General features: G+C 42.2%; 93 protein-coding genes, 1 rRNA gene and 1 pseudogene (1 of these 95 cut by a window edge). 69 read left to right on the forward strand and 26 right to left on the reverse strand.

The annotated features are described in order from the left end of the window. On the reverse strand, window positions 1-958 hold the beginning of the coding sequence (gene ppc / locus CTN01_RS11130; RefSeq protein ID WP_005371852.1) for a phosphoenolpyruvate carboxylase. 1673 nt of this gene lie to the left of the window's left edge; 958 of the gene's 2631 nt are visible here — the first part of the coding sequence; the start codon lies at window positions 956-958; the stop codon falls past the left edge of the window. A gap of 626 nt (window positions 959-1584) precedes the next feature. Here ppc and argC point away from each other — a divergent pair. The 4 genes from argC to argH all read left to right on the forward strand — a co-directional run bounded on the left by argC (window position 1585) and on the right by argH (window position 6640). Then, window positions 1585-2598: an N-acetyl-gamma-glutamyl-phosphate reductase gene (gene argC / locus CTN01_RS11135; protein WP_045149898.1), complete on the forward strand. Its 1014-nt coding sequence runs from the start codon at window positions 1585-1587 to the stop codon at window positions 2596-2598. 10 nt (window positions 2599-2608) lie between these two features. After that, window positions 2609-3388, forward strand: a complete 780-nt coding sequence (argB, locus tag CTN01_RS11140; RefSeq protein WP_045149899.1) for an acetylglutamate kinase — start codon at window positions 2609-2611, stop codon at window positions 3386-3388. 73 nt (window positions 3389-3461) lie between these two features. Then, the gene (locus CTN01_RS11145; RefSeq protein ID WP_045083862.1) at window positions 3462-4670 is read left to right on the forward strand and encodes an argininosuccinate synthase; all 1209 of its coding nucleotides are present in this window, start codon (window positions 3462-3464) and stop codon (window positions 4668-4670) included. A gap of 92 nt (window positions 4671-4762) precedes the next feature. Continuing rightward, window positions 4763-6640: an argininosuccinate lyase gene (gene argH / locus CTN01_RS11150; RefSeq protein WP_045149900.1), complete on the forward strand. Its 1878-nt coding sequence runs from the start codon at window positions 4763-4765 to the stop codon at window positions 6638-6640. Window positions 6641-6786: 146 nt separating this feature from the next. Here argH and CTN01_RS11155 read toward each other — a convergent pair whose 3' ends face one another. After that, window positions 6787-7515 carry a glutathione peroxidase gene (locus tag CTN01_RS11155; protein ID WP_005371847.1) on the reverse strand — a complete coding sequence of 243 codons (729 nt, stop codon included), beginning with the start codon at window positions 7513-7515 and terminating at the stop codon, window positions 6787-6789. A gap of 155 nt (window positions 7516-7670) precedes the next feature. On the opposite strand from CTN01_RS11155, the gene oxyR reads away from it, so the two are divergent. Beyond that, a complete protein-coding gene (oxyR, locus tag CTN01_RS11160; protein ID WP_045083864.1) occupies window positions 7671-8582 on the forward strand; it encodes a DNA-binding transcriptional regulator OxyR in 912 nt (303 codons plus the stop codon). Window positions 8583-8659: 77 nt separating this feature from the next. Here the strand turns inward: oxyR and CTN01_RS11165 are convergent, their stop codons facing one another. Then, window positions 8660-11230, reverse strand: a complete 2571-nt coding sequence (locus CTN01_RS11165) for a penicillin-binding protein 1A (RefSeq protein ID WP_107188452.1) — start codon at window positions 11228-11230, stop codon at window positions 8660-8662. A gap of 148 nt (window positions 11231-11378) precedes the next feature. On the opposite strand from CTN01_RS11165, the gene pilM reads away from it, so the two are divergent. The 9 genes from pilM to dam all read left to right on the forward strand — a co-directional run bounded on the left by pilM (window position 11379) and on the right by dam (window position 20430). Beyond that, window positions 11379-12362 (forward strand): type IV pilus biogenesis protein PilM, encoded by a 984-nt coding sequence (gene pilM, locus CTN01_RS11170; protein ID WP_045149902.1) that lies wholly within the window; start codon window positions 11379-11381, stop codon window positions 12360-12362. Beyond that, the gene (locus CTN01_RS11175) at window positions 12359-12964 is read left to right on the forward strand and encodes a PilN domain-containing protein (protein ID WP_045149903.1); all 606 of its coding nucleotides are present in this window, start codon (window positions 12359-12361) and stop codon (window positions 12962-12964) included. Before pilM ends, CTN01_RS11175 begins: the two co-directional genes overlap by 4 nt. A 1-nt stretch (window position 12965) precedes the next feature. Continuing rightward, window positions 12966-13580: a type IV pilus inner membrane component PilO gene (locus tag CTN01_RS11180; RefSeq protein WP_045149904.1), complete on the forward strand. Its 615-nt coding sequence runs from the start codon at window positions 12966-12968 to the stop codon at window positions 13578-13580. 3 nt (window positions 13581-13583) lie between these two features. Continuing rightward, a complete protein-coding gene (locus tag CTN01_RS11185) occupies window positions 13584-14099 on the forward strand; it encodes a pilus assembly protein PilP (protein WP_045149905.1) in 516 nt (171 codons plus the stop codon). Between the two features lie 13 nt (window positions 14100-14112). Then, window positions 14113-15837 (forward strand): type IV pilus secretin PilQ, encoded by a 1725-nt coding sequence (locus CTN01_RS11190; RefSeq protein WP_244156089.1) that lies wholly within the window; start codon window positions 14113-14115, stop codon window positions 15835-15837. 386 nt (window positions 15838-16223) lie between these two features. Then, entirely contained in the window at window positions 16224-16742 is a 519-nt protein-coding gene (gene aroK, locus CTN01_RS11195; protein ID WP_005371830.1) for a shikimate kinase AroK, read from the forward strand. Window positions 16743-16766: 24 nt separating this feature from the next. Further along, window positions 16767-17846: a 3-dehydroquinate synthase gene (aroB, locus tag CTN01_RS11200; RefSeq protein ID WP_045083869.1), complete on the forward strand. Its 1080-nt coding sequence runs from the start codon at window positions 16767-16769 to the stop codon at window positions 17844-17846. Window positions 17847-17859: 13 nt separating this feature from the next. Then, window positions 17860-19458: an AAA family ATPase gene (locus tag CTN01_RS11205; RefSeq protein ID WP_045149906.1), complete on the forward strand. Its 1599-nt coding sequence runs from the start codon at window positions 17860-17862 to the stop codon at window positions 19456-19458. Between the two features lie 114 nt (window positions 19459-19572). Further along, window positions 19573-20430, forward strand: coding sequence for an adenine-specific DNA-methyltransferase (gene dam / locus CTN01_RS11210; RefSeq protein ID WP_045149907.1), 858 nt, complete (start codon window positions 19573-19575; stop codon window positions 20428-20430). On the opposite strand, the gene CTN01_RS11215 is transcribed toward dam, so the two are convergent. Further along, the gene (locus CTN01_RS11215; RefSeq protein WP_045149908.1) at window positions 20431-20637 is read right to left on the reverse strand and encodes a DUF2970 domain-containing protein; all 207 of its coding nucleotides are present in this window, start codon (window positions 20635-20637) and stop codon (window positions 20431-20433) included. Between the two features lie 178 nt (window positions 20638-20815). On the opposite strand from CTN01_RS11215, the gene rpe reads away from it, so the two are divergent. From rpe to CTN01_RS11260, 9 genes are all read left to right on the forward strand, one after another. Further along, entirely contained in the window at window positions 20816-21490 is a 675-nt protein-coding gene (rpe, locus tag CTN01_RS11220) for a ribulose-phosphate 3-epimerase (protein WP_045149909.1), read from the forward strand. Further along, window positions 21490-22176 (forward strand): phosphoglycolate phosphatase, encoded by a 687-nt coding sequence (locus CTN01_RS11225; RefSeq protein ID WP_045128506.1) that lies wholly within the window; start codon window positions 21490-21492, stop codon window positions 22174-22176. Before rpe ends, CTN01_RS11225 begins: the two co-directional genes overlap by 1 nt. A gap of 91 nt (window positions 22177-22267) precedes the next feature. Further along, window positions 22268-23287 (forward strand): tryptophan--tRNA ligase, encoded by a 1020-nt coding sequence (trpS, locus tag CTN01_RS11230; RefSeq protein ID WP_045149910.1) that lies wholly within the window; start codon window positions 22268-22270, stop codon window positions 23285-23287. A gap of 232 nt (window positions 23288-23519) precedes the next feature. Then, the gene (locus CTN01_RS11235; RefSeq protein ID WP_045149911.1) at window positions 23520-25853 is read left to right on the forward strand and encodes an ExeM/NucH family extracellular endonuclease; all 2334 of its coding nucleotides are present in this window, start codon (window positions 23520-23522) and stop codon (window positions 25851-25853) included. A 105-nt stretch (window positions 25854-25958) separates the two neighbouring features. Continuing rightward, entirely contained in the window at window positions 25959-26534 is a 576-nt protein-coding gene (locus CTN01_RS11240; protein ID WP_045149913.1) for an aminodeoxychorismate/anthranilate synthase component II, read from the forward strand. 328 nt (window positions 26535-26862) lie between these two features. After that, window positions 26863-28083, forward strand: a complete 1221-nt coding sequence (locus tag CTN01_RS11245; RefSeq protein WP_045149914.1) for an aspartate aminotransferase family protein — start codon at window positions 26863-26865, stop codon at window positions 28081-28083. A gap of 121 nt (window positions 28084-28204) precedes the next feature. After that, a complete protein-coding gene (gene astA, locus CTN01_RS11250) occupies window positions 28205-29221 on the forward strand; it encodes an arginine N-succinyltransferase (RefSeq protein ID WP_045128502.1) in 1017 nt (338 codons plus the stop codon). Between the two features lie 28 nt (window positions 29222-29249). Beyond that, window positions 29250-30707, forward strand: coding sequence for a succinylglutamate-semialdehyde dehydrogenase (gene astD / locus CTN01_RS11255; RefSeq protein ID WP_045149915.1), 1458 nt, complete (start codon window positions 29250-29252; stop codon window positions 30705-30707). Window positions 30708-30751: 44 nt separating this feature from the next. Further along, window positions 30752-31540, forward strand: coding sequence for a DUF1338 domain-containing protein (locus tag CTN01_RS11260; RefSeq protein WP_045149916.1), 789 nt, complete (start codon window positions 30752-30754; stop codon window positions 31538-31540). Window positions 31541-31595: 55 nt separating this feature from the next. Here the strand turns inward: CTN01_RS11260 and CTN01_RS11265 are convergent, their stop codons facing one another. Beyond that, window positions 31596-31778, reverse strand: coding sequence for a hypothetical protein (locus tag CTN01_RS11265; protein ID WP_005371804.1), 183 nt, complete (start codon window positions 31776-31778; stop codon window positions 31596-31598). 297 nt (window positions 31779-32075) lie between these two features. On the opposite strand from CTN01_RS11265, the gene CTN01_RS11270 reads away from it, so the two are divergent. Next, a complete protein-coding gene (locus tag CTN01_RS11270; RefSeq protein WP_045149917.1) occupies window positions 32076-32897 on the forward strand; it encodes a DUF3859 domain-containing protein in 822 nt (273 codons plus the stop codon). Between the two features lie 58 nt (window positions 32898-32955). On the opposite strand, the gene crp is transcribed toward CTN01_RS11270, so the two are convergent. After that, window positions 32956-33588 (reverse strand): cAMP-activated global transcriptional regulator CRP, encoded by a 633-nt coding sequence (crp, locus tag CTN01_RS11275; protein WP_045149918.1) that lies wholly within the window; start codon window positions 33586-33588, stop codon window positions 32956-32958. A gap of 382 nt (window positions 33589-33970) precedes the next feature. Between crp and CTN01_RS11280 the strand changes: the two genes are divergently transcribed. Then, window positions 33971-34375, forward strand: a complete 405-nt coding sequence (locus CTN01_RS11280; protein WP_045083881.1) for an OsmC family protein — start codon at window positions 33971-33973, stop codon at window positions 34373-34375. A 69-nt stretch (window positions 34376-34444) separates the two neighbouring features. On the opposite strand, the gene CTN01_RS11285 is transcribed toward CTN01_RS11280, so the two are convergent. From CTN01_RS11285 to CTN01_RS11300, 4 genes are all read right to left on the reverse strand, one after another. Then, window positions 34445-35314, reverse strand: a complete 870-nt coding sequence (locus tag CTN01_RS11285; RefSeq protein WP_005371800.1) for a phosphoribulokinase — start codon at window positions 35312-35314, stop codon at window positions 34445-34447. 181 nt (window positions 35315-35495) lie between these two features. Further along, window positions 35496-35711 carry a YheU family protein gene (locus tag CTN01_RS11290; protein WP_045149919.1) on the reverse strand — a complete coding sequence of 72 codons (216 nt, stop codon included), beginning with the start codon at window positions 35709-35711 and terminating at the stop codon, window positions 35496-35498. A gap of 60 nt (window positions 35712-35771) precedes the next feature. Then, entirely contained in the window at window positions 35772-36743 is a 972-nt protein-coding gene (locus CTN01_RS11295; protein ID WP_045130380.1) for a hydrolase, read from the reverse strand. Window positions 36744-36755: 12 nt separating this feature from the next. Next, the gene (locus CTN01_RS11300) at window positions 36756-38159 is read right to left on the reverse strand and encodes an aminotransferase-like domain-containing protein (RefSeq protein ID WP_045149920.1); all 1404 of its coding nucleotides are present in this window, start codon (window positions 38157-38159) and stop codon (window positions 36756-36758) included. Between the two features lie 178 nt (window positions 38160-38337). Here CTN01_RS11300 and CTN01_RS11305 point away from each other — a divergent pair, with 178 nt between their 5' ends. After that, window positions 38338-38937, forward strand: a complete 600-nt coding sequence (locus tag CTN01_RS11305) for a LysE family translocator (RefSeq protein WP_052666694.1) — start codon at window positions 38338-38340, stop codon at window positions 38935-38937. 77 nt (window positions 38938-39014) lie between these two features. Here the strand turns inward: CTN01_RS11305 and CTN01_RS11310 are convergent, their stop codons facing one another. Beyond that, complete coding sequence (locus CTN01_RS11310) at window positions 39015-40937, reverse strand: ABC transporter ATP-binding protein (protein ID WP_045149921.1); 1923 nt, start codon at window positions 40935-40937, stop codon at window positions 39015-39017. Between the two features lie 229 nt (window positions 40938-41166). Here CTN01_RS11310 and kefG point away from each other — a divergent pair, with 229 nt between their 5' ends. The 4 genes and pseudogenes from kefG (at window position 41167) to slyD (ending at window position 44445) form a co-directional block, all read left to right on the forward strand. Next, the gene (gene kefG, locus CTN01_RS11315) at window positions 41167-41754 is read left to right on the forward strand and encodes a glutathione-regulated potassium-efflux system ancillary protein KefG (protein ID WP_005371788.1); all 588 of its coding nucleotides are present in this window, start codon (window positions 41167-41169) and stop codon (window positions 41752-41754) included. Then, window positions 41747-43553 (forward strand): annotated as a pseudogene (gene kefB / locus CTN01_RS11320) (glutathione-regulated potassium-efflux system protein KefB). Before kefG ends, kefB begins: the two are co-directional and overlap by 8 nt. A 35-nt stretch (window positions 43554-43588) precedes the next feature. After that, window positions 43589-43798, forward strand: a complete 210-nt coding sequence (locus tag CTN01_RS11325) for a YheV family putative zinc ribbon protein (RefSeq protein ID WP_005371784.1) — start codon at window positions 43589-43591, stop codon at window positions 43796-43798. 83 nt (window positions 43799-43881) lie between these two features. Then, the gene (gene slyD, locus CTN01_RS11330; RefSeq protein ID WP_005371781.1) at window positions 43882-44445 is read left to right on the forward strand and encodes a peptidylprolyl isomerase; all 564 of its coding nucleotides are present in this window, start codon (window positions 43882-43884) and stop codon (window positions 44443-44445) included. Window positions 44446-44518: 73 nt separating this feature from the next. On the opposite strand, the gene CTN01_RS11335 is transcribed toward slyD, so the two are convergent. Both CTN01_RS11335 and CTN01_RS11340 read right to left on the reverse strand, forming a co-directional pair. Continuing rightward, window positions 44519-44740, reverse strand: a complete 222-nt coding sequence (locus CTN01_RS11335) for a SlyX family protein (protein WP_005371779.1) — start codon at window positions 44738-44740, stop codon at window positions 44519-44521. Window positions 44741-44748: 8 nt separating this feature from the next. Continuing rightward, on the reverse strand, window positions 44749-45726 hold the full coding sequence (locus CTN01_RS11340) for a WD40 repeat domain-containing protein (protein ID WP_045149922.1): 978 nt from the start codon (window positions 45724-45726) through the stop codon (window positions 44749-44751). 191 nt (window positions 45727-45917) lie between these two features. Between CTN01_RS11340 and fkpA the strand changes: the two genes are divergently transcribed. The 38 genes from fkpA to CTN01_RS11530 all read left to right on the forward strand — a co-directional run bounded on the left by fkpA (window position 45918) and on the right by CTN01_RS11530 (window position 68558). Next, window positions 45918-46772 carry an FKBP-type peptidyl-prolyl cis-trans isomerase gene (gene fkpA / locus CTN01_RS11345; RefSeq protein ID WP_045149923.1) on the forward strand — a complete coding sequence of 285 codons (855 nt, stop codon included), beginning with the start codon at window positions 45918-45920 and terminating at the stop codon, window positions 46770-46772. Window positions 46773-46956: 184 nt separating this feature from the next. Next, window positions 46957-47679: a helix-turn-helix transcriptional regulator gene (locus tag CTN01_RS11350; protein ID WP_005371773.1), complete on the forward strand. Its 723-nt coding sequence runs from the start codon at window positions 46957-46959 to the stop codon at window positions 47677-47679. After that, window positions 47676-48068: a sulfurtransferase complex subunit TusD gene (tusD, locus tag CTN01_RS11355; protein ID WP_045149924.1), complete on the forward strand. Its 393-nt coding sequence runs from the start codon at window positions 47676-47678 to the stop codon at window positions 48066-48068. Before CTN01_RS11350 ends, tusD begins: the two co-directional genes overlap by 4 nt. Window positions 48069-48078: 10 nt before the next feature. Further along, the gene (gene tusC / locus CTN01_RS11360) at window positions 48079-48435 is read left to right on the forward strand and encodes a sulfurtransferase complex subunit TusC (protein WP_045149925.1); all 357 of its coding nucleotides are present in this window, start codon (window positions 48079-48081) and stop codon (window positions 48433-48435) included. Between the two features lie 7 nt (window positions 48436-48442). Beyond that, entirely contained in the window at window positions 48443-48736 is a 294-nt protein-coding gene (gene tusB / locus CTN01_RS11365; protein WP_045149926.1) for a sulfurtransferase complex subunit TusB, read from the forward strand. A gap of 176 nt (window positions 48737-48912) precedes the next feature. Further along, window positions 48913-49287: a 30S ribosomal protein S12 gene (rpsL, locus tag CTN01_RS11370; RefSeq protein WP_004399892.1), complete on the forward strand. Its 375-nt coding sequence runs from the start codon at window positions 48913-48915 to the stop codon at window positions 49285-49287. Window positions 49288-49382: 95 nt separating this feature from the next. Beyond that, window positions 49383-49853, forward strand: a complete 471-nt coding sequence (rpsG, locus tag CTN01_RS11375; RefSeq protein WP_005371760.1) for a 30S ribosomal protein S7 — start codon at window positions 49383-49385, stop codon at window positions 49851-49853. A gap of 89 nt (window positions 49854-49942) precedes the next feature. Next, a complete protein-coding gene (fusA, locus tag CTN01_RS11380) occupies window positions 49943-52048 on the forward strand; it encodes an elongation factor G (protein WP_005371759.1) in 2106 nt (701 codons plus the stop codon). Window positions 52049-52148: 100 nt separating this feature from the next. After that, window positions 52149-53333: an elongation factor Tu gene (gene tuf, locus CTN01_RS11385; protein ID WP_045184670.1), complete on the forward strand. Its 1185-nt coding sequence runs from the start codon at window positions 52149-52151 to the stop codon at window positions 53331-53333. 518 nt (window positions 53334-53851) lie between these two features. Continuing rightward, complete coding sequence (gene rpsJ, locus CTN01_RS11390; RefSeq protein WP_002541412.1) at window positions 53852-54163, forward strand: 30S ribosomal protein S10; 312 nt, start codon at window positions 53852-53854, stop codon at window positions 54161-54163. 14 nt (window positions 54164-54177) lie between these two features. Beyond that, entirely contained in the window at window positions 54178-54807 is a 630-nt protein-coding gene (gene rplC, locus CTN01_RS11395; RefSeq protein ID WP_005370913.1) for a 50S ribosomal protein L3, read from the forward strand. 16 nt (window positions 54808-54823) lie between these two features. Then, a complete protein-coding gene (gene rplD / locus CTN01_RS11400; protein WP_005370911.1) occupies window positions 54824-55426 on the forward strand; it encodes a 50S ribosomal protein L4 in 603 nt (200 codons plus the stop codon). After that, window positions 55423-55725 (forward strand): 50S ribosomal protein L23, encoded by a 303-nt coding sequence (rplW, locus tag CTN01_RS11405; RefSeq protein ID WP_005370910.1) that lies wholly within the window; start codon window positions 55423-55425, stop codon window positions 55723-55725. The genes rplD and rplW overlap by 4 nt, the downstream gene beginning before the upstream one ends. Before the next feature lie 18 nt (window positions 55726-55743). Then, the gene (rplB, locus tag CTN01_RS11410) at window positions 55744-56568 is read left to right on the forward strand and encodes a 50S ribosomal protein L2 (protein WP_045084936.1); all 825 of its coding nucleotides are present in this window, start codon (window positions 55744-55746) and stop codon (window positions 56566-56568) included. A gap of 18 nt (window positions 56569-56586) precedes the next feature. Then, a complete protein-coding gene (gene rpsS, locus CTN01_RS11415; protein WP_005302795.1) occupies window positions 56587-56865 on the forward strand; it encodes a 30S ribosomal protein S19 in 279 nt (92 codons plus the stop codon). Window positions 56866-56875: 10 nt separating this feature from the next. Further along, the gene (rplV, locus tag CTN01_RS11420; protein ID WP_005302797.1) at window positions 56876-57208 is read left to right on the forward strand and encodes a 50S ribosomal protein L22; all 333 of its coding nucleotides are present in this window, start codon (window positions 56876-56878) and stop codon (window positions 57206-57208) included. 19 nt (window positions 57209-57227) lie between these two features. Beyond that, complete coding sequence (rpsC, locus tag CTN01_RS11425) at window positions 57228-57917, forward strand: 30S ribosomal protein S3 (RefSeq protein ID WP_005371002.1); 690 nt, start codon at window positions 57228-57230, stop codon at window positions 57915-57917. A gap of 11 nt (window positions 57918-57928) precedes the next feature. Continuing rightward, window positions 57929-58339: a 50S ribosomal protein L16 gene (gene rplP / locus CTN01_RS11430; protein WP_005371000.1), complete on the forward strand. Its 411-nt coding sequence runs from the start codon at window positions 57929-57931 to the stop codon at window positions 58337-58339. Continuing rightward, window positions 58339-58530 (forward strand): 50S ribosomal protein L29, encoded by a 192-nt coding sequence (rpmC, locus tag CTN01_RS11435; protein WP_005370998.1) that lies wholly within the window; start codon window positions 58339-58341, stop codon window positions 58528-58530. Before rplP ends, rpmC begins: the two co-directional genes overlap by 1 nt. Beyond that, window positions 58530-58784: a 30S ribosomal protein S17 gene (rpsQ, locus tag CTN01_RS11440; protein ID WP_005370996.1), complete on the forward strand. Its 255-nt coding sequence runs from the start codon at window positions 58530-58532 to the stop codon at window positions 58782-58784. The genes rpmC and rpsQ overlap by 1 nt, the downstream gene beginning before the upstream one ends. A gap of 166 nt (window positions 58785-58950) precedes the next feature. Beyond that, the gene (gene rplN / locus CTN01_RS11445; RefSeq protein ID WP_005370993.1) at window positions 58951-59322 is read left to right on the forward strand and encodes a 50S ribosomal protein L14; all 372 of its coding nucleotides are present in this window, start codon (window positions 58951-58953) and stop codon (window positions 59320-59322) included. 12 nt (window positions 59323-59334) lie between these two features. Continuing rightward, window positions 59335-59646 (forward strand): 50S ribosomal protein L24, encoded by a 312-nt coding sequence (rplX, locus tag CTN01_RS11450; RefSeq protein WP_045084935.1) that lies wholly within the window; start codon window positions 59335-59337, stop codon window positions 59644-59646. A 15-nt stretch (window positions 59647-59661) separates the two neighbouring features. Then, entirely contained in the window at window positions 59662-60201 is a 540-nt protein-coding gene (gene rplE / locus CTN01_RS11455; protein WP_005370989.1) for a 50S ribosomal protein L5, read from the forward strand. A 15-nt stretch (window positions 60202-60216) separates the two neighbouring features. After that, the gene (gene rpsN, locus CTN01_RS11460; RefSeq protein WP_005370985.1) at window positions 60217-60522 is read left to right on the forward strand and encodes a 30S ribosomal protein S14; all 306 of its coding nucleotides are present in this window, start codon (window positions 60217-60219) and stop codon (window positions 60520-60522) included. A gap of 36 nt (window positions 60523-60558) precedes the next feature. After that, on the forward strand, window positions 60559-60951 hold the full coding sequence (rpsH, locus tag CTN01_RS11465; protein ID WP_005370983.1) for a 30S ribosomal protein S8: 393 nt from the start codon (window positions 60559-60561) through the stop codon (window positions 60949-60951). 12 nt (window positions 60952-60963) lie between these two features. Next, window positions 60964-61497 (forward strand): 50S ribosomal protein L6, encoded by a 534-nt coding sequence (gene rplF, locus CTN01_RS11470; protein ID WP_005370981.1) that lies wholly within the window; start codon window positions 60964-60966, stop codon window positions 61495-61497. Between the two features lie 9 nt (window positions 61498-61506). Then, window positions 61507-61860 carry a 50S ribosomal protein L18 gene (gene rplR, locus CTN01_RS11475; protein ID WP_005370979.1) on the forward strand — a complete coding sequence of 118 codons (354 nt, stop codon included), beginning with the start codon at window positions 61507-61509 and terminating at the stop codon, window positions 61858-61860. A gap of 12 nt (window positions 61861-61872) precedes the next feature. Next, on the forward strand, window positions 61873-62370 hold the full coding sequence (gene rpsE / locus CTN01_RS11480) for a 30S ribosomal protein S5 (protein ID WP_005370977.1): 498 nt from the start codon (window positions 61873-61875) through the stop codon (window positions 62368-62370). Window positions 62371-62375: 5 nt separating this feature from the next. Beyond that, window positions 62376-62555, forward strand: a complete 180-nt coding sequence (gene rpmD, locus CTN01_RS11485) for a 50S ribosomal protein L30 (protein WP_005302823.1) — start codon at window positions 62376-62378, stop codon at window positions 62553-62555. 5 nt (window positions 62556-62560) lie between these two features. After that, complete coding sequence (gene rplO, locus CTN01_RS11490; protein WP_005370970.1) at window positions 62561-62995, forward strand: 50S ribosomal protein L15; 435 nt, start codon at window positions 62561-62563, stop codon at window positions 62993-62995. A gap of 22 nt (window positions 62996-63017) precedes the next feature. Beyond that, on the forward strand, window positions 63018-64343 hold the full coding sequence (gene secY / locus CTN01_RS11495) for a preprotein translocase subunit SecY (RefSeq protein WP_005370968.1): 1326 nt from the start codon (window positions 63018-63020) through the stop codon (window positions 64341-64343). A 31-nt stretch (window positions 64344-64374) separates the two neighbouring features. Next, on the forward strand, window positions 64375-64488 hold the full coding sequence (gene rpmJ, locus CTN01_RS11500; RefSeq protein WP_000868186.1) for a 50S ribosomal protein L36: 114 nt from the start codon (window positions 64375-64377) through the stop codon (window positions 64486-64488). Between the two features lie 145 nt (window positions 64489-64633). Next, window positions 64634-64990 carry a 30S ribosomal protein S13 gene (rpsM, locus tag CTN01_RS11505; protein ID WP_005370966.1) on the forward strand — a complete coding sequence of 119 codons (357 nt, stop codon included), beginning with the start codon at window positions 64634-64636 and terminating at the stop codon, window positions 64988-64990. Between the two features lie 19 nt (window positions 64991-65009). After that, the gene (gene rpsK / locus CTN01_RS11510) at window positions 65010-65399 is read left to right on the forward strand and encodes a 30S ribosomal protein S11 (RefSeq protein ID WP_005370963.1); all 390 of its coding nucleotides are present in this window, start codon (window positions 65010-65012) and stop codon (window positions 65397-65399) included. Between the two features lie 32 nt (window positions 65400-65431). After that, a complete protein-coding gene (gene rpsD / locus CTN01_RS11515) occupies window positions 65432-66052 on the forward strand; it encodes a 30S ribosomal protein S4 (protein WP_005370959.1) in 621 nt (206 codons plus the stop codon). A gap of 23 nt (window positions 66053-66075) precedes the next feature. After that, entirely contained in the window at window positions 66076-67065 is a 990-nt protein-coding gene (locus tag CTN01_RS11520) for a DNA-directed RNA polymerase subunit alpha (RefSeq protein ID WP_005370957.1), read from the forward strand. A gap of 34 nt (window positions 67066-67099) precedes the next feature. Further along, window positions 67100-67483 (forward strand): 50S ribosomal protein L17, encoded by a 384-nt coding sequence (gene rplQ, locus CTN01_RS11525; protein WP_005370955.1) that lies wholly within the window; start codon window positions 67100-67102, stop codon window positions 67481-67483. 106 nt (window positions 67484-67589) lie between these two features. Beyond that, window positions 67590-68558, forward strand: coding sequence for a glycosyltransferase family 4 protein (locus CTN01_RS11530; protein ID WP_244156128.1), 969 nt, complete (start codon window positions 67590-67592; stop codon window positions 68556-68558). Window position 68559: 1 nt separating this feature from the next. Here the strand turns inward: CTN01_RS11530 and CTN01_RS11535 are convergent, their stop codons facing one another. The 13 genes from CTN01_RS11535 to CTN01_RS11595 form a co-directional block, all read right to left on the reverse strand. Then, window positions 68560-70023: a response regulator gene (locus CTN01_RS11535; protein WP_045150495.1), complete on the reverse strand. Its 1464-nt coding sequence runs from the start codon at window positions 70021-70023 to the stop codon at window positions 68560-68562. Beyond that, window positions 70020-70715, reverse strand: coding sequence for a P-loop NTPase family protein (locus CTN01_RS11540; protein ID WP_045150494.1), 696 nt, complete (start codon window positions 70713-70715; stop codon window positions 70020-70022). Before CTN01_RS11540 ends, CTN01_RS11535 begins: the two co-directional genes overlap by 4 nt. Further along, window positions 70712-74002: an SLBB domain-containing protein gene (locus CTN01_RS11545; RefSeq protein WP_107188453.1), complete on the reverse strand. Its 3291-nt coding sequence runs from the start codon at window positions 74000-74002 to the stop codon at window positions 70712-70714. Before CTN01_RS11545 ends, CTN01_RS11540 begins: the two co-directional genes overlap by 4 nt. Then, a complete protein-coding gene (locus CTN01_RS11550; RefSeq protein WP_045150491.1) occupies window positions 73999-74784 on the reverse strand; it encodes an OmpA family protein in 786 nt (261 codons plus the stop codon). The genes CTN01_RS11545 and CTN01_RS11550 overlap by 4 nt, the downstream gene beginning before the upstream one ends. Beyond that, window positions 74784-75095, reverse strand: coding sequence for an STAS domain-containing protein (locus CTN01_RS11555; protein ID WP_045150490.1), 312 nt, complete (start codon window positions 75093-75095; stop codon window positions 74784-74786). Before CTN01_RS11555 ends, CTN01_RS11550 begins: the two co-directional genes overlap by 1 nt. A 51-nt stretch (window positions 75096-75146) precedes the next feature. Further along, window positions 75147-76934: a sugar transferase gene (locus CTN01_RS11560; protein ID WP_045150489.1), complete on the reverse strand. Its 1788-nt coding sequence runs from the start codon at window positions 76932-76934 to the stop codon at window positions 75147-75149. A gap of 10 nt (window positions 76935-76944) precedes the next feature. Then, window positions 76945-78012: a glycosyltransferase gene (locus CTN01_RS11565; protein ID WP_045150488.1), complete on the reverse strand. Its 1068-nt coding sequence runs from the start codon at window positions 78010-78012 to the stop codon at window positions 76945-76947. Further along, window positions 78005-79453, reverse strand: a complete 1449-nt coding sequence (locus CTN01_RS11570; protein WP_045150487.1) for a sugar transporter — start codon at window positions 79451-79453, stop codon at window positions 78005-78007. Before CTN01_RS11570 ends, CTN01_RS11565 begins: the two co-directional genes overlap by 8 nt. A gap of 3 nt (window positions 79454-79456) precedes the next feature. Further along, on the reverse strand, window positions 79457-79798 hold the full coding sequence (locus CTN01_RS11575) for a hypothetical protein (RefSeq protein WP_244156127.1): 342 nt from the start codon (window positions 79796-79798) through the stop codon (window positions 79457-79459). A gap of 62 nt (window positions 79799-79860) precedes the next feature. After that, window positions 79861-81006 carry a glycosyltransferase gene (locus CTN01_RS11580; RefSeq protein ID WP_080896249.1) on the reverse strand — a complete coding sequence of 382 codons (1146 nt, stop codon included), beginning with the start codon at window positions 81004-81006 and terminating at the stop codon, window positions 79861-79863. 13 nt (window positions 81007-81019) lie between these two features. After that, a complete protein-coding gene (locus CTN01_RS11585) occupies window positions 81020-82339 on the reverse strand; it encodes an O-antigen ligase family protein (protein ID WP_045150485.1) in 1320 nt (439 codons plus the stop codon). Continuing rightward, entirely contained in the window at window positions 82326-83702 is a 1377-nt protein-coding gene (locus CTN01_RS11590; protein WP_045150484.1) for a lipopolysaccharide biosynthesis protein, read from the reverse strand. Before CTN01_RS11590 ends, CTN01_RS11585 begins: the two co-directional genes overlap by 14 nt. Further along, complete coding sequence (locus CTN01_RS11595) at window positions 83699-84838, reverse strand: glycosyltransferase family 4 protein (RefSeq protein ID WP_045150483.1); 1140 nt, start codon at window positions 84836-84838, stop codon at window positions 83699-83701. The genes CTN01_RS11590 and CTN01_RS11595 overlap by 4 nt, the downstream gene beginning before the upstream one ends. A gap of 532 nt (window positions 84839-85370) precedes the next feature. Here CTN01_RS11595 and CTN01_RS11600 point away from each other — a divergent pair. Further along, window positions 85371-85827 (forward strand): 16S ribosomal RNA (locus tag CTN01_RS11600); the annotation flags it as partial.

The raw sequence follows: 85827 nt of genomic DNA on the forward strand, positions 1-85827 counted from the left end.
TATTACGTAGTTGCTTTAGAATAGCGCGGTAAGGTTCATGCTCTTCGCCTGCAAGCTCACGCACCGTCTCGTTACACTGAGTCATGGATAATTCGTTGATCAACTCTTGAATATCATTGAGGTAAAGATCTGCCGCTTTCCAACGTGATAAAGAGAGCACTTCACGTGTCACATTCGAGGTAACAAATGGGTTACCATCTCGGTCTCCACCCATCCAAGAAGAGAAGGTGACTGGTGATGCGTCAAGAGGAAGGGCTTCGCCAAGGTGTTGCTGTAATTTTTCATCAAATAGGCGAAGAAATTCTGGTACAGCTTGCCATAGTGAATTTTCAATAACGGCATAACCCCATTTAGCTTCATCAATCGGGGTTGGACGTTGCTGACGAATAACATCTGAGTGCCATGCTTGAGCAATAAGCTGTTCAAGGCGCTGCTCAATACGTGCTCGTTCAGAGGTTGATAACTCGCTAAGCTCTAACTGAGATAAACATTTATTAATCTGTACCAATTTGTGAATCATGGTACGTCGAGCGATTTCTGTTGGGTGTGCTGTTAGCACTAAATCAATATTAAGTTCACGAACCGCTTCAATAGAATCAAGCTGATTGACGTCATTGTCGGTCAGCTTATTAAACAGCTCATCGAGTGCATCAGGGCTGCATAATGTGGTTTCACATTGACGAGAGATAGTATGGTATTGCTCTGCAATATTCGTGAGATTCAGGAATTGGCTAAAGGCGCGAGCAACTGGAAGTAATTGATCATCGGGTAAGTTCTGTAGCTCATCGATAAGCTTTGCACGATCTTCTTCACTACCAGAATGTGCTGATTTAGATAGTTTACGAATAGTTTCGACTTTATCTAACAGTTCGTCACCATGTGCCGTTTTAATGGTATTACCAAGCAGGTGACCTAGCATACTTACGTTACTTTTTAACGTGCTGTATTTCTCATTCATATCGCATCCATCTCGTAATTTAGTTACATCCAATTTAAACTTCTAACAGACAATCTAGCCGTGATCTCACTTTGAGGTCAACTATCATTACATTTATAAGTGTTAAAACCGATCTATTTTGATTTTGGTCATAAATGCGATTGAAGTCTGTAATTTTGTTTCATTATTGCTCGTTTACCAACAAATAACAGTTAGTAATAATATTGTCTCAAACTGATGTCAAATCGATGAATGATGAAAATGTTACAAAAAGATGAAGGAAAAGTTTTAAAAAGGATTAGGAAGTTGAGGTTTTTAAGGCTTTTCTGTTGACAGTACGTTAATTAATCAGTAAACATATAAATGCAATGCAAACGAATAATTTATTGCTTTATTTAGCCGTAACCTGAGCAAGGAATGCCGGGTCTCCATTGTTAATTTAGGATGTTTTAACATGAACCAAGCGAAGCTTTTTACTCATACCTTCCGACGACGCTAAGTCATATTCGCTTGGTGCGTATGCGCCCCTCATATTTGCTGTTTTCAGCACTTCTTGTTACACGTTACTGCTGCGAAAAAATAAAGACTCAAGCCAGATTTGCTCCTCAACGGTAACAACAATCATTAGACTAAAAATGGAATTTGTAATGTTAAAGACTCTAATTATCGGTGCAAGTGGCTATACCGGTGCAGAACTTGCGAAAATGGTGGTTAAGCATCCTCACTTAGAACTTGCGGGTTTATTTGTTTCTGAAAATAGCCTTGATGCGGGTAAACCGTTAAGTGATTTACATGGTCAATTGAAAGGCATTGTTGATTTACCGTTACAGCCGTTAATCAGTCCAAGTGATATTGCTAAAAATGCTGACGTTGTTTTACTTGCCACAGCCCATCAAGTCAGCCATGACCTTGCTGCCAGTTTTCTTAATAAAAGGTGTCAGGTTTTTGATTTATCCGGTGCTTTTCGTGTTAAAGGTGATGATTTCTATACCCAGTATTATGGCTTTGAACACCAGTATTCAGATTGGCTTGAACAAGCGGTTTATGGGTTAGCTGAATGGAATCATGATGCCATTGCGAAGGCACAATTAATTGCTGTTCCGGGCTGTTACCCAACAGCTTCACAATTAGCGCTTAAACCATTAATTGAAGCGGGTTTACTTGATACCGAGCAGTGGCCAGTGATTAATGCAGTTAGTGGTGTGTCTGGTGCTGGTAGAAAAGCGACCGTGACTAATAGTTTCTGCGAAGTAAGCCTGCAAGCTTACGGTTTATTTTCCCACCGCCACCAACCTGAAATCAGTACTCATCTAGGTCGTGATGTTATTTTTACCCCCCATCTTGGCAACTTTAAACGTGGCATTCTTGCAACTATTACAGCGAAGCTAGCACAAGGCGTCACGCTAGAGCAGGTAACGGAAGCATTGAACCTAGCATATGCATCTACAGCAGATAAACATGCGGTACGTCTTTTAGGAACACAAGCGGCACGTCTACAGAATGTGGTAGGGACTTGCTTCTGTGATATTGGCTGGAAGGTGAATGGTCAACATATCATTTTAACATCAGCTATTGATAACCTTTTGAAAGGGGCTTCTTCGCAAGCGATGCAGTGCATAAATATTCGAAATGGTTTCCCACAATTAACCGCTTTAGTGTAGGAATTCGATGATGAGTCAGGTTCCATTAGTCATTAAATTAGGTGGTGCAGTACTTTCATGTACAGAAACCTTAGAAAAGTTATTTTCAGCGATTAATCATTATCAAGCTAATTCGCAGCGTCCATTAATTTTAGTGCACGGTGGCGGTTATTTGGTTGATGACTTAATGGCAAAACTGCAACTACCGACAGTGAAAAAACAAGGTTTACGTGTAACACCTAGTGATCAAATTGATGTTATTGCTGGAGCACTCGCTGGGACTGCGAATAAATTACTTCAAGGGCAGGCAATTAAATCTGGCGTAAAAGCAGTCGGGCTAAGTCTGGCCGATGGAGGTTTATGCCAAGTTTCGCAATTAGATCCTGAGTTAGGCTCAGTGGGTAAAGCTGAGCCGGGTAATGGCGCACTGATCACACAAATTATGGCATCAGGTTATATGCCGATCATTAGCTCAATTGGTTTAGATGGGCAGGGCGAGTTGATGAATGTCAATGCAGACCAAGCCGCCGTTGCTGTTGCTGCCGCCGTTGATGGTGAGTTGGTATTACTCTCTGATGTGAGTGGTGTATTAGATGGCAAAGGGCAATTAATTGAAGCGTTAACAGAAGCTGAGGCTGAATCGTTAATCGAACAAGCGGTGATCACCGATGGCATGATTGTCAAAGTACGCGCAGCATTTGATGCGGCCAAAGCGCTAGGCCGTCCTATTGAAGTGGCGAGTTGGCGTTCCCCTGAAAAATTAACAGCACTATTTGCTGGCGAGAGCATCGGTACCAAATTTACGTTGTAATTGAAATTAAGTTAACAATATTTAGCACATCGCCTAAACGGAATAACCGCAAGGCTGATAAGGAGAACAGCACATGAGCAAGATTAATAAAGTTGTATTAGCCTATTCTGGCGGTTTAGATACATCAGCTATCATTCCATGGTTGAAAGAGAACTATGACTGTGAAGTTGTCGCATTCGTGGCAGATGTAGGTCAAGGCGAAGAAGAGCTGGTTGGGATTGAAGAAAAAGCATTGGCTTCAGGAGCTTCATCTTGTTACATCGCTGATCTTAAAGAAGAGATGGTGAAAGATTATATCTACCCATCACTAAAAACTGGTGCAGTGTATGAAGGTAAATACCTACTGGGTACTTCAATGGCGCGTCCAATTATTGCTAAAGCACAAGTTGAATGTGCATTAGAAGTTGGTGCCGATGCGTTATGTCACGGTTGTACTGGTAAAGGTAACGATCAGGTACGTTTTGAAGGTGCATTTGCCGCACTAGCACCACAGCTTAAAGTAATTGCTCCTTGGCGTGAATGGGATCTACGTAGTCGTGAAGCGCTATTAGATTATCTTGCTGAGCGTGATATTCCATGTACAGCATCGCTTGAAAAAATTTACTCTCGTGATGCGAATGCTTGGCACGTATCAACAGAAGGAGGGGTGCTAGAAGATACGTGGAACGCACCAAACGATCTATGTTGGGTATGGACAAAAGATCCAGAGCAAGCACCGGATCAAGCTGAAACGGTAACACTTAAGATTGAACAAGGTGAAGTGGTTGCGGTTGATGGTGAAGCGATGACGCCATACAACGTGCTAACGTACCTCAATGAAAAAGGTATCGAGCACGGTGTTGGTCGTATCGATATCGTAGAAAACCGCCTAGTTGGTATGAAGTCTCGTGGTTGTTATGAAACACCTGGAGGCACGATTATGATGGAAGCGCTACGTGCGGTTGAGCAGCTAGTACTCGATAAAGAATCGTTCGATTTCCGTCAAACGCTAGGTCTTAAAGCGTCGCACCTTATTTATGATGGTCGTTGGTTTACGCCATTATGCCAGTCATTAATTGCAGCTGCTGATGAGCTAGCAAAAGATGTGAGTGGTGAAGTGGTCGTTAAGCTGTACAAAGGCCAAGCAACTGTAATTCAGAAACGCTCAACTAACAGCTTATATTCTGAAGAGTTTGCGACCTTTGGTGAAGATGATGTGTATGATCACAGCCATGCTGGAGGCTTCATTCGTCTTTACTCACTAGCAAGTCGTATTCGTGCTTTAAATAGCCAAAAGAAATAACAAAAACAATCACGGGGCTCCCTACTTAAGCCCCGTTTGATTACGCCATAACAAGATAAGCAAGTCGATACGTAGAGCAAAGGAGAGGTACCATGGCATTATGGGGCGGACGTTTTAGTCAGGCAGCTGACACACGGTTTAAACAATTCAATGATTCACTGCGTTTTGACTATCGTCTAGCAGAGCAAGATATTGTTGGCTCAATCGCATGGTCTAAAGCCCTACGTCAGGTCGATGTATTAACCGAGCAAGAGCAGCAAAAGCTTGAGTTAGCATTGAATGAACTAAAACTTGCAGTGATGGAAGATCCGGAGCAAATTTTACGTTCAGATGCGGAAGATATTCATAGTTGGGTAGAGCAACAGTTGATCGCTAAAGTCGGTGATCTTGGTAAAAAGCTTCATACCGGACGTTCACGAAATGATCAGGTGGCGACCGATTTAAAACTATGGTGTCGTCAGCAAGGTCAGCAATTGCTATTAATGCTTGATCGCTTACAGCAACAGTTAGTGACAGTCGCCCGTGATCATCAAGCCACGGTTCTGCCAGGTTACACTCACTTGCAACGTGCTCAGCCTGTGACTTTTGCCCATTGGTGTTTAGCCTATGTCGAAATGTTTGAGCGTGATTATTCTCGCTTAACCGATGCGCTCGATCGTTTAGATACCTGTCCGTTAGGCTCTGGCGCATTGGCGGGCACAGCCTATCCGATTGACCGTGAAGTGCTGGCACATAGTTTAGGTTTCCACAGTGCAACACGTAACAGTTTAGATTCAGTCTCTGATCGCGATCATGTGATGGAACTACTTTCTACCGCTTCTATTTCTATGCTTCATCTATCACGTATGGCAGAAGACTTGATCTTCTACAACTCAGGTGAGTCTAACTTTATTGAACTGGCTGATACGGTGACATCAGGATCATCTTTGATGCCACAGAAGAAAAACCCAGATGCATTAGAGCTTATTCGTGGTAAATGTGGTCGTGTTTATGGCGCGATGACTGGCATGATGATGACTGTGAAAGCGTTGCCGCTTGCATATAACAAAGATATGCAAGAAGACAAAGAGGGCTTGTTTGATGCGCTCGATAGCTGGCATGACTGTATGGAAATGGCAGCATTGTGTTTTGATGGCATCAAGGTTAACAAAGACCGTACTTTAGAAGCCGCAATGCAAGGTTACTCGAATGCGACAGAGCTTGCAGATTACTTAGTGGCGAAAGGCATTCCATTCCGTGAAGCACACCATATTGTTGGTGTTGCTGTGGTTGCTGCAATTGCTAAAGGTTGCGCATTAGAAGAGTTATCACTTGAAGAGATGAAGCAATTCTCTGAAGTAATTGATGATGATGTATACCCAATTCTGACTATTGAATCGTGTTTAGATAAACGTTGTGCGTTGGGTGGCGTTGCGCCAAATCAAGTCGATTATGCGATTGGTCAAGCAGAGAAACGGTTAGAAAAACGTTACTCACCAAGCGTGAAGGTGCGTGGTGCTCGTTTAACGGATCTTGATGCTATTGAAGGTATGGTTGTGTACTGGGCGGGGCTGGGTGAAAACCTACCACGTAACCGAAATGAATTAGTTCGTGATATTGGCTCGTTTGCGGTGGCAGAACATCATGGTGTCGTGACAGGTTGTGCGTCGCTATATGTTTATGATTCAGGGCTTGCGGAAATTCGTTCTTTAGGTGTTGAAGCGGGTTGGCAACAACAAGGGCAGGGCAAAGCAATTGTTGAGCATTTGCTTGAAAAAGCCGATCAAATGGCAATTAAGAAAGTCTTTGTACTAACACGTGTCCCAGAGTTCTTTATGAAGCGAGGCTTTACTCCGACATCGAAATCATTACTGCCAGAAAAGGTAATGAAAGACTGCGATCGTTGTCCGCGTCAACATGCCTGTGATGAAGTCGCGCTTGAAGTGCGGTTGGATCAAGAGCAGCGAATTCCGACGGTTAACGTTGCTTAATTGAAGTAATTTTCAAGATAGAAAAAGCCCTCATCAGAGGGCTTTTTATTTGGAGAGTTGTTGTGGTTTTGTTTTTTCTCACCAATTAAACTGCAGGTTTTAACTGATGAACAATCTGGACCACAATCCAGACAATACTTGAAAGCTTAGCCTAGGTAAGTTTCTAACTCTTCGCTACCACCGATGTGTTTACCACCGATGAATACTTGAGGAACAGTGCTACGGCCTGTAATTGCACGTAAAGAAACGGTTGTCGCATCTTTACCTAGAATGATTTCTTCATACTGTAGACCTTTGTCGATCAAGTTTTGTTTTGCTTTCACACAGAAAGGGCAACCAGGTTTAGAGAATACGGTAATTGATTCTTGTAGCTTTTGCTCTGGTGCGATGTACTTCAGCATAGTGTCTGCGTCAGACACTTTGAATGGGTCGCCTGGTTCTTCATTTTCAACGAACATTTTTTCAACAACGCCATTTTTAACTAGCATGCTGTAACGCCATGAGCGAGCACCAAAACCTAGATCATCTTTCTCAACAAGCATGCCCATGCCTTTAGTGAACTCACCATTACCATCGGGAATGAAAGTGATGTTTTCAGCGTCTTGATCGGCTTTCCATGCATTCATTACGAACGTATCGTTTACAGATACACATAGGATGTCATCCACACCATTTTCAGCAAATACTGGTGCTAACTCGTTGTAACGAGGTAAGTGGCTTGAAGAACATGTTGGTGTAAATGCGCCAGGTAGACTGAATACGACAACGGTCTTATTAGCGAATAAATCTTCAGTTGTTACGTCAACCCACTGATCACCTTTACGTGTGTGGAAAGTAACTTGTGGTACAGCCTGACCTTCTTTAGATGCGAACATAATGTAATCCCTTAAAAATATAAATAAGTCTGATGTAATCGGAGTGTTTAATCATTTGCTCCGTTTACTGTAGTTATTATGTAACTTTACTCTTGATAGCTCCAATCGTTTGCTGCTATGGTTTCAATAGTCAAATCCTATTATAAGACATGCCAATGAATATTCGTGATCTGGAATATCTTGTTGCTCTTTCTGAGCACAAACATTTTCGTAAAGCAGCTGAAGCCTGTTACGTCAGCCAGCCCACATTAAGTGGACAAATTAGAAAACTAGAAGATGAGCTAGGTGTTTCATTATTAGAAAGAACTAGCCGTCGAGTATTGTTCACTGACGCAGGTCTGAGTTTAGTCGCTCAGGCACAGAAAGTGTTGCTTGAAGTCAAAATACTTACAGAACTTGCTAGTGTGCAAGGAGAAAGTATGTCTGGACCGCTGCATATCGGCTTTATTCCAACAGTTGGTCCGTACTTGTTACCGCAAATTATCCCAAGCTTGAAAGATGCATTTCCTGAGTTAGAACTCTTTTTACATGAAGCACAAACCCATCAATTGGTACAACAATTAGAAGAGGGCAAATTAGATTGCATTATTTTAGCTGCGGTAAAAGAAAGTGAGCCGTTTATTGAGTTGCCGCTATATGATGAGCCGATGATGTTAGCTGTGCCTGAAACGCATAAATGGGCGAGTGAAAAAGATATTGATATGTCTCTGTTGCACGGTGAAAGTTTATTGATGCTAGAAGATGGGCACTGTTTACGTAATCAAGCCCTTGGTTTTTGTTTTGCAGCAGGCGCGCGTGATGATGGTCGCTTTAAAGCCACCAGTTTAGAAACGTTACGTAACATGGTTGCAGCGGGCAGTGGTATTACGTTACTACCTCAATTGGCAAGTCCGAAAGAGCATTGCCGTGATGGAGTGTGTTATATCGCAGCAAAACATCCTCAGCCAACCCGCTTGATTACATTAGCCTATCGTCCAGGTTCGCCACTTAAAGCGCGATATGAAAAGCTCGCTGAAGTGATCAAAGAAAAAATGCCAGAAGTTTTTGCTAAGCATACTCAACCGTAATACCTGAAACTATTTCTGTTATTCAAAATAAAAAAAGAGCGCTCATTGAGCGCTCTTTTTTGTATACGTAACAGCGTTTAGAACAACTCTTCAGCCGTTTCTGTATCAAATTTTTGCTCTGAAACCGCTTGTTGTACAGAACGTGTTGGCTCAGTCCCTTTAATGAAATACTCATACATTGAGCTTGCATCATTACGGTTTGACAGCTGACCTGTTGCACGGTCGATACGCACTTTTACAATATCACTTGGAATTTGCTTTTCTTGTTCAGGGGTATTTTTCAACGCCTGACGCATAAAGTTAATCCATGCAGGCTGCGCGGCAGTACCACCAAATTCATGACGGCCTAGATCACGGCGGAAGTTATCAAATCCAACCCAGGTTGTAGCAACAATATTTGGACCAAAACCTGTGTACCAAGCATCTTTCGCTTGATTCGATGTTCCCGTCTTGCCACCGATATCATGACGTTTAAGTACTCTTGCTCTAAAGCCTGTTCCATATGGATGGCCGGGCTCACCCCAGATGTTACTTTTTAGCATTTCGCGCACAAGGAATGCATTTTGCTCACTGATCACCTCTGGTGCGTAGCGAACTGCTGGCATAGGTATCACTTTTTCAAGGTCTGCCGGCGTTGGTTTTTCTGTTTCTGTCAGTGTAGTGGTAGAAACAGTGGTATCTGTCGATGGATCTAATTTATGATCTTCAACTGCGGTTGCCATTGCCACTTGCATTTTTGCTTGCGGGTTTTTCGCTTGACATGCATCGTTACAAACAATGGCAGGATCTGCGTAGTAAATTAACTGGTCATCATTATTATCGACTTTGTTAATTAAGAACGGTTCAACAGCATAGCCGCCATTTACAAATACAGAATAACCTTGAACTAGCTCTAGTGGTGTTAAGCTGCCTGCACCCAGTGCGATAGGCTCTGCGCGAGGTAAATCAGCACGTTTAAAACCAAAGCGTGTTAGATAATCAATGGTGAAATCTAATCCTGCAATGCGAAGAGCACGAATAGCCATTACGTTTATGGAACGTGCTAAACCAATACGGGCACGAGTTGGACCACCGTATTTACCGCCAGAGTTCTTTGGTCGCCATGCTTTTCCTTGCCATTTATCCCATTTAGTAATTGGCGCATCATTTATTAAGGTTGCAAGGGTTAAACCTTTCTCTATTGCAGCGGAGTAGATAAACGGTTTGATACCTGAGCCCACTTGGCGAATAGATTGCGTTGCACGGTTAAATTTACTTTGGGTGTAATTAAAACCACCAATCATTGCAAGTATTCCTCCATTATCAGGAGACATCGCAACAAATGCAGTATTAGCTGCTGGGACTTGGCTAAGTACCCATTGATTCGTTGTGACGGTTGCACTGTCTTTTTTATCACTCACCGTATTTTGGTTATGTTGAACCCAAATTTGTTGACCCGCAGTAAGGATATCACTGGCTTTTTTGGGAGCTGGACCCTGACTTGAGTCAGAAAGGAACTTGCGAGCCCACTTCATACCATTCCAATCGATAGTGGCAATATCCCCATTTTTAGTCACGATAGCTGCGGTTTTACCATCAACTTTCGTTACGACAGCAGGGATAAGCTTGCCATAAACGGGCTGATCTTGAAGTTTATTTACAATTTGATTGGCATTTAATGCCGGCTGTCCTGGTTTCCAAAGAACCGCTGTTGGGCCTCGGTAACCATGACGACGGTCATAATTTAGCAGGTTGTTTACTGCGGCTTGCTGGGCATCAAGTTGAAGTTTGCTATTGATAGTCGTATATACCTTCATGCCTTTTTCATACGCAGCAGCACCATAGCGATCGACCATCCATGCACGAGCACGCTCTGCAACATAAGGTGCGTAAAGTTGAATTTCTGCGCCATGATAGTGAGAGACTATAGGTTCAGCGCGCGCAGCATCCATTTGTGCTTTGGTGATGTAGCCTTCTTCAAGCATACGACCTAAAACAACATTACGACGAGTTGTTGCTCGGTCAATAGAATAAATTGGGTTCATTGTGGATGGCGCTTTTGGCAAGCCCGCAATAACTGCAATTTCAGATAATGTCAGTTGATCAACTGTTTTACCAAAATACACTTGGGCAGCAGCACCTACACCATAGGCGCGATAGCCGAGATAAATTTTGTTTAAATAGAGATCAAGAATTTGATCTTTGGTCAGCAGCTTTTCAATGTGAATAGCAATGAAAGCTTCTTTGATTTTACGCATGATTTTCTTCTCATTAGATAAGAAGAAATTTCTTGCAAGCTGTTGAGTAATAGTACTAGCACCTTGACGAGCTGAGCCTGATGTCAATACGACAAAAGCTGCACGGGCAATACCGATAGGATCGACGCCTGGGTGCTCATAAAAACGACTATCTTCCGTCGCGATAAAAGCCTCTCGCATGAGAGGAGGAATTTCATCTAGTGTCAGAGGTATACGTCGCTTTTCACCAAACTGTGAGATCAGTTTACCATCTTCGCTATACACCTGCATCGGTGTTTGCAGCTCGACATTTTTTAATTCTGCTACATCTGGAAGGTCTGGCTTTACATACAGGTAAAAGCCAAAAATAGTACCAACTCCAAGAATCATGCAAATTAATGCAAGTATTAGTAATCGCTTTATGAACTTCACTTGAGATTTCCCGTTACGCCATCGTGCTAATTATCATTATCCATTATCTTTCAATTACTAGTATAAAGATAACAAAAAGAAAATTAATGCCATTGATGGTGTTTATTCGAAATAGTTTGTTTTTTCACCATATGGGAGCATAACACGGATGTTTCGGAACCCATTAAGTGTTGGGGTAGATATTGGTAGCCACAGCATAAAAGCTGTGGCGCTACAGCAGAAAAAAGATCAGTTTGAATTGGCTGCATACGCTGAGGTTGAATTAACCAAATCGGTAATCAACGAACAGCATAATGTAAATGCGATAGCGCTGTTGTCAGCAATACGTCAATTAAAGAAACAACTGCCGTGGCAAGCCAAAAACGTTACTTTAGCCTTACCAGATAGTGCTGTTATCAGCAAAGTTGTCCAACTCGATACCAGTCTCAATGAAGATGAGGCTGAGTTTGCGATCGTCCAAGCCTTAGGCGCTGCGTCCCCTTTTCCTGTCGAAGAGTTGTGGTTTGATTATTTCCCCATGGTGAGTGAACGTTTCTCAGAAGCTGCCACTACAGCACCATATCAAGTCTTTGCTTCTCGTAAAGAAACCATCGATAGCCGCGTTACTGTTTTAAAGAAAGTTGGCTTTAAACCGACGGTCGTTGAATTACAGACTAATGCATTGTTATGGCTAACCGAATATTTAGCCGAGATAGGCAGCCAGTATATGCAGTGGGGACTGGTTGATGTCGGTAAATGTCACACAGAATTTTGTATGAAACCGGAAGGTAGTAATGCTTACCATCGTGAAATTCGCTTTGGTACCAGTCAGTTTGAGGATTCACCATATCAACAAGATAGCGATGAAGAGAATAATGTTGAGCGTTTTACCGAGCAATTTGCTGAACAATTAAAGCGCCAAATTCAGCTTTATAACTCAACCCATCCTCGCTGCAGTATTAAAGGATTATGGCTTGCTGGTGGTTGTCAGTCTTTGATTTCAGATGCGCTATTAAAGCAGTTAGTGGGATTAGAGGTTGTTTGGATCAAACCGTTTGAACATTTTAGCCAGCCGAAGAACGTGACATTACCGAGTGATATGTCAAGTCAATATGCTGTCGCGACCGGATTAGCGTTACGGGGGATGGCATGATCGATAAATTAAACCTTCTGCCATGGCGTGAAGAACGGCGTAAGCAACATAAACAACGTTTTATAGGGCTTATGGCTGCTGCGGTGTTGGTCGCTTTTTTAGCGAATTATGGGGTCGTTCAATACTTAGATTTGCAGCAGCAACAACAACAAGCCCGTAACAACCAATTTCAACAAGAAATTGATTTACTCGAAAAACGATTAGCCTTTCTACCTAAGTTAGAAGAGCAGCGTAAAGCGATTCAACTGAGGCTAAACGTGATTGCTGATATTCAACAATCGCGTAATCGCGCAACGCAGTTATTGAATCAATTACCGAATGTTGTACCTGGCGGTGTATATCTTGAATCATTGAATTTGAACTCACAACGAGTAGGCATTAAAGGAGTGGGTGATTCTAACGGTCACTTAGCCGCATTACTGGGTGGGGCAGAGCAATCTAAATGGTTCATTAATGTTGATATGCACTCATTGGTGACGACCAAAGGTAGTCAGTCTGAACAGCTTTCTCAGTTCAATGCTTCTTTTGATTTAACTGTGCCTTCTTTTGCGCAACCAAAAGTAAATAAAGTCGCAAAAAAAGACATCAATAAGGGGAAGTGATATGGCTGATTGGCAAGAACTTGAATTAGATGAAATCACTGAATGGCCTTTGCTACCTCAATGTATTGTGGCAACTGTCTTGGCTGTGGCATTAAGCGCGTTTGGTTATTGGTATTGGGTTAGCCCAAAGAATGATCAGCTTGAGCAAATGAAACAAAAAGAGCAGACCCTTAAGTCACAGTTAGTCAGTCGAGCTTCACAAGTGGCCGCACTACCTCGGGTTAAAGAGCAAGTTGCAGAATTAAACCGCCGTTACAATGAAATGATTGAGCAACTACCGGAAGAGCAAGAACTAGCGAGTTTGCTCGCGGGGATTAATGATATCGGTGTCAATAATGGTTTGGTGTTCCAATCAATCAAATGGGCACCCCGAGTTGAGCACGAGTTATATTACGAATTACCTATCAATATGCAGTTGACAGGGAATTACGAGCAAATTGGTAAGTTTGCGGAAGCCGTTGCGAGCTTGCCTCGTATTGTTAACTTAAATAACGCTGAGTTAAGTCGAGTTAAGCCGTTAGGTCAGCCTGATGAAACCTTGTCTTTGAAAGTCTCTGCAACGACCTATCGTTTCAAGACACCAAGCCAAGAAAAGATCAATAGTGATGAGGGCTAAGCTATGAAAAAAGTAGTGTGGTTATTACCTATTGTTATTGGTTTAGTGGGGTGTCAGGCCAATGATGATTCTGTCGCAGAATTTATCGCAATGACCCATAACGAAGCAAAAGCACGAGTTAAGCCTTTGCCAGAACCTTTTGTCTTTGAGGCTGAAAAGTTTGTCATGACGAGCAAACGAGTACCGTTTGTTAAGCCAATTCCAGAGCAGTTACTGACCAAGAAAGAGAAGGGCGAGTGTTGGCAACCTCAGCTTGACCGCCAACTCAGCAAGCTTGAAAATTTTGCGCTAGAAAAACTCTCAATGAAAGGGGCGATTGGAAACAAGAAGCAACTTTGGGGGTTAGTTTTTACACCTGAAGGCGACTTGATGAAAATTAAGCCTGGGCAATATATTGGTCTTAATCGCGGCAAGGTACTTACGGTTAGCGACAAAATAATTGAAATTGAAGAAACATTACCAGATGGCAAAGGATGTTGGCTTAAACGACCGACTAAACTGGCGCTAGTTCAGCAGTAATCAAGGATAAGTTATGAAAGGGAATGTGTGGATGTTAAGCCGCCAGTATCTAGCAACACTTTGGCTATTATGCTGTGGAGCATTAGCTTTTCCGAGTGTTGCTGCTGTACCTGCAGCTGGAATGATCGATAATCAGATTCAAGCCATTGATTTTCGTCGTGATGGAAAAGGACGAGGGGTATTAACCGTTCGTTTAGATAAGCCGCAGTCGTTAGTTGATTTACGTCGTAATGGTAACAAACTACAGCTAGATATTTTTGATACCGTACTGAAAGATGACATGGTTTATACGCTTGATGTTGTTGATTTTGCAACGGTTGTAAATAGTATTGAAACCATGCGTGTGTCAAAAGGTGCACGCTTAATTTTTAATATGAAAGGCAGCTACGATTATGATTATAATCTTCGTGGTAAGCGTCTTGAAGTTATCATTGAAAAGCGTGTGAAAAAAGCGGTAAAAGGCACTAGCTCTAACGCCAAGATCAATTACAAAGGCAAGCCTATCTCAATTAACTTCCAAGATATCCCTGTGCGTAATGTTTTGCAGTTAATTGCTGATTATAACGATTTTAACTTGGTGGTCTCAGATTCTGTTAGTGGTAATGTCACGCTACGTCTTGATGATGTGCCTTGGCCACAAGTACTAGATATTATTCTGCAATCAAAAGACTTAGATAAGCGTGTGCGTGGTTCTGTGTTATTGGTTGCCCCTAAAGCGGAACTCACAGCAAGCGAACATCAGGTAATGGAAGCTAAGCGTAAGCAACAAGAGTTGTTGAGTCTGCGTTCTGATTTGATTCAAGTGAACTATGCGAAAGCGACTGATATTGCAGCGCTTTTAAGTGGTAGCACCGATGGTGTTGGGATGCTTTCTGAGCGTGGTTCATTGCATGTTGATGAGCGTACCAATGCGCTCATCATCAAAGATACCCCTGATAATATTCGAAGTATTAAAGATATTGTGTCATCACTTGATATTCCGGTTATGCAGGTACAAATCGAAGCACGTATTGTCACTATAAATGAAGGTGATATTGATGAGCTTGGTGTTCGTTGGGGAGTATCGAAAGTTAATGGCGACACGACGGTTGGTGGTTCAATTGAAGGTAACTTAGCAAGTTCAGGCTTATTAGGTGAAGATGCAACCGTTGATGATTTTCTTAACGTAAACCTAGGTGCTGGCGCAGGTGCAGCTTCAATAGCGTTCCAAGTGGCAAAGCTAGGGAATATCTTACTTGATTTAGAACTGTCGGCATTACAGACTGAAAATAAAGCAGAAATTATCTCTAGTCCTCGTTTGATGACCACCAATAAGAAAACGGCGTATATCGAGCAAGGTACAGAAATTCCGTATTTAGAAGCTTCATCTAGTGGTGCAACATCGGTATCGTTTAAAAAAGCAGTACTAAGCTTAATGGTTACACCACAAATTACACCGGATGATAAACTCGTGTTAGATCTTGAAGTGACTCAAGATAACAAAGGGGAAGATGTCCCTACTGGTACGGGTACTGCGATTTCTATTGATACTCAACGTATTGGTACTCAAGTACTGGTGAATAACGGTGAGACAGTGGTTTTAGGCGGTATTTACCAACACAGTATGACCAATGTGACTCGTAAGGTACCGTTATTGGGTGATATTCCAGTATTAGGTGCATTATTCCGTCATAAAATGGAACAAATGGGTAAGCGTGAATTACTTATTTTTGTGACGCCTAAAATTGTTATTCAGTAGTCTTTACTGCTAATCAACAAACCATAAAAATTTAGCTACACTGTTATAGCAACGGATGGATCCTTATTTAATTAGTTCCATCCGTTGTTTTTATTGGGCTATATAATTATTATTTTGCCATATTCATGCTCAGCGATAGCGGAATTACAAGGTTATTACGATTGACCTTAGACCGTTGCTGAGCCATTATGGCGACCTCTTTTGGTAGGACAGGCATAATAAAATACTGATTAGGAGTGACTAGCGCTTGCATTATAGCTACCAGTCCTGAGATAATTTTCTGTCTTATCACGAATTATATGTGAGGAACTTGGCGCCTCGGGCTTATTAATTAATAGAGCCTGCGGGTGGTGTCGTTTTATTAACCGCGCGTAAAATTGCTAAAAATGGCTGAAAAACGAAATATTTTCTTGGTCGGCCCAATGGGTGCCGGCAAAAGCACTATTGGTAGACACCTTGCACAGCAGCTGCATATGGAATTCTTTGACTCAGATACAGTTATTGAAGAACGTACAGGTGCTGATATTAGTTGGGTCTTTGACGTGGAAGGTGAAGACGGTTTCCGTGTTCGCGAAGAAGGCGTTATCGATGATCTAACACAAGAGCAAGGCATTGTTCTGGCAACTGGTGGTGGTTCTGTTAAAACTAAAGAGAACCGTAATCGCCTTTCTGCACGTGGTATCGTAGTTTATCTAGAGACGACTATCGAGAAGCAACTAGCTCGAACTCAACGCGATAAAAAGCGTCCTCTACTTCAAACTGATACGCCTCGTGAAGTGCTGGAAGCACTTGCAGAAGAGCGCAATCCATTATATGAAGAAGTAGCTGACTACGTTGTTCGCACTGATGATCAAAGTGCGAAGGTAGTGGCAAACCAAATCATCAAAATGCTAGAAGAGCGTTAATCAACAAAAAGAGAGAAGCTGACCATGGAACGGATCAATGTCAATTTAGATGACAGAAGCTACCCTATTTCAATTGGCGCCGAGTTGTTTTGCAACTCGGCGTTGTTTGCATCTGCGATTCCTGCGGGAAAGCGGGTGGTAGTGGTCAGTAACGAAACTGTTGCCCCGCTGTATGCACAGCAGGTAATGGAAACCATCAGTTCATTAGAGTGCCAAGTGGCATTACTTTCTCTCCCAGATGGTGAACAATACAAAACGTTAGAGACTTTTAATCAAATCATGACTTTCTTACTTGATGGTAATTATGGTCGTGATGTTGTGATTGTAGCGCTCGGTGGCGGCGTCATAGGTGATGTCGTGGGCTTTGCTGCTGCAAGTTATCAACGTGGCGTAGATTTTATTCAAGTACCTACCACATTACTTTCTCAAGTGGATTCATCTGTTGGTGGCAAAACCGCAGTGAATCATCCATTGGGTAAGAATATGATAGGCGCTTTCTATCAGCCCAAAGCGGTAGTGATTGATAATCATTGCTTACAAACCCTACCTGAACGTGAGTTTGCAGCGGGAATGGCTGAAGTGATCAAATATGGCATTATTGCCGATCACGACTTTTTTGTCTGGTTAGAAGATAACATTGAACGCCTACAAGCACTCGATAACGATGCATTGTGTTATGCCATTGCACGTTGTTGTCAAATTAAGGCAGATGTTGTTGCAGCTGATGAAAAAGAATCAGGTGTACGAGCTTTACTTAATCTCGGTCATACATTTGGTCATGCGATTGAAGCAGAGATGGGCTATGGTAACTGGCTGCACGGCGAAGCGGTGTCGGCAGGCACAGTACTAGCGGCTAAAACTGCTGCAATACAAGGCCTTATTAGTGATGACGATGTAGCACGAATTATTCGACTGCATGAGCGAGCAAAGCTACCGGTAATCGCACCTGAAACAATGGGCTTCGATGATTTTATTAAGCATATGATGCGCGATAAAAAGGTATTATCAGGCCAACTACGATTGGTTCTACCGACATCCATTGGCAGTGCTGAAGTCGTGTCTAACGTGACACATGAAGTATTGCGGGATGTGATTAATCACTAAGTAGTGGTTAATCATGCGTAGCACACTAGAGGCAAAAAACTTGGATCTGGATAGCCAGATCCAGTTGCTCTCTCGCGTACAGTTTATTACTCGATTTAGCTCTCATCTTATTTTATTGAATGGTACGCAAGGCTCAGGAAAAACGTGGCTCGCGCATCAATATCTCGAAAACTATGCACAACATGCTGAACAAGCATTGCTGACGTGTACAGATGATCAAACACTGCTGCAACAACGAACACTTCTACTGCAACAATTTCATCCCACTCCGATGTTTAACGAGCAAGATTCGTTAAGCCAAAGTGCTGACCATTTACTGCCTGAAAAGATCAACTTCGTTATTATTATTGATAATGCACACTTTTTGGCGCCTGAATTACTTGCTGAATTATGGGCTCTAGTTCGTCAAACAGAAATGCATTCTGGTTGGCAAATTAATGTATTGCTCTTTGCTGATCCTAATGCCATCACTCAGCCATTCGGTGATATTGTGCGTACGATAGGGCCAGCTTTACTTGAGTTAGAAATTAGTGAGTTAAGCCCGAATGAAATTAGTCAGTTTAGCGAGATGTTACTCAATGATGAGCAACTAGGAAGTCAGCATCGACGAGATATTAAGTCACGGTTAGCGAGAGTTGAACCTCGCCCTGGTGCATTACAACAATTACCACAACAGGACGTTACTGCGATGAGTCAAGGATCACGACGTTTACCCCCAACGCAACTGTTAATAGGGTTGATTGTTATAGTGTGCATCATCATTGCGGGATGGTTTGGATTTAAAACATTACAAGATACAAAGACAACTGAAGTTACGTCTGGTGATACCTCTCTTGTATCTAAGGTTGGACCTATTGTGGCCGATCCCATCGAGAGTACAGATATCGTTATTGATGAAACGCCATTACCAACAGAGATCCATAGTGAAGGGCTGACGGTGGGGCGTGCTGAAAATGAAGCGCAACGGGTAGTTGTACCATCACCACTGATTGATGCGATGATGGATGAGCAACGTGTTGGCGGTACAGGCGAAAGTGCAGCCAAAGAATTCACCCAAGAAGGGCTTGTCATACCTGTTCAAAATGAGCCTGTTATATCTGATGGTGTCGCAATCCAAACTCGCCAGCAAACCGCTTCAGATAATACAGTGATATCAGAAGATGCGACGAACGTAAAAGCCTCAGGTGCGTCAGCGACTGATATTACGTCACATGATGTAAACTCTTTACCTGCTGTTAAGGTGATTGATCCCAAAGTAAAGCCGGACAGTAAACCGCGACTACCGAAAAAAGAGGGGATGGTTCAAACGCCGATTAAGCTTGCTAATACGACCTCGATATTCGCGATAAATAAAAGGCATTATGCAATTCAATTGTCAGCTTCGATGAGCTGGAATGAAACTAAAGCCTTTGTCGAAAAGAATAAGATCCAGTCTTCTGCTCGTATTTATAAAACACGTCGAGACGGCAAAATATGGTTTATTGTAATTTCGGGTGATTACTCAACAGCTACTCGGGCACGCTCGGCAATAAAAGCCTTACCGAAGCAATTAAAAGCGTTAAGCCCGTGGCCTAAATCATATCGAAAAATTCAACAAGAAATAGAACGTTGAAAATAAAGCCATGAGGGCAGTTATTTACGTGAATTGGTATCGGTAGAGGGTAGAAATGAGGTACAATCCGCGACCTTTCGTTACAATATTGCTAGTGTTGGTGGGTTTAGCTTAATGAAAAAGCATCGTGCATTCCTAAAATGGGCTGGGGGTAAATACTCTCTCGTTGAGGATATTAAACGACATCTACCGCCTGCGCGTAAATTGGTTGAGCCTTTTGTTGGAGCAGGGTCGGTTTTCCTTAATACCGATTACGACCATTACTTATTGGCCGATATCAATCCTGATTTGATCAATCTTTATAATATCCTCAAGCATGAGCCTGAGCGCTATATTGAAGATGCACGTAAACTTTTCACGCCTGAATACAATAATAAAGAAGCGTATTTGAAAATTCGTGAAGAATTTAATGCGAGTGATGATCCGTATTTACGCTCATTGTATTTCTTATACATGAACCGTCATGGTTTTAACGGCTTATGTCGTTATAACAAAAAAGGTGGCTTCAATGTGCCGTTCGGCTCGTATAAAAAACCTTATTTCCCTGAAGCTGAAATGTATTATTTCTCGGAAAAAGCAAAACGAGCAACGTTTGTCTGTGAAGGTTACCTCCAAACATTTTCACGTGCGAGAAAAGGGTGTGTGGTGTACTGCGATCCGCCTTATGCGCCATTATCTAGCACGGCTAATTTTACTTCTTATTCAGGTAACGGCTTTAGTTTAGATGATCAGGCTACGCTTGCTGATGTTGCAGAAAAAGCGGCAGCAGAGCGAGATATTGCGGTGTTGATTTCTAACCATGATACTGCATTAACACGTCGTTTATACACAGGTGCAGATCTTTCTGTGGTTAAAGTAAAACGTACCATTAGCCGCAATGGCAGTGGGCGCAATAAGGTCGATGAGCTGTTAGCTTTGTTCTCTGTATCAAGCACAGAGCCCGCGCCCGCGTTTTCATCTGAAGAAGAATAATTATATCGCCGTTGCCCATTGCGCAACGGCAATAATTGCCATAATCATTGCGCCAATAATCACAATCCCCACAACAATAAATGGCCATGGGCTTGATTGCTTAAAATCATGCTGTCGATTTTTATCTGATTGAACGCCAAATAACGCCGCTAACACACTCACAATAACTTGTAGCGGTGTGCTTTTCTTTGACTTAGTTATATTCACCTCGCCTTCTTTTTATTCCCCTTTTTACTGAGTGTAGTGGGTTGTCTCATCATTTTGATCAACTGAAGTAATAAATAAATCCATTGGGACAATATTTCGCGGTTCGGGTAGAATTATGGCAATTATTGGGCTTGGTTTTCCAAGTATCAGGTTTTGTGTATCGAAGAGAGGCAAGTACATGAAGGACTTCTTGATTGCTCCATCTATCTTATCGGCTGATTTTGCACGTTTGGGTGAAGACGTTGACAAGGTGTTAGCAGCGGGTGCAGACGTTATTCACTTTGATGTAATGGATAATCATTACGTGCCTAATTTAACGTTTGGTGCGCCTATCTGTAAGGCTCTTCGTGACTACGGTATTACCGCACCGATTGATGTGCATTTAATGGTAAAACCGGTGGATCGCATTATTCCTGATTTTGCTAAAGCTGGCGCAACGATGATCACGTTTCATGTTGAAGCGTCAGATCATGTTGACCGTACCTTACAACTGATCAAAGAACATGGTTGTAAAGCGGGTGTGGTTTTTAATCCGGCAACGCCACTCCACCACCTAGATTACATTATGGATAAAGTCGATATGATTTTATTGATGTCAGTGAATCCTGGCTTTGGCGGTCAATCATTTATTGCATCAACACTTGATAAACTACGTGAAGTGCGTAAGCGTATTGATGCATCAGGTCGTGATATTCGCCTTGAAGTTGATGGCGGTGTGAAAGTTGATAATATTCGAGAAATTGCAGCTGCTGGCGCAGATATGTTTGTCGCGGGCTCTGCCATTTTTAATGAACCTGATTATAAAGTCGCGATAGACAAAATGCGCGCAGAATTGGCTGAGGCTGAATGCTAATGGTATTTGAAAACATCAAGTTTATAGCGTTTGATTTAGATGGCACATTACTAGATAGCGTACCTGATTTAGCGGATGCTGCTGATAAAACGATGCGTCACCTTGGACGAGAAGGCGTGACCGTAGAGCAAGTTACCACTTGGATCGGTAATGGTGCTGATATTTTAATTGGCCGCGCATTAAGTCGAAGTGTTGATGTCGATCCAACGATTGATCCAGAGCTGCAAAAAGAAGCTCGCCAATTATTTGATCACTACTACGAGCTTGGCGGTCATGTGAAAAGTGCATTGTATGCCGACGTAAAAGCGACACTCGCTGCATTTCATCAAGCGGGTATGTCAATGGCGATTGTGACCAATAAACCCTCGCAATTTGTCCCGCATTTACTTGAAGAGCATGGCATCAGCGAGTATTTTGTTGATGTGATTGGTGGTGATACTTTCCCACTGAAAAAACCAGATCCTTATGCGCTGCATTGGTTGATGGAAAAACACAATATTGCCGCGTCTGAGATGTTAATGGTGGGGGATTCTCGCAATGATATCTTGGCAGCCAAAGCTGCAACATGTCATTCGTTGGGTTTAACCTATGGCTATAACTACGGCCAGCCTATTGCAGAGAGTGAGCCTGATGTCGTGTGCGATCACTTCAAGCAATTAGCAAATGTGGTTAAACTAGGCGACTAGTACGTTCCAGTGTACACTGGCTAACAAAGTAAAAAGCGGGAGTATACCTCTCGCTTTTCTATGAATAAGAAACTAACAGGATTGTCTGATCATGAGTAAACCCATTGTATTAAGTGGCGTACAGCCTTCTGGTGAATTAAGTATTGGTAACTACCTAGGTGCGCTGCGTCAGTGGGAACAGATGCAAGACGATTACGATTGCCAATACTGTGTTGTTGATTTGCATGCCATTACAGTACGCCAAGATCCTAAAGCGCTGCATGAAGCAACGTTAGATGCACTAGCGATTTGTTTAGCAGTCGGTGTGGATCCACAAAAGAGCACGTTATTTGTTCAGTCACATGTACCTGAACATGCACAACTAGGCTGGTTATTAAACTGTTATACCCAAATGGGTGAGCTAAGTCGTATGACTCAGTTTAAAGACAAATCAGCGCGTCATGCGAATGATGTAAACGTGGGCTTATTCGGTTACCCAGTATTGATGGCGGCTGATATCTTATTATATGGCGCACATCAAGTACCTGTAGGTAGTGACCAGAAGCAGCACTTAGAGTTAGCTCGTGATATTGCTACGCGTTTTAATAATCTGTATGGCACAGATGAAAGTCCAATTTTCCAAATTCCTGAGCCTTACATTCCATCGGTTGGTGCGCGTGTAATGAGCCTACAAGACGCGACTAAGAAAATGTCGAAGTCTGATGATAACCGTAAGAACGTGATCACCTTGTTAGAAGATCCAAAATCGATTCTTAAGAAGGTTAACAAAGCACAAACTGATGCAGAAACACCGCCACGCATTGCGTTTGATATCGAGAACAAAGCGGGGATCTCAAACCTAATGGGCCTGTACTCAGGCGCAACAGGTAAGACGTATACTGAAATTGAAGCACAATATGCAGGCGTTGAAATGTATGGCCCATTTAAGAAAGATGTGGGTGAAGCATTAGTTGCAATGCTTGAGCCTGTACAAGCTGAATACCATCGTATTCGTGCTGATCGTGCTTACCTTGACAGCGTCATGAAGCAAGGTGCTGAAAAAGCCTCTGCACGTGCGGCTGAAGTACTGAAAAAAGCATACCAAGCGGTAGGCTTTGTGGCTCGCCCATAATTAAATCGAAACTTAAATAAAAAGCAGAGCTTCGGCTCTGCTTTTTTGTTCTGAATGAAGTAGTTGGAACGAATGTCGTTGCTACTTTTTATCAATATCTTTGTGTAGTATCTCAAGTTGTTGAGAAAAAACTATTCATATGCTGAATGGTTTGTCTGTGGTGTCACATTAATGCATATGACTGATCATAATAATAGATTCCTTTTAAATGTAGATAAAAGGATTACTTATTATGAAGGCGTTAACGGCAACCCTTGCGGTGGCTCTCTCTTCTCTTTCTGTGTCGGTATGCGCAAGCCAGTTTAGTTGCGATGGACAGACTCTCACGTCAATTATGAAGGTGAGAGAGCAAGTTAAATCTCATGCGACACCCAATCAAAGTCCGACCTATTGGGTTGAAGGTATTGTGACTAAAACGACCTCTTCATTGTACAAGGGCTTTTTCTTTCAGGATTCTGTGGGAGATAATAATCCAAATACCTCCGATGGTATCTTTGCTTATACTTCCTCTAATGGTATCGATGGGTTAGCTGTAGGTGATAAAGTCTGTGTTGAGGCTAAGGCAAAACAGTTTTATGGAATGACTCAGTTAACTGTAAAGCCGGGACATATTGAGAATAAAGGATTAGCACCGCAACCAATTCGAGCCACTGATATTGTTGTTGGAAGTACAGAAAGCTTGTCACAAGCGATGGATCGTTACCAAGGGATGTTAGTAAGAATCGCACCTGAAAGTGACTTACGTATCACGCGTAATTTTGGTTTTGATTTCAGCTCAAGACGCAACAACATGGTACTTTCTCACCAATCACCACTAATAAAGCCGACCCAACTGTTTGTTGCTGAAACTGAACAAGTGGCAAAGCAAGTTGAAGCTAATACCAATAACCAACTTTATATCGACACCGATCAGTATCCAGCGAATGGTGTTATCCCGTATTTTCCTGGCTTTGATGCACAGCAAGGCTATATGCGTATTGGCGATCGAGTTGAGAATTTACAAGGTGTCATAGCATACAGTTATGGTAAGCACCGCTTATTACCAACCAATACTGTCAGCCCTAGCGATTTTGTTCATATCAATGATCGCACGTCTGCACCAAAAGTGATTACAGATAGTAATCTTAAAGTGGCGAGCTTCAATGTTTTAAACTTTTTCACAAGTCACAGCGATATTGGTGGCAGCCTCAACCCAACCTGTAAAGATCAAGCCGATGCTGACGCTGCTAAAGGGTGTAATCGAGGAGCAAAAACGGCGGCAGAATTTGAATTGCAGCGCACCAAAATTGTTAATGCGTTAACAGCTATGGATGCCGATATTATTGGCATAATGGAAATGGAGAATAACGGTTTTGGTAAAAATAGTGCAATTCAGAATCTAGTTGATGAACTTAATCTACATTTTAATGACAGCAGTGATCATTACCAATTTGTCGAGATTAACGATAAGGACAAGAATAAAGGTCAGTTCTTTGGTTCTGATGCGATTATGGTTGCCATGCTTTATCGTCCAAGCAAAGTGACACCGATTAAAGATGCGCAAGTTATTCGCATGCCATCACAACATATGAGTGCGACAAACGCTGAAGGTGAAAGTGTTAAGATTGATGCATATCAGCGTGATACGCTTTTACAACAGTTTGCTATTAATGGTGCGAAGAAAAAGAGTCAATTAACTATTGTCGTTAACCATCTTAAATCGAAAGGTTCAGGCTGTTATGAAGATTGGTTGAATGAACAAAAAGATAAGAACTATCAAAATATTCAAGGCAACTGTAACGATTTTCGTGTTTCTGCTGCAATGGTTTTAGCTGATAAGTTGAAGACAATGTCAGGTGATGTTTTAGTTATGGGGGATATGAATGCTTATGGTATGGAAGATCCTATCCGTGTACTAACACAATACAAGCCAAAGCAATATCAACGAAAAATCATGTCAGCCTCAGGCACTTTCATTGGTGATCAATCACTGCACCCTGAAGGCATTGCGGCTTCAAAAGGACTGGGGCTAGTCAACTTGGCGACGAAATGGCACGGTGCTGACAGCTACTCTTACAGTTATGATGGTGAATTAGGCAGTTTAGATCATGCTTTAGCATCTCGTTCTTTACTTAAAAAAGTGCGTGGTATTGAAGACTGGCATATTAACTCTGTAGAAAATAGCTTATTTGAATACAGTAGTAAATATAGTGGCGATCTAGTCAAATCAACAGGTCCATACTCTGCATCAGATCATGATCCCGTGATCATTAACTTTGCTTACCCAATGGCAAAAGCCTCTTTTCAAATTACATTTGTTAATAATAGTAACCAGCCTCTTTACCCTGTTTTCAACTCTTATTATTGGGATAGTACTAAACCGTGGTTAATGGCGGGGCAGCAACGCCGTTATACGAAAAAGGATAAGTTTTTAAAACATGTAGGTATTAAAAATGGAGATAAAGTCTCGCTAAGTGTCTTAGCTTCTGGGGTTTATGATGTTCCTTGTAGTGATGTGCCAGTAGAACTAAATGGAAAAATGAAAGCTATTTATAATGGTAAGACATGTCGTCTTGAGCATTTTTAATTTACTTCGATAATAAATATCATAAAGGCAGGTTCATGATGAGCTTGCCTTTATTATTTTGTATTGCACAATAGGGCGCAGAATAGAAAAGGTCGCTTTAGATATATGCTGTTAATTATTGATAACTATGATTCATTTACTTATAACCTGTATCAATACTTTTGTGAGTTAGGCGTTGAGGTTAAGGTTGTCCGTAATGATGAGATTGATCTCGCAGGTATTGAGTCACTAGCACCCACCCATTTAGTCATTTCTCCTGGACCTTGTACTCCAAATGAAGCGGGTATATCACTACAAGCCATTGAATACTTCGCAGGTAAATTGCCTATTTTAGGCGTTTGCTTAGGCCATCAATCGTTAGCACAAGCTTTTGGTGGGGATGTAGTACGAGCAAGGCAAGTGATGCATGGTAAAACTTCTCCAATCAAGCATAATAATACCAGTCTCTTTGAAGGGTTAAGTAACCCATTAACAGTGACTCGCTATCATTCATTGGTTGTGAAACAAGATACGCTGCCTGATTGCTTTAACATCACCGCATGGACAGAACGTGAAGGGGAGTTTGATGAAATTATGGGGATCGCTCATAAAACGTTGCCATTAGAAGGGGTGCAATTTCATCCTGAGAGTATTCTAACGGAGCAAGGGCACGCCTTATTAGCTAACTTTCTTAAGCGCTAAATTTCGAATTAAATCGCGATTTTTAATATATTTCGGTCTTAAAATCGCGATATCACCCACATATCTTCTATTTTTATACTTCTAACTCTCATTTATTAAAATTGCAAAGCTATTCACTAGCATATTTCTCTGTACTATTCATTTCCTGATAGGAAACACACCTTTTTGTCTTTGTTAGTTAATAAACTTGCCGAGATAACGCATAACTATGTCAGTTTTATTAAAAACAGCATCGTTGCCAAAGAGCAAAAAAAATATTCTGCTATTGGCAAAGGTTAATAAAATGTAAATACTATGATTATAGCGTTATACACAGAAGGATAATGTGATGACTACAGAGCAAAGAGTAGAACGTAATTTATTTGATGAGGTTATGGTACCTTGTTATTCACCTATGGCTGAGATCCCAGTACGTGGCAGTGGTGCGCGAGTATGGGATCAACATGATCGTGAATATGTCGATTTTGCCGGTGGAATTGCGGTGAGTTGTCTGGGTCATTGCCATCCTATTATGGTTAACGCATTAAAAAATCAAGCCGATAAATTATGGCACTTAAGTAATGTGTTAACCAATGAACCCGCATTGCGTTTAGCGAAAAAACTCACTGAGTTATGTTTTGCTGACAAAGTCTTTTTTGCTAACTCTGGTGCTGAAGCTAACGAAGCTGCACTGAAATTGGCTCGCCGTTATGCCGTCGATAAGTTTAGTGCTGAAAAAGATCAAATTATTGCCTTTCATCAAGGCTTCCACGGTCGTACTTTTTTCACCGTTACGGTTGGTGGACAAGAAGCTTACTCCGATGGTTTTGGCCCTAAACCTCAAGCGGTAACGCATATTCCTTACAATGATTTATCAGCTTTAGCCGAGATCATGTCTGAGCGAACTTGTGCGGTGATGATGGAGCCATTGCAAGGTGAAGGTGGTTTGGTTAGCCCGAGTGTTGAGTTTGTTCAGGGCGTGCGTGAGTTATGTGATAAGCACCAAGCCTTATTGATATTTGATGAAGTCCAAACCGGTAATGGTCGTACTGGTGATTTTTATGCTTATCAAGGTTTAGGTGTCACACCAGATATTTTAACAACGGCTAAATCACTGGGTGGTGGTTTCCCAATTGGCGCAATGCTTACCACAACAGCATTAGCAGAGCATTTAAAAGTCGGGACTCATGGTTCAACATATGGTGGTAATCCATTAGCGTGCGCTGTCGCAGAGGCGGTAATTAATGAAGTGAGTAAACCTGATGTGTTAGCTGGGGTGAAAGAGCGTGAACAATGGTTCCGTGAAGGGCTTACAGCGATTAATGCTAAATACCCAATTTTTGCTGAGATCCGCGGTAAAGGTTTACTGTTGGGAGCGTCTCTCACAGAAGAGTGGCAAGGTCGGGCACGTGACATTCTTGTTCAAGCCGGTAAAGAAGGCTTAATGATGTTAGTTGCAGGTACGAGCGTTGTGCGCTTTACGCCATCGCTAGTGATTGAAAAAGCCGATGTGGATGAGGGCATGGCTCGTCTAGAACGCGCTATCGCAACACTCTATAACGCTGAGTAATTCTACTTTGCTTTGTATTGCTGCTGGCAGTTGAGGAACGACTGCCAGTAATCTTATGAGATCTTATTGTTATCCATCTAGTTAGTGGCTATGGTCACTACCTGCATCAGGAGGGAAGTCGATGCTGGTTATTCGTCCTATCATCGCTGATGATTATTCTGCACTCATGCAGTGTGCTGAAGAATCAGGTCATGGTTTTACTTCATTACCTGTTAACGAAGAAATGCTTCGTAACCGCATTGCTCATTCAGAGCGCAGCTTTGCCAAACATGTCGTTCGCCCAGAGGATGAAGGCTACCTGATGGTCGCTGAAGATACAGATACCGGCGAGATAGCAGGCACCACAGCCATTGAAGCGGCGATTGGCTTAGAAGCCCCTTTTTATAACTATCATCTAAGTACTGTGGTTCATGCCTCGCGTCGATTAGGGGTACACAATACCGTACAGTTACTGACATTAGGTAATCACTACACCGGAGATACCGAGCTTTGCACGTTATTTTTACGTACACCATGGCGTGAAGGTTTAAATGGTCGTCTATTGTCTAAAGCGCGCTTTTTAATGATGGCAGAGCATCGTCATCGTTTCGCTGATGTGGTATTTGCCGAAATGCGCGGTGTTTCCGATGAAGAAGGGAACTCACCTTTTTGGCAATGGTTAAAAGATAACTTTTTCTCGATTGATTTTATTCATGCTGACTATCTAACAGGGATCGGAGCAAAAGGCTTTATTGCGGACTTAATGCCTAAACTTCCGATATACGTCAATTTACTGAGCAAAGAAGCCCAAGCGGTCATCGGTCAAGTTCATGACAATACGCGTCCTGCATTACGTCTATTAGAAAATGAAGGTTTTTCATGCCGTGGCTATGTCGATATTTTTGATGCAGGCCCTACGGTTGAATGTGATGTTCGCAATGTTGAAACAGTCCGTCATTCAAAGCGTTATACCGTTGAAATTAACGATCATCACAGTGAACAGCAATGCTTAGTGGCGAATACATCATTTACTGACTTTCGTGCTGTTGCAAGCCCACTGGAAGTCAATGATAAAGCACAAACCGTGGTGATGACGCAAGAGGTCGCTGATACTCTCATGGTTAATGCAGGCGAGCCTGTGCGTTTTATTGAGCTGTAAACTACGAACACAAAGAGGGGAGAGAAGTATGAGTCAATGGATTGCGGGTCAATGGGTCGATGGTTTAGGTGATGAGATGGCATCGCTCAACCCCTTTACTGATGAAGTGATTTGGCAAGGCCGATCCGCGACAAGTGAGCAAGTCTCACAAGCGGTGAAGGCTGCGCGTGCAGCGTTACTTCAATGGCGTCATACTTCCCTTGTTGAGCGCCAAGCCATCGTGGAACAATTTGCCGAGCTGGTGAAAGCCAATAGTGAAAATATTGCCATTACGATAGCAGAAGAAACGGGTAAGCCGTTATGGGAGACCCGCACAGAAGCAGGAGCAATGGTCGGGAAAGTGGCGATTTCTTTACGTGCTTACCATGAACGAACAGGCCAACGCGAGAAAGATATCGCAGGTACGACAGCGGTTGTTCGACATCGACCACTAGGGGTGATGGCGGTATTTGGGCCTTATAACTTCCCCGGTCATTTACCTAATGGTCATATCGTACCTGCACTGCTTGCGGGGAATACGGTGGTATTCAAACCGTCTGAATTAACGCCTAAAACGGCTGAAGTTGTAATGAAACTCTGGCAACAAGCAGGATTACCTTATGGAGTTATTAATCTTGTGCAGGGGGCTCGTTCTACTGGAGAGGCACTCGCCGCTTCAAAAGACATTGATGGTTTATTATTTACGGGCAGTGCCAATACTGGGCATATTCTGCATCGCCAATTTGCAGGTCAACCGGGTAAGATGCTGGCATTAGAAATGGGGGGTAATAACCCTATGGTGATCTCCAATGCTTATGGTGATCTCAATGCTACCGTTTATACCATTTTACAATCTGCTTTTATCAGCGCAGGACAACGTTGTACTTGTGCTCGCCGACTATACTTACCCTTGGGTAGCGCAGGGGATACGTTGTTGGCTGCTTTAGTGGAAGCAACCAGAGCGATTGTGGTCGATGGACCATTTGCCGAGCCTGCGCCGTTTATGGGGCCTCAAATCTCCCGTCAAGCCGCAGACAATATTGTGCAAACTCAGCGACAATTAGTATCGCTTGGTGGCGAAATATTAGTAGAGGCAAAGCGCGGACAGGGAGCGGTGGTTACACCGGGGATCATTGATGTTACTAATACCGAAAACTTACCCGATGAAGAATACTTTGGCCCATTATTACAGGTAGTGCGCTATCAAGATCTCGCTCAAGCCGTCTGTCTTGCGAACGACACCCGTTATGGCTTATCAGCTGGGCTTGTATCAACCGATGATAGTGAATGGCAATACTTTATCGATCATATTCGGGCGGGGATTGTAAATCGTAATCGCCAGTTAACGGGAGCGAGTGGGGATGCGCCGTTTGGTGGTCCAGGGGCGTCTGGTAACTTACGTCCAAGTGCTTACTACGCAGCTGATTATTGTGCTTACCCAATGGCATCAATGGAAGGTGAGGCGACATGCTTACCTGAGCAGTTATCTCCGGGTATTTCACTCTGAGACTAATAAGTTCACTGTATTATTTACAGTAAGGATTGTGCAGCATGGAACAATTATTTACCGCGTTATGGCAAGATTATACTCAGCGATTATGTCCTTCAGCGCTGAATATTCGGCAATTGCTTACCGAAGATGCGCCACTTAGAAATGATCATATTGCGTTACGTACCTTTGCCTTACCTAAATGTGGTTTAGCAAGATTAGCGGCTCCATTTATTGCGGTAGGTTATAAACCTAAAGGTCGATATCACTTCAAAGCGAAAAAGTTATATGCAGAGCATTTTGAACACCCCGATCCTACTGCGCCTAAAGTATTTATTAGTGAACTGCAATTAGGATTATGTTCAACAGAGTTGCAAACAGAAGTACGGCAGCTTGTCGATCAAGTTGATGATGACTATTTTGCCAATCCTGCTTTTCTCTCTCAAGGTAAACCATGGCAATTAAGTCGCGATAGTTATCAGCTTTTAAATGCAGAAAGTGAATATGCAGGATGGGTAGCAGCACATGGTTTTGGTGCCAATCATTTTACTGTTGATATTAATCAGCTTGAACAATTTAATGAAATTTCTGAAGTGAACCATTTTCTTGAATCGAGTGGTTTTGATATTAATCAGGCAGGCGGTGCGGTAAAAGGCGATCCTACTGTGATGCTAGAGCAATCAGCAACTATGGCTGATAAAGTCATGGTCACGTTTTCTGATGGTGAGATGTTGGTCTCTGGCGGATTTTATGAGTTTGCTAAACGTTATTTACAGCCTGATGGTGAGATTTATACCGGGTTTGTTGAAGCTTCGGCAGATAAGATCTTTGAAAGTACTTATAACTCTTGAACGGTGTAATCGATGCAATAAAAAAGCAGCCATTTGGCTGCTTTTTTTAAATCAGTTAATTATCGAGGGGGGATCCCCAAATACCACTGTCTTCTGCAGGACAGCGACGTAAACCAGTCTGCTGTTCTAAATAACAACGACGGTCACTAAAGCCTGTCATCTCAATTGTTGTAGGTTGAGGAGCGATAGCGCCAGGTACAGTGGTGTAGCTATTCGGGGCAAAACGTTCAATATCCATATTCCATTACCGCGAGAAAAAGAAAGTCCATTCATAAGCAGAATGTAGCACTTAATCTGAGCAATACAAATTAATTGTTCTCATAAAAGACACAAAGTTTGAATGGGATTGATGAATTATTTATAACAGTATTACTCATTCCTTTTAGCGATTTTATTTTGCATGTAATTGCTGATTTGTGATCTTATCGGTACGTCAAAAATGTCACATTGCTTTATTATCTAATGCTTTGTTTTAGTTAGAAAGTTATCAATAAGTATTTCTTTCTTCAATGCTTTTGGATTAGGTGGAAGTAATATGAATCTTAGATGGATCACAATAGTAGGGCTGTTATTGTCATCATTGGCCGGATGTAGTTCTTTATCTTCAGTGGATAACAATGTACCTAAGGTGATGATTTCAGAAGGTGGTGTGATCACCCAAAAGGGGGCTGTTTATACGGTAAAGGCAAGCACTAAATTAGTGACTCCGAAACTTGGGCAATATATCGGGTTTCGTTATGCAATAGAGATCCCTGATAGCGCCAGTGATGAGCTGAAAGCAAAAACGGCATTTCCTATTACAGCGCGTATGACGCATCCTAAACTGGTAAACCCAGCAACCAAGCAAGCAACGACGGTATCAACATGGTCCGATACCATGTATAAACACGATAAAAACTTGGCGCTTTGGCAGTTTTCAGAACCTTATGAGTTAGTCAGTGGTTCTTGGGTGTTTGAGCTGCTGTATAAAGATCAGGTCGTTGCTAAACGTGAGTTTACAGTCGCTAATCATGAGCAGTTAAATCAATCTTTAAAAAACACTTTTGAAACTGCATTCATGCTGAGTAGTACTCGTTCATGGTTAAGTCAAAATGGTGATGCGCTTGTTTGTGATAAAGCTAAATCGAAACGTTGCTTGCAGTTTAGTTCTACTGGGGAGTGTAACCAAACCTTAAGTCGCTATAACAGCATGTGTCAGCAGATAGCGCTTAAACAAATGGGGCGTGGTGATGAAATTATTTCTGCGAAAGAAGAGATGAAAGAGTATGTTAGCTACTTTTTTTACTGCATGCATAGCGCCAGAATTAACGAAGCAAAGCTTGATAAAAAGCAGGTTCATACTTGTTTGAAAGGGTAAGAAAATGAAAAAAGCCGCAACATTGTGCGGCTTTTTGTACGGCTAAAGACGTTAAAAATTAACGCGTACCGTAAACAACAATCGTCTTACCGTGAGCAGAAATTAAGTTCTGCTCTTCAAGCATTTTCAGAATACGACCCACTGTTTCACGAGAACAGCCAACAATTTGACCGATTTCTTGACGAGTGATCTTAATCTGCATGCCATCAGGGTGCGTCATTGCATCTGGTTGTTTTGCAAGATTTAGCAATGTCTGTGTGATACGACCTGTAACGTCTAAGAATGCCAAATCACCTACTTTCTGGCTTGTCACTTGTAGGCGACTTGCCATTTGAGCAGATAAGCGCATCAGAATATCAGGGTTAACCTGAATTAACTGACGGAATTTTTTGAATGAAATTTCTGCTACTTCACAAGGACTTTTCGCACGAACCCAAGCAGTACGCTCTTGATCTTCTTCGAATAAGCCAAGCTCACCAATAAAGTCACCTTGGTTTAGGTAAGAAAGGATCATCTCCTTACCTTCTTCATCCTTGATTAGTACAGCAACAGAACCCTTCACAATGTAGTACAACGTTTCTGCTTTCTCACCTGCGTGGATCAGCGTACTTTTCGATGGGTACTTGTGAATATGACAATGGGAAAGAAACCACTCTAAAGTTGGATCTGTTTGCGGTTTACCTGGAACCATATTACTAACTTCCTCTGCATTTGTTGCCCAACAGCATTGGTCTCTTTTCTTCTAAGTATTATCATGAGAAAAAAAACTGCCTACTGACAGGGTATCCATTCAGCCGCTGGGCTGCAAGCTAACTTGAATAAGTTAGAGTGTATCCTTTTTCTACGCCTTTTTCTTGATATTGATCTAGTAGATTCGTTCATTTCATATGGATAACTGTGCACAGGATCACAATGCGGCGAGATAATTTTAAGCAGTGTGATAAGTAAAGATTATTACGACGATTTTTAGAGAGAAAAAAAGTTGTTATTAAGGCGGAGAATTAGGATTTACATTCATTATTATATCAATAAAACTAGAGACAATTATTGGGCGTTTGAATAAGGATTAATCGATGCAGTCCCGAGTAAAATGGGTAGAAGATATGACCTTTTTAGGTCAATCTAGCTCCGGTCATAGTGTAGTCATGGATGGTAATGGAGGGGATAAAGCCCCAAGTGCGATGGAATTGGTATTAATGGCGGCGGGAGGGTGTAGCTCAGTAGATGTTGTCAGTGGTTTACAATCCCAAGCACAAAATATTGTGGGTTGTGAGGTTCTTATTTCAGCTGAGCGTCGAGAGCAAGCTCCACGTTTATTTACCGCAGCCAATTTGCATTTTATTGTTTCAGGTTTTGATTTAAATGAAACCTTAGTAGCTAACACCATTGCTGATTCTTTAGAGAAATATTGCTCAGTATGCTTGATGATTGGTGAAAAGGTTAAGTTGACTCATTCGTATGAAATCATCACTGCTTAATAATGATTGAGATGAAAAAGGTTGGTGTTTACGCCAACCTTTTTCTATTCATTTTCGTTTTGTGCTGACTTAACTGATTTTCCCCGTATTAATCAGTTTCTCGATAAGTGGACGCATGATCAATTCCATTGCAAAGCTCATTTTTCCGCCAGGGACGACAAGCGTGTTATGACGTGACATAAATGAGCCTTGGATCATAGAAAGTAAATACGGAAAATCGACATTATTTAAACCGCGGAATCGGATCACAACAAAGCTTTCATCCAAGCTTGGGATCCCTTTGGCACTCACCGGGTTTGAGGTATCAACGGTTGGTACACGTTGAAAGTTGATATGCGTACGTGAAAATTGCGGGGTTAAATAATTTAAGTAATCGTCCATTGATCGAACGATAGACTCCATCACCGCTTCGCGAGAATGCCCTCGATCTCTCGTGTCACGAACAATTTTTTGGATCCACTCCAAGTTAACAATGGGTACCATGCCAATGAGAAGATCAACATGTTGTGCGACATGGATCTCGCCATCGACAACCCCACCATGTAAACCTTCATAAAAGAGTAAATCGGTGTTTTCTGCTAATTGTTGCCACGGAGTAAAGGTTCCGGGCATTTGGTTGTAGGGCACAGCTTCGTCAAATGTGTGTAGATAACGGCGAAAGCGACCTGTGCCATCTTCACCATATTGTTTGAAAAATTGCTCTAATTGGGCAAAGTCATTGGCTTCTGAGCCAAAATAGCTGATGTGTCGACCTTGTTCTTTAGCTTTGCGGATCTCAGTGTCCATTTCAGGGCGGGTATAGCGATGGAAGCTATCGCCTTCTAGCCATGCCGCATTAATGTTCATCATATTGAACATCTTTCGGAATGCTTCAGAAGTCGTCGTGGTTCCTGCTCCTGATGAACCAGTAACTGCAATAATAGGATGTTTTGCAGACATGACTAACCTTGTCGTTGTTGATTATCGAAAGATAAATGATAAAGCAGGCAATAATAAAATTGCCAGATAGGGCGACAATGCTACTACAAGTTAACAAGGATGTCGGGATTGAAAAGTGAAACTGCTAGCGGAGGCAAGTTTTGAGTCGTAACTCTCTAAGCACGACTCACATTAATAAAACTTATTGCAACTGATTGCGTAATTTTATGTCGACAGATTCATGTAATTCAGAAAATACAATCACAGCATCACCGGATTTCAATTGCTGTATTACGTAATTCACTTTGTTTTCTAAGCTCATTTCAACTTCCCCGTAATCAGTGCCTTCACGAAGCACAAATTGTTCAATCAGGTTAGTCAGTGTTTCTGGGGCGATATCTTGCCAAGGAATGATCATTTTATGTCTCGTCGACTGCGTTACTGATATGCGCAGTATATGATAAAAATATCACTAGCCCTATTGGGGAGTGGTGAGTTTGGTTTTAAACCATGTTGGAACGCTGTGTTCGAGCCAAAACGTCGGTTTAAAAATAGAACCACTAACGAACCCAACATGGCCACCTTTTTCATATAAGTTGTAGTCGATATTATCCGGCAATGGTTGTGATGGGATCACCGATTCGGTCATGAACGGATCGTCTTTGGCATGGATAATTCGCAGTGGTGTGCTGATCAAGTTGAGCTGTTGAAGGCCACTACAACGTTGATAATAATCGTCAGCATCAATAAAACCATGGAGAGGGGCGGTAATGTGCTGATCAAATTGCCATACCGTATTTATCGCCTCTAATTGCTGGTGGGTGATGGGCATTTTGTCTTGATGAAGTGTTATTCGTTTTGCCATTGTGCGTTTCATCGAACTGAGTAAATATTGCTGATAGATCTTAGAAAAGCCTTGTTGAATACGTGCCGAGCATGAGGCTAAATTTAATGGAGGAGACACCGCTTGAGCGGCAACGAGATCACTGTCATCACCATATTTTGCCAGGTAGTTAATCAGCATGTTGCCGCCAAGGGATACTCCCACTGCGATAAAAGGCCGTTGGGGGAATTGCTCACGTAACCATGTAATGAAAAAGCGTGCATCATTTACTTCACCTGAGTGATAGCCTCTAGGTTGACGATTTAGTTCACCGCTGCATCCTCTAAAATGCATCATTACCCCAAGCCAACCTTGTTGTTTTGCAGCATACAATAGTCCATTGGCATACGGACTATGGAAGCTACCTTCTAATCCATGAAATAGGATCATTAATGGTTTGCTATCGTCGGTAGGAGATTCTGTCCAAGCGAGATCAAGAAAGTCATCATCAGGCGTGGTCAGTCGCTGTGTCACTGGCGTAAATAGTGGCTGGCGACGAACAAATCGCGGTAATAAGGTTTGAATATGTGGATTTTGTAATCCTGATGCTGGCGTAAATTGAGACATGAATATCCTCTGTTACAGCGAAAAATGGGATAAAGGGGGGTGGCGTAATAACTCTGCAATGGTTTTTAAGCCAAAGATCAATTGCTGTTGATTTAGTGGTGAGCTAATGGCGAGTCGTACTGCTGGTTGAATATGATTACCTCTAGGGGTAAATAATTCTGCTGATTTAACTATGACCCCACGAGCTGTTGTTGCCGCTATAAAATCACTTAAGCGCCAGTCTTCTGGTAATTGCAGCCAAACATGAAAACTATAAATCTGGGTTGTAATGTCAAACTCGCCAAGGTATTGCTGTACCAATAATTGCCGTTGTTGTATTTCAGTACGAACGGTCGTTAATACCCGATCGGCATCACCATGAACTATTAATTCACAAGCGATAGCAGAGAGCAGTGGGCTGATCATTAAGCTGTGGTTATACAATGCTGCACTTAGATGTTGCTGCCACTGTTTCGGCACTTGGATGTAACCTAAGCGAAGTCCTGGTGCGAGGCATTTTGATAATCCTCCGATGTGGATTACATGTTCAGGTGCTAGGTTGATTAAAGGCGGTGGCGGTGAGGGCGGTAGTAATCCGTTGACGTCATCTTCCGCAATTAACACATTATGCTCACGACACACGCTAATCACTTCTTCACGACGAGAGAGCGGCATTGTTACCGAGGTTGGGTTTTGCTGGGTTGGTGTTAAATATATTAGCCGTGGTTGGTAGAGTTCACAGGCCGATGCGAGACTTGCAGGGATCACCCCATCTTCATCCATCTCAACACTTTTTAGGGTAATACCATGTTGACGAGCAAGGGTTAGAAAGCCGGGATAGCAAAATTGTTCGACTAACACAGTATCACCAGCACGACAGAAAATACTCAGCAATAATTCCGCAGCATGTTGTGCGCCTGAGGTGAAGTACATCTGCTCTGATGAAACATCAATACCTTTTTGATTTAACCATTGGCAAACGATATGGCGATGATTATCGATCCCTTGTGGTGGCTGATACAGCATAATGTCATTTAATTGCGAGGGATTGGCACTAATTTTTGCCATGGCGCTGCTTATCATTTCACTGCGATCAAATCGCGGAGGAATGTTATAGCCGAAATTACATTCTTCAGTCTGTAACTCTTCTAATTGATAGATCCAGTGATGGTTTTTATTGTTATCACAGACATACGTCCCAGCCCCAATACGAGCTTCGACAAGATGACGTCGTTCCGCTTCTGCATAAGCACGTGTCACTGTACCGACGGTAACCTGTAATTGATCGGCAAGTGCGCGGTGTGTGGGGAGTTTCTCCCCAATTGCGATGTCACCTTGCTCGATAGCTCGTGCAATTCCATCTGCAATTTGACGATAAAGTGGTTCTTTAGCTTTAGCGATAAGTTGGATATTTAATAACTTTTTCTCGATTGTCATGGTGACAATAAATCCTTTGATCTTAATAACTTCCCTTGTTAGGTTAAATTGTGCGCACAAAACAACCGTATTGCCAGAGATTTTTTATGTTGTCGCGAAATAACTAAAATTGTATCGATACAATTTCGTGGGAGATGATCTGGATAGTTTTATTTCTATCGTTTATTAAGGAAAGTGTGTGGAAGGATCAACAATCATCTCAGTTATTTTATTTGCCATATTAATGACATGTACGCCGGGGCCTAACAATATGATGGTGACCGCCTCTGGAGCGAACTTTGGTTATTGGCGTAGTGTTCCACATATTATGGGGATCAGTGTGGGTATGGCGAGCATGATCAGTTTACTGGCGGCAGGGCTAGGCATTATTTTTGAACGTTATCCTATGGTTCACGAGGGATTAAAAGTTGTTGGGTGTGCGTACTTATTGTATTTAGCATGGAAAATAGCCACCGCTGGCAGCATGAGTAAAACGGAGCAAAAAGTGAAGGCGAAACCGATGAGTGTATTCTCTGCTGCTCTGTTTCAATACGTTAATCCTAAAGCATGGATGATGTCTGCAACGGCAGTAAGCACCTTCGCCGTTAGCGGGGAGCACTATTGGTTATCGATATCAATAATTGTGACGGTATTTTTCGTGGTGGGGCTTGCTTGCGTTTCGCTATGGACTGCAACTGGAGTGGTGATACGCCATTGGCTAACATCTGAACGTCGTACGATGAGGTTTAATCAGACGATGGGAGCACTAACGGCTGCGTGCGTGGTGATGATTTGGTAGTGATTGAGGTTTTTATAGATCACTAAAAATAACAACGCCAACGAAGTGCTCGTTGGCGTTGTGGGTGTTAGGCGATATTATTCAGCGTTAAATTGAGATTCCATCTCTTCTAATTGCTCTTGTAACTCCATCCAAGCCACTTCAACATCTTCCAAATCAGATTTTGCATCACCTTGCAGTTTTAATTGCTCATTCATTCGGACTTTGTTCTCCGCCTCATAAATACTGCTATCGCTTAATGCGGTTTCCGCATCGGTGATAATGGTATTGAGCTTGTCCATTTGCTTTTCAAGCTTGGTGATTTCTTTACGAATAGGGGCTGTTTGTTTACGGAACTCTGCCTCTAGACGTTTTTGCTCTTTACGCGATGCCGCGCTGTTATCTTTGTTGGTTTCAGGTTTTGTTGCTTGTTGATCACGTCGCTCATTACGTTGTTGCTCGGTAAGCCATTTGTGATAATCATTTAAATCACCATCAAACGGTACGACTTGGCGATCATGGACTAAATATAAGTCATCGGTTGTTGCACGTAATAAGTAACGGTCGTGACTGACAATAACCATTGCACCTTCATAAGATTGCAGTGCCAACGTCAGTGCTTGGCGCATATCTAAATCAAGGTGGTTGGTTGGCTCATCGAGCAGCAATAGGTTAGGACGTTGCCATACAATCAGTGCTAGCACTAAGCGGGCTTTCTCACCGCCAGAAAACGGACCGACTTTTTCTAGTGCTTTATCACCAATAAAACCAAAACTACCTAAATAATCACGGAGTTGTTGCTCGGTTGCTTGTGGCGCAATACGTGCCATATGCTGAACTGGGGTATCATCAAGGTACAAGGTTTCTAATTGGTGCTGGGCAAAGTAACCAATTTTAACCCCCTGCGAATACGCCATATCACCGGCTTTCGCTGGTAAATCACCAGATAGCATTTTGATCAGGGTAGATTTACCGGCACCATTTCGACCAAGTAGGCCAATACGACTACCAGGAACAAGATTTAGGCGAATTTTTTCTAAAATCAGTAAGTCGTCATAACCTGCGGCAACCTGATCCATCATTAAGATCGGGTTCGGCAGAGCACTTGGCTCGCGGAATTCAAAACTGAATGGGTTATCAAACTGAGCCGGTAACACTTTTTCCATCCGCTCAAGGGCTTTAATACGACTTTGCGCTTGGCGTGCTTTACTGGCCTTGTAACGGAAACGTTCAATGTATGACTGCATGTGCGTCATTTGCTTTTGTTGTTTCTGGTACATCGCTTGTTGTAACACCAGTTTTTCGGCGCGTTGTACTTCAAACGATGAATAGTTACCGGTGTAACTGTGCATGGTTTGATTTTCAATATGGATAATGCGGTTAACCACGGGATCTAAGAAGTCGCGGTCATGGGAAATCAATACCAAGGTACCACGGTAGCTTTGAAGCCATTTTTCCAGCCACATTACTGCATCTAAATCTAAGTGGTTAGTTGGCTCATCGAGTAGTAGTAGATCAGAGCGGCATAATAGCGCTTGGGCAAGGTTAAGGCGCATACGCCAACCACCCGAAAATTGGGTCAGGTTCCATTGCATCTGATGCTGTGAAAAGCCTAGGCCGTCAAGTAATTCTGCCGCGCGGGCATTGATACTATAGCCACCAATGGTATCCATTTTTCCGTGAAGCTCTGCGACTTTAGTGCCGTCATCAGCTTGCTCTGCGGCAAGCAGTTGGCGCTCAAGTTCACGATACTCACGGTCGCCATCAATCACATATTCAATAGCTGCGCGGTCTAAGGCTGGTGTCTCCTGAGCAACCCACGCCATTTCCCAGTTACTTGGAAATTGGCAGTTGCCAGCATCTAAGCTGAGCTCATTTTTCAGTAAAGCGAACAGGGTCGATTTACCACAACCGTTTTTACCGACAAGACCGACTTTGTCGCCCGGGTGGATCGTTGAAGTGGCGTTTTCAAGTAATACTTTGCCACCGCGTAGAAGTTGGATATCTGAAAAGATAATCATCAATATTGCCGGGGTCTTGCCCGCTCCACTAAATAAACTGGACTTATGGGCGGAAGTCTAACTCAAACAGCGCAGAGTGGCTAACATCTCTCTATTGCTTTAGATTACGTTTTGCTGAACAAATGATAAACAAAAGATCATGTTTGTTAACAATTAGGTATGATGGAATAATACTGAGCAAGTACTTATTGTTGCACATGATGAATATGAACGATTGTAAAAGGATGTTATGACACGACAAAACTTACCATCAATTCTCATTATTTTTGCTCATCCTGACCCTGATGAGTCCGTTGCTAATCGCGCAATGTTGCAAGACATTGAGCTATTAGGTCACGTTACTGTGCATGATTTATATGCCACGTACCCCGATTTCTTTATTGATGTTGTTGCAGAGCATGAGCTGATCGCGAGTCACGACATCATTATTTTCCAGCATCCACTCTATATGTATTCCTGCCCATCACTATTGAAAGAGTGGTTTGATAGAGTGTTAAGCAAAGGCTTTGCCCACGGTGACGGTAATGAAACCGTGGGCAAATATTGGCGCTCGGTGATCACTACTGGCGGTGGGGCAGAAGCTTATAGCCCGGATGGTTATAACCGTTATGGTATTGATACCATTTTAAAGCCATTTGAAATTTGTGCTGATCTTTGCCAAATGCATTGGTTACCGCCACTTATTTTGCACTGGGCAAGACGCGTCACGCAGGATGAATTAAACCAACATGCACGCGCATACCAATCATGGTTAGCGAACCCTTTGATTATTGAGCCTCGAATTAGCTTAACGAAGAAGGAGACCAATAATGAGTAATGATTTCCTTGTTCTTAGTGTGGTTTTTTTGGCCGCAGCTATTATTGCCGTCCCTTTGGCGCAAAAGCTTGGCTTAGGTTCAGTGTTAGGTTATTTAATTGCGGGTATTGCCATTGGCCCTTGGGGCTTAGGCTTGATCTCTGATGTTGATGCTATCCTCCATTTCTCTGAATTTGGCGTTGTGTTGTTATTGTTTCTGATTGGTTTAGAGCTTAATCCGAAAACACTGTGGCAAATGCGTAAACCCATTTTAGGGTTAGGTGGTGGGCAGGTGGTGATCACCAGTGGGGTTATTGCCGTAGTGGTTATGAGCCTTAATGGATTTTTGCCTTCGTTGACCTGGCGCGATGCAGCCGTGATTGGCATGGGATTAGCGTTATCTTCAACAGCCATTGCACTACGTGTAATAGAAGAGCAGCAATTATCAGGAAGTGAAACCGGGCAATCGGGTTTTGCGGTACTGCTATTTCAAGATATAGCAGTGATCCCAATGCTTGCCTTACTCCCTGCTCTCGCTGGCGGTAAGGGGGGGGAGTTGGAATGATGCGTTCTGGATGTTAGGTGGTATCGCCGTATTACTTGTCGGTGGGCATTTTTTACTTCGTCCACTGTTTCGTTATGTGGTGATGAGTGGTGTTCGTGAATTGTTTAATGTTGCTGCATTACTGTTAGTGCTTGGTATTGCATTGATTATGCAGGCGCTTGGATTATCCATGGCGTTAGGGGCATTCTTAGCGGGGGTGCTATTAGCTGAGAGCGAATATCGCCATGAATTAGAAATTGCGATAGAGCCGTTTAAAGGATTATTACTGGGGCTGTTTTTTATCTCAGTGGGTATGGCGGTAAATATTGGGTTACTGTGGCAATATCCATTACAGATTTTAGCCGCGGTATTAGCGTTAATCGCAGTAAAAGGAATCGTGCTCTATCTTTTAGCTCGGATATTCGGCGTAAGAGAAAAGTCACGTAGTCAGATGGCGGCGATTTTAAGTCAGGGTGGTGAGTTTGCGTTTGTCCTGTTTACTGCCGCTCGTGCTGAAGGTTTACTCGATGCGCAATTATTAGCTTTTTTGCTGGTGGTTGTAAGTATATCAATGATGACAACACCGCTCGTATTAACGCTTCAAAAGCGTTGGTTTGTACGAAGCTTCAAAGCGAGTGAGCAACCTGAGCCAGAGTCGGATATTGTTGACCGTGCACCTCGTGTCATCATTACGGGTTTTGGACGCTTTGGACAAGTTATAGGACGATTACTGTTTGCTAATAAAATTAAAGTAACCGTACTTGAACGAGATCCGAGCCAAATCCAATTTTTACGCAAGTTCGGTTATAAAGTTTTTTACGGTGATGCTACTCAGTTAGATTTGCTCCGCGCAGCAGGGGCAGATAATGCGGAAGCAATTATTATCTGTACTGATGCACCGACAGAAGTCATGGAAGTGGTGGCTATTTGCCAACAACATTTCCCGCACTTAAAAATATTAGCGCGGGCGAGAAGTCGTGTTGAAGCGCATCAATTACTAGGTCAAGGCGTTGAATGTTTCTCACGTGAAACTTTTGCCGGTGCTCTTGATTTAGGTCGCCAAGCCCTCATATCTCTAGGTATGCATCCGTATAAAGCGAAACGTGCTGAGGCACATTTTCGAAAAATAGATACACAAGCCTTACGGGATCTATTGCCGCAACATAGTGAAGAAGTCAATCTCGCTTCGCGGCAAAAAGAAGCCCGTAAAGAGTTAGAAGAAATTTTCGATCGTGAAATGCGAGGCGAGGAAGAACGCCATCATGGTTGGGATTAAGCTAACGCTTGTGTAATGATCAAGGAAAGAGCAGGATGATAAAAAAACGATTTATCGCAGGGGCTGCATGCCCTAGTTGTCAAACCATCGATACTTTACGCTGGTGGCAGCAAGATGATGTTGAATATGTTGAATGTGTGGCTTGTGATCATTCAGATACACGGGTGCCGCAATCGGTACAAGAAAGTGAACAACTTTCGTCAACGACCAAACAACAAGTGATAGGTGTTTTTAAACCTGACTAAATACGGTATTAGCATCATTGCCATATTATCCTGTATGATGTCGCGCAAAACTTATCACCCCAAGCTCAAATTTTGGAGTAAACATGAAAGTCGCTAAAGACACAGTAGTAAGCCTAGCTTACCAAGTGAAAACTGAAGATGGTGTAGTTGTAGATCAATCAACAGTTGAAGCTCCACTTGATTACCTTCACGGTCACAACAATCTAATTCCTGGCCTTGAAGCAGCGCTTGAAGGTCATGTAGCTGGCGACAAGTTCGAAGTAACTGTTGCTCCTGCTGACGCTTACGGCGAGCACATGGATGAAATGGTTCAACGTGTTCCTGCAAACGTATTCCAAGGTGTTGATGAAATTACTGTTGGTATGCGTTTCCTTGCAGATACTGATCAAGGTCCAATTCCTGTTGAAGTAACTGAAGTTGATGGCGATCACGTAGTTGTTGACGGTAACCACATGCTTGCTGGTCAGACTCTAGGTTTTGACGTTGAAGTTGTAGCAGTACGTGCAGCGACTGAAGAAGAAATTGCACACGGTCACCTACATCAAGGTGGTGGTTGTTGTGGCGGCGAAGGCGGTTGTGGCGATCACGGTGACAGTGACGAAGGTTGCTGCGGTGGCGAAGAGAAAGGCGGTTGCTGCTCTCACTAATATCATTTGATGATATCAATAAAAAAGGAAGCTTAGGCTTCCTTTTTTGTTTTCATTTTTTAGTCAAACACGATTAATAGTGTGGCGGCGGAGTTTCTTCCGACTCGCTAGCCATATTTGGTGCTTGCATACCTTTTACTTTACCCACTAAAAATCTCATCTGAACTTCCATGCGGTCAATCATGAACTGTTGCTTGGTAAGGGCATCATTAAGATCATCAATAGTTTGCTCTTGAAAGGCTTGTTTCATTTCAAGTTCATCAATACGGTGTTGTAATTGTTCAATCTCAGTCATGGTCGTTTTCAATCGGTTGACCAGGCTTGGGCAAATCCAGATGATGCTCCAGAGATGACGTTACCTGTAGGGCTAATAGCGACATCATACACCACTGCTGTAGCGGGTCGAGTATCTTGCTGAGGTTCAGCCTTCCAACTCCCCATATTTTTTCCATCTGATGTTTGCCATAGCTCCACTCGGCGTGAGGGAGTGCCGGTGGCTATCATTGATCCGTCGTCAGAAAAACGTGCACTGGAAAGGGTTTGTTGGCGAAGAGTTATATCTAGCTCTGATATTTTCTTTCCGTTGGTTAAATCCCAAATAAAGACGTCATTGGTGCCATCGGCAGTCAGTGCAAATTTTCCATCTCGTTGTAGTGCGACTCGAGTAATGCGACTTTTATGAGGGAAACGATACAAGATTTGTCCTGTTCGGGTATCCCATAAATAGCCATTATGATCATTGCCGCCTGATAGAGCGTAACGACCATTAGGAGAGAGAGCGACACTATTAACTTTCTCTTTATGTGCTAAAAACTCAAGTCTTCTTCCTGTGCTAATATTGATAAACAAGGCCTTACCATTACTTAGCGCTAATAAGATGTCGTCGCCATTATTGGCAATAGCGACATCTCTAATGGTAGCGTCATCAATAGACCATAAACCTTGAGCTTGGGACCAGCCAAGATCCCAAATAGCAAAATTTTGTGCTGTTGCCGTGATAGCAAAACGTTTATTGTCAGAAATATGGCTACTTACCACAGTACTGTGATGTTGATCTTGAGAACCAAAATCAGCTAACTTTTTGTTTTGATGTAAGTCCCATAGCGCGATACCTTGTTCGACTGCACTAACTATTGCAAAACGACCGTCTCGGCTAAGGCTAAAACTGGTTGCACCTTGTGGGGCTAATTGCCAGCGTTGGACTTCTGAGCCAGAAAAGAAACAACCACTCAAGGTCAAAGTGGATAAAAATAAACAAAATGAAAAAAAAGTTTTATACATTAAGCTCTTGTTCCGCTTGCATAGGGTAACTAGTAGAGTAAATTAATCTGATTAAATAACTGAACTGACTTGCTTTTTACAGTTACTTAATCAAATGCTAGTAGTATATTGTTATAACTTTATTTTCATACTCATTCTAAAAAGTACAGTTAAAAAATGAGGCATTGCCTCACTAACTGATGGAGAAATACATGAAACCTGTTCTAAAGATGTCTGTATTAGCAGCAACAATTTTCCTCGCTGTTGGTTGTCAGGATGATAATAAAGCAGACACCAATAAGCCTGCAGAGCCTGCGAAAGTAGAGCAGGTTGCTGCTAAGACTCCAGCAGCTGATGCTAAAGTTGAATTTAAAACTGAAGATCAAAAAGCAGCTTATGCAATTGGTGCATCACTGGCACAATACCTATCTGCTAACCTTGATCAGCAAAAAGAGCTGGGTCTAGACCTAAACCGTCAAGACGTACTTCAAGGTGTTGAAGATGTATTTGCGGGTAAGAGTCGTTTAACGGAAAAGCAAACTCAACAAGCGCTTCAAGAGCTTGACCAGCGCGTAGCTAAAATTGTTGAAGAAAAAGCAAAAGCTGAAGCTGAGAAAAACGTAAAAGCTGGTGAAGATTTCCGTACTAAGTTCTCGAAAGAAGCGGGTGTGGTAACAACTAAAACCGGCCTAATGTACAAGATTGAAAAAGAAGGTACAGGTCCAAAACCAACAGCAACCGATACAGTTGAAGTTCATTACAAAGGCATGCTAACTGACGGTACCGTATTTGACAGTTCTTACCAGCGTAATCAACCTGCAACTTTCCCTCTAAATCAAGTAATCCCTGGTTGGACTGAAGGTGTTCAGTTAATGCCTGTAGGTTCAAAGTTTGAGTTTGTTATTCCGCCACAACTTGCTTACGGCGCTCAAGCAAACCCAAGCATTCCTGCTAACTCAACATTGGTATTCCAAGTTGAGCTACTAGGTATTAAAGGTGATAAAACTGCAAAACCTGCAGCGGTACCAGCTGAAAAACCAGCAGCTACAGAGACAAAAACACAATAATTGAGCAATATTTACCAATAAATATGCTGATAAATATCAAGACCCGACTTATGTCGGGTCTTTTCTTTTTAATTATCTGATAAACTTACTAGCAATATTTTAAATTTTATTGATTCTATTTAATACATAAGCTGAATATATAAGTCGTATTGATAGTATTGATTGCAGTATGGAAGATTGAAAAGTGGTTTCAACTGATAACTTTGGTTCAGAGGTGATGGTCGACAGTGATATCGTCGATAGCCGAATCTTCTCTGAGCATGATTATATTATTCTTCGCTCTTATGAAGCCGTTGTTGATGGTTTAGCAGCGTTAATTGGTCCCTTTTGTGAAATCGTGCTCCATTCATTAGCCGATCTCAACACCTCCGCGATTAAAATTGCTAACGGAGAAAATACCGGCCGTAAAGTTGGCTCGCCAATCACCGATCTTGCACTACGCATGCTACGTGATATTGAAGGATCAGAACGCAATTTCTCTCGTGCTTATTTCACCCGTGCAAAAGGTGGTGACTTAATGAAGTCAATCACGATTGCCATTCGTAACGGTGAAAATAATATCATTGGCTTGCTGTGTATAAACGTTAATTTAGATGCTCCTTTCTCTCAAATACTGCAGTCGTTTATGCCTACTGATGAAGCAAAACAAGCGGCATCAACGGTTAACTTTGCCAGCGATGTTGATGAGCTCGTAGATCAAACAGTTGAACGTACTATCGAAGAAATTAATGCCGATAAGAACGTATCAAATAACGCCAAAAATCGCCAAATCGTGATGGAGTTGTTTGATAAGGGGATTTTCGATATTAAGGATGCGATTAATCGTGTTGCAGATCGTTTAAATATATCCAAACACACCGTGTATTTGTATATCCGCCAGCGAAAGACTGAGGATGGTGAGAAGTGAGTTTAACTTACGCTATCGTAGTCAATGGTCCTGCATACGGAAACCAAACATCGCGTTCAGCTTATCAATTTGCAAGTGCATTAATTGAAGAAGGGCATGTATTACAACGCGTGTTCTTTTATCAAGATGGAGTGTTAAATGGATCTGCATTAACGGCACCAGCATCCGATGAATTTGATCTTGTGGCGGCATGGCAAGAATTAGCTAAAACGCATAATGTTGAATTGCAAACCTGTGTTGCAGCCGCATTGCGTCGCGGTATTGTCAGTGAACAAGAAGCAGAGCAAAATCAATTATCTGCTGTCAATCTTGCAGATGGCTTTGAACAGGCAGGGCTTGGTGGTCTTGCTGAAGTCATGTTAACTGTAGATCGCGTCATACAATTTTAGTGGTATAGATATGAATTCACTGGGCTTTATCTTTAGAACTTCACCACATGGCAACAATAGTGGGCGAGAAGGGCTAGATGCTGTATTGGCAAGTTCAGCTTATACTGAAGAGTTGTCACTGTATTTTATTGATGATGGCGTATTTCAGTTATTAAAACAGCAGCAGCCAAAAGCAATTTTAAGTCGAGATTATATTGCGACATTTAAAATGCTTGAACTTTATGATGTTGAAAATATTTATGTGAATACGGAATCACTCCGTGCGCGTGGACTAACAACAGATGATTTGATCATCGATGTGATTGTTTGTGAACAAGCACAATTGATAGAAAAAATGCATCAATGTCGACAACTTCTTACATTTTGAGGTCGTAATGCTTCATACCGTTACTCGCTCACCTTATCAAAGCCAATCTCTGGCCCAATGTTTAGCATATGTTGCTGCTGGTGATGAAATATTGCTGTTAGAAGACGCTGTGATCGCCGGTTTAGCAAAAAATAATTATTTAAATGTAATAAAAAATATTGGCGTAAAAATTTATTTACTTGAGGCTGATCTCATTGCACGTGGGTTGCAAAGTAAATGTGATGAGAGTCTTAATGTTATTGATTACAAAGGCTTTGTTTCGTTAACTGTTAAGCATAAGCAGCATATGAAATGGGCTTAAATAAGTATGATGTAAGCCTTAAAAGTGAGAAAAAACGGATTGTTTAAGAAATGATCATTTGATTGATCGTTGGTTAGATCTTGACACCCTAGGGTGCGATGCCTAAAATTTCGCGTCCTCCTGTTGTTGGGAGGCAGATTTTTCACCTTACGAAAGTAATATTCAGGAGCTATTTAATGGCAACTATTAACCAGTTGGTACGTAAGCCACGTGCTAAGCAAGTTGTAAAAAGCAACGTGCCAGCACTAGAAGCGTGCCCACAGAAACGTGGTGTATGTACTCGTGTTTACACTACTACACCTAAAAAACCGAACTCAGCATTACGTAAAGTATGTCGTGTTCGTCTAACAAACGGTTTCGAAGTAACATCATACATCGGCGGTGAAGGTCACAACCTTCAGGAGCACTCAGTTGTTCTTATCCGCGGTGGTCGTGTTAAAGACTTACCGGGTGTTCGTTACCACACTGTTCGTGGTGCACTTGACTGTGCAGGCGTTAATGACCGTAAACAAGGTCGTTCTAAGTACGGTGTGAAGCGTCCTAAGTCTTAATGGATTCCGTTAAGTAAGGCCAAACACTAAAATTATTTAATTTTGAAGAAACTGAAAAGTTTTGGATAACCTGAAGAAGACAACGGAGATAATCCATGCCACGTCGTCGCGTAATCGGTCAGCGTAAGATCCTTCCAGATCCTAAATTCAAATCAGAATTGCTGGCAAAATTCGTTAACATCCTTATGGTTGACGGTAAAAAATCTACTGCAGAAAAAATTGTTTACTCTGCACTAGAAACTATGGCTGAGCGTTCTGGTGAAGAACACCTAGCTGTATTCGAAAAAGCTCTTGAAAATGTACGTCCAGCGGTAGAAGTTAAATCTCGCCGTGTGGGTGGTTCAACTTACCAGGTGCCTGTAGAAGTACGTCCAGTACGTCGTAATGCACTAGCTATGCGTTGGTTAGTTGAAGCTGCGCGTAAGCGTGGTGAAAAATCTATGGCTCAGCGTCTAGCAGGCGAAATGCTTGATGCGGCTGACAACAAAGGTTCTGCTGTTAAGAAACGTGAAGACGTTCACCGTATGGCAGATGCGAACAAAGCGTTCGCACATTACCGCTGGTAATATAGCTGGTAATACCGCTTGGGCACGGCAGGTTTTCCTGCTGTGCCTAAACCATATTCTAAGGTTCACCTTAGTAAGAGGATACAACTGTGGCACGCAAAACGCCTATCGAGCGCTACCGTAATATTGGTATCTGTGCTCACGTTGACGCCGGTAAAACAACAACGACCGAGCGCATCCTGTTTTATACAGGCCTATCTCACAAGATTGGTGAAGTACACGACGGCGCTGCTACTATGGATTGGATGGAGCAGGAGCAAGAACGTGGCATCACGATCACCTCTGCTGCAACAACCACCTTTTGGCGCGGTATGGACAAGCAGTTCGACGAGCACCGAATCAATATCATTGATACTCCTGGACACGTAGACTTCACCATTGAAGTTGAACGTTCATTACGTGTATTAGATGGTGCTGTTGTTGTGTTCTGTGGTTCTTCAGGTGTAGAGCCTCAGTCAGAGACTGTATGGCGTCAAGCTGATAGATACGAAGTACCACGCATGGTTTTCGTTAATAAGATGGACCGTACTGGTGCCGATTTCCTTCGTGTTATCGAGCAAATCAAAACCCGTCTTGGCGCAAACCCAGTACCTATTCAATTGAATATTGGTGCTGAAGATGAATTTAAAGGTGTAATTGACCTGATCAAAATGAAGGCCATTAACTGGTCAGAAGCTGATCAAGGGACTAGTTTTACCTATGAAGACATTCCTGCTGATTTATTAGAAGAAGCAGAAGAATGGCGTATGAATTTAGTTGAGTCTGCCGCTGAAGCGAATGACGAGCTAATGGATAAATACCTTGAAGAAGGCGAACTGACGGAAGCTGAAATTAAAGCTGGTCTTCGTCAACGTACACTCAGCAACGAAATCGTACTCGCGACTTGTGGTTCTGCATTCAAGAACAAAGGTGTTCAGGCAGTACTTGATGCGGTTGTTGATTTCCTTCCTTCACCAACAGAAGTAAAAGCTATTACTGGTGAAGATGAAAACGGTAATCCTGTTGAACGTCATTCAGATGACAACGAACCTTTTGCAGCGCTAGCGTTCAAAATTGCAACAGACCCGTTTGTAGGTACGTTAACTTTCATGCGTGTTTATTCTGGTGTTGTAAATTCAGGTGATACTGTCTTTAACAGCATTAAAGAGAAACGTGAACGTTTAGGTCGCATTGTTCAAATGCATGCGAATAAGCGTGAAGAGGTCAAAGAAGTGCGTGCTGGCGATATCGCTGCCGCTATTGGCCTCAAATTTGCGACAACAGGTGACACCCTGTGTGATCAAAATCATAAAGTGATTCTTGAGCGCATGGATTTCCCTGAACCAGTAATTCAGATCGTTGTTGAGCCCCGTTCAACAGCCGATCAGGATAAGATGGCAATCGCGCTAGAAAAATTAGCGATGGAAGATCCATCTTTCCGAGTAGAAATTGATAATGAATCTGGCCAGACATTAATTTCTGGTATGGGTGAACTTCACCTTGATATCATTGTTGATCGAATGAAACGTGAATTTAGCGTTGACTGTAATGTGGGTAATCCACAAGTTGCTTACCGTGAAAGTATTCGTGGTACAACGGAAGTCGAAGGTAAATTCATTCGCCAAGCTGGTGAAACGGGTGGGCGTAATCAATATGGTCACGTTTGCTTACGATTAGAACCAACAGAGCCTGGTGAAGGTTTCGTATTCGTAGATGAAATCGTGAATGGTAGCGTGCCGAAAGAGTATATCACGGCGGCTGCGACTGGTATCGAAGAACAAATGAAGAGTGGTGTGCTTGCTGGCTACCCAATGGTTGATGTTAAAGCAACTCTGTTCGACGGTTCATTCCACGAAACTGATTCTAACGATATTGCATTTAAAATCGCAGGTTCAATGGCATTAAGACAAGGTGCGCTACAAGCAACCCCTGTATTGCTTGAGCCTATGATGAAAGTTGAAATTACCACGCCGGAAGATTGGATGGGTGATGTTGTTGGCGATCTTAACCGTCGTCGCGGCATGATCGAAGGTATGGACGAAGGCAACGCGGGTATTAAAATTATTCGTGCACAAGTTCCATTATCTGCAATGTTTGGCTATGCAACTGATTTGCGCTCAGCAACACAAGGCCGTGCGTCTTATTCTATGGAATTTAGCGAGTACGCTGAAATGCCAAAGAATGTTACTGACAAAATTATTGCAGAACGTAACTAATTTCATTATTGCGTCTATCGCTATTGACGCATAAAATACAAACTTCAGAGCCGTCCCCGACCTAGTAGGGGGCGTATCTTAACTAGGAAGGAACACAATTGTGTCTAAAGAAAAATTTGAACGCGTAAAACCGCACGTAAACGTTGGTACTATCGGTCACGTTGACCACGGTAAAACAACTCTAACTGCTGCTATCTGTACTACACTTGCAAAAGTGTACGGTGGTGTTGCTAAAGACTTCGCATCTATCGATAACGCTCCTGAAGAGCGCGAGCGTGGTATCACAATCTCAACTTCTCACGTTGAGTACGATACTCCAACTCGTCACTACGCACACGTTGACTGTCCTGGACACGCCGATTACGTTAAAAACATGATCACTGGTGCTGCTCAAATGGACGGCGGTATCCTAGTTGTTGCTGCAACTGACGGCCCAATGCCACAAACACGTGAGCACATCCTACTTGGTCGCCAGGTTGGTATCCCTTACATCATCGTATTCATGAACAAGTGTGACATGGTTGATGATGAAGAACTACTTGAGCTAGTTGAGATGGAAGTTCGTGAACTTCTTTCTGAGTACGACTTCCCAGGTGATGATTGCCCAGTAATCATGGGTTCTGCTCTAGGCGCTCTAAACGGCGAGAAAGAGTGGGAAGACAAGATTGTTGAACTAGCAGAAGCGCTAGATTCATACATTCCTGAGCCAGAGCGTGCAATCGATCTACCATTCATTCTTCCAATCGAAGATGTATTCTCAATCCAAGGCCGTGGTACTGTTGTAACTGGTCGTGTTGAGCAAGGTATCATCACTGTAGGTGACGAAGTAGAAATCGTTGGTATCGTAGATACTATCAAGACTACTTGTACTGGTGTTGAGATGTTCCGTAAGCTTCTTGACGAAGGCCGTGCAGGTGAGAACGTTGGTGTTCTTCTACGTGGTACTAAGCGTGACGAAGTTCAACGTGGTCAAGTACTAGCTAAGCCTGGTTCAATCACTCCACACACAACTTTCACTTCAGAAATCTATGTTCTTTCTAAAGATGAAGGTGGTCGTCACACTCCTTTCTTCAAAGGTTACCGTCCACAGTTCTACTTCCGTACAACTGACGTAACTGGTACTATCGAGCTACCAGAAGGCGTAGAAATGGTAATGCCTGGTGATAACATCGCTATGACTGTTACTCTGATCGCACCTATCGCGATGGACGAAGGTCTACGTTTTGCTATCCGTGAAGGTGGCCGTACAGTTGGTGCTGGTGTTGTTGCAACTATCCTTGCTTAATAACATCTAGTACTTACGTACAGAAAAAGGGAGCTTCGGCTCCCTTTTTTATTGCCAATAAATCACTAACGTTTTCTTGTCTGTATTCTAGATGCTTGGATACGCGAAAATGTGACTGTATTTTATGGCACGAAGTGGACTTTATTCGGTTAACAAAGCGAATTTGATATATAAGTATTAGATTAAGTTATTGAAAATAAGTGACTCGATAATTATTTGTGTTTAATAATCAAACAAAGCTTGTTTTCAAAAGTGTAATCTGTATAATGCTCCGCACTGCCCGAGAGTTAGTCTCGTAAGCGCAGTTGTGAACCAATAAGCATTGAGGAGAAATTAACTGCAGGCTATGCCGGGTTTATTTCATAATGAACACTCTGACTTATGTTCGCAGTCATTAAATTGACTGACAATGCATCCGATAGGGATGCTACGTTCACATAAATCAATCGACATTCCCTCGTCTTAACGAGCGTGAGTGGCGATATTGTTTGTGTAATTTTTATTTGGAGCTCTGTCTAATGCAGAACCAACGTATTCGTATCCGCTTAAAGGCGTTCGATCACCGTTTGATCGATCAGTCAACTGCGGAAATCGTTGAAACAGCTAAGCGTACTGGCGCACAGGTTAAGGGTCCAATCCCTCTTCCTACTCGCAAAGAGCGCTTCACTGTTCTTATTTCTCCTCACGTTAATAAGGACGCACGTGATCAGTACGAAATCCGTACTCACAAGCGCCTTATCGACATCGTTGAGCCTACAGACAAAACTGTTGATGCTCTTATGCGTCTAGATCTAGCTGCTGGCGTTGACGTACAGATCAGCCTAGGTTAAGGGGAGATAAGAGAATGATTGGTCTAATCGGTCGTAAAGTGGGCATGACCCGCATCTTTACCGAAGATGGCATTTCTATTCCAGTTACTGTTGTTGAAGTTGAAAACAACCGCGTTACTCAGGTTAAATCTGTAGAAACTGACGGTTACAACGCTATTCAAGTAACAGCTGGAACTAAGAAAGCTAGCCGCGTATCTAAGCCAGAAGCAGGTCACTTTGCGAAAGCAGGTGTTGAAGCTGGTCGCGGTCTTTGGGAATTCCGTCTAGAAAACAGTGAAGAGTTTGCAGTTGGCGCTGAGCTAAATGTTGAACTATTCAACGATATTAAAAAAGTAGACGTTACTGGTACATCTAAAGGTAAGGGTTTCCAAGGTGCTGTTAAGCGCTGGAACTTCCGTACTCAAGATATGACCCATGGTAACTCCTTGTCTCACCGTGCTCCGGGTTCAATTGGCCAATGTCAAACTCCAGGTCGCGTATTTAAAGGCAAGAAAATGGCTGGTCACATGGGTGCTGAGCGTGTAACGACTCAAAACCTAGAGATCGTACGTGTTGACGCTGAGCGCAATCTGCTTCTTATTAAAGGTGCAGTACCGGGCTCAACAGGCGGCAACGTGATCGTTAAACCAGCTGTTAAAGCGTAACGTCGAGGAGTTAGTAATGGAATTGGTAGTCAAAGGCGCTGACGCGCTAACTGTCTCCGAAACTACTTTTGGGCGTGATTTCAATGAAGCGCTTGTACACCAAGTAGTTGTTGCTTTTGCAGCAGGTGCTCGTCAGGGTACACGTGCTCAGAAGACTCGTTCAGACGTTTCTGGTGGTGGCGCTAAGCCATGGCGCCAGAAGGGTACTGGTCGCGCTCGTGCAGGTACAATCCGCAGTCCGCTATGGCGTTCTGGTGGTGTTACTTTCGCTGCTCGTCCTCAGGATCACAGCCAAAAAGTAAACAAGAAAATGTACCGCGGTGCTATGAAGAGCATTCTTTCTGAGCTAGTTCGTCAAGAGCGTCTAATCGTTGTTGATAACTTTGCTCTAGAAGCACCAAAGACAAAAGCACTAGTAGCTAAGCTTAAAGAGCTTGAGCTAACTGATGCACTAATCGTAACTGGTGAGCTAGAAGAAAATCTATTCCTAGCAGCACGTAACCTATACAAAGTAGACGTACGTGATGCGAAGGCAATCGATCCAGTTAGCTTAATCGCTTTCGATAAAGTTGTTATGACTGCAGCAGCAGTTAAAGCAGTTGAGGAGATGCTAGCATGATCACTGAAGAGCGTATTTTAAAAGTTCTACGTGCTCCGCACATCTCTGAAAAAGCATCAATGGCTGCAGAAAACGCTAACACTATCGTTTTCAAAGTAGCATTGACAGCAACTAAGAAAGAGATCAAAGCAGCAGTTGAGAAACTGTTCGAGGTTGAAGTTAAGTCTGTAAATACTCTTATCACTAAGGGTAAGACCAAACGTCAAGGTATGCGCCAAGGCCGTCGTTCAGACGTGAAGAAAGCGTACGTTATCTTGAAAGAAGGTCAAGACATCGACTTCGCTGGTAGTGCAGAGTAAGGCTAGGAGCAAAGAAGAATGGCTATTGTAAAATGTAAGCCGACTTCCCCAGGTCGTCGCCACGTAGTTAAAGTGGTTAACTCTGACCTGCATAAGGGTAAGCCGTACGCACCACTACTAGAGAAAAACTCTAAGACTGGTGGTCGTAACAATAACGGTCGTATCACAGTACGTCACATCGGTGGTGGTAATAAGCAACATTACCGTCTAATCGACTTCAAACGTACTAAAGATGGCATCCCAGCGAAAGTTGAGCGCCTAGAATACGATCCAAACCGTAGCGCAAACATTGCTCTAGTTCTGTACGCAGACGGTGAGCGCCGCTACATTATCGCACCTAAAGGTCTACAAGCTGGTGATGTTATCCAGTCTGGTCAAGATGCTGCTATTAAAGTTGGTAACACTTTACCAATGCGCAACATCCCAGTAGGTTCAACAGTACACTGTGTTGAACTTAAGCCTGGTAAAGGTGCTCAGCTGGCTCGTTCAGCTGGTGCATACGCTCAGATCATTGCACGTGCAGGCACTTATGTGACTCTACGTCTACGTTCTGGTGAGATGCGTAAAGTTCTTGCTGAAGGTCGTGCGACTCTAGGTGAAGTTGGTAATGCAGAACACATGCTACGTGAGCTAGGTAAAGCTGGTGCTTCACGTTGGCGCGGTGTTCGTCCAACTGTACGTGGTGTTGTAATGAACCCAGTTGATCACCCACACGGTGGTGGTGAAGGTCGTACATCAGGCGGTCGTCACCCAGTAACACCTTGGGGTGTTCCAACTAAGGGTTACAAGACTCGTAAGAACAAGCGTACCGACAAGTACATCGTACGTCGTCGTAATAAGTAATTATAAAGAGGATACGCCATGCCACGTTCTCTCAAGAAAGGTCCATTTATTGACCTACACTTGCTGAAGAAGGTAGAGAAAGCGTTGGAAAGCGGTGACAAAAAGCCTGTTAAGACTTGGTCCCGTCGCTCAATGATCATCCCTCAGATGATCGGTTTGACCATCGCTGTCCATAATGGTCGTCAGCACGTACCTGTTTTCGTTTCTGAAGAAATGATCGGTCACAAGCTAGGCGAATTTGCACCAACACGTACTTACCGTGGCCATGCTGCGGATAAGAAAGCTAAAAAGCGCTAAGGAGTAGGTAATGGAAGCTATCGCTAAACATCGCTTTGCTCGCATTTCGCCGCAAAAAGCTCGTTTGGTTGCAGATCAACTGCGCGGTAAGCCAGTTGCTCAAGCTCTAGAAATTCTTAACTTCAGCAACAAAAAAGCTGCTGATTTAATTAAGAAAGTTTTAGAGTCAGCTATCGCTAACGCAGAACACAACGAAGGCGCAGACATTGATGATCTTAATGTTGCTAAAATCTTCGTTGACGAAGGTCCTACCATGAAGCGTATTATGCCTCGTGCTAAAGGCCGTGCCGATCGCATCTTGAAGCGTTCTAGCCACATCACTGTTGTTGTAGCAGACCGCTAAGAGACTAGGAGAGAAAGCAATGGGTCAGAAAGTACATCCTAATGGTATTCGTTTAGGCATCGTTAAGCCTTGGAATACCACTTGGTTTGCTAACAGCCAAGAGTTCGCTGACAACCTAGACGGCGATTTCAAGGTACGCCAGTTCCTTACTAAGGAACTAGCAAAAGCATCTCTATCACGCATCGTTATCGAGCGTCCTGCTAAGAGCATCCGTGTGACTATTCACACTGCTCGTCCAGGCGTAGTAATCGGTAAGAAAGGTGAAGACGTAGAGAAACTACGTGCAGCAGTTGCGAAGATCGCGGGCGTTCCAGCTCAGATCAACATCGCTGAAGTACGTAAGCCAGAACTAGACGGTCAACTAGTAGCAGACAGCATCTCGTCTCAGCTAGAGCGTCGTGTTATGTTCCGTCGCGCTATGAAGCGTGCAGTTCAGAACGCTATGCGTCTTGGCGCTAAAGGTATCAAAGTTGAAGTAAGTGGTCGTCTAGGCGGCGCTGAAATCGCACGTACTGAGTGGTACCGTGAAGGCCGTGTGCCTCTACACACTCTTCGTGCTGACATTGATTACGCAACTTCTTCGGCTCACACCCAATACGGTGTTATCGGCGTTAAAGTTTGGATCTTCAAAGGTGAAGTTCTAGGCGGCATGCCGGTTGAAGAGCCAAAGGCTGAGAAGCCTAAGAAGCAGCGCAAAAGCCGTAAATAAGGAGTTTATTGATGCTGCAACCAAAACGCACTAAATTCCGCAAGGCCTTTAAAGGCCGTAACCGCGGTCTAGCGAACGGTACTGAAGTAAGCTTTGGTCAATTTGGTCTTAAAGCTGTTGGTCGTGGTCGACTAACTGCTCGTCAAATCGAAGCTGCACGTCGTGCTATGACTCGTCATATCAAACGTCAGGGCCAAATCTGGATTCGTGTATTCCCAGACAAACCAATCACATCTAAGCCTCTTGAAGTTCGTCAAGGTAAAGGTAAGGGTAGTGTGGCTTACTGGGTTGCTCAAGTTCAACCAGGTAAAGTTCTATACGAAATGAACGGTGTTTCTGAATCACTAGCACGTGAAGCATTTAACCTTGCTGCACGTAAGCTACCAATCAAAACCACTTTCGTAATTAAGGCGGTGATGTGATGAATGCACAAGATCTACGCGCTAAAAGCGTTGAAGAGCTGAATGCAGAGCTTGTGAATTTGCTACGTGAACAGTTTAACTTGCGCATGCAAGCTGCTACTGGTCAACTACAGCAGACTCACAATCTAAAAACTGTACGTCGTGATATCGCACGTGTTAAAACCGTTCTGACTGAGAAGGCTAGCGCATAATGAGCGAGAAAATTCGTACTCAGCTTGGTCGCGTAGTTAGCGACAAAGGCGATAAGTCTATTGTTGTTGCTATCGAGCGTAAAGTGAAGCACCCGATCTACGGTAAGTACATCACACGCACGACTAAGCTTCATGCACATGACGAAAACAACGAGTGTGGCCTAGGCGATACTGTTGAAGTTCGTGAATGTCGTCCAATGTCAAAGACTAAGTCTTGGACACTGGTACGAGTAGTTGAAAAAGCACGTATCTAATTACTGACTTTTCAGCTATTTAAGTTAGCGGCCCTAAAAATTTTGGGGCCGTTCATTTTTTATCTACCCATCGAGCGAAAATGGTGTTATCATTCGCCGCCTTTGAAGAAAAGGCATATCGACTCGTTTTGGGTCTAGATGTTTAAAAAATTAGCGGAGCACTAACATGATCCAAATGCAAAGTATGCTTGATGCAGCGGATAACTCCGGCGCACGTAGCGTAATGTGTATTAAGGTTCTGGGTGGTTCTCACCGTCGCTATGCACATATCGGTGACATCATCAAGGTTACAGTGAAGGAAGCAATTCCTCGCGGTAAAGTAAAGAAAGGTGATGTACTGAAAGCGGTGGTTGTACGCACCCGTAAAGGCGTTCGTCGTCAAGATGGCTCTGTCATTCGCTTTGACCGTAATGCTTGCGTATTGTTGAACGACAACACTGAGCAACCTATCGGTACCCGTATTTTCGGCCCTGTGACTCGTGAACTTCGTAATGCGAAATTCATGAAGATTGTATCACTAGCGCCAGAAGTACTTTAAGGAGCGACTATAATGGCAGCTAAAATCCGTCAAAACGACGAAGTTATCATTCTTGCTGGTAAAGACAAAGGCAAGACTGGTAAAGTAACTAAGGTTCTAGCAACCGGTAAAGTTATCGTTGAAGGTATCAACATGGTTAAGAAACACCAGAAGCCAGTTCCGGCAATGGGTGTTCAGGGCGGTATCGTTGAGCAGGAAGCTGCGATCGATGCGTCTAATGTTGCTATCGTTAACGGTCAAGGTAAAGCGGACCGTGTAGGCTTCCGATTTGAAGACGGCAAAAAAGTTCGTTTCTTCAAGTCGACTGGCGAAACTATCAAGTAAGTTTGGAGTAGTACTATGGCGAAACTGCATGATTACTACAAAGAGACTGTTGTAAAAGAGCTTTCTGAAAAGTTTGAATACAAGAGTATCATGCAAGTCCCAAGGATCGAAAAGATCACACTTAACATGGGTGTGGGCGAAGCTATCAACGACAAGAAGCTGCTAGAGAATGCTGCTGCTGACATGACTGCAATTTCAGGTCAGAAGCCGCTAATCACTGTAGCACGTAAGTCAGTTGCAGGCTTTAAGATCCGTGAGGGCTACCCTATTGGCTGTAAAGTAACCTTACGTGGCGAGCGTATGTGGGACTTTTTCGACCGTCTAATTTCAATTGCTGTACCGCGTATTCGTGACTTCCGTGGTTTAAACCCTAAGTCATTCGATGGTCGTGGTAACTACAGCATGGGCGTTCGTGAGCAGATCATCTTCCCAGAAATCGATTTCGATAAAGTAGATCGTGTACGTGGTTTAGACATCACTGTTACAACTTCTGCTAAATCTGATGAAGAAGCTCTAGCTCTACTGTCTGCTTTTAACTTCCCATTCCGTAAGTAAAAGTAAGGGTTACTAATGGCTAAAGAATCTATGAAGGCACGCGAAGCTAAACGTGCCAAGCTAGTAGCTAAGTTCGCTGAAAAGCGTGCAGCGCTAAAAGCTCTAATTAGCGACGTGAATGCGTCTGAAGAAGATCGCTGGAATGCAGTGCTTAAACTTCAGTCACTACCACGTGATTCTGCGAAGTCTCGTCAGCGTAATCGCTGTAACCAGACTGGACGTCCACACGGCTACCTACGTAAGTTCGGTCTTAGCCGTATCAAGGTTCGTGAAGCTTGCATGAAAGGCGAGATTCCGGGTCTACGTAAAGCAAGCTGGTAATCCAGTAAGCAATTCAGAATCACGGAGTATTAACTTATGAGCATGCAAGATCCGATTTCGGATATGCTGACCCGTCTTCGTAACGGTCAGGCAGCGAAAAAAGTTGCTGTAAAAATGCCATCTTCTAAGCTTAAAGTAGCTATCGCTGCTCTACTTAAAGAAGAAGGTTATGTGGCTGACTACACCTTATCTGGTGATGTTAAGCCTGAGCTAGAAGTTACTCTTAAGTACTTCGAAGCTAACCCAGTTATTGAGCAAATCCAACGTGTATCACGTCCTGGTCTACGCATCTACAAGAAAAAAGATGCGCTACCATCAGTGATGGGTGGCCTTGGTATTGCTGTTGTTTCCACTTCCAAGGGTCTTATGACCGACCGTGCTGCACGCAAAGCGGGTCTTGGCGGTGAGATTATCTGCTACGTAGCATAATAGGAGTAGGATATGTCTCGTGTTGCAAAAGCACCTGTAGTTATTCCTGCCGGCGTAGAAGTTAAACTTAACGGTCAGGAAATTACTGTGAAAGGTAGTAAAGGCGAACTAGTTCGTACTATCCATGATGCAGTAGTTTTAACTTTGGAAGAGAACAAAGTTACTTTCGGTCCTCGTGAAGGATTCGATAAAGCTTGGGCACAAGCAGGTACTGCTCGTGCACTAGTGAACAATATGGTTGTTGGTGTTACTGAAGGCTTCACTAAGAAGCTGACTCTTAAGGGTGTAGGTTACCGTGCTGCTGTTAAAGGCAACGCTGTAGGTCTAACTCTAGGTTTCTCTCATCCAGTTGAGCACGAACTTCCAGCAGGTATCAAAGCTGAATGTCCATCACAAACTGAAATCGTACTTACAGGTACTGATAAGCAGTTAGTTGGTCAGGTAGCTGCTGATATTCGCGCTTACCGTAGCCCTGAACCTTACAAAGGTAAAGGTGTTCGTTACGCCGACGAAGTTGTGCGTACTAAAGAAGCTAAGAAGAAGTAAGGTAACACTATGGATAAGAAAGCATCTCGTATCCGTCGTGCGACCCGAGCACGTCGTAAGATTGCTGAACTGGGCGCAACTCGCCTAGTTGTACACCGTACTCCACGTCACGTGTACGCTCAGGTAATTGCACCGAACGGCTCTGAGGTTATCGCAGCCGCTTCTACCGTAGAAAAAGCGATCCGTGAGCAAGTTAAGAGTACCGGAAACAAAGACGCTGCTACAGCTGTAGGTAAAGCTATTGCTGAGCGCGCGATTGAAAAAGGCATCTCTAACGTTGCATTCGATCGTTCTGGTTTCCAATACCACGGCCGTATCGCTGCACTAGCAGAAGCTGCTCGTGAAGCTGGTCTGAAATTCTAAGGTAGGCGGAAGATGGCTAACGAAAAGACACAATCAGATTTGAATGAAAAGCTGATCGCTGTTAACCGTGTTTCAAAAACGGTTAAAGGTGGTCGTATTTTCAGCTTTACTGCACTAACAGTAGTTGGTGACGGTAACGGTCGCATCGGTTTTGGTTACGGTAAAGCACGTGAAGTGCCTGCTGCAATCCAGAAAGCGATGGAAAAAGCACGTCGTAACATGGTTACAATTGCAATCAACGAAGGTACTCTTCACCACGCTGTTAAAGGCCGTCACACTGGTTCTCAAGTGTACATGCAGCCAGCATCAGAAGGTACAGGTATCATCGCAGGTGGTGCAATGCGTGCAGTGCTAGAAGTTGCGGGTATCCGTAACGTACTAGCTAAAGCATACGGTTCTACTAACCCAATCAACGTTGTTCGCGCAACAATTGACGGTCTTAGTGGAATGAACTCTCCAGAAATGATCGCTGCTAAGCGTGGTCTTTCTGTTAAAGAAATTCTGGAGTAATCGACATGGCTAAAACTATTAAAGTAACCCAAACAAAGAGCTCTATCGGTCGTTTACCGAAGCATAAAGCTACTTTGCGTGGCCTAGGCCTTCGTCGCATCAACCATACTGTAGAACTTGAAGATACTGCTTGCGTACGCGGCATGATCAACAAGGTTTACTACATGGTTAAAGTTGAGGAGTAATCAGTATGCGTTTGAATACTCTATCACCGGCTGCTGGTTCTAAGCCTTCTGCGAAGCGCGTAGGCCGTGGTATCGGTTCAGGTCTGGGCAAAACTTGTGGCCGTGGTCACAAGGGTCAGAAATCACGTTCAGGTGGTTCTGTACGTCCAGGCTTCGAAGGCGGTCAAATGCCTTTGAAACAGCGTCTACCAAAATTCGGTTTTACGTCTCGTAAGAGCCTTGTAACAGCTGAAGTTCGTCTAGCTGAGCTAGCGAAAGTTGAAGGTGATGTTGTAAGCCTTGAAACACTAAAAGCTGCGAATGTTATCACTAAGGACATTAAGTTCGTGAAAGTAGTACTTTCTGGTGAAATCGCTCGTTCAGTAACAGTGAAAGGCCTACGCGTTACTAAAGGCGCTCAAGCTGCTATCGAAGCTGCCGGCGGTAAAATCGAGGAATAATTAACTCGAGGATGAGGTACAGATGGCTAAACAACCAGGACAAGATTTTCGTAGTGCACAAGGTGGCCTAGCAGAGCTTAAGTCACGCCTATTATTCGTATTAGGTGCGATCTTAATATTCCGAGCAGGTTCTTTTGTACCTATTCCTGGTATTGACGCTGCTGTACTTGCCAGTCTGTTCGAACAGCAAAAGGGTACCATCATTGAGATGTTTAACATGTTCTCTGGTGGTGCACTCTCGCGTGCTTCTATTTTAGCTCTGGGCATAATGCCGTATATTTCTGCGTCTATTATTGTCCAGTTGCTAACTGTAGTTCATCCAGCATTAGCTGAGTTGAAGAAAGAAGGTGAGGCTGGCCGTCGTAAGATAAGTCAGTACACCCGATACGGTACGCTTGTCTTGGCAACCTTCCAAGCAATTGGTATTGCAACGGGGTTACCGAGTATGATTCCAGGGCTTGTACATAATCCAGGCCCTAGTTTCTATTTTGTTGCAGTGGTTAGTTTGGTTACCGGAACCATGTTTTTAATGTGGTTAGGTGAACAGATTACCGAGCGTGGTATTGGTAACGGTATATCGTTGATTATTTTCACCGGTATCGTTGCTGGTTTACCGCCAGCGATTGGACAGACCGTAGAGCAAGCGCGTCAAGGCGAATTGCACGTACTTCTTCTACTGTTAATTGCAGTTATATCTTTTGCTGTTATTTACTTTGTAGTGTTCATGGAACGTGGTCAGCGTCGTATCGTCGTTAACTACGCCAAGCGTCAACAAGGCCGTCGCGTCTTTGCTGCGCAGAGCACACACTTGCCGTTGAAAATCAACATGGCAGGTGTTATACCAGCAATTTTTGCATCAAGTATTATTCTTTTCCCAGGTACACTGGCTCAGTGGTTTGGTCAAAGTGAAGGTCTTGGTTGGTTAAGTGATATTTCACTTGCTTTAAGCCCAGGTCAGCCTTTATATGTAATGCTTTATGCTGCTGCGATTATATTCTTCTGTTTCTTCTACACCGCGTTGGTATTTAACCCACGCGAGACAGCTGATAACTTGAAGAAGTCTGGTGCATTTATACCTGGTATACGCCCGGGTGAACAGACCGCAAAATATATAGATAAAGTGATGACGCGTTTGACTCTTGCAGGTGCGTTATATATTACCTTTATCTGTCTGATCCCCGAGTTCATGATGATAGCATGGAATGTACGCTTCTATTTTGGTGGTACTTCCCTACTAATCGTAGTTGTTGTTATTATGGATTTCATGGCTCAAGTTCAGACACATTTGATGTCTCAACAATATGAGTCAGTTTTGAAAAAGGCTAATCTGAAAGGCTACGGTCGCTAAGTTTAGTTATCCATATTTACGGAGTTTAGCAATGAAAGTTCGTGCTTCCGTTAAGAAAATCTGCCGTAACTGTAAAGTTATCAAGCGCAACGGTGTTGTGCGTGTAATTTGCAGTGAGCCAAAGCATAAACAACGCCAAGGCTAATTAGCAGAAATATTTCTTGCAAATTGAAGATAGGTTGGCTACATTAGCCAACCATATTTTGTTATGTGCAAAAGAATTGTACCACCGCTGCGTATCCTCAACGGGCTCTGCAGCGGTTATTCTTGTAAAGTACTAGGAGTGAATAGTGGCCCGTATTGCAGGCATTAACATTCCTGATCAAAAGCATGCTGTTATCGCATTAACTGCGATCTACGGCATTGGTAAAACACGTTCTCAAGCTATTTTAGCTGAAACGGGTATTGCTGAAGATGTTAAGATCAGTGAACTAACTGAAGAGCAGATCGATCTACTGCGTGATGGTGTAGCTAAGTACACTGTAGAAGGTGATCTTCGTCGTGAAATTTCCATGAACATCAAGCGCCTAATGGATCTTGGTTGTTACCGTGGTCTTCGTCACCGTCGCAGTCTACCTCTACGTGGACAGCGTACTAAAACCAACGCTCGTACCCGTAAGGGTCCGCGCAAGCCGATCAAAAAATAGTCGGATAAGGTAGAGTACAATGGCAAAACAACCAACTCGCGCTCGTAAGCGCGTACGCAAGCAAGTAGCTGATGGCGTTGCGCACATCCATGCTTCTTTCAATAACACAATCGTAACCATTACTGACCGTCAAGGTAACGCTCTATCTTGGGCTACTGCAGGTGGTTCAGGTTTCCGTGGTTCTCGTAAATCTACTCCGTTCGCTGCACAGGTTGCTGCTGAGCGTTGTGGTGAAATGGCCAAAGAATATGGCGTTAAGAACCTAGAAGTTATGGTTAAGGGCCCTGGTCCTGGTCGTGAGTCTACAATCCGTGCATTAAACGCAGCGGGTTTCCGTATCACTAACATTGTTGATGCGACTCCGATCCCTCATAACGGTTGTCGTCCACCTAAGAAACGTCGCGTATAACGTTTCGTTTCTAGGAAATTGGAGAAAGAAAAATGGCAAGATATTTGGGTCCTAAGCTAAAGCTTAGCCGTCGCGAAGGCACTGACTTATTCCTTAAGTCTGGTGTACGTGCGATTGATACCAAGTGTAAGATTGATAACGCGCCGGGCCAACATGGTGCTCGTCGTGGTCGTCTATCTGATTACGGCGTTCAGCTTCGTGAGAAGCAGAAAGTTCGTCGTACATATGGCGTACTAGAAAAACAATTCCGTAACTACTACAAGACAGCTGCCCGTATCAAGGGTAACACAGGTGAAAACCTGCTTCAGCTTCTTGAAGGTCGTCTAGATAACGTAGTTTACCGCATGGGCTTTGGCGCAACTCGCGCAGAAGCACGTCAGCTGGTAAGCCACAAAGCGATCCTAGTTAACGGTCAAGTCGTAAACGTTCCTTCTTTCAAGGTAGCGGCAAACGACGTTGTTAGCATTCGTGAGAAAGCTAAGAACCAAGCACGCATTAAAGCAGCTCTAGAAGTTGCTACACAGCGTGAACTACCGACTTGGGTCGAAGTAGACAGCAGCAAGATGGAAGGTACGTTTAAGCGTCTTCCAGAACGTTCTGATTTGTCTGCCGACATCAATGAACACCTGATCGTCGAGCTTTACTCTAAGTAAGGCTACAGTTAAGAGAGGACACAATGCAGGGTTCTGTAACAGAATTTCTTAAGCCGCGTCTTGTTGACATCGAACAAGTTAGCACGACACACGCAAAAGTAACTCTAGAGCCATTAGAGCGTGGTTTTGGCCACACTTTAGGAAACGCTCTTCGTCGTATTTTATTATCTTCTATGCCAGGTTGTGCTGTAACAGAAGTTGAAATCGACGGTGTGTTACATGAGTACAGCACCAAAGAAGGCGTTCAGGAGGATATCCTTGAAATTCTTCTAAACCTTAAAGGTCTAGCCGTTAAGGTTGAGGGTAAAGATGAAGTTATTCTTACTCTGAACAAATCTGGTGCAGGCCCTGTTGTTGCAGGTGACATCACCCATGATGGTGATGTTGAGATTGCGAACCCAGAACACGTAATCTGCCATATTACTGATGACAATGCTGAATTAAGCATGCGCATCAAGGTAGAGCGTGGTCGCGGCTACGTACCAGCATCAGCTCGTATTCACACTGAAGAAGATGAGCGTCCAATTGGTCGTCTGTTAGTAGATGCTACTTACAGCCCAGTGGACCGTATTGCTTACGCTGTTGAAGCAGCTCGCGTTGAACAACGCACTGACTTAGACAAGCTAGTAATCGATATGGAGACTAATGGTACTCTTGATCCTGAGGAAGCTATCCGTCGTGCAGCAACTATTCTTGCTGAACAATTGGATGCATTCGTAGATCTTCGAGATGTACGTGTTCCTGAAGAGAAAGAAGAGAAGCCGGAGTTCGATCCGATCCTACTGCGTCCTGTAGACGATCTTGAACTAACTGTTCGCTCTGCTAACTGTCTAAAAGCAGAAGCGATCCACTACATCGGTGATCTTGTTCAGCGTACTGAGGTTGAGCTTCTTAAAACGCCAAACCTTGGTAAGAAGTCTTTGACAGAAATCAAAGATGTATTGGCATCTCGTGGTCTATCTCTAGGTATGCGCCTAGAAAATTGGCCGCCAGCTTCAATCGCTGAAGATTAATAGTTTACTGATATCTAGTTAGAAGGATTAGGTCATGCGCCATCGTAAGAGTGGTCGTCAACTCAACCGCAACAGCAGTCATCGTAAAGCGATGTTCAGCAACATGGCTAGCTCTCTGGTACGTCACGAATTAATTAAGACTACCTTGCCTAAAGCAAAAGAGCTACGTCGCGTAATTGAGCCTTTGATTACCCTAGCTAAGACTGACAGTGTTGCTAACCGTCGTCTTGCATTCGCTCGTACTCGTGACAACGAAGTTGTTGCGAAACTATTTAACGAACTAGGTCCTCGCTTTGCTGCGCGTCCTGGTGGTTACACTCGTATCATGAAGTGCGGTTTCCGTACTGGTGATAAAGCTCCTATGGCTTACATCGAGTTATTAGACCGTCCTGCAAAGGAAGAAGCTGCTGCTGAATAAGCAATAGCCGTTAAATAAGAAGAGAAGCCGAGTCATTAGACTCGGCTTTTTTTTTGCATGTAATTTATAATGATGAATTCATTATGTGGTTACTATGCTCTATGTAATGCTTGATAGTTCAGGTTTTGGTGGGATTGAAAGCCATGTATTACAGCTTTCATTGCTTCTTAAAGATAAGAAAATTCCGTTTAAAGTTGTTTTTATCTCTAAAGTATCTAATCACCCGCTTTACCCTTTATTAGAAAAAAACCAAATTGAATATTTTACTTCAGCAAGTTTTTTCCATTTTTCGTTACTAGTTCAGTCTCATGATATTCTGCATGCTCATGGATATAAATCTTCATTATGGGCACGATGTTTAAAACTGCTACGCAGATGTAGAGTGCTTACCAGTTTTCACGCTGGAGAGTTTTTAATTGGACGTTTAGCTTTTTATGAATGGCTTAATCGTTCGACTAGTTTTTTATCAACGAATTTTGCTGTAAGTGACGAGATAAAATCGAAAGTACCTTTTCAGTGTTACGTCTTAAATAACTTTATTCATTCTATTCCTCCCTTTGTGTTACGTAGTCGACATACAACTTTTCAAGTCGGTTTTGTTGGTCGGTTGTGTCATGTCAAAGGTATTGACCGCTATCTACAGCTTTCTAACCAATGCCCAACTATTAAATTTCATGTTTTTGGTGATGGTGAAGAATCTAATTTATTGGGCAGTTATCCAAATATTAAATGGCATGGTGCCGTTGAAGATATGTCACTTCATTGGAATAAAATTGATTTACTACTTATCTCTTCACGTGCAGAAGGGCTTCCAATGGCAGCTTTAGAGGCGATGGCATATGGCATTCCTGTGATAGGCACCAAAGTGGGTGATTTGCCTTTGCTTGTAGATACGAGATGGCTTGTTGATGAGTTTGATTGGTCAAAGTTAGCTTGGTATATCCTATGTTTTGACTCTATGACCAACAAAGAGTGGCAGGCATGCTCTAAATATAGCTATATTCAAGTTGTAACTAAATTTAGTGGAAAACAACGCTGGAATATACTTGCTAACGCCTATGGAATTAAGCAGTAATTTATCTATATATGCTGATTAACGTTTTATCATCAATGGCTGAGCGTTGCGGGTTTTGCCAAATTTTCATATGCCTTTCTTTCGCTTGATAATGTGTTAATCGATTGATTTGCTTAATAGTTATAGGGTGGTTAGCAAGTCCATCGCTGTAACAATGAAGGCTGACATCTTTGGTTAGTGGAATGAGCTTTGGCTCTATGGTTAATTGGGTATTGATCCCTAATAAGCCCATATTTTCTTCTAGATGTATGCTCTTATCATTACTTAGTTGGAGTGCTGCTGGCATGCCGGCATTGTAGATATGTACTGTATTATTGTTATCTATGATCATTATCATTAAGCAAATTAAATGACGATTATTAGGTGCAGCAATAAGTTGTTGGTTGAGTGTCTCGCATATTTCTTTTGGACTCTCTATACCTGCATCAAGCAAACCTGCAATATAGCCAAACCAGCCAATACCGTTAGCTTTAGCCAATGGGCCATGTCCCATATTATCCCCGAGGATTAGCATAGCAGGCTTGTCTTTTTTGGGTTCTCGATATAATAAAAAATCACCTTGGTTTATTGGGTATTGATCAATATCTATTGTGATATCTCGAAGCGTAATTTGGGATGGAAATTCTGATTGGTAAGGTGTCATCTGTGCCAATAACTGTCTTTCAAAAACAGACGCTAGCGTGCTATGGCGCTTTAACACTCGTTTAAGTATTGTGAGTAATTTTTCTTTATTGAGTGGTTTTGTTAAATAGTCATCAATACCTGCTCTTGCTGCTTCTAAGAGTGTAGCGTCTTTATTGTCTGCTGAGATGAAGATAAAGGGTAATGACTGGCAGTGTTTGAACTCTGTCACTTTATCTCTAAAACTGAAACCATCTATATTGGGCATGTGTAAATCTGTTATCACCATATCACATTGGCTATGCGCTAACCAATCCAGTGCTTCAATGGGCTTACTGAAGAGAATTAGTTGATAGTGGTCGCGGAGAAAGGTTGCAAATAGTGCGAGCTGGCTTGGGCTATCATCAACGATAAGAAGTTGCGGTTTTGACTTTTTTTGAGGAATGTTAAATTGAATAATATTTTGGTGGTTTGTCAGAAAGTATTTAAAATCAGGGAAGTAGGTATTGATCAGAGCGAGCCCTAATTTATTGCAAGCAGGCTCTTCAGGTAATGTTGCGGAGCTGATTTTTTCTTTCATTGCTTGCCAATGAGAGCCGTTATCAATGATTTCAAATCGTGCTTGATTATTACGTAAGCCATATTTTAATTCAACGTGACTTGCAGTTAAGCGTTGATGTGCTAGTAAATTAACACAGTACTCATTACAAACTAGGATCATATGCTGACTGAGCTCATAACTTAAATTGAGCTTATTGCTTTGTGATTTTAGCCAATGCCTGATGGTTTTTAAGTTCTCGTAATTTAAGCAAAAAGTCTGTTTGAATAATACCTGATTGATCATTGATACTTTCCTTGTAGAAGCTGACTGTTTTTTAGTGTTGCGGTAATTTTTGCTTTAATTCTTTCGGGGAGCCACCATGCTTTTGTATTGAGACTTTTTAACATTCGCTGTGCGAGTGTCGGATTAAATTGATCATTAATAATGATACCAATGATATTACAGTTACTTTTTTCTAGTTTGGTAATACTTGTTAACAGTTTACTTTCTGTCGTTTTAGCTGCTGAAAGGCATAAAAGAATGCCATCGCTGGCATTAGCGATGTTAACTGCTGGCAAATTTCGCCAGTTAGCGGTATTTATATTGCCTGTATCACAAATAATATAGTGATAATGTTGTTGCCAATATTGAAGAAGATAACGAAGTTTATGGGGTTGTCGTAATGTGAGCACTGTGGATTGATCTTGTGGCTGGGGCAAGATATCTAGAAAGCGGTGTTTATTAATAAGGTTTTGTTCTTTATTCTTATTTTCGGTTTCCCATGGTATTGGCTCATACCCTTGTCCTGATCCTGAAAGATCAAGGTCGATCAATAGCACTTTAGTTTGATTTACAGAGCAACGTTCAGCTAGCCAATAGCTCATTGTTGAACTTCCGCATTCTTGATTGCAGCTTGCAACGCAGATTATGCGAAGTTGTTGCTGGTGCAATTGTTGGAATAGATGTTCCATTTCTTCGCTCAACCAAGGTTTCATAATGCGGCTCCTATTACAAGCAAGGTTGTTACAAAGCTAAATGCATCTTGAAGGCCCTGTCTTAACAGTGTGCTTGTTGAATCATCTTCATTGGGGACATATACCGTATCTCCTGGACGAAGCATGGGGATCGGTGTTTCTGCTGGATATTTTATATAGTTCCGTAAACTGAATGTTTGGCTTTTATCTCCGCAACATGAACTATTAACGATCATTATTTTATCTATATAGGCTTTATCCGTCGGGCCGCCTGCTTCTGCTAGTAAATCGAGTAAAGACATCTGGCTATTGAATGAGTAACGCCCTGGTTTTTTTACTTCTCCCATCAGTCTTACAACACGATTTGCAGGTTTATCTAACCAATTTCCATCTTGATGCGGAATGTAGATAACATCGCCAGGGACTACTTTGGGCAATAAACTTTCATCGCCAGTTTCAAAATACAGAGTAAGGTTTAGTGTTGTGACATTAGCATGGGTCCCGTTACGATGGCTGATTTTTATTTGCTGTAAGTTAGCATCTTTATTCGGGCCATCTGCTGCTGAAATAATATCTAAAAAACCTAAGTCACTATTAAAGGCATATCGCCCAGGTGAGTTTACTGCCCCAAAGACATAAATAGATTCCTCTGCATTTTGTCGAATCCATGTTGATTTATTGTCACTGGGATCACGTGGGAGTTCATCGACCATTATCGTATCTCCCGCCCTTATGGTTGGGAGTGTTGCAAAGTTACCGCCGCGATCGATAAATTTCTCTAAATCAAAATAAATAATACTATTTGGATCGTTTTTGTTTTTCTTGATAATGCGAATACTGCTTAAGTTCGCGCTTTCTAATGGACCGCCAGCAAGTGCAAAAATCTCTAAAAAAGTAAGTTTTCTATTCCATTTAAATCGCCCTGGACCTTTTACTGAACCAATAACCATGACAGTTTTATCATCTTTCGCCTGAGTTGTTTGTGGTACATAAATGACATCGCCTGGGAGTACGGTAGGAAGAAGTTTTTCATTACCAGTCTCAAAGTATCTCGCAAGATCGAGACGAGAAACGGTTGTTTTTTTACCATTGCGATGTGTGATGAGTAACTCTTGAATATCAGCATCACCAATTGGTCCGTCTGCGGCAGAAAGAATGTCGAGAAACCCTTGTTCTTTATTAAAACCATATCGACCAGGAGAGCCTACGGCCCCAAAAATATAGATCGAATCGCTTGCTGATTGACGAAGCCAGCTGGATTTACTGTCGCTAGGGTTGTGCGGGAGTTCATCAACGATAATGGTATCGCCGTATGTGAGCTTGGGGAGTTTACTTTTAGGGCTTCCTTGCTTAATAAAATTCTCAAGATCAAAAAAGAGTACTTGATGCCCTTGAGCCGAGGGTTGATTTTTTTTCGGAATTCTTACAATGCGAATACTGGATAAGTTAGCTTTGTTTTTTGGTCCTCCAGCCATGGAAAGTAGATCTAAAAAGGTTAGCTTTTCGTTGAAATTAAAACGTCCTGGTGTATAAACCGCACCGATAATCTTTATTGCATGATGATCTGAAGCTTTTGATATTTTTGGTATATAAATAACGTCTCCAGGAACCACTTTGGGTAAGACCGATTCATCCCCGGTTCGAAAGTATTCGGAAAGATTTAACTGAGTAACATGGCTTTGGGTGCCGTTACGATGCGTAATAAGCACTTCTTGTAAATCAGCTTCATTACTTGGCCCATCAGCTGCTGAGAGAATATCAAGAAATCCTTGGTCATTATTAAACGCATAGCGACCTGGAGCGCCTATTGAGCCAAAGATATAAATAGAATCCTTGGGTGCTTGGCGTAACCAGCTGGCTTTATTATCACTGGGATCATCGGGTAATTCATCAATGATAATGGTCATTCCTGCAGTAAGCCTAGGAAGTAATCTTTTAGGGTGGCCCTTTTTAATAAAGTTTTGGAAGTTAAAGAAAGAGACATCATGGCCTTTATTAAGATCTTTGTCTTCGGTGATGAGTCGAATATTCGTTAAATTTGCACGTTTAGTTGGGCCTTCTGCGTGAGCGAGTAGATCCATAAAGTCCATCGCAGGGCTCCATTCATAACGCCCAGGAATATTGATTGCCCCTATAATTTTAATAGAGCGATCATCTGTAATTTTAAGCCATGACTTTACATTTACGGTGGTTTTTTCTGGAATAAAAATGACATCGCCTGTTTTCATCAGTGGGATATCATAATCTTGTGGTGACTTCGTATATTCAACGAGATTGACCGTTATTGGTGCTTCTGTTTCACTGAGTATTTTGATCTGAGTTGTATCTGCGAAACGAGTTGGACCTCCGGCATTGGCTAGCACATCAATAAACTTTGTTGTTTTTCCTATTTCGTAAGCACCAGCAGCTTTAACTTCACCCATGACAAAGGCGGTTCTTACCGTTGTACTGATGTCATCAATTTCAATCGGTGCATAAATTGTGGTTCCCTCTTTTACAGGAGGAAGGTGTTGGGTATCACCTGTATCTAAGTAGGTTTTTAGATCAAAGATATAAGGTTTATTATCGGTAACCACTCGTATTTTAGTCACATCGGCATAGCGTGTTACACCATCTGCACGCATTATTGCATCAACCACATTCATTTCAGGCTTATAGCTAAATGTACCTGGATTTCGTACTTCACCAAATAATGTTAAGCCATTTTTTTTGTTTGAATCACCTGTGTTTTGAATAGCAGCAGCATCAAAATCAACTTCAATATTACCAAGCAGTGGAGATACAGGGACGAAAAGGGTATCGCCATTGGTTAAGGTAGGTAGGTTGGAGATATCACCCGTATCTAAATATTTTTTATAATTAAAACGTTGAGATATACCGTTACGGGTGATGGAGAACTTGTCTAACTGTGCACCAGGCCTTGCACCGCCAACCGCTGCAAGTGCTAATTGGATATTGCTGTTGGGTTTTAATGAAACGGTTCCTGGAGTCTCAACATAGCCAAGTACATGAATACGGATAAGTTGTTCTTTTAAGGTAAGCTTAAAGTCATCAAGGTTAAGATAGATATCTGATAGTATTTGTTTTATTTTTTGCTCAGCATCTCTGATCGTGAGGCCAGCAATAGATACCGTACCTACCTCTGGAAGTTGAATTTTTCCGTTATCATCAATTGTGAAATCGTCACTGAATGCTTTTTCGCCAGGTACAAACAGGAAAATACGATCGCCTGCCGTTAACGTAGTTGTACTGTCTGCTCGCAAAGGGAAGCATATTAAGAGAATGAGTAGGCAGAAGATGCGGATCATAAGCCATCTCGAATAGTATGCCAGTCCTTTATATCAAATACGCGATGAATAGACTGAGCGTGGTGTTCAACCAAAACTCTTGCTTCTACTTTTCTATTATTAAGCTGTTTTGTGAGAGTGTTATCGTCAATTGCTTGTGTTTCTCCAACACTAAGTACACTTATTTGATTAGGATCAACGCCATTTTCAACAAAGAAATCTTTAACTGTATTAGCTCTTTCTAAGCCAAGAACATAATTATTCTGTTCATTACCTTGGCTATCAGTATGGCCAATAAGTTGTAAATGCCAGTGTTCTTGACGTTTAATAATTCCAGCGGCATAGCGAAGTGATTCTTGATAATCAGGCAACAAGGTTGTTTTATTTAACGCAAACTGGTTATCGACGGCCATATATAATAAGAAACGTTCTTTGAGTTCTACTTCTGAATAATTTGGGTCAAGACATAGGGTGTGGTATTCCAACCAATCCATTTGCTTTTGGATCACGGCATTCTGGGTTTGGTATTTTAAAAGAGTAATTTCAGCATCACGATCAAAACCGTGAAGGGCTTCTTCTCTTGCTTTTAAATAAAGGTTTTGCAATCGGATATATTGACCAGGAAGGCAATGTTTGGCTCCTCGTGTTGCGAGTAATTGGAGCTCAAACTGATGGTGTTCAAGTTGATGGAGTTGTGTTTGTTTTGGCGGTGGAAGTGGAATTTCTCCTTGCGCAGGCCAAAAAGTACTGCAACCTGTCAGTAATAATGATGAGACTACAAGCAGCAATAGAGGCGATTTCATTAGGTTAACTCTGCTGATGTGATGAGTGGAATCACTTTATCAATCCTGAGCATTTGCATTAACTCTCTAGGCTGACCGTTAACATTAAGTAGACGCAAACGACGCCCTCGGCTTTTTAAGCGCTTATAGAGAAAAACAATGGCACCAATACCACATGAATCGATGAATTGGACTTGCGTCATATCAATGACGAGTTCCATTCGCTCGGTTTGACTGAGAGCATCAAATTCACTTTCAAGTTCCCTTGCTCTTTGCGCATCAAATTCATCTTGTAGAGCAAGTGCGATAACTGAACTGGACGATGCGAACATAGGTATTCCTTATTCTCTATTTTAACTAACATGATTCAAAGGTTGTGCCAACTATTGTCCACGTCTCGTTACCATAATGTATGCTGTTTTGAGCAATATCCAGCAGTCCATTCTAAGCCATTGTAATGGCGATGCTAACGCGATAGCGTAGGCATGATCCCATGCGATCTTCGCTTTAACATCCTCAATACAGCTGTCATAGCCTTGATTTACTTGTGCTAAGCCTGTAATACCTGGGCGTAAGCCTCGAGTTCGTTCTAAGTAGAAAGGCAATGCATTTTGCAAATTTCCACATAGTTCAGGGCGTTCAGGGCGAGGGCCTATTAATGACATATCTCCCTTTATCACATTAATAAATTGAGGCAGTTCATCTAATCGCGTATCTCTTAAGAACCCTCCTATCCGAGTGATACGAGGATCATTTTTTTGAGACCATACGGCACCACTTTTTGCTTCAGCGTTAGATTTCATGGTTCGAAACTTCAACATGGAGAACAACATAATATGTTCATCATTGATTTGTCCTACACGCACTTGTCGATAAAAAATATCACCTTTGGAATCTAACCGTATAAGCAAGGCAATCAGGGGCCATAACGGGAGTGTGAGTAATAACCCGATACAGCTGAGAAGAATATCGAAGAAGCGTTTGAGGATAATCGTAAAAGAATGTTGGTAGGCATTGAGCGGCGGCTTTTTTTTCCAGCCATCTTTAAACTGTCCAAGAATATAGCGTAGCATCCCAATTAGAGAAGATAGGTAACCACTTATTAAATAATGTAATTTATCTAACAGTTTATTTTTTATACCCAATAGAGGTAGCGCCGCAAGGCTATATCCGACGACTTGTAATCCTGTTAACCATATGGCGAGAAGTGAGCCATGGGCGGCGAGGTAACAGGTTATGCTTAGGTACATGATTAAAAGAAAAGGCATTAAGGTTCTTAAACCTTTACCGGATGCGAATAACCATTTTACACCAGGCTGGTGAAGATTGAATACAAAGCGGCAGCGGATCAGTTGTTGTAAGTTACCAGCGCCAATACGCTGCCTTCGTTGATGGGTTTGTTTATTACTACTAATATCGAGTTCAATACTGTTAATACACTCATTATAAATCACATTATAACCTTGCTTAAGTACTTGCATCGGCAGCATGAAATCATCATTGATGGTGTCGTAAGGCAATGGCTGAAATAAGCGTGCTCGCATAATATAAAAGGCACCATTACCACCAATAACACTACCCAAATGTGATTCCGCAAAGCGCATATTATTTTGCCAAGACCAGTATTGTTTCTCACCCGTATTACCGTCATAAATAAGATAATTACCAGTGATTGCGCCAACTTTAGGATCATTAAAACTGTGGGTTGCTTGTTTAAGGGCATCTATTGAGATAAGTGCTGACACATCACTTAGTGCAACCAGTTCTGCATAAGGTTGTGCCATCGTCATTAGTTGATTAAGTCGAGCTAACTTTCCTTTATTGCTGGTGCTTATTTGTAGTTGGTAGTGAATATTAGCTCGTTGGAATTGTCTCTCCCATTGGCGACAAAGTTTTGCGGTTGCATCGCTACAACCATCACAACAAATGAAGATAAAAAGTTTTTCGGCGGGATAATCAAGCATCAATAAATTAGCGAGTTTATCGTTAATATGTGCTTCTTCATTATAAGCAGGAATGAGGATCGCAATCGCAGGAAAACTGTCTGGTTCTACAGTAATGACTTTGCGTTTGAGATGTTGTCCATACCACACCATAACAGCACTATAGATAACATGATGATAAATAATTATTAACGTTAGAATTAAAAGAATAAACCAACTTATCATCATGATTCGCTCCTTACTTCGCCAGGGCTTCATAAGCTGCTGTCATCGTTCTTACATCAGCAACGTGTTGGATGAAATGCGCTGTTTGTGTTTCATTGACTTTATGTGTCAGCACATGATTTAGAGCGTGAGCTAATTGAGCTGGATCATCTGGTGGTATCAATATGCTGTTTTCTGGATGAGCGACATCGGGGATTGCACCAATATTTGATGCCACAATCGATTTACCGCACGCTTGCGCTTCCAGCAAAGCTAAGGGAAGCCCTTCATGACGTGATGGCATGCAGAACACATCAATAGCACGATAAAAAGAACGCATATTTTTACAATAACCTAACCAGTGAATACGGTGTTCAAGCTGTAAACGATAGGCTAGTTGTTTGAGGTTTGATAACTGCTCGCCATCACCAGCAATAACGAGATGGTAATGCTCAGGAAGCGATGATAGAGCAAAAAGCATGGTATCAATTCCTTTTTCTGAAACCAGTCGTCCTGCACAACCAATGAGTATTTTTTTCTTAGGCAACGCTAAGTCACTACGAGAGTTTACTTGATCACCAATACAGTAAAAGTGACAGTCGATCCCGTTATTAATAATATGATCGGCTGGGCGCCCTAGTCGTTGATGAAGTTCTTTGGCTACAGTTGGTGCATCGGCGACGAGTTCAACATGCTTATTTTTTAATAGCCAGCGGGTGAGTGTTTGTTGTTTTAGCTCTTCTAGATGCCAACTGTCATGCTCAGTGTGTATGTGGGTTGTTTTTAATCCTAAGAGTGCAAGCCGGCTATAGAGTAAAGGGCCCAAGTGATGACTATGAACCGTGGTGATCTTAAGCTTCTTGACTAGCTTTCTTAATTGATAAGCGGTGTGGAGATGTATACCTGAGGGTTTATTTAAAAATATTAATTGGTTTCTAAAGGCTGATAATTCAGGCCACGCTGAAATAGCGGATGCAGCTGTTTCTTCTAATGAAGCGACATAAACACGATGATTTGATGAGGCAAAACGAACCAAATTCAGAACGAGCTTTTCTAATCCGCCAGGACGTAAATGTTGGACGACTTGTAGTGTTCTAATCATGTTCAAGTTCCTTTGAGAAGTAAGGAATGCGCACCAAGATTGGGTAAGATACTAGCTGTCGGATATGGTTGGATTGGTATAATCGCGTATCAAAAATAATCGAGATGCCTACAAGAAATAAAGCAATGACTGCGCCAAAAATAATGCCGGATAAAAAGTTCATCCACCAAGGCCAATTTTGAGGCGCGTTCGGTACTGAGGGTTTGTCTATTATTTTTAGTTTGTCTGGCTCTTCAAAGCGTCCAAGGTGACCGGTGACTCTGGCCATTTCATAGCGCTCCAGTAGTTGGTTATAAATGTTCGATTTGACCTTATAGTTTCGCTCTAAACTGGTAAGTTTTTTTTCTAATTCTGCAAATTCCACCCGTTTTCCTATTATATTTGCAGCTTGTTTTTTGAGTAATACAAGCTCTTGATTAATCGCATCGATCTCAGATTCTGCTTGCTGTAATGCTTCAAATTGGCTGAGTAATATAGGTTGGGTTTGGTTTTCAGGATCTTGAGAACTATTGACTAGCCGTTGCCATAAACTGTCGATTTGATCTGGGGAAAGTGATTGCTGTAACTCAACTTGACGAGTCCGCTCTTGTTTTAACCGACCTAAACGGCGGAGTACATTTTTAATTAATGAGTGTTGATCGGTATAACTGGCACGTAATATAGCAAGCTCGGCTTCGGCTATTACAATTTCTTGCTCTAGTTTGCCGATAACAGGGTTAGTATTAATCAGTGTTTTATACATGCTATCACGTTTACTTTTTGCGTGGAGTAAAGCCAATTCTGATTCGTTTATTTTCCTTAATAATTTAATACTAGTATCAACATTGACCCCTTGTAGGAGCGGTAAGTTATCGGCATTTTCTGCTTTAAAGGTGGCAAGCTCACTTTCTGCAAGTTCTAAATCTTTTTGGGTTGTCGTTAATTGTTTTTGTAAAAACACTTCTGAATTATCAATCGATGCTCGCCCTGGGGCTCGAAGCTTTTCTAAGAAAATTCGTGAAAGAATATTTAATATTTCTGGAATTTGTTCGGGTTGTTGCCATACAAGACTCATTTGCACGAGATCGTTACCTGTCAAATCAAGGGTGATTCCTTTTTCGAGTTGAGCGGTGACGTGTTTAATTTTTTGCGGGTTTTTATCTGGTACTAGATCGAGTTCATCAATTACGATCGCCAAAGTTGATTGGCTTTGGATCACTACTTGGAGTGCTTTAATTCGCTGCTCTAGATTCATTGATATAGATAAATCTTCTAAAAAAGGATTAAGCAATGCGGCCTCCTGAACCAAAATAGTGGTTTCAGAGTAATAATACTTAGTTTTAAGAAAGCCGCCTATTGTCATTAGAAAAGGCATAATGATGATGGGTAAAACTAATAAATAACGATGAAGCCATAATCCATAAAGTAATGGATATAAGCGCGTAATAAAGAGGTGGCGCATACCTTAGTTACTCCGAAGGAGCAACGTATCGATTGTTATTTGAGGGGAATACTCCAACGTTAAAGGGATTTGATGCTCTTGTGCGATCTTCTCTATGTTTTGCATTCGTTTTTGACTGTGTAATAAAGCTTCAAATTTATTATTGAGCTTAGCAGGGCCTACCGTTGCTGTTATTTGGTTATATGAGAAGGTTGAAAAAAATTGGATGATTTTACGGTGTTGCTCAGCGGTCAACGTCACTTGCTCTGAACTAAAAAAAAGCTCTAATTTCTTATTGGATTGTGAGGTACTGGCACACCCAACCAGTCCTAACAAGATGATTAGATAGATTGTTCTTATCATCATGCATTCCTTTTTCTTGTGTGTATTAGAAAGATTGCAAAAAGAGTGCCTGATGTAAGGTTTTGTTATTCAGTCGTTGAACATCGTATTTTTTGTATAGTATGAATAATCTTTTCTATGCGTAGTTGCCAGCTATCATGCTGGACACTTTGGTATGCTTTTTCTTTATATTCATCGATTTGCTGTGGGGTTAACTGTGTAATGCGATCAATTTCTGAGAGCCATTCTATCTGAGTTGTCGCAATTGACACTAAAGGTGAGTACTCTGTTGCGGCTTTATATTTACTGCTAATGACAGGACATCCGGCTGCTAAATATTCTCTTAATTTTAAGGGGTTACACATTTTAATCTGTTGATTGTTGATGAAAGGTAAAATAGCGATATGCCAATGTTGTAAATAACTAGCGAGTTGGTGATGAGGTATCGCTGGTAACAGATGGATATTCTCATTTTGCAATTGCTGAACTTGATGACACTCCTTATTCCCAAGCAAATAAAATTGAAGCTGTGGGCGAGCTAATGCGAGTTGTTGTAATAAATTGTAATCAAGCCAGTTATTTAAACTGCCATAAAAGCCAATATTTTTTTTATCTTTATCAATTGCTGGTGGGCATTCATGTTTTGATTGAAATAAGTGAAGATCAACACCATGGGGCAAATAATGTGTCTTGTGTTTAGGGAAGCGCGCCATTAATTGTCTGTTTGCCACATAAATAAGATCGGCTTGCATACTCAACGTTTGTTCTGCTTGCATTGCTTTATAGTGATCGACCCCAGTTAGGGCTGAAAAATCATCTCCGCAGTAATAAATGATTAAATCGGCTTGGCAGAGTTCGATATATTCAATCGCACTCGGTAGAGCTATCCATAAAACGCGATATTGTTGTTTAGGGGGTAGTTGTGTTGATAATAGCTTCTTATTGATGTATTTCATCGTCTTGTTTCGAGCTAATGGCCAAACAAGTGGTTTGATGATCTTTTTTAAATATAGGGGGGAGGTTTCAGCTTTTTCTGTACGACGCATAAAAGCCATGATCTTTTCGATGATACGCCTGACATCTTTTGCTTGAAGTTGGGGTTGCCTTAAACCAATAGAATTGATCCAATATACGGGATATTGTTTAGCAATGACTGATATTAAGTGCTGAGTGCTAGATGGATGTCGCCCCCAATCTTCACCAAAAATAATAAATTCTATATCACGCCCCATGATTCAAATCCTTTTAATCCAGTTGATCGCTGTTACGAGTTAATCGATCGGTTGCAATTAATAAGCTTAATAAAATATAAAAAGGCCATGTTGTTCCTTGTGTTAGAAAAGTACCACTGACAGAAAATGAAACCATACCAAGCCAGAGCCCTTCAGCAAGTGGTTGATATGTTGTTCTTTTTAATCGTTTTAGTAAACGGTAACTAAGTTGGAAAGTTTTTATTAATAAAGTAGCAAATAAGAACAGCCCGACAAATCCATTCTCAGCTAATATTTCAAACCAAGAGCTATGGACTGCATGGTTCTTACCATCCCAATGTACGGAGTAAAAATAGTAATTATTATAAAAATTGCTTAATCCAACTCCTGTAAATGGATGATCGACGGCCATCATTATTGCTGCGCCCCAAGCATACAGACGTCCCATTGCTGACTCATCAATGGCGCCTGAACTGGCTGATGAAACAAATCTGTTTTCAATACCTGCTGCGACAAATAAAATAATGATCCCAATAGCTGTAACAATAAGTGGCGTGATGATATTTTTACTGCGAAGAAGCAGTGACATAAATACCACACTAATTATCCCAAGCTGTCCGCCTCGACTTTCTGTTGCTGCAATACCTGCTAGGAGGGTTATGCTAATAAGCATCGCAATAATGCGAGCAATAATGTGCCCATGGAAAATATAGACAGCAGTAAATGATAACGGAAATAAAAGGACTAAAGAGAGATCATTAGGATCACCGAGCATTGAGCCGAATGCTCGCCCAATCGTGACACGCGTTTCTTCTACTAATCCAATCTCATAGTGTTTGTTATACAACGTAATAGAGGCAATTAATAAACCACAAAGAAAAAGTAAATAAGGAATTCTTTTCAGTTGAGAAATATGGGTGGGTAATAAACTAATAGCAAAAACCATTAAAACGATTTTTAGAAAGTTACCTGACAACATTTCAAATGACTCTTCTCTATTAGAAGCAAAAGCACAGCTAATACTTACCCAAAATGCAAAGCAAAGTAGCCATGTATGTAATGGGTGCCATTTGAAGTTACGATAGTTCATCCATAATTGCCAACTTAATCCGACCAAACAAGCGAGTGCTAATAACTTGGGTATTTTAAAGGGCTCAAGGAATGGCATTGCTTCATGTAAGCGAAAATATGAAAAAAGAATAAACCAAATACAGAGTAAAAAAGCACGCTTAACAACAAAGGGCAGGGATATTATTCCAAGAAATGCAAAGTAATGTTTAAACGTATAATTGCTTACAATAAAGCAACTTATCGTACTAAACAAAGCGATGATAATTTGTTTACCCCTTGTCATAGATCACCTGTAAGACATGGCGATAGTTACAAAGGTGACGCCAAGGCCAATAAATTTGAAGGCAAAGAAGAGGAGTTAACAGAATGAGAAAATAAGTGAGTTGATATTGCTGACAAAAACAAATCAGTATAATAAGTGAAAAGCTGACAAACAAATCAGAGAGAGGATATCGCAGAGGGAGATGGTATTGACTATAAAAGTAAAAAATAAAAAGGCGCAATGCTTGAATCGCAATTCCACAATAGATCAATGAGAGAATATCGAATAAGGGTAATATATAAATAAAAACGAGTAATGATAAGAGCGTTGACAGGCTATTAATCAATAATATTCCTTGTCCATGCTCGTGGTAATAGCAGCCGACATTAAGAAAAGTACAGCAGCCTTTTAGCATTAACCACAATGCGATAAATGGGATAAGAACACTACTGTAATAAAACTCACTATTAAGCCAAAACCTTAAAAAAACAGGGCCGAACAAAAGCACAAGAGCAGAAATAAGTATGCAAAGCTGGCAAGCTAAAATAGTAATATTGGCTAAGTATTGTTTACGTTGCTCTGTATTGATAAAACTAAATCGTTTTGGAAACCACCACAACGCAAAAGGTTCTATTAATAAACTAGCGGCAACCCCCCACTGCATTGCAATTGCATAAGGAGATACAGCTTCCACTCCTAAATAATGTGCGATAGCCCAACGCTCTGCACCTAATGAAATAAAACCCAATAATCCAGAGATAGTTAGAATTGCACCATATTTTAATAATGCGGGGTTAATTGAGAAGTGCGGTATTGGCCATTGTTTATAGAGTAAAACACTACACACGACTTGTGCGATCAATCCAGCTAAAGCCATACCATCAACTTTCCATGTCGTGACCAATAAGAGCGCTAAGGCCGCTTGCAATAATGCCGTGATAAGTAAAATACTTACAAAGTATTTAGCATTATTCTCAATCCGTAGCTTTGCTAAAGGGATAGCGTTAAGAGAGTTAAAGTAGATAGTAAAAATAAAACAATTAAAGGAAAAAAGTGGCGGTGGACCAGGTAAAAGGGTTTGAATATCGTGATTAAAAAAGACAAGCAGGCTTGTAATTATTGCACCACATAATATGACTTGCCATAAGGCTTGGCCTAATAACCGTGTTGGGTTTGATGCATCATGATAAAAACGATAAAGGCCATCAATGATGCCTAAACTAATGAGCAGTGATAAGAATGTAGTTAAAACTAATAATACATCAAGCTTACCGTATTCTTCCAAACCTAATTGATCTGTAACATAAGGTTGAAGTAGCAATCCAATCAGTTTACAAAAGACGACTCCAATCCCATAAACCGCAACAACCTTTAATGTGCTCATAGTGCTTCAATCCACTGTGATAGCCGTTGCGCTTGAGCTTTTGCAGTAAAGGCTTTCATGACATGCCTATAACCGAGCTCTCTTTGAGTTTTTAATTCCTGATAGCTTTTTAGCTGGTGGTTTGTAATTGCTGTTGCTAATTCTGTAGGTGAATCTTTCTGTATCATCACCCCTATATCAGAGCAAAGGATCTCAGTACAGCCAACAAGGTTAGTAGTAATAATAGGGATCCCTAGAGCAAGGGCTTCTTTTAAAACTAGTGGGCCTGTATCAGTATCACCATTATTAGCGATGGTAAAAGGAGCAATTAGTCCTTGGTAACGTTGAGCATGAGATCGTAGCCAATCTGCATTTTGACTTCCTAAAAAAGAAACAGCGTTTATGAGTCTATGCCGTTTACAAAAAGACATTAGTTTCGATTTTAATGGCCCATCACCGACAATATCGATTTCAATCGGGTGTTTTAGTAGTTGTATGGCTTTCAATAACGTTATAAGCCCTTTTTTTTCAACCAATCGACCAATAAATAAAAAACGCTTAGATGGAGACCATTCATTATTTAAAGTGGGATAGTTTTGCTCTTCAATCCCACAAGGTAGATAGTGAACAGGTGTCTTTGTTAGTGATTGTAAATGATCATGCATTGCCTTTGTCACAGCGCAGCAAAACTGACAATTAGAAAGCTTGGCTTGTAAATCTTGAGGCCCAGCGTAGATATCAGCGCCGTGTCCAACAAATGACACTGGAATATTCAATATTTTTGCTGCAACGATTGCAATCGCTGAACTATGCCAAGCAAAATGCGCATGAAGATGCTGGCATTGGTAACTATGTGCCCATAGCGCTAATTGTAGGCCCTGCCGAATAAGAGCGAGTTTTCCGAACTCATGTTGCTGGTAAATAAAAGGTAAGCTTCTTAAGGAGCGGGTGATGTGGCGAAAACTATAGTAGGGAAGGTTTGAGGGGTAGCAACACTGCTTCATTAATGGAATATCAGCACGCTGAAAGTGTTGACCTTTCATAAATGAAAACGGAACAATATGATGTCCAAGTGCAATCATTGCTCTCATTTCAACCCCCGTGAATGTTTCAGATAAAGTAGGGAAACAAGGGATCACATAACCTATTGTCTTCATCACAGTGCTCCGCGAATGACTTTCAATAAAGAATTCAAACTTAGTGCCATGTTTCAGTGGCACTTAAGTAAGAAGATCATCAGCTATTGAGACAGATTGCATCGCATCGTGATTAAACGTCTTGTGTTTTGCAATTAGTTACGAAGCTTGAATGAGGTTATGTATTAGAAGAAAAGGCACAAATAGAGGTAAAAATAATCACCAATGGTAGTATTGTTCGAATTGTGAACGCTCAGTTGTTTTTGTTCAATTTATTCTTGCCATCTTTGTTTTCGCTCTTATAATGCAACCCCACTGACACGGACAACAGCGAAAGCAGTTACCGAGTTCAGTATTGTTCTTTAACAATTTGACCATGCAATCTGTGTGGGCACTCGTTGAAAAGTTAAGTCGAAAGATTTATCAATGATACTAGTGACCAATACAAATAACTTCGGTTATTTGGCACAGTCAATTCAAATATCCTAACTAGCTTCTAGTTAGCGGTATTTTAACAGTATTCATTGAGCCGGTCGAAAGACCACAAAAACTTTAATTGAAGAGTTTGATCATGGCTCAGATTGAACGCTGGCGGCAGGCCTAACACATGCAAGTCGAGCGGTAACAGATTGATAGCTTGCTATCAATGCTGACGAGCGGCGGACGGGTGAGTAATGCCTGGGAATATGCCCTGATGTGGGGGATAACTATTGGAAACGATAGCTAATACCGCATAATCTCTTCGGAGCAAAGAGGGGGACCTTCGGGCCTCTCGCGTCAGGATTAGCCCAGGTGGGATTAGCTTGTTGGTGGGGTAATGGCTCACCAAGGCAACGATCCCTAGCTGGTCTGAGAGGATGATCAGCCACACTGGAACTGAGACACGGTCCAGACTCCTACGGGAGGCAGCAGTGGGGAATATTGCACAATGGGGGAAACCCTGATGCAGCCATGCCGCGTGTATGAAGAAGGCCTTCGGGTTGTAAAGTACTTTCAGTTGTGAGGAAGGC

The organism is Photobacterium angustum (assembly GCF_003026365.1).
Lineage (GTDB): Bacteria > Pseudomonadota > Gammaproteobacteria > Enterobacterales > Vibrionaceae > Photobacterium > Photobacterium angustum.

Bases quoted from the DNA above. Each gene is read 5' to 3' on its own strand.
- argH (WP_045149900.1), top strand. From the start codon at position 4,763: ATGGCATTATGGGGCGGACGTTTTAGTCAGGCAGCTGACACACGGTTT.
- CTN01_RS11325 (WP_005371784.1), top strand. From the start codon at position 43,589: ATGATAAAAAAACGATTTATCGCAGGGGCTGCATGCCCTAGTTGTCAA.
- rplV (WP_005302797.1), top strand. From the start codon at position 56,876: ATGGAAGCTATCGCTAAACATCGCTTTGCTCGCATTTCGCCGCAAAAA.
- rpsN (WP_005370985.1), top strand. From the start codon at position 60,217: ATGGCTAAAGAATCTATGAAGGCACGCGAAGCTAAACGTGCCAAGCTA.
- rpsS (WP_005302795.1), top strand. From the start codon at position 56,587: ATGCCACGTTCTCTCAAGAAAGGTCCATTTATTGACCTACACTTGCTG.
- rpsG (WP_005371760.1), top strand. From the start codon at position 49,383: ATGCCACGTCGTCGCGTAATCGGTCAGCGTAAGATCCTTCCAGATCCT.
- tusC (WP_045149925.1), top strand. From the start codon at position 48,079: ATGAATTCACTGGGCTTTATCTTTAGAACTTCACCACATGGCAACAAT.
- rplC (WP_005370913.1), top strand. From the start codon at position 54,178: ATGATTGGTCTAATCGGTCGTAAAGTGGGCATGACCCGCATCTTTACC.
- CTN01_RS11245 (WP_045149914.1), top strand. From the start codon at position 26,863: ATGACTACAGAGCAAAGAGTAGAACGTAATTTATTTGATGAGGTTATG.
- rpsK (WP_005370963.1), top strand. From the start codon at position 65,010: ATGGCAAAACAACCAACTCGCGCTCGTAAGCGCGTACGCAAGCAAGTA.
- rplP (WP_005371000.1), top strand. From the start codon at position 57,929: ATGCTGCAACCAAAACGCACTAAATTCCGCAAGGCCTTTAAAGGCCGT.
- astA (WP_045128502.1), top strand. From the start codon at position 28,205: ATGCTGGTTATTCGTCCTATCATCGCTGATGATTATTCTGCACTCATG.
- CTN01_RS11300 (WP_045149920.1), bottom strand. From the start codon at position 38,159: ATGACAATCGAGAAAAAGTTATTAAATATCCAACTTATCGCTAAAGCT.
- argB (WP_045149899.1), top strand. From the start codon at position 2,609: ATGAGTCAGGTTCCATTAGTCATTAAATTAGGTGGTGCAGTACTTTCA.
- CTN01_RS11225 (WP_045128506.1), top strand. From the start codon at position 21,490: ATGGTATTTGAAAACATCAAGTTTATAGCGTTTGATTTAGATGGCACA.
- rpmC (WP_005370998.1), top strand. From the start codon at position 58,339: ATGAATGCACAAGATCTACGCGCTAAAAGCGTTGAAGAGCTGAATGCA.
- CTN01_RS11570 (WP_045150487.1), bottom strand. From the start codon at position 79,453: ATGCGCCACCTCTTTATTACGCGCTTATATCCATTACTTTATGGATTA.
- rplD (WP_005370911.1), top strand. From the start codon at position 54,824: ATGGAATTGGTAGTCAAAGGCGCTGACGCGCTAACTGTCTCCGAAACT.
- fkpA (WP_045149923.1), top strand. From the start codon at position 45,918: ATGAAACCTGTTCTAAAGATGTCTGTATTAGCAGCAACAATTTTCCTC.
- CTN01_RS11295 (WP_045130380.1), bottom strand. From the start codon at position 36,743: ATGTCTCAATTTACGCCAGCATCAGGATTACAAAATCCACATATTCAA.
- CTN01_RS11280 (WP_045083881.1), top strand. From the start codon at position 33,971: ATGCAGTCCCGAGTAAAATGGGTAGAAGATATGACCTTTTTAGGTCAA.
- rplW (WP_005370910.1), top strand. From the start codon at position 55,423: ATGATCACTGAAGAGCGTATTTTAAAAGTTCTACGTGCTCCGCACATC.
- rpsQ (WP_005370996.1), top strand. From the start codon at position 58,530: ATGAGCGAGAAAATTCGTACTCAGCTTGGTCGCGTAGTTAGCGACAAA.
- oxyR (WP_045083864.1), top strand. From the start codon at position 7,671: ATGAATATTCGTGATCTGGAATATCTTGTTGCTCTTTCTGAGCACAAA.
- rplF (WP_005370981.1), top strand. From the start codon at position 60,964: ATGTCTCGTGTTGCAAAAGCACCTGTAGTTATTCCTGCCGGCGTAGAA.
- CTN01_RS11585 (WP_045150485.1), bottom strand. From the start codon at position 82,339: ATGACAAGGGGTAAACAAATTATCATCGCTTTGTTTAGTACGATAAGT.
- aroK (WP_005371830.1), top strand. From the start codon at position 16,224: ATGGCTGAAAAACGAAATATTTTCTTGGTCGGCCCAATGGGTGCCGGC.
- rplN (WP_005370993.1), top strand. From the start codon at position 58,951: ATGATCCAAATGCAAAGTATGCTTGATGCAGCGGATAACTCCGGCGCA.
- rplE (WP_005370989.1), top strand. From the start codon at position 59,662: ATGGCGAAACTGCATGATTACTACAAAGAGACTGTTGTAAAAGAGCTT.
- rplO (WP_005370970.1), top strand. From the start codon at position 62,561: ATGCGTTTGAATACTCTATCACCGGCTGCTGGTTCTAAGCCTTCTGCG.
- CTN01_RS11205 (WP_045149906.1), top strand. From the start codon at position 17,860: ATGCGTAGCACACTAGAGGCAAAAAACTTGGATCTGGATAGCCAGATC.
- CTN01_RS11540 (WP_045150494.1), bottom strand. From the start codon at position 70,715: ATGAAACCTTGGTTGAGCGAAGAAATGGAACATCTATTCCAACAATTG.
- dam (WP_045149907.1), top strand. From the start codon at position 19,573: ATGAAAAAGCATCGTGCATTCCTAAAATGGGCTGGGGGTAAATACTCT.
- rpsH (WP_005370983.1), top strand. From the start codon at position 60,559: ATGAGCATGCAAGATCCGATTTCGGATATGCTGACCCGTCTTCGTAAC.
- rplX (WP_045084935.1), top strand. From the start codon at position 59,335: ATGGCAGCTAAAATCCGTCAAAACGACGAAGTTATCATTCTTGCTGGT.
- rpmD (WP_005302823.1), top strand. From the start codon at position 62,376: ATGGCTAAAACTATTAAAGTAACCCAAACAAAGAGCTCTATCGGTCGT.
- CTN01_RS11580 (WP_080896249.1), bottom strand. From the start codon at position 81,006: ATGGGGCGTGATATAGAATTTATTATTTTTGGTGAAGATTGGGGGCGA.
- CTN01_RS11235 (WP_045149911.1), top strand. From the start codon at position 23,520: ATGAAGGCGTTAACGGCAACCCTTGCGGTGGCTCTCTCTTCTCTTTCT.
- CTN01_RS11550 (WP_045150491.1), bottom strand. From the start codon at position 74,784: ATGAAATCGCCTCTATTGCTGCTTGTAGTCTCATCATTATTACTGACA.
- pilM (WP_045149902.1), top strand. From the start codon at position 11,379: ATGTTTCGGAACCCATTAAGTGTTGGGGTAGATATTGGTAGCCACAGC.
- rpe (WP_045149909.1), top strand. From the start codon at position 20,816: ATGAAGGACTTCTTGATTGCTCCATCTATCTTATCGGCTGATTTTGCA.
- CTN01_RS11145 (WP_045083862.1), top strand. From the start codon at position 3,462: ATGAGCAAGATTAATAAAGTTGTATTAGCCTATTCTGGCGGTTTAGAT.
- CTN01_RS11545 (WP_107188453.1), bottom strand. From the start codon at position 74,002: ATGATCCGCATCTTCTGCCTACTCATTCTCTTAATATGCTTCCCTTTG.
- trpS (WP_045149910.1), top strand. From the start codon at position 22,268: ATGAGTAAACCCATTGTATTAAGTGGCGTACAGCCTTCTGGTGAATTA.
- rplQ (WP_005370955.1), top strand. From the start codon at position 67,100: ATGCGCCATCGTAAGAGTGGTCGTCAACTCAACCGCAACAGCAGTCAT.
- CTN01_RS11285 (WP_005371800.1), bottom strand. From the start codon at position 35,314: ATGTCTGCAAAACATCCTATTATTGCAGTTACTGGTTCATCAGGAGCA.
- CTN01_RS11575 (WP_244156127.1), bottom strand. From the start codon at position 79,798: ATGATGATAAGAACAATCTATCTAATCATCTTGTTAGGACTGGTTGGG.
- CTN01_RS11270 (WP_045149917.1), top strand. From the start codon at position 32,076: ATGAATCTTAGATGGATCACAATAGTAGGGCTGTTATTGTCATCATTG.
- crp (WP_045149918.1), bottom strand. From the start codon at position 33,588: ATGGTTCCAGGTAAACCGCAAACAGATCCAACTTTAGAGTGGTTTCTT.
- CTN01_RS11265 (WP_005371804.1), bottom strand. From the start codon at position 31,778: ATGGATATTGAACGTTTTGCCCCGAATAGCTACACCACTGTACCTGGC.
- CTN01_RS11190 (WP_244156089.1), top strand. From the start codon at position 14,113: ATGAAAGGGAATGTGTGGATGTTAAGCCGCCAGTATCTAGCAACACTT.
- CTN01_RS11260 (WP_045149916.1), top strand. From the start codon at position 30,752: ATGGAACAATTATTTACCGCGTTATGGCAAGATTATACTCAGCGATTA.
- CTN01_RS11185 (WP_045149905.1), top strand. From the start codon at position 13,584: ATGAAAAAAGTAGTGTGGTTATTACCTATTGTTATTGGTTTAGTGGGG.
- CTN01_RS11590 (WP_045150484.1), bottom strand. From the start codon at position 83,702: ATGAGCACATTAAAGGTTGTTGCGGTTTATGGGATTGGAGTCGTCTTT.
- CTN01_RS11240 (WP_045149913.1), top strand. From the start codon at position 25,959: ATGCTGTTAATTATTGATAACTATGATTCATTTACTTATAACCTGTAT.
- CTN01_RS11335 (WP_005371779.1), bottom strand. From the start codon at position 44,740: ATGACTGAGATTGAACAATTACAACACCGTATTGATGAACTTGAAATG.
- CTN01_RS11155 (WP_005371847.1), bottom strand. From the start codon at position 7,515: ATGTTCGCATCTAAAGAAGGTCAGGCTGTACCACAAGTTACTTTCCAC.
- CTN01_RS11180 (WP_045149904.1), top strand. From the start codon at position 12,966: ATGGCTGATTGGCAAGAACTTGAATTAGATGAAATCACTGAATGGCCT.
- argC (WP_045149898.1), top strand. From the start codon at position 1,585: ATGTTAAAGACTCTAATTATCGGTGCAAGTGGCTATACCGGTGCAGAA.
- CTN01_RS11310 (WP_045149921.1), bottom strand. From the start codon at position 40,937: ATGATTATCTTTTCAGATATCCAACTTCTACGCGGTGGCAAAGTATTA.
- rpsL (WP_004399892.1), top strand. From the start codon at position 48,913: ATGGCAACTATTAACCAGTTGGTACGTAAGCCACGTGCTAAGCAAGTT.
- rpmJ (WP_000868186.1), top strand. From the start codon at position 64,375: ATGAAAGTTCGTGCTTCCGTTAAGAAAATCTGCCGTAACTGTAAAGTT.
- rplR (WP_005370979.1), top strand. From the start codon at position 61,507: ATGGATAAGAAAGCATCTCGTATCCGTCGTGCGACCCGAGCACGTCGT.
- CTN01_RS11340 (WP_045149922.1), bottom strand. From the start codon at position 45,726: ATGTATAAAACTTTTTTTTCATTTTGTTTATTTTTATCCACTTTGACC.
- slyD (WP_005371781.1), top strand. From the start codon at position 43,882: ATGAAAGTCGCTAAAGACACAGTAGTAAGCCTAGCTTACCAAGTGAAA.
- CTN01_RS11560 (WP_045150489.1), bottom strand. From the start codon at position 76,934: ATGATGATAAGTTGGTTTATTCTTTTAATTCTAACGTTAATAATTATT.
- CTN01_RS11175 (WP_045149903.1), top strand. From the start codon at position 12,359: ATGATCGATAAATTAAACCTTCTGCCATGGCGTGAAGAACGGCGTAAG.
- CTN01_RS11595 (WP_045150483.1), bottom strand. From the start codon at position 84,838: ATGAAGACAATAGGTTATGTGATCCCTTGTTTCCCTACTTTATCTGAA.
- CTN01_RS11555 (WP_045150490.1), bottom strand. From the start codon at position 75,095: ATGTTCGCATCGTCCAGTTCAGTTATCGCACTTGCTCTACAAGATGAA.
- tusB (WP_045149926.1), top strand. From the start codon at position 48,443: ATGCTTCATACCGTTACTCGCTCACCTTATCAAAGCCAATCTCTGGCC.
- secY (WP_005370968.1), top strand. From the start codon at position 63,018: ATGGCTAAACAACCAGGACAAGATTTTCGTAGTGCACAAGGTGGCCTA.
- CTN01_RS11530 (WP_244156128.1), top strand. From the start codon at position 67,590: ATGCTTGATAGTTCAGGTTTTGGTGGGATTGAAAGCCATGTATTACAG.
- aroB (WP_045083869.1), top strand. From the start codon at position 16,767: ATGGAACGGATCAATGTCAATTTAGATGACAGAAGCTACCCTATTTCA.
- kefG (WP_005371788.1), top strand. From the start codon at position 41,167: ATGACACGACAAAACTTACCATCAATTCTCATTATTTTTGCTCATCCT.
- rpsJ (WP_002541412.1), top strand. From the start codon at position 53,852: ATGCAGAACCAACGTATTCGTATCCGCTTAAAGGCGTTCGATCACCGT.
- CTN01_RS11565 (WP_045150488.1), bottom strand. From the start codon at position 78,012: ATGATTAGAACACTACAAGTCGTCCAACATTTACGTCCTGGCGGATTA.
- rpsC (WP_005371002.1), top strand. From the start codon at position 57,228: ATGGGTCAGAAAGTACATCCTAATGGTATTCGTTTAGGCATCGTTAAG.
- CTN01_RS11535 (WP_045150495.1), bottom strand. From the start codon at position 70,023: ATGATCAATCAGGTATTATTCAAACAGACTTTTTGCTTAAATTACGAG.
- CTN01_RS11290 (WP_045149919.1), bottom strand. From the start codon at position 35,711: ATGATCATTCCTTGGCAAGATATCGCCCCAGAAACACTGACTAACCTG.
- rpsD (WP_005370959.1), top strand. From the start codon at position 65,432: ATGGCAAGATATTTGGGTCCTAAGCTAAAGCTTAGCCGTCGCGAAGGC.
- CTN01_RS11520 (WP_005370957.1), top strand. From the start codon at position 66,076: ATGCAGGGTTCTGTAACAGAATTTCTTAAGCCGCGTCTTGTTGACATC.
- astD (WP_045149915.1), top strand. From the start codon at position 29,250: ATGAGTCAATGGATTGCGGGTCAATGGGTCGATGGTTTAGGTGATGAG.
- rplB (WP_045084936.1), top strand. From the start codon at position 55,744: ATGGCTATTGTAAAATGTAAGCCGACTTCCCCAGGTCGTCGCCACGTA.
- rpsE (WP_005370977.1), top strand. From the start codon at position 61,873: ATGGCTAACGAAAAGACACAATCAGATTTGAATGAAAAGCTGATCGCT.